General features: G+C 55.9%; 101 protein-coding genes, 1 tRNA gene, 3 rRNA genes, 1 pseudogene and 1 other annotated feature (2 of these 107 cut by a window edge). Of the genes and pseudogenes, 45 read left to right on the top strand and 61 right to left on the bottom strand.

Going from position 1 to position 115,343, the window contains the following annotated elements; translation table 11 throughout:
• Both pbpC and H7R76_RS06575 read right to left on the bottom strand, forming a co-directional pair.
• Positions 1–1,095 carry the 5' portion of a peptidoglycan glycosyltransferase PbpC gene (gene pbpC / locus H7R76_RS06580; RefSeq protein WP_182967907.1) on the bottom strand. The gene continues 1,224 nt to the left of window position 1, outside the view, so 1,095 of the gene's 2,319 nt are visible here — the first part of the coding sequence; the start codon lies at positions 1,093–1,095; the stop codon falls past the left edge of the window.
• A 1-nt stretch (position 1,096) separates the two neighbouring features.
• On the bottom strand, positions 1,097–6,046 hold the full coding sequence (locus tag H7R76_RS06575) for an alpha-2-macroglobulin family protein (protein WP_182967283.1): 4,950 nt from the start codon (positions 6,044–6,046) through the stop codon (positions 1,097–1,099).
• Between the two features lie 275 nt (positions 6,047–6,321).
• On the opposite strand from H7R76_RS06575, the gene H7R76_RS06570 reads away from it, so the two are divergent.
• The 5 genes from H7R76_RS06570 (at position 6,322) to timP (ending at position 11,400) form a co-directional block, all read left to right on the top strand.
• On the top strand, positions 6,322–7,866 hold the full coding sequence (locus H7R76_RS06570) for a PTS transporter subunit EIIC (protein WP_106924093.1): 1,545 nt from the start codon (positions 6,322–6,324) through the stop codon (positions 7,864–7,866).
• A 13-nt stretch (positions 7,867–7,879) separates the two neighbouring features.
• Positions 7,880–9,244 (top strand): 6-phospho-alpha-glucosidase, encoded by a 1,365-nt coding sequence (locus tag H7R76_RS06565; RefSeq protein ID WP_182967281.1) that lies wholly within the window; start codon positions 7,880–7,882, stop codon positions 9,242–9,244.
• A gap of 73 nt (positions 9,245–9,317) precedes the next feature.
• Positions 9,318–10,163, top strand: a complete 846-nt coding sequence (sseA, locus tag H7R76_RS06560) for a 3-mercaptopyruvate sulfurtransferase (RefSeq protein WP_182967279.1) — start codon at positions 9,318–9,320, stop codon at positions 10,161–10,163.
• On the top strand, positions 10,163–10,936 hold the full coding sequence (locus H7R76_RS06555; protein ID WP_182967277.1) for a MurR/RpiR family transcriptional regulator: 774 nt from the start codon (positions 10,163–10,165) through the stop codon (positions 10,934–10,936). Before sseA ends, H7R76_RS06555 begins: the two co-directional genes overlap by 1 nt.
• Positions 10,937–11,277: 341 nt before the next feature.
• Positions 11,278–11,400, top strand: coding sequence for a small toxic inner membrane protein TimP (timP, locus tag H7R76_RS25025; protein WP_258182274.1), 123 nt, complete (start codon positions 11,278–11,280; stop codon positions 11,398–11,400).
• Positions 11,401–11,436: 36 nt separating this feature from the next.
• Here the strand turns inward: timP and sseB are convergent, their stop codons facing one another.
• From sseB to trmJ, 11 genes are all read right to left on the bottom strand, one after another.
• On the bottom strand, positions 11,437–12,213 hold the full coding sequence (sseB, locus tag H7R76_RS06550) for an enhanced serine sensitivity protein SseB (protein ID WP_182930188.1): 777 nt from the start codon (positions 12,211–12,213) through the stop codon (positions 11,437–11,439).
• Between the two features lie 87 nt (positions 12,214–12,300).
• A complete protein-coding gene (gene pepB, locus H7R76_RS06545; RefSeq protein WP_106924088.1) occupies positions 12,301–13,584 on the bottom strand; it encodes an aminopeptidase PepB in 1,284 nt (427 codons plus the stop codon).
• Positions 13,585–13,650: 66 nt separating this feature from the next.
• A complete protein-coding gene (gene iscX, locus H7R76_RS06540; protein ID WP_106924087.1) occupies positions 13,651–13,851 on the bottom strand; it encodes a Fe-S cluster assembly protein IscX in 201 nt (66 codons plus the stop codon).
• 11 nt (positions 13,852–13,862) lie between these two features.
• Positions 13,863–14,198 carry an ISC system 2Fe-2S type ferredoxin gene (gene fdx, locus H7R76_RS06535; RefSeq protein ID WP_035891374.1) on the bottom strand — a complete coding sequence of 112 codons (336 nt, stop codon included), beginning with the start codon at positions 14,196–14,198 and terminating at the stop codon, positions 13,863–13,865.
• 1 nt (position 14,199) lies between these two features.
• Positions 14,200–16,050, bottom strand: a complete 1,851-nt coding sequence (gene hscA / locus H7R76_RS06530; RefSeq protein WP_182967275.1) for a Fe-S protein assembly chaperone HscA — start codon at positions 16,048–16,050, stop codon at positions 14,200–14,202.
• A gap of 15 nt (positions 16,051–16,065) precedes the next feature.
• A complete protein-coding gene (gene hscB / locus H7R76_RS06525; RefSeq protein WP_106924085.1) occupies positions 16,066–16,581 on the bottom strand; it encodes a co-chaperone HscB in 516 nt (171 codons plus the stop codon).
• Positions 16,582–16,659: 78 nt separating this feature from the next.
• Positions 16,660–16,983, bottom strand: a complete 324-nt coding sequence (gene iscA, locus H7R76_RS06520) for an iron-sulfur cluster assembly protein IscA (protein WP_004104506.1) — start codon at positions 16,981–16,983, stop codon at positions 16,660–16,662.
• A gap of 18 nt (positions 16,984–17,001) precedes the next feature.
• Positions 17,002–17,388, bottom strand: a complete 387-nt coding sequence (gene iscU / locus H7R76_RS06515; RefSeq protein WP_004866383.1) for a Fe-S cluster assembly scaffold IscU — start codon at positions 17,386–17,388, stop codon at positions 17,002–17,004.
• Positions 17,389–17,413: 25 nt separating this feature from the next.
• Positions 17,414–18,628, bottom strand: a complete 1,215-nt coding sequence (gene iscS / locus H7R76_RS06510; protein ID WP_106924084.1) for a cysteine desulfurase — start codon at positions 18,626–18,628, stop codon at positions 17,414–17,416.
• Positions 18,629–18,792: 164 nt separating this feature from the next.
• Positions 18,793–19,284: a Fe-S cluster assembly transcriptional regulator IscR gene (gene iscR, locus H7R76_RS06505; protein ID WP_064543514.1), complete on the bottom strand. Its 492-nt coding sequence runs from the start codon at positions 19,282–19,284 to the stop codon at positions 18,793–18,795.
• Between the two features lie 238 nt (positions 19,285–19,522).
• Positions 19,523–20,257, bottom strand: coding sequence for a tRNA (cytosine(32)/uridine(32)-2'-O)-methyltransferase TrmJ (gene trmJ / locus H7R76_RS06500; RefSeq protein ID WP_106924083.1), 735 nt, complete (start codon positions 20,255–20,257; stop codon positions 19,523–19,525).
• A 119-nt stretch (positions 20,258–20,376) separates the two neighbouring features.
• Between trmJ and suhB the strand changes: the two genes are divergently transcribed.
• The gene (gene suhB, locus H7R76_RS06495; RefSeq protein WP_106924082.1) at positions 20,377–21,180 is read left to right on the top strand and encodes an inositol-1-monophosphatase; all 804 of its coding nucleotides are present in this window, start codon (positions 20,377–20,379) and stop codon (positions 21,178–21,180) included.
• A gap of 76 nt (positions 21,181–21,256) precedes the next feature.
• On the opposite strand, the gene H7R76_RS06490 is transcribed toward suhB, so the two are convergent.
• On the bottom strand, positions 21,257–22,237 hold the full coding sequence (locus H7R76_RS06490) for a nickel/cobalt transporter (RefSeq protein ID WP_106924081.1): 981 nt from the start codon (positions 22,235–22,237) through the stop codon (positions 21,257–21,259).
• Positions 22,228–22,866: a DUF1007 family protein gene (locus tag H7R76_RS06485; protein ID WP_106924435.1), complete on the bottom strand. Its 639-nt coding sequence runs from the start codon at positions 22,864–22,866 to the stop codon at positions 22,228–22,230. Before H7R76_RS06485 ends, H7R76_RS06490 begins: the two co-directional genes overlap by 10 nt.
• Positions 22,867–22,981: 115 nt before the next feature.
• Here H7R76_RS06485 and csiE point away from each other — a divergent pair, with 115 nt between their 5' ends.
• Entirely contained in the window at positions 22,982–24,259 is a 1,278-nt protein-coding gene (gene csiE, locus H7R76_RS06480; protein WP_106924080.1) for a stationary phase inducible protein CsiE, read from the top strand.
• Here csiE and H7R76_RS06475 read toward each other — a convergent pair.
• Positions 24,256–25,392: a 3-phenylpropionate MFS transporter gene (locus tag H7R76_RS06475; RefSeq protein ID WP_182967273.1), complete on the bottom strand. Its 1,137-nt coding sequence runs from the start codon at positions 25,390–25,392 to the stop codon at positions 24,256–24,258. The two genes, csiE and H7R76_RS06475, sit on opposite strands and share 4 nt — an antisense overlap.
• Positions 25,393–25,545: 153 nt before the next feature.
• Positions 25,546–26,436 (bottom strand): DNA-binding transcriptional regulator HcaR, encoded by an 891-nt coding sequence (gene hcaR, locus H7R76_RS06470; protein WP_106924078.1) that lies wholly within the window; start codon positions 26,434–26,436, stop codon positions 25,546–25,548.
• 134 nt (positions 26,437–26,570) lie between these two features.
• Between hcaR and hcaE the strand changes: the two genes are divergently transcribed.
• The 6 genes from hcaE (at position 26,571) to H7R76_RS06440 (ending at position 31,362) form a co-directional block, all read left to right on the top strand.
• Entirely contained in the window at positions 26,571–27,932 is a 1,362-nt protein-coding gene (gene hcaE / locus H7R76_RS06465; RefSeq protein ID WP_106924077.1) for a 3-phenylpropionate/cinnamic acid dioxygenase subunit alpha, read from the top strand.
• A complete protein-coding gene (hcaF, locus tag H7R76_RS06460) occupies positions 27,929–28,447 on the top strand; it encodes a 3-phenylpropionate/cinnamic acid dioxygenase subunit beta (RefSeq protein ID WP_106924076.1) in 519 nt (172 codons plus the stop codon). Before hcaE ends, hcaF begins: the two co-directional genes overlap by 4 nt.
• Positions 28,447–28,767: a 3-phenylpropionate/cinnamic acid dioxygenase ferredoxin subunit gene (gene hcaC / locus H7R76_RS06455; RefSeq protein WP_151217675.1), complete on the top strand. Its 321-nt coding sequence runs from the start codon at positions 28,447–28,449 to the stop codon at positions 28,765–28,767. The genes hcaF and hcaC overlap by 1 nt, the downstream gene beginning before the upstream one ends.
• Positions 28,764–29,576, top strand: a complete 813-nt coding sequence (gene hcaB, locus H7R76_RS06450) for a 3-phenylpropionate-dihydrodiol/cinnamic acid-dihydrodiol dehydrogenase (RefSeq protein WP_182930184.1) — start codon at positions 28,764–28,766, stop codon at positions 29,574–29,576. Before hcaC ends, hcaB begins: the two co-directional genes overlap by 4 nt.
• 9 nt (positions 29,577–29,585) lie before the next feature.
• Positions 29,586–30,788: a phenylpropionate dioxygenase ferredoxin reductase subunit gene (gene hcaD, locus H7R76_RS06445; RefSeq protein ID WP_106924073.1), complete on the top strand. Its 1,203-nt coding sequence runs from the start codon at positions 29,586–29,588 to the stop codon at positions 30,786–30,788.
• Positions 30,789–30,939: 151 nt separating this feature from the next.
• Positions 30,940–31,362, top strand: coding sequence for a DoxX family protein (locus H7R76_RS06440; RefSeq protein WP_106924072.1), 423 nt, complete (start codon positions 30,940–30,942; stop codon positions 31,360–31,362).
• Between the two features lie 124 nt (positions 31,363–31,486).
• Here the strand turns inward: H7R76_RS06440 and glyA are convergent, their stop codons facing one another.
• On the bottom strand, positions 31,487–32,740 hold the full coding sequence (gene glyA / locus H7R76_RS06435) for a serine hydroxymethyltransferase (RefSeq protein WP_106924071.1): 1,254 nt from the start codon (positions 32,738–32,740) through the stop codon (positions 31,487–31,489).
• 326 nt (positions 32,741–33,066) lie between these two features.
• On the opposite strand from glyA, the gene hmpA reads away from it, so the two are divergent.
• From hmpA to dtpD, 5 genes are all read left to right on the top strand, one after another.
• Complete coding sequence (gene hmpA, locus H7R76_RS06430; protein ID WP_182930182.1) at positions 33,067–34,257, top strand: NO-inducible flavohemoprotein; 1,191 nt, start codon at positions 33,067–33,069, stop codon at positions 34,255–34,257.
• Positions 34,258–34,392: 135 nt separating this feature from the next.
• Positions 34,393–35,928, top strand: a complete 1,536-nt coding sequence (cadC, locus tag H7R76_RS06425) for a lysine decarboxylation/transport transcriptional activator CadC (RefSeq protein ID WP_182967271.1) — start codon at positions 34,393–34,395, stop codon at positions 35,926–35,928.
• Positions 35,929–36,276: 348 nt separating this feature from the next.
• Complete coding sequence (gene cadB, locus H7R76_RS06420; RefSeq protein ID WP_106924068.1) at positions 36,277–37,608, top strand: cadaverine/lysine antiporter; 1,332 nt, start codon at positions 36,277–36,279, stop codon at positions 37,606–37,608.
• A gap of 91 nt (positions 37,609–37,699) precedes the next feature.
• Positions 37,700–39,847, top strand: a complete 2,148-nt coding sequence (gene cadA / locus H7R76_RS06415; protein ID WP_106924434.1) for a lysine decarboxylase CadA — start codon at positions 37,700–37,702, stop codon at positions 39,845–39,847.
• Between the two features lie 59 nt (positions 39,848–39,906).
• On the top strand, positions 39,907–41,370 hold the full coding sequence (dtpD, locus tag H7R76_RS06410) for a dipeptide permease DtpD (RefSeq protein WP_182967269.1): 1,464 nt from the start codon (positions 39,907–39,909) through the stop codon (positions 41,368–41,370).
• Positions 41,371–41,481: 111 nt separating this feature from the next.
• Here dtpD and glnB read toward each other — a convergent pair whose 3' ends face one another.
• The 5 genes from glnB to purL all read right to left on the bottom strand — a co-directional run bounded on the left by glnB (position 41,482) and on the right by purL (position 49,851).
• A complete protein-coding gene (gene glnB, locus H7R76_RS06405; RefSeq protein WP_002914032.1) occupies positions 41,482–41,820 on the bottom strand; it encodes a nitrogen regulatory protein P-II in 339 nt (112 codons plus the stop codon).
• 68 nt (positions 41,821–41,888) lie between these two features.
• Positions 41,889–43,226, bottom strand: coding sequence for a two-component system response regulator GlrR (glrR, locus tag H7R76_RS06400; RefSeq protein ID WP_182930178.1), 1,338 nt, complete (start codon positions 43,224–43,226; stop codon positions 41,889–41,891).
• The gene (gene qseG, locus H7R76_RS06395; RefSeq protein WP_182930177.1) at positions 43,219–43,911 is read right to left on the bottom strand and encodes a two-component system QseEF-associated lipoprotein QseG; all 693 of its coding nucleotides are present in this window, start codon (positions 43,909–43,911) and stop codon (positions 43,219–43,221) included. The genes glrR and qseG overlap by 8 nt, the downstream gene beginning before the upstream one ends.
• Positions 43,912–43,928: 17 nt before the next feature.
• On the bottom strand, positions 43,929–45,365 hold the full coding sequence (qseE, locus tag H7R76_RS06390; protein ID WP_182967267.1) for a two component system sensor histidine kinase QseE/GlrK: 1,437 nt from the start codon (positions 45,363–45,365) through the stop codon (positions 43,929–43,931).
• 598 nt (positions 45,366–45,963) lie between these two features.
• Positions 45,964–49,851, bottom strand: coding sequence for a phosphoribosylformylglycinamidine synthase (gene purL, locus H7R76_RS06385; RefSeq protein WP_182967265.1), 3,888 nt, complete (start codon positions 49,849–49,851; stop codon positions 45,964–45,966).
• 245 nt (positions 49,852–50,096) lie between these two features.
• On the opposite strand from purL, the gene mltF reads away from it, so the two are divergent.
• Entirely contained in the window at positions 50,097–51,623 is a 1,527-nt protein-coding gene (mltF, locus tag H7R76_RS06380) for a membrane-bound lytic murein transglycosylase MltF (RefSeq protein ID WP_106924061.1), read from the top strand.
• A gap of 1 nt (position 51,624) precedes the next feature.
• On the opposite strand, the gene tadA is transcribed toward mltF, so the two are convergent.
• Both tadA and yfhb read right to left on the bottom strand, forming a co-directional pair.
• Positions 51,625–52,173, bottom strand: coding sequence for a tRNA adenosine(34) deaminase TadA (tadA, locus tag H7R76_RS06375; RefSeq protein ID WP_106924060.1), 549 nt, complete (start codon positions 52,171–52,173; stop codon positions 51,625–51,627).
• A gap of 31 nt (positions 52,174–52,204) precedes the next feature.
• Positions 52,205–52,840, bottom strand: a complete 636-nt coding sequence (gene yfhb, locus H7R76_RS06370; RefSeq protein ID WP_106924059.1) for a phosphatidylglycerophosphatase C — start codon at positions 52,838–52,840, stop codon at positions 52,205–52,207.
• Between the two features lie 226 nt (positions 52,841–53,066).
• Here yfhb and H7R76_RS06365 point away from each other — a divergent pair, with 226 nt between their 5' ends.
• Both H7R76_RS06365 and H7R76_RS06360 read left to right on the top strand, forming a co-directional pair.
• On the top strand, positions 53,067–53,915 hold the full coding sequence (locus H7R76_RS06365; RefSeq protein ID WP_182967262.1) for a MurR/RpiR family transcriptional regulator: 849 nt from the start codon (positions 53,067–53,069) through the stop codon (positions 53,913–53,915).
• A gap of 93 nt (positions 53,916–54,008) precedes the next feature.
• The gene (locus tag H7R76_RS06360; protein ID WP_106924057.1) at positions 54,009–54,269 is read left to right on the top strand and encodes a YfhL family 4Fe-4S dicluster ferredoxin; all 261 of its coding nucleotides are present in this window, start codon (positions 54,009–54,011) and stop codon (positions 54,267–54,269) included.
• On the opposite strand, the gene acpS is transcribed toward H7R76_RS06360, so the two are convergent.
• The 11 genes from acpS to rpoE all read right to left on the bottom strand — a co-directional run bounded on the left by acpS (position 54,266) and on the right by rpoE (position 63,630).
• Positions 54,266–54,646: a holo-ACP synthase gene (acpS, locus tag H7R76_RS06355; RefSeq protein ID WP_182967260.1), complete on the bottom strand. Its 381-nt coding sequence runs from the start codon at positions 54,644–54,646 to the stop codon at positions 54,266–54,268. The two genes, H7R76_RS06360 and acpS, sit on opposite strands and share 4 nt — an antisense overlap.
• Positions 54,646–55,377 carry a pyridoxine 5'-phosphate synthase gene (gene pdxJ, locus H7R76_RS06350; RefSeq protein ID WP_035891302.1) on the bottom strand — a complete coding sequence of 244 codons (732 nt, stop codon included), beginning with the start codon at positions 55,375–55,377 and terminating at the stop codon, positions 54,646–54,648. Before pdxJ ends, acpS begins: the two co-directional genes overlap by 1 nt.
• Positions 55,378–55,462: 85 nt before the next feature.
• Positions 55,463–56,170: a DNA repair protein RecO gene (recO, locus tag H7R76_RS06345; RefSeq protein ID WP_106924055.1), complete on the bottom strand. Its 708-nt coding sequence runs from the start codon at positions 56,168–56,170 to the stop codon at positions 55,463–55,465.
• 11 nt (positions 56,171–56,181) lie between these two features.
• Positions 56,182–57,087, bottom strand: coding sequence for a GTPase Era (gene era, locus H7R76_RS06340; protein WP_106924054.1), 906 nt, complete (start codon positions 57,085–57,087; stop codon positions 56,182–56,184).
• A complete protein-coding gene (gene rnc / locus H7R76_RS06335) occupies positions 57,084–57,764 on the bottom strand; it encodes a ribonuclease III (protein WP_064543445.1) in 681 nt (226 codons plus the stop codon). Before rnc ends, era begins: the two co-directional genes overlap by 4 nt.
• Before the next feature lie 219 nt (positions 57,765–57,983).
• Positions 57,984–58,958, bottom strand: a complete 975-nt coding sequence (gene lepB, locus H7R76_RS06330) for a signal peptidase I (RefSeq protein WP_106924053.1) — start codon at positions 58,956–58,958, stop codon at positions 57,984–57,986.
• 16 nt (positions 58,959–58,974) lie between these two features.
• Entirely contained in the window at positions 58,975–60,774 is a 1,800-nt protein-coding gene (gene lepA, locus H7R76_RS06325; protein WP_106924052.1) for a translation elongation factor 4, read from the bottom strand.
• 172 nt (positions 60,775–60,946) lie between these two features.
• Entirely contained in the window at positions 60,947–61,423 is a 477-nt protein-coding gene (rseC, locus tag H7R76_RS06320) for a SoxR-reducing system protein RseC (protein ID WP_106924051.1), read from the bottom strand.
• A complete protein-coding gene (rseB, locus tag H7R76_RS06315) occupies positions 61,420–62,376 on the bottom strand; it encodes a sigma-E factor regulatory protein RseB (RefSeq protein ID WP_106924050.1) in 957 nt (318 codons plus the stop codon). The genes rseC and rseB overlap by 4 nt, the downstream gene beginning before the upstream one ends.
• The gene (gene rseA, locus H7R76_RS06310) at positions 62,376–63,023 is read right to left on the bottom strand and encodes an anti-sigma-E factor RseA (protein WP_106924049.1); all 648 of its coding nucleotides are present in this window, start codon (positions 63,021–63,023) and stop codon (positions 62,376–62,378) included. Before rseA ends, rseB begins: the two co-directional genes overlap by 1 nt.
• A gap of 31 nt (positions 63,024–63,054) precedes the next feature.
• Complete coding sequence (gene rpoE / locus H7R76_RS06305; RefSeq protein ID WP_106924048.1) at positions 63,055–63,630, bottom strand: RNA polymerase sigma factor RpoE; 576 nt, start codon at positions 63,628–63,630, stop codon at positions 63,055–63,057.
• A gap of 418 nt (positions 63,631–64,048) precedes the next feature.
• On the opposite strand from rpoE, the gene nadB reads away from it, so the two are divergent.
• Positions 64,049–65,668 (top strand): L-aspartate oxidase, encoded by a 1,620-nt coding sequence (gene nadB / locus H7R76_RS06300; protein ID WP_106924433.1) that lies wholly within the window; start codon positions 64,049–64,051, stop codon positions 65,666–65,668.
• Here the strand turns inward: nadB and trmN are convergent.
• Positions 65,653–66,393, bottom strand: coding sequence for a tRNA(1)(Val) (adenine(37)-N(6))-methyltransferase TrmN (trmN, locus tag H7R76_RS06295; protein WP_106924047.1), 741 nt, complete (start codon positions 66,391–66,393; stop codon positions 65,653–65,655). The two genes, nadB and trmN, sit on opposite strands and share 16 nt — an antisense overlap.
• 127 nt (positions 66,394–66,520) lie before the next feature.
• Here trmN and srmB point away from each other — a divergent pair, with 127 nt between their 5' ends.
• Positions 66,521–67,855 (top strand): ATP-dependent RNA helicase SrmB, encoded by a 1,335-nt coding sequence (gene srmB / locus H7R76_RS06290; protein ID WP_106924046.1) that lies wholly within the window; start codon positions 66,521–66,523, stop codon positions 67,853–67,855.
• 58 nt (positions 67,856–67,913) lie between these two features.
• Positions 67,914–68,633 (top strand): GntR family transcriptional regulator, encoded by a 720-nt coding sequence (locus tag H7R76_RS06285; protein ID WP_182930172.1) that lies wholly within the window; start codon positions 67,914–67,916, stop codon positions 68,631–68,633.
• Here the strand turns inward: H7R76_RS06285 and H7R76_RS06280 are convergent, their stop codons facing one another.
• On the bottom strand, positions 68,634–69,833 hold the full coding sequence (locus H7R76_RS06280; RefSeq protein ID WP_106924044.1) for an enolase C-terminal domain-like protein: 1,200 nt from the start codon (positions 69,831–69,833) through the stop codon (positions 68,634–68,636).
• A gap of 272 nt (positions 69,834–70,105) precedes the next feature.
• Between H7R76_RS06280 and H7R76_RS06275 the strand changes: the two genes are divergently transcribed.
• Positions 70,106–71,473 (top strand): PTS transporter subunit EIIC, encoded by a 1,368-nt coding sequence (locus tag H7R76_RS06275; protein ID WP_106924043.1) that lies wholly within the window; start codon positions 70,106–70,108, stop codon positions 71,471–71,473.
• Positions 71,474–71,556: 83 nt separating this feature from the next.
• Here H7R76_RS06275 and grcA read toward each other — a convergent pair whose 3' ends face one another.
• Positions 71,557–71,940: an autonomous glycyl radical cofactor GrcA gene (gene grcA / locus H7R76_RS06270; protein WP_106924042.1), complete on the bottom strand. Its 384-nt coding sequence runs from the start codon at positions 71,938–71,940 to the stop codon at positions 71,557–71,559.
• 317 nt (positions 71,941–72,257) lie between these two features.
• On the opposite strand from grcA, the gene ung reads away from it, so the two are divergent.
• Positions 72,258–72,938 (top strand): uracil-DNA glycosylase, encoded by a 681-nt coding sequence (ung, locus tag H7R76_RS06265; RefSeq protein ID WP_106924041.1) that lies wholly within the window; start codon positions 72,258–72,260, stop codon positions 72,936–72,938.
• A 96-nt stretch (positions 72,939–73,034) separates the two neighbouring features.
• On the opposite strand, the gene H7R76_RS06260 is transcribed toward ung, so the two are convergent.
• Positions 73,035–74,111: a tRNA/rRNA methyltransferase gene (locus H7R76_RS06260; protein ID WP_182930171.1), complete on the bottom strand. Its 1,077-nt coding sequence runs from the start codon at positions 74,109–74,111 to the stop codon at positions 73,035–73,037.
• Positions 74,112–74,315: 204 nt separating this feature from the next.
• Between H7R76_RS06260 and trxC the strand changes: the two genes are divergently transcribed.
• From trxC to H7R76_RS06235, 5 genes are all read left to right on the top strand, one after another.
• Positions 74,316–74,741 (top strand): thioredoxin TrxC, encoded by a 426-nt coding sequence (gene trxC / locus H7R76_RS06255; RefSeq protein WP_106924039.1) that lies wholly within the window; start codon positions 74,316–74,318, stop codon positions 74,739–74,741.
• 70 nt (positions 74,742–74,811) lie between these two features.
• On the top strand, positions 74,812–75,510 hold the full coding sequence (gene tapT, locus H7R76_RS06250) for a tRNA-uridine aminocarboxypropyltransferase (protein WP_106924038.1): 699 nt from the start codon (positions 74,812–74,814) through the stop codon (positions 75,508–75,510).
• 35 nt (positions 75,511–75,545) lie between these two features.
• Positions 75,546–78,197, top strand: a complete 2,652-nt coding sequence (locus tag H7R76_RS06245) for a bifunctional acetate--CoA ligase family protein/GNAT family N-acetyltransferase (protein ID WP_182967258.1) — start codon at positions 75,546–75,548, stop codon at positions 78,195–78,197.
• 108 nt (positions 78,198–78,305) lie between these two features.
• Positions 78,306–79,661 (top strand): CDP-diacylglycerol--serine O-phosphatidyltransferase, encoded by a 1,356-nt coding sequence (pssA, locus tag H7R76_RS06240; protein WP_106924036.1) that lies wholly within the window; start codon positions 78,306–78,308, stop codon positions 79,659–79,661.
• 41 nt (positions 79,662–79,702) lie between these two features.
• Complete coding sequence (locus H7R76_RS06235; RefSeq protein WP_182967256.1) at positions 79,703–80,029, top strand: YfiM family lipoprotein; 327 nt, start codon at positions 79,703–79,705, stop codon at positions 80,027–80,029.
• Between the two features lies 1 nt (position 80,030).
• On the opposite strand, the gene H7R76_RS06230 is transcribed toward H7R76_RS06235, so the two are convergent.
• The 8 genes from H7R76_RS06230 to rluD all read right to left on the bottom strand — a co-directional run bounded on the left by H7R76_RS06230 (position 80,031) and on the right by rluD (position 91,518).
• Positions 80,031–81,329: an MFS family transporter gene (locus H7R76_RS06230; protein WP_106924034.1), complete on the bottom strand. Its 1,299-nt coding sequence runs from the start codon at positions 81,327–81,329 to the stop codon at positions 80,031–80,033.
• A 304-nt stretch (positions 81,330–81,633) separates the two neighbouring features.
• Positions 81,634–81,749 (bottom strand): 5S ribosomal RNA (rrf, locus tag H7R76_RS06225).
• Positions 81,750–81,844: 95 nt separating this feature from the next.
• Positions 81,845–84,750: ribosomal RNA gene (locus H7R76_RS06220) — 23S ribosomal RNA — on the bottom strand.
• A gap of 219 nt (positions 84,751–84,969) precedes the next feature.
• Positions 84,970–85,045, bottom strand: a tRNA-Glu gene (locus H7R76_RS06215).
• Between the two features lie 85 nt (positions 85,046–85,130).
• Positions 85,131–86,669: ribosomal RNA gene (locus H7R76_RS06210) — 16S ribosomal RNA — on the bottom strand.
• The 16S, 23S and 5S rRNA genes sit together here with 1 tRNA gene alongside, the layout of an rRNA operon.
• A gap of 437 nt (positions 86,670–87,106) precedes the next feature.
• Positions 87,107–89,680, bottom strand: coding sequence for an ATP-dependent chaperone ClpB (gene clpB, locus H7R76_RS06205; RefSeq protein ID WP_182967254.1), 2,574 nt, complete (start codon positions 89,678–89,680; stop codon positions 87,107–87,109).
• A gap of 129 nt (positions 89,681–89,809) precedes the next feature.
• Positions 89,810–90,541: a purine nucleoside phosphorylase YfiH gene (gene yfiH, locus H7R76_RS06200; protein WP_106928430.1), complete on the bottom strand. Its 732-nt coding sequence runs from the start codon at positions 90,539–90,541 to the stop codon at positions 89,810–89,812.
• Positions 90,538–91,518: a 23S rRNA pseudouridine(1911/1915/1917) synthase RluD gene (gene rluD, locus H7R76_RS06195; RefSeq protein ID WP_106928428.1), complete on the bottom strand. Its 981-nt coding sequence runs from the start codon at positions 91,516–91,518 to the stop codon at positions 90,538–90,540. Before rluD ends, yfiH begins: the two co-directional genes overlap by 4 nt.
• Before the next feature lie 132 nt (positions 91,519–91,650).
• On the opposite strand from rluD, the gene bamD reads away from it, so the two are divergent.
• The 4 genes from bamD to pheA all read left to right on the top strand — a co-directional run bounded on the left by bamD (position 91,651) and on the right by pheA (position 94,424).
• Entirely contained in the window at positions 91,651–92,394 is a 744-nt protein-coding gene (bamD, locus tag H7R76_RS06190; RefSeq protein WP_106928448.1) for an outer membrane protein assembly factor BamD, read from the top strand.
• Between the two features lie 271 nt (positions 92,395–92,665).
• Positions 92,666–93,004 carry a ribosome-associated translation inhibitor RaiA gene (gene raiA, locus H7R76_RS06185; protein WP_106928426.1) on the top strand — a complete coding sequence of 113 codons (339 nt, stop codon included), beginning with the start codon at positions 92,666–92,668 and terminating at the stop codon, positions 93,002–93,004.
• A 110-nt stretch (positions 93,005–93,114) separates the two neighbouring features.
• Positions 93,115–93,240 (top strand) — a sequence feature (Phe leader region).
• Positions 93,116–93,163: a pheA operon leader peptide PheL gene (gene pheL, locus H7R76_RS06180; protein WP_100279143.1), complete on the top strand. Its 48-nt coding sequence runs from the start codon at positions 93,116–93,118 to the stop codon at positions 93,161–93,163. (Overlaps the previous feature by 48 nt.)
• Positions 93,241–93,263: 23 nt before the next feature.
• Positions 93,264–94,424, top strand: coding sequence for a bifunctional chorismate mutase/prephenate dehydratase (pheA, locus tag H7R76_RS06175; protein ID WP_182930597.1), 1,161 nt, complete (start codon positions 93,264–93,266; stop codon positions 94,422–94,424).
• Here pheA and H7R76_RS06170 read toward each other — a convergent pair.
• From H7R76_RS06170 to aroF, 3 genes are all read right to left on the bottom strand, one after another.
• Entirely contained in the window at positions 94,421–95,293 is an 873-nt protein-coding gene (locus H7R76_RS06170) for an SMP-30/gluconolactonase/LRE family protein (protein ID WP_106928422.1), read from the bottom strand. The two genes, pheA and H7R76_RS06170, sit on opposite strands and share 4 nt — an antisense overlap.
• 64 nt (positions 95,294–95,357) lie before the next feature.
• Positions 95,358–96,479: a bifunctional chorismate mutase/prephenate dehydrogenase gene (gene tyrA, locus H7R76_RS06165; protein ID WP_182967252.1), complete on the bottom strand. Its 1,122-nt coding sequence runs from the start codon at positions 96,477–96,479 to the stop codon at positions 95,358–95,360.
• 9 nt (positions 96,480–96,488) lie between these two features.
• Positions 96,489–97,559 (bottom strand): 3-deoxy-7-phosphoheptulonate synthase AroF, encoded by a 1,071-nt coding sequence (gene aroF, locus H7R76_RS06160; RefSeq protein ID WP_106928418.1) that lies wholly within the window; start codon positions 97,557–97,559, stop codon positions 96,489–96,491.
• A 704-nt stretch (positions 97,560–98,263) separates the two neighbouring features.
• Here aroF and yfiR point away from each other — a divergent pair.
• Genes yfiR through H7R76_RS06145 form a run of 3 tightly spaced genes read left to right on the top strand, consistent with a single transcriptional unit; the run spans position 98,264 to position 100,452 of the window.
• A complete protein-coding gene (gene yfiR / locus H7R76_RS06155; RefSeq protein WP_227673948.1) occupies positions 98,264–98,743 on the top strand; it encodes a regulatory sequestration protein YfiR in 480 nt (159 codons plus the stop codon).
• Positions 98,736–99,956 (top strand): diguanylate cyclase DgcN/YfiN, encoded by a 1,221-nt coding sequence (gene dgcN / locus H7R76_RS06150; RefSeq protein WP_182967248.1) that lies wholly within the window; start codon positions 98,736–98,738, stop codon positions 99,954–99,956. Before yfiR ends, dgcN begins: the two co-directional genes overlap by 8 nt.
• A gap of 13 nt (positions 99,957–99,969) precedes the next feature.
• A complete protein-coding gene (locus H7R76_RS06145; protein ID WP_106928412.1) occupies positions 99,970–100,452 on the top strand; it encodes an OmpA family protein in 483 nt (160 codons plus the stop codon).
• A gap of 2 nt (positions 100,453–100,454) precedes the next feature.
• On the opposite strand, the gene H7R76_RS06140 is transcribed toward H7R76_RS06145, so the two are convergent.
• The 7 genes from H7R76_RS06140 to ffh all read right to left on the bottom strand — a co-directional run bounded on the left by H7R76_RS06140 (position 100,455) and on the right by ffh (position 105,894).
• Complete coding sequence (locus tag H7R76_RS06140; RefSeq protein ID WP_182967246.1) at positions 100,455–101,828, bottom strand: PepSY-associated TM helix domain-containing protein; 1,374 nt, start codon at positions 101,826–101,828, stop codon at positions 100,455–100,457.
• A 56-nt stretch (positions 101,829–101,884) separates the two neighbouring features.
• Complete coding sequence (locus H7R76_RS06135) at positions 101,885–102,286, bottom strand: DUF2946 domain-containing protein (protein ID WP_223878947.1); 402 nt, start codon at positions 102,284–102,286, stop codon at positions 101,885–101,887.
• Between the two features lie 131 nt (positions 102,287–102,417).
• Positions 102,418–102,765 (bottom strand): 50S ribosomal protein L19, encoded by a 348-nt coding sequence (rplS, locus tag H7R76_RS06130; protein ID WP_006687325.1) that lies wholly within the window; start codon positions 102,763–102,765, stop codon positions 102,418–102,420.
• Positions 102,766–102,806: 41 nt separating this feature from the next.
• On the bottom strand, positions 102,807–103,574 hold the full coding sequence (gene trmD, locus H7R76_RS06125; protein WP_182967244.1) for a tRNA (guanosine(37)-N1)-methyltransferase TrmD: 768 nt from the start codon (positions 103,572–103,574) through the stop codon (positions 102,807–102,809).
• 30 nt (positions 103,575–103,604) lie between these two features.
• The gene (gene rimM / locus H7R76_RS06120; protein WP_035894946.1) at positions 103,605–104,153 is read right to left on the bottom strand and encodes a ribosome maturation factor RimM; all 549 of its coding nucleotides are present in this window, start codon (positions 104,151–104,153) and stop codon (positions 103,605–103,607) included.
• 18 nt (positions 104,154–104,171) lie between these two features.
• Positions 104,172–104,420, bottom strand: a complete 249-nt coding sequence (gene rpsP / locus H7R76_RS06115) for a 30S ribosomal protein S16 (protein WP_181358019.1) — start codon at positions 104,418–104,420, stop codon at positions 104,172–104,174.
• A 109-nt stretch (positions 104,421–104,529) separates the two neighbouring features.
• Entirely contained in the window at positions 104,530–105,894 is a 1,365-nt protein-coding gene (ffh, locus tag H7R76_RS06110) for a signal recognition particle protein (RefSeq protein WP_064543362.1), read from the bottom strand.
• Positions 105,895–106,118: 224 nt separating this feature from the next.
• On the opposite strand from ffh, the gene H7R76_RS06105 reads away from it, so the two are divergent.
• Positions 106,119–106,910, top strand: a complete 792-nt coding sequence (locus tag H7R76_RS06105; RefSeq protein WP_106928444.1) for a cytochrome C assembly family protein — start codon at positions 106,119–106,121, stop codon at positions 106,908–106,910.
• A gap of 16 nt (positions 106,911–106,926) precedes the next feature.
• The gene (locus H7R76_RS06100; protein WP_106928404.1) at positions 106,927–108,213 is read left to right on the top strand and encodes an HlyC/CorC family transporter; all 1,287 of its coding nucleotides are present in this window, start codon (positions 106,927–106,929) and stop codon (positions 108,211–108,213) included.
• A gap of 41 nt (positions 108,214–108,254) precedes the next feature.
• Here H7R76_RS06100 and grpE read toward each other — a convergent pair whose 3' ends face one another.
• Positions 108,255–108,848: a nucleotide exchange factor GrpE gene (gene grpE, locus H7R76_RS06095; protein WP_106928402.1), complete on the bottom strand. Its 594-nt coding sequence runs from the start codon at positions 108,846–108,848 to the stop codon at positions 108,255–108,257.
• A gap of 121 nt (positions 108,849–108,969) precedes the next feature.
• On the opposite strand from grpE, the gene nadK reads away from it, so the two are divergent.
• The 3 genes from nadK to bamE all read left to right on the top strand — a co-directional run bounded on the left by nadK (position 108,970) and on the right by bamE (position 112,082).
• Complete coding sequence (gene nadK / locus H7R76_RS06090; RefSeq protein ID WP_182967242.1) at positions 108,970–109,848, top strand: NAD(+) kinase; 879 nt, start codon at positions 108,970–108,972, stop codon at positions 109,846–109,848.
• An 85-nt stretch (positions 109,849–109,933) separates the two neighbouring features.
• On the top strand, positions 109,934–111,595 hold the full coding sequence (gene recN / locus H7R76_RS06085; RefSeq protein WP_106928398.1) for a DNA repair protein RecN: 1,662 nt from the start codon (positions 109,934–109,936) through the stop codon (positions 111,593–111,595).
• A 148-nt stretch (positions 111,596–111,743) separates the two neighbouring features.
• Complete coding sequence (gene bamE / locus H7R76_RS06080; RefSeq protein WP_106928396.1) at positions 111,744–112,082, top strand: outer membrane protein assembly factor BamE; 339 nt, start codon at positions 111,744–111,746, stop codon at positions 112,080–112,082.
• Between the two features lie 65 nt (positions 112,083–112,147).
• Here the strand turns inward: bamE and H7R76_RS06075 are convergent, their stop codons facing one another.
• Complete coding sequence (locus H7R76_RS06075; RefSeq protein ID WP_182967240.1) at positions 112,148–112,444, bottom strand: RnfH family protein; 297 nt, start codon at positions 112,442–112,444, stop codon at positions 112,148–112,150.
• Positions 112,434–112,871, bottom strand: coding sequence for a type II toxin-antitoxin system RatA family toxin (locus tag H7R76_RS06070; protein ID WP_197974850.1), 438 nt, complete (start codon positions 112,869–112,871; stop codon positions 112,434–112,436). Before H7R76_RS06070 ends, H7R76_RS06075 begins: the two co-directional genes overlap by 11 nt.
• A gap of 151 nt (positions 112,872–113,022) precedes the next feature.
• Between H7R76_RS06070 and smpB the strand changes: the two genes are divergently transcribed.
• Together smpB and H7R76_RS06060 are read left to right on the top strand one after the other, a co-directional pair.
• A complete protein-coding gene (gene smpB, locus H7R76_RS06065; RefSeq protein WP_106928390.1) occupies positions 113,023–113,505 on the top strand; it encodes an SsrA-binding protein SmpB in 483 nt (160 codons plus the stop codon).
• Between the two features lie 766 nt (positions 113,506–114,271).
• A pseudogene (locus H7R76_RS06060) lies at positions 114,272–115,343 on the top strand (Ig-like domain-containing protein) (its annotated part continues 5,216 nt past the right edge of the window); the annotation flags it as partial.

The raw sequence follows: 115,343 nt of genomic DNA, 5'->3' as shown, positions 1-115,343 counted from the left end.
CTGTAGCAGCGATGCCGGATGAATCAGCGCGCTGTCGAGCGCCATACCGTATAAAAATGGCTTCAGCACCGACCCCGGCGAACGCACTGCGGTCACCATATCGACATGACCAAAGCGGCTATCATCGGTAATATCCGCAGAACCAACCCAGCCGCGCACCTTCATATCGCGGTTATCGACCACCACCATCGCCAGCGAGCTGCGCGGTGCCAGACGCGATTTCCAGTTCATCGCCAGATCTTCCAGCTGCCGCTGCAGCCCGGCATCCAGGGTGGTCACAATTTTTTCCTCACGGCTCCGCGCCAGCATGGCGCGCGCAAACAGCGGTGCCAGCTGCGGCATCTGGCGCGGGAACAGCCATACCGGCTCTTCTTTCGCCTCCTTTACCGCAGCGTCAGGCCAGACGCCCTGAGTCAGCATTCGGTCAAGGACTTTATTACGCGCGGCCTGCGCCCGATGAGGCCAGCGGTCCGGACGCAGTCGGCTGGGCGCCTGCGGCAGTACAGCCAGCAGCGCAGCGTCGGCGTAGCTTAATTGCGCAGGCGGTTTTCCGAGATAGGCCCAACTGGCAGCACCGACGCCCTGAAGCGTGCCGCCGAACGGAGCCCGGTTGAGATAAAGCGTCAGAATATCCCGTTTGGAAAGATGCCATTCCAGTTGGAAGGCGCGCCACAGCTGGCGAAACTTACCGCCAAACGTACGCGGATGCGGGTCCAGCAGCCGCGCCACCTGCATCGTCAGCGTGCTGCCGCCCGACACTACGCGCCCGGCGGAGAGATCCTGCCAGGCCGCGCGGACAATGGAAAACGGGTTTACGCCGGGATGGTCCCAGAACCAGCGGTCTTCATATTGGATCAAGGCATCCAGGTAGCGTGGCGACACCTCTTCCACGGTCACCGGGTAGCGCCAGATCCCTTCGGCATCGGCAAAACGCCACAGCGGGCTGCCGTCCTCGGCGACCACCACGCGGGCGGGCGTCACTTCATGCAGCGGCAGCGGCCAGCGCTTATCGGCCAGCACCACCGCGCCGCAAAAGAGGACCACCGCCCCGGCCAGCCAGCGCCAGACGGGGCGTTTAAGCCAGGCGACCCGCATGCTATGGGACGACAATCAGCATGTCGTCCGCCGTACCCACCGCGCGCCAGGCCGGAACATACATGGATTCTACCTGCGACGGCGGCACCTGATAGGTACCCGGCATGACCGCGCGAGCCAGATAAACCAGCGTCACCGGCTGGTTAGCGTTGACCGCCACCGCCGCCACAAAGCGGTCGTCACGGAATTCCATGTGCTGGATATCCGCCTGCTGCATCTGGTTGAGCCACTCCTGCACTTCGCTGGCGTTGTCCTGCAGATTGGCACTGCTGTTAGCCAGATTCTGGTTTTCCAGCTCCAGTCCGGCAGGCAGCATATCGACCACCAGCGCATCCGGCACGTTCTGTCCGGCGTTGATATCTAACTTCACCAGCACCAGTTCGCCGCTACGCAGCGAAGAAAGCGATTTGCGCTGACCATCAGTGCCATAGAACTGGCGCTCAATATGCAGCACGTTGCCGCTTGCCGCTGGCGCATTTTGCGGGTAACCGGTGCTGTCGAGTCGCAGCCACAGCGGCTGCTGGCCGCTGTTTGTCACCGTCAGCGCCGCAAGCTGCTCTGCATCCAGATTACGCGTCAGGGCTTTCTCTCCCCGCAACGGCTGACCGTCCAGCGAAGTTTGCGCCTGCCAGTTGCCCGGCGCGTCCAGCACGCTTTTCGCCGCCAGGAACAGCGCATTGTTCTCCTGGGTCGACAGCCAGCGTTCGCTGAAAGCCTGCTCAGCGAGGGTTTGCAGTAGCGCATTCTGGGCCGCCGGTAGCAGCTTGTTCTCTTCCAGCAGCGCCAGCATCAGCGCGTTGTCGCGCAGGTCGCTGCCGTAGTCCGCCAGCCAACGCGCCCTGTCAGTACGTTTGGTAGTCAACGCCAGCTGCAGCGCCTGTTCGCTGCGCGGGGCGTCGCCCATCGCTTTCAGCGCAATACCCAGCTGCATCAACGGCAGGCCGGACCCGGCCTGCGCGCGGCGTTCCCAGAGTTCGCGAAGCGCACCGAGCGGCGCTTTTTGCTGACGGGCCAGCACCAGGCCTGCATAGGCCTGAATGGCAAAACGGCTAGCCGCGCTGTCGTCGGTGTAGCGTACGCTCATCAGCCCCGGCTCCTGCAGGTAGCGCAGCATCCGGTTATTGCCTTTATTGATGGCCTCCACCGGTACGCTATAACCCTGCTCCGCAGCGCGGACCAGGAAGTCCATGGCATAAGCAGTCAGCCAGTACTCTTCTGGCCCTTCTTTGTCCCACAGGCCAAATCCGCCGCTCTCTTTTTGCATTTGCAGCAGGCGAGAGATGCCAAGATCCACCGCAGCACGGCGTTTTTCATCGCTGTCGCCGACGATGCCCAACGTTTTTAGCTGTGCGGCGTTGGTATAAAGCTGCGGGAACAGGCCGCTGGCCGTCTGTTCAAGACAGCCGTACGGATAGGCTTTCAATTCGCGGATATAGCGCGCCAGGTTGAGCGGCGGTTTACCGCTCAGCAGCAGTTGGCCCTGCACCGTCGCCGGCGAGAACGCCGCGTTCTGCCCTGACGGTATGCTCCAGCTCTCACCAGGCTGCAGCACCGCGCCGTTATTGACCGTTTGCGCCGGGAACGCCGGGCGCACGCCAATCTTCCACTGCTTATGCAGGTCGGCCAGCGTTTCACCCGGTAGATTCAGGCCCGATACGCTGACATTCACTTCTCCGTCGCCGAAGCCTTCACTGGCGCTCACCGGCACAAACAGCGTGCTGCGCGCACCGGGCTCCAGCGAGACCGCCGCAGGCTGGCCGCTCTTCAGGGTCAGCAGACCGGCGGTGGCAATCTGAACGTTCAGCGTCTGGGGTTTATCCGTCAGGTTGGTCAGATCCAGCGTCAGACGAGCGCTATCGCCGCCCGCCATAAAGCGCGGCGTATTCAGTTCCGCGACGACCGGTGCGGCAACCACTACTTTTTGTTCCGCGCTGCCGAAATCTTCGCTCGTCCATGCCTGTGCCATCACTCTCAGCTCGCCGTTAAAGTCGCCTATTGGCATCGTTATCGAGCCTTCGCCGTTGTCGTCGAGGGTCACCGGCTGCGCCTGCTGGGCGATAATGGTGACGTGGTTAACCGGCGGCTTACCGCCGCGGTTAAGCTCATCGCCGTCACCGCCGAAGCGCAGGCTGGCAAGACGCCCCTGGCCTTCAATCACCTGGCCATAGATATCATAAATATCTGCACCGTAGCGTTTCTGGCCGAAGAAGGCCTGCCACGGGTCCGGCGTGGCGTAGTCGGTAATATTCAGCACGCCGCTGTCAACGGCCGACAGCAACACGTTGACCTGCTTCGGTGCCGCCCCTTCTTTGCGTCCCACCTTCACCTTAACCGTCAGCGGCTGGTTCGGGCGCATTTTCTGCGGGCCCTCCAGCGCAACGTCCAGCCGACGCTGTTCGTCACCGAGCGGCAGATGCAGCACGCCCACCGCCCGCTTTGGCGTAGCGGAGCGCGATTTGTCCCCCGGACGAACCACCAGCGTGCTCAGATAGAGATCGTGGCGGTTCCAGCTTTTGTCGACCGGAATGCTTAGATCCAGCCCCGCGGCGGGGACCTCAATTTCCTGCCACCACAGCGGCCCATCGCTGGATTCCACCATCGCGTAGCCTTTACCTGCCGCCGGGGCGGCAATGTGCAGCTTGATGGTATCGCCGGGCCGGTAGTTCGGTTTATCAAGCTTGAGCGTGACGCGATCCGGGCGCGCCGCGCCGCTGCCGTCGCTGTTATCCTGCCAGCTGTAACCGGCCCAGAAACGCACGCTACTGACCGCATCGTTCGGCGCTTTGACCTCCAGACGATAGGCGCCCCACTCTACCGGGAAACTGACCTTACCGGTTTCATCTGCGCTGAGATCCAGCGTCTCTTCGCCCTCGACCAGATCTTTTTGATCGAAGCGAGACTGCCAGCCGTCGCTTTCCGACCAGTTCCAGTAATAATCACGGCGTTCACGAATCAGCCTGACCTGCAGGCCGGTAACCGCTTTCTTATTACCGCTGGCGTCGCTGTAAACCACGTCAAAGGCCGCCTGGCTGTTTTCATCGACGATCGGCTGATTGACGGTGGTGTCGGTGCGATAGTCATAGACCGCTTTGCTGGCAAACTGCGGGCGGATCCCCGGCAGCTCGGCTGCTGGCCAGATAGCCTGGCTTACCCGGCGGGTGACCGGGCGACCGCCGGACTCAAGCAGGCTGGCCTGGAGGATCACCTGCAGCGGCGAGTGGGTTTCCTGCCACTGGCTGGCGGTGGTCACTTCACCATGGCCTTTGGCATCCAGCGTCAGGTTCATTTCATCCAGGCTGCGGGCGGTATTTTCTTGCGCAATATCGCCAAACTGGAAGCCCGGCAGCGCCGCGACGGCATCGCGCAGCGGGCGTAAAAACAGCTTGCCCTGGAGACTGTTACCGCTGGCTGGCGCGCCGTAGAGGTAGGAACCCACCACGCTGAACGTCACATCGTCAGCAGGAGCCAGCGGTGCGGTTTGCGGCGTCAGGCTCAGCGCCATGCGTTCGGGCATAAAATCTTCAACGTGGAAATCCCACTCACGCGGCTGGTTATCGCCGGTGTTAGCGCGAATATGCCACATCCCCGTGGCGGCACTGCTATCGAGCGGGTAGGTCAATTGATACAGGCCGTTCTGCGGCTGGCTGACGACGCTGCGGATCACCTGCCCGTCCGGCTTGACCACCTCGAGCTTAATCGGCTGATCGGGCAGCGGTTTGCCGTCACTGTCGCGCAGCAGCCCGTTGAGTATCACCGTTTCACCGGGGCGATAAAGATCGCGCGGGCCAAACATAAAGAACTGCTTACGGTAGCCGGGGTCACCGGCAACGTCGAACTCGGCCAGGTCCAGCGCGGGAAGTTTGAGATCCAGCAGCGTGGTTTGCCCCTCTTTGCGCGCCAGCAGCAGCGCCGCGTCTTTATCCGTCTGGAGGGTCGCATGGCCTTTGGCATCGCTGGTCGCCTGCGCCAGCGTCTGGCCTTTATCGTTAAGCAGGGTCAGTTCTACGGCCGATTGCGCCGCGCCGTTTTCCAGGCTTTGGGTGAAAACGTCCAGTTGGCCGTGATAGCGGTGCAGCGAAACGCCCACATCGCTGAGGGTAAACAGCGTAGCGGCATTGCTGTAGCTGTACTGACCCGCCGGATTCATCACCGCAATATAAACGCCTGACTGCTGTAGCGGCGCAATATCCTTCAGCGGCAGCAGCAGTTTTTCGCGAGTGTTACGCGTGGGGTTGAGATCGAAACGTCCGGTATAGACAAGGTCCGCCATTTTCAGCAGCTCGTCAGATTCCCAGTTGCTCAGCGAACTGCGATATTCCCACTGGCTGACAAATGCCGCCAGCGACTCCGGCTTCACGCGGAAGAAGTTGACGTCAACGTGCGGCACGTTGAGCACCATCACCGGCAGCCCTTCCACCACTTTGCCGGGCAGCAGCGAGCCGCGGCTGGCAAAACCGACGCTGGGGGCAATATCACGTGTAGTCAGCGTTTTCTCCACGCTGCTGCCGAAGGCGGATTTGTTCAGCGCCGCCAGCTCAGGATCGACGGTCACAATCAGGTCGCGTTTAGGCTCCAGATGGCGCAGACGCAGCTCTTTGAGGTTTGGCGCCAGCTCCCATGCACCGTCCACTTTGCCGCTCTTTTTGTCGACCAGATGAACGGTTTTGCTGAAATCCTGATCGGGATTTAGCGGAATCGAAAAGGTGAGCACCAGCGTCGCCGCGCCGTCGAGCTGCACTTCAGAGGCATCCAGCAGGGAAAGCGTTTTGCCCTGACTCTGCTGGGCAAGTTTGGCCAGCTGCGCCGCATCCGGTTTATTCGCCGACGCGTGCTCGGCTGCAGCCGGGGCCGCCGCCGAGGCGGGCTTATCATCGTTGTTATTGTCGCATCCCGCCAGGGTAAACGTCATTGCCAGCGCCAGCGCTAGCGTAGCCAAACGAAAGGGTTTCATCCTGGAACCTCTGACTGGTGAAGTCTGTTTGAGTCGTTGATTCAGTATTATGCCCCAGACCCGAGTTTGCCAGTAGCCAGCCCGCTCGCAAAATTGACGACCATTTTTCATCACAAACGGGATGTTACGGCGATCACAGCACCGAACGTCACCTGTGACGTTACGCGTACTTTGTTTTTAAAACAATAAGATAGCTAGATTCCTCTCGCACTCTGCTGTTACCTTTTGCCGGTCGTCACCTCTTACTCTACGCGGTTCAATAATTGGAGATCGGAATGAAAAGAGCCGTTAATGCCCTACAAAATTTTGGCAAATCTCTCTACGGCCCGGTGCTCATATTGCCAATCGTCGGTCTGTTTATCGCCTTCGGTAACGTGCTGGGTAACGGTAGCCTCGCCGAGTACATTCACGTTCTCGGTTACCCTGCCGTTCAGCATCTTGGCCAGCTGATCGCCAAATCCGCCGTGTCGCTGCTGGTCAACCTGGCGATGATCTTCGCCGTCGGCATTCCCATTGGCCTTGCCGCCCGCGATAAAGGTTACGCGGCGCTGCTGGGCCTGGTCACCTTTATCGTTTTTATCAACGCCATGAATGTGACGCTCCAGCTACAGGGCGAACTGGCACCTGCCGATCTTATGCGCACCGCCGGGCAAAGCATGGTGCTCGGCGTACAGGTGCTGGAGATGGGCGTGTTTGCCGGGATCCTCACCGGTGCGCTCACCGGCTACCTGTATAACCGCTATTCCGGCGTACAGTTTTCCGGGGCGATGGCTATCTACTCCGGGCACTGCTTCGTCACCATTATCATTTTGCCGGTTGCCATACTTCTCGGCGTGATCATGAGCGAACTCTGGCCGTGGGCGCAGCACGGCATCAGCGCGCTGGCGTTGGCGATTAAAGGCTCCGGCCCGTTCGGCGTAGCCATTTATGGCTTCCTTGAGCGCATTCTGGTGCCAACCGGCCTGCATCATCTGGTTTATACCCCGTTCCTGTACACCGAGCTTGGGGGTTCACAGGAAGTATGCGGCACGCTGTATCAGGGCGCGCGCAATATCTATTTCGCCGAAATGGCCTGCCCGAAGGTCACGCAACTGAGCAGCACGGTAGTGTGGGACGCGCGTGGCATCAGCAAAATGTTCGGCCTGCCCGCCGCGGCGCTGGCAATGTACGTCACGGCCAAACCGGAGCGTAAAGCGGCGGCGAAAGCCATTCTGATCCCGGCGGCGCTAACGTCCATGCTGGTCGGCGTCACGGAACCGCTGGAATTTTCATTCCTGTTCGTCGCGCCGCTGCTGTTCGTGGTGCACGCGGTGCTGACCGGCATTGGCATGATGCTGTTCTCACTGCTCGGCGTCCATGCGATCGGCGCGAACGGCATCATCGACTTTGTGCTCTACAACCTGCCGCTGGGCACCACCAAAGCGAACTGGCCAATGTATATCGCGGTGGGGCTCACGATGTCCGCACTCTATTTCCTTATCTTCCGCTTCCTGATTCTGCGTTTTGATATGAAAACGCCGGGCCGCGAAGAGGAAGACCAACAGACCCGGCTCTACAGCAAGCAGGAGTACCAGGCTAAGGGCAACAACGACGGGCTGGGAACCCTCATCATCGAAGGATTAGGCGGGCGCGACAACATTGAGGTGGTGGATAACTGTTACACCCGGCTGCGCGTCACGGTCAAAGATGTAGCGCAAATTAACGAACCGCAGCTTAAAGCAACAGGTGCGAAAGGCATTATTAAACAAGGCAATAACGTTCAGGTGGTCTACGGGCTGCATGTCAAAAAAATGCGAGAAGCCGTTGAGATGTTTCTCTGAAGGAGGCTATAACATGTTGAAATCCCCATTTATTCTGGCTATCGCCGGCGGCGGCAGCACCTATACCCCGGGCATTGTGAAGAGCCTGATGGTGCGCTTAAGCGACTTCCCGCTGGCGGAAATTCGCCTCTACGACATTGATGAAGCGCGGCAAAACACTCTCGCGCCGGTGGTAGAAAAGGTTATACGCGACCACAGCCAGAGCATCAAATTTACCGTCACCACCTGCCCGGAAACGGCCTTCAGCGGCGCACACTTTGTGTTTGCCCAGATGCGCGTTGGTCAATACAAGATGCGTGAGCTGGATGAAAAAATCCCGCTGCGCCACGACGTGGTGGGTCAGGAGACCTGCGGCCCGGGCGGCCTGGCCTACGGCCTGCGTACCATTCTGCCGATGGTTGAATTGATTGACCTGGTTGAGCGCCATGCAGACCCGAAAGCGTGGATAGTCAACTACTCTAACCCGGCGGCCATCGTTGCCGAAGGCATCCGCCGTCTGCGCCCACAGGCGCGGGTATTAAATATCTGCGATATGCCGGTGGCGGCCATGCGCAATATGGGAGCCATTCTCGGCGTCGATCGCCACAGGCTCGACGTCGACTATTTTGGTCTCAATCATTTCGGCTGGTTTACCCAGGTGCGTGTCGATGGCGAAGACAAGCTGCCAGAGCTGCGACGCCACGTGGCGAAGTTCGGCCTGTTAACCGAAGATGCCGCGCAAACTGACCCGCAGCATGCCGATCCATCATGGGTGAAGACCTGGCGTAATATTAAACCGATGATGGACTGCTTCCCGGAATATCTGCCGAACCCGTATTTGCAGTACTACCTGATGCCCAACCAAATCGTCGAGCACCAGAATCCGGACTATACCCGCGCCAATGAAGTGATGGATGGCCGCGAGAAAAAACTGTTCGCGGCGGCGGTTGAGTATCAGCAAACCGGGATTCTGCCTGATGCCTTCCACGTCGGCGTGCACGGAGAGTTTATCGTTGAGGTTGCCCGATCTCTGGCTTTTGATTTACGTCAGCGTCATCTGGTGATTGTGGAAAACCAGGGGGCGATCGCCAATCTACCGGACGATGCGATGGTGGAAGTGCCCGCGTATATCACCGCGAACGGCCCGGAGCCGGTGCGCATGGGTAACGTCCCGCTGTTCCACCAGACGCTGCTGATGCAGCAGCTGGCTTCGGAACAGCTATTGGTGGAAGCCACGCTGGAAGGAAGTTATGAGAAAGCGCTGCAGGCTTTCACCCTCAACCGGACCGTGCCAACCATAGAACACGCGCGGGCTATTCTTGATGAGATGATTGTTGCCAACCAGGATTACTGGCCGCAGCTGCAGCACGCCTGGCAAAATGGTGAAGCAACGCGCTAATAACACGATGGTCGCTTGTCGGTGTGATAAAAAACACCGACAATTCCTTTCTGATTTATCAATGGAGGGTACTATGACCACTTCGTTTTTTGTCGCCGCCGACTGGCTGGCTGAGCACGTTGATGACCCGCAGGTACAAATTATCGATGCCCGTATGGCACCGCCGGGGCAAGAACACCGTGACTTAAACGCCGAATACCGCGCCGGGCATCTGCCGGGTGCCGTTTTCTTTGATATCGAAGCCCTCTCCGATCACACTTCCCCCCTGCCCCATATGCTGCCAAGGCCGGAAGCCTTCGCCGTCGCCATGCGTGAACTGGGCGTCAGCCGTGATAAACATCTGGTTATCTATGATGAAGGCAATCTCTTCTCCGCACCGCGCGCGTGGTGGATGCTGCGTACCTTCGGCGCCGAGCGAGTGTCTATTCTGGCCGGCGGGCTCGCCGGCTGGCAGCGCGATGAACTGCTGCTGGAGCACGGTGACGTCAACGTTGCGGAAGGCGAGTTTGAGGCCAAATTTGCCCCGCATACGGTTAAGCGACTGACCGACGTTCTGCTGGCAAGCCACGAAGGCTCCGCGCAAATCGTCGATGCTCGCCCGGCACCGCGCTTTAACGCCGAAGTTGATGAGCCCCGTCCGGGCCTGCGCCGTGGCCATATTCCCGGTGCGCGCAACGTGCCGTGGGGCGATCTGGTGGTGGACGGCGAGCTGAAAACAACCGATGAGCTGGAAACCCTCTTTGCACGACAAGGGGTCGATTTAAACCGGCCGATTATTGTCAGCTGCGGCTCCGGCGTGACGGCGGCAGTGGTCGCCCTGGCGCTGGCGACCCTTGAGGCGCCTGACGTCACCCTGTACGACGGTTCATGGAGCGAATGGGGCGCGCGCGCCGATCTGCCGATCGAGCCCGCGCAGTAATGGATAACCGCCTGGCACCGCTGTTAATGCGCGGCGAAGCGTTAACGCGCGCAGAGTACCGGGTATTAGCCCACCTGACGGCGCATCCGTTACTGGTGGGCAAGATTACGGTTCGTCAGCTGGCGCAGGCGACGTTTGTCTCCACTGCCACCATCATGCGGTTGTGTCAGAAGCTAGGGTTTAGCGGCTACAGCGAGTTTATCTGGCACTGTAAAAACCTGCTGGCGGAAACGCCGCATATTGCGACACAGCAAACGCAAGCCAGCGCGGATCTTCCCGCGCTGTTCAACCGCTTTATGGCTAACTACCAGCAGTCATTCCAGTGGGCAACGGCGGAGAAACGGCAGCAGTTTACCCGTCTTTTACGCGAGCGGGAGAGCTTCTTTCTGTACGGCGCGGGGTTTTCCTATCTGTTTGCCGAGTATCTGACTAAAAAGCTGCAGGTATTGGGTAAAACGGCGTTTATCTCCGGCCCGGGCGACAGCCGCAACATCTTTCTGAGCAACGCCTCGCGCTACCAGGTCTTTATTGCCGTTTCACGCAGCGGAGAAACCGAACAGGTACTGGATAAAGCACGTATTGCCCGTAACGTCGGTATGACCGTTGTCGCCTTCACCCGCGCCTCGGCCAACCCGCTGGCGCAGCTAGCCGACCTGCATTTCGCGCTTTACGATGAAGCCGTGCATTTCGCGGCCGAAGCGGCAGATATCACCTCATTCGAGTCAAACCTGGTGCTAATGATGGATTTACTGCTGCTTGAGGCGACGGGGTAATCAGGGGTTCTTCAGGCACAAAAAAACCGCCTGTCACAGCGGTTTCTTTGTGCTGGTCCGGTTCGCGGCCTTTCCAGCAAGCTACATTGCTAAAGCAATGCAGGCACACCATAGTGGCATAATAGTCGCTTTAAAATAGGACAAAGTCAAGATGGTAACAAAGGTGACTATTTAACTATTGGTGTATAATCCATCCCGGCCCTTTCCGCCGTCTCGCAAACGGGCGCTGGCTTCAGGAGAGGGTATCCCACGGCCGTAAATGCAGGCACACCATAGCGCTTGCTATCGCGGCGTTATCGCCGGCGGTGCTGCCGTGATGCGGTCTTCGCATGGACCGCGCAATGAAAGGACGATACGTGTGTATCGTGCTGATTGTTTCTGCCGCCTTGTTGCTTCACGCCGACAGCAATCGGAGCCACTCCGGTAACGCCGTCAGCATGAGGCTCAACGCGCAGGGCAAGTAAGCCAGGATGCCGCCCCTCGGGGCGGCCTTCCTGTGTTCAGATAATCCGGTTCTGCTTAAAGTCACGCAGGAAGCTGCCCCAGCGTTTTTCGTAGAACGGCGTGATGTGCGCCAGCATAAAGTGGCTGATGCCCTTTTCGCCTTCCACTACCTCACAAATATCAATCGGTTCATCACCAGGTAAGGTATCGGTCGCCACGCTGCCCGCTGCGTGGATAATGGCTTCAATATCCCCTTCTGCTTCAATGCCAATCAGCAGATTCGGCTGCTCGTCCGCATGCTCCTTGATAGAACACAGAAACGCGCGTTTGACCGTTTTCAGGGTTTTAAACAGCGTAGTCAGCGACTCGACCATCTGCGCCGGCGGTTCAGCCACTTCGGAAAGCAACAGCGCGCTGCCGCCTTCCAGCACTTCCTGAGTGCTCAGCGGGTTGCCCTCTTCACCTATCAGGAGACTGATTTCGCGCGGGGTGAACTCTTTACCGGTCGGCAGTTTGGCGTTCAGATACAGCGTCTCGCCGAGAGTCATTTCAAACAGCGAGCGCACCGGCATGACGACAAACGCCTGTTCGGTGGTAACGGCCTGCTTCAGCGCTTCCAGCGAGGTAAAGAACGGAATCACCGACGTGCCGTCGTCTTTTTCCCAGTGCTGTAATTCTAAGGCGCTGTCGTCAACAACCTGCTGGTCGTCAGCCGCGCTGCCGGGAACCCAGACGGTGGATTCCAGTAAGGTACGGAAAAAGGCTGGGCGATGAGCGGGTTCTGTCGCCGCTTGTTCCAGCAGCGTTTCGAGTTCATTTTTGGTTTCAGACATAAGGCTACAAATTCAATGGTTACTGTAGGGCGGGCAAGCGAAGCGCCCCCGCCAGTATTTTGCCGGATGGCGCTACGCTTATCCGGCCTACGCGGTCAACAGATTCGCGATAGTCCGCACGCCCAGCCCGGTTGCACCCGCCGACCACTGCTCAACGGCCGCTTTACGGTAGGTGGCGGAACAGTCGATGTGCAGCCAACCTTCGTGATAGTTCTCTACGAAGTGGGACAGGAAGCCCGCCGCGGTGCTTGCACCCGCCGGGTACGCCGCGCTGCCGGTGTTGTTCAGTTCAGCAAAGTTAGACGGCAGCTGGTTGCGGTGGAACTCCGCCAGCGGCAAACGCCAGAAGGCTTCGTTTTCCGCACTGGCGCTTGCCAGCAGGCGGTTAGCCAGTTTGTCATCAAAGCTGAACAACGCGTGGTAATCGTTACCCAGCGCGGTTTTGGCCGCCCCGGTCAGGGTTGCCGCGTCGATGATAAGCTCAGGCTTCTGCGCGCTAGCGTCAATCAGGCCATCGGCCAGCACCAGGCGGCCTTCCGCATCGGTGTTCATCACTTCCACGTTTTTACCATTACGGTAGTGGATGATATCGCCAAGTTTGAAGGCGTTGCCGCTAATCAGGTTATCCGCACAGCACAGGTACAGTTTTACGCGCTTGTTCAGGCCACGGGTAATCGCCAGCGCCAGCGCGCCGGTGACGGTTGCCGCACCGCCCATATCGGACTTCATGGAGTCCATGAACGCACTCTGTTTAATGCTGTAACCGCCGGAGTCGAAGGTAATGCCTTTACCCACCAGGCAGGCGTAAACCGGTGCTTCTTTATCGCCCGTTGGGTTGTAGTCCAGCGCCAGCAGCACCGGCGGACGCTCGGAACCACGACCCACTGTGTGCAGACCCACATAACCCTGCTCGCGCAGATCTTCACCTTTGGTGATACGGTAAGAGACGTTATCACACGCCACGCCGCACAGCAGATCCACCGCGCGCTGCGCCAGTTGCTCCGGGCCGAGTTCTTCCGCCGGGGCGTTGATGGTGTCACGCACCCAGTCGATATAGGTCAAACGGTTGTCCAGTTCCTGGCGCTGTGCGTCGTCCAGCTCAGGCCATTCTACCTGACGGGTGCCTTTTGGCCCTTTGTAGCCCGCCCAGAATGCCCAGCAGCGCTCGACGTCCCAGCCCTCACCCGCCAGGGCCACATGTTTGATGCCCATGCCGTCAATTTTGCGCGCCGCGCGCTGGATAAGGCCCGCGTCATCGCGGCCGGTCAGGTGCAGGGAAATACCTTCATCATTAATGCTATAGGCCGCTTTGTCGCCCCAGCGCGCATCGGCTGGCTGGGTAGACAGGGTAATTTTCATCGCTTCTGTCATTTTATTTATCCTTATTAGCAAACGGGCCGCCGAATGGCAGCCCGTTAAATATTGTCTTAAGCGCAGCTATTCAGCTTCATCCAACCAGACTAGCAGAATTGCCTCAAGAATTTTTTCATTTGATGCCTGTGGATCGTCATCAAAATCTTCGAGGTCGCAAATCCACTGATGCATGTCGGTGAAACGCACCGTTTTCGGATCGGTATCCGGGTAGGTGTCGTACAGCGCTTCGCCGATCTCGCGGCTGTCGGTCCACTTCAGTCCCATACTATCCCCTATTAGTGCTCGCGCGCGTGGTTAATTGTGTAACGCGGAATTTCGACTACCAGATCTTCATCGGTGACGCGGGCCTGGCAGCTCAGACGGCTGTCGGGCTCCAGACCCCATGCTTTATCCAGCATGTCGTCTTCGTCTTCGGTGCTCTCTGGCAGAGAGTCGAAACCTTCACGCACGATGCAGTGGCAGGTGGTGCAGGCACAGGATTTTTCGCAGGCGTGTTCAATCTCGATACCGCTACGCAGCGCAGCATCCAGAATAGTTTCACCGGTCTCAGCTTCCACAACGATGCCATCCGGACACAGGTCCTGATGTGGCAAAAAAACAATCTTTGGCATATTAAACCTCGTCCACGGATTGGCCTTTCAGCGCGACACGGACAGATTGGTCCATACGGCGAGCGGCGAATTCTTGGGTTTGTTTGTCAACGTTTTTAATGGCTTGTTCTATGGCATCAGTGTCATTGCCCTCGGCAACCGCACTCAGTACGGCGGCAGCCTCGTCAATCTCCTGACGCTCTGCGGCGCTTAACAGCGCGGCATCAGCGGCCAGCGCGCTGTGCAGGCTTTCCAGCACGCGAGCGGCTTCCACTTTCTGCTCTGCCAGCATACGCGCTTTCACGTCCTGCTCGGCATAGCTCATGGAATCCTGAATCATGGTGGCGATTTCGCCATCGGTCAGGCCGTAGGACGGCTTCACCTGAATAGACGACTCAACGCCGGTGGATTTTTCCATGGCGGTGACGCTCAGCAGGCCGTCGGCGTCCACCTGGAAGGTCACGCGAATGTGCGCACCGCCAGCCGGCAGCGCCGGGATACCGCGCAGCGCAAAGCGCGCCAGTGAACGGCAGTCCTGCACCAGTTCGCGCTCGCCCTGCATCACGTGGATGGACATCGCGGTCTGGCCGTCTTTAAAGGTGGTGAACTCCTGCGCTCGCGCCACCGGAATGGTGGTGTTACGCGGGATAACCTTCTCTACCAGGCCACCCATGGTTTCGAGGCCGAGAGAGAGCGGGATCACGTCGAGCAGCAGCATTTCGCTGTCCGGCTTGTTGCCGACCAGAATATCGGCCTGAATCGCCGCACCAATCGCGACGACTTTATCCGGGTCAATCGAGGTAAGCGGCGTACGGCCGAAGAATTCGCCAACGCGCTCGCGCACTAACGGCACGCGGGTAGAACCGCCGACCATCACCACTTCCAGCACCTCTTCGGCTTCCACGCCCGCGTCTTTCAGCGCGCGGCGGCAAGCCATCAGCGTACGCTTCACCAGCGCGGAAATCAGGTCGTTAAACTGTTCGCGGGTCACTTCACCTTTCCAGCCAGCGACCTCAACGGTCACGCGGTCGGCATCGCTCAGGGCGATTTTGGCGGCGATGGCGGCGTCAAGCAGCTCGCGCTGTACGCGGTTGTCGCTGCGATCGGCAATGCCCGCCTGTTCGCGGATATGGTCGGCCAACAGGTGGTCGAAATCATCGCCGCCCAGCGCGGAATCGCCGCCGGTGGCCAGCACTTCAAACACGCCGCGGCTCAGGCGCAGAATAGAAATATCGAAAGTACCGCCGCCCAGATCGTAGACGGCAATCACCCCTTCCTGACCAGAATCGAGGCCGTAGGCAATCGCCGCGGCGGTCGGTTCGTTCAGCAGACGCAGCACGTGCAGGCCCGCCAGACGCGCGGCGTCTTTGGTGCCCTGACGCTGTGCATCGTCGAAGTAAGCTGGAACGGTAATCACCACGCCATCAAGCTCGCCTTCAAGCGTTTCGGTGGCACGAGCCGCCAGCGCTTTGAGGATATCGGCCGAGACGCGGATCGGATTCAGTACACCGGCCTTGGTCACCAGCATCGGCAGGCCGTTTTCGCTTGCCTGGAACTGGTACGGCAGGTGTGGGTAACGCGCCTGGATATCCGCCAGCGAGCGGCCCATCATGCGTTTTACGGAGCTAATGGTGTTAGCGGGATCTTGTGCGGCGTTGCTGCGCGCATCGTAGCCGACCACGTGGCCCTGCTCCTGATAGTGCACAACGGAAGGCAGCAGGTGATGCCCTTGATTGTCGGCCAGCGTTTCTGCCTGACCGCTACGCACGGTAGCCACCAGGGAATTGGTGGTGCCTAAGTCAATGCCCACCGCCAGACGACGCTGGTGCGGTGCGGCGCTCAGACCCGGCTCACTAATTTGTAATAAGGCCATGTTAAGCTTCCAGAATCAAAAATCGAGCAGCTTTTCTTCGAGTAATTCAGCGCTGCTTTGGAGTTTATCGAGAAAACGCAGTTTACGGACGGTATCCGCCGCCGCGTCCCACGTCTGTGAATCAAGTTCCGCCACCATCTGCTGCTGGCGTTGGCTGTACATCGATTTGATGCGCTTGAGAAGCCCTTCCAGACGATCGGTGTCTTTCGCCTGTTCAATCTCGTCGAGCTCTTCGCGCAGCTCCAGCTGTTCCATCAGGAACGCGGTATCGCGTACGGTGTGCTGTTCACTGGCAAGATCGAAACCGTGGAGGGAGAGCAAATATTCGGCGCGCGTCAGCGGGTGACGCAGCGTTTGCCAGGCCTGATTGATGGTCGCAGAACGCTGGACCGCCGCAAGCTGTTCAGCTGCGCTGGCGCTAGCAAAACGGTCGGGGTGATTCTGACGCTGCAGGTCCTGGAAGCGTGCCGCGAGGGCCTGAGTGTCTACGTGATAACCGGCTGACAATCCAAAGAGAGTAAAGTAATCCATGACGATCTCAGGGTTAACTATTTAAAACAAACCCCACGCACAGCGGTGAAACTATGGTGGGGTTGGCAGGACTCAAATCTAGACGTTAAAGCTTTCGCCGCAACCGCACTCGTCTTTCACATTCGGGTTAGTAAATTTAAACCCTTCGTTCAGACCTTCTTTCACGAAGTCGAGCTGCGTGCCATCAAGAAATTGCAGGCTCTTGCCGTCGATGACCACCTTCACGCCTTTGTCTTCGAATACGGTGTCTTCTGCCGCCGGCTCGTCAACAAATTCCAGTACATAGGCCATACCTGAACAACCGGACGTTCTGACGCCCAGGCGCAGACCAAACCCTTTACCGCGGTTTGCCAGGAAGGTATTGACTCGCGCTGCTGCACTGTCGCTTAAGGTAATCGACATAAAAACCTCAACTCTTAATTATTTTGCTTCACGTTTGCTTTTGTAATCCGCAATGGCGGCTTTAATCGCGTCTTCTGCCAGAATAGAACAGTGAATTTTCACTGGTGGCAGTTCAAGCTCGTCTGCGATATCGGTATTTTTAATCGCCTGTGCTTCGTCCAGGGATTTCCCTTTTACCCACTCGGTCACGAGGGAGCTGGAAGCAATGGCAGAACCGCAGCCGTAGGTCTTGAAACGCGCGTCTTCAATGATACCTTCATTGTTGACTTTAATCTGCAACTTCATCACGTCGCCGCAGGCCGGTGCACCGACCATGCCGCTGCCGACGCTGTCGTCGCTGTTATCGAAAGAACCGACGTTACGCGGGTTCTCATAGTGATCGATGACTTTTTCGCTGTATGCCATGGTGAATTCTCCTTATGGGTACCGATTAATGATGTGACCATTCAATGCTGTTCAGATCCACGCCCTGTTTGAACATTTCCCACAGCGGGGAAAGGTCGCGCAGACGGCCGATGGAGTTGCGAACCAGATTGATGGTGTAGTCAATCTCTTCTTCGGTAGTGAAACGACCTAAAGAGAAACGAATGGAGCTGTGCGCCAGCTCATCGGTCATGCCCAGCGCGCGCAGCACGTAGGATGGCTCAAGGCTTGCGGAAGTACAGGCAGAACCGGAGGAAACCGCCAGGTCTTTCAGCGCCATAATCAGCGATTCGCCTTCAACAAAGTTGAAGCTGACGTTGAGAATGTTCGGTGCGCCCTGCTCGAGATCGCCGTTCAGGTAAACTTCTTCCATATCCTTCACGCCGTTCCACAGACGGTTACGCAGACCGCGCAGACGCGCCATCTCGGTTTCCATCTCTTCTTTGGCGATGCGGTACGCTTCGCCCATGCCGACGATCTGGTGAACAGGCAGGGTGCCGGAACGCATACCGCGCTCGTGACCGCCGCCGTGCATCTGCGCTTCGATACGGATACGCGGTTTACGACGCACGTACAGCGCGCCGATACCTTTCGGGCCGTAGATTTTATGGCCGGAGAAGGACATCAGGTCCACTTTCAGCTGGCTCAGGTCGATAGGCAGTTTGCCCACGCTCTGGGTCGCATCAACGTGATAGACGATGCCACGCGCACGGCACATTTCGCCGATGGTCGCGATATCCTGCACTACGCCGATTTCGTTGTTAACGTGCATGATGGAAACCAGAATGGTGTCGTCACGCATCGCCGCTTCGAGTTCTTTCAGGTCGATAATGCCGTTGCGCTGCGGGGCGAGGTAGGTGACTTCAAACCCTTCACGCTCCAGCTGACGACAGGTGTCCAGCACGGCTTTGTGTTCGGTTTTGCTGGTGATGATGTGCTTGCCTTTTTTCTGATAAAAGTTGGCTGCACCTTTAATCGCCAGGTTGTCAGATTCCGTCGCACCAGAGGTAAAGACGATTTCACGCGGGTCGGCGCCCACGAGGTCGGCAATCTGGTTACGGGCGATATCTACCGCCTCTTCAGCCTGCCAGCCGAAACGGTGTGAACGCGAGGCCGGGTTACCAAAGGTCCCGTCCAGGGTCAGAAACTGCATCATTTTCTCGGCAACACGCGGGTCCACCGGCGTGGTTGCGGAGTAGTCGAGATAAATCGGTAATTTCATTGCTCTTTAACTCCGTACATCACTCAATGCAAGGAGTCAGGCAACCGGCTGGATGTACGACCGCGTTGACGGGAGGGTGTCCCGGCCTGACTCTGAAATCTCATTTTTATCTATAACCGGCCCTACGGCGTGCGCCTTTCGCGGCACACGGCAGGACAGGTGGATTATGCGCGTAACTTAACGTCGATAGCGTCCTGGACGCGGGTCGTGCGGGAGGTGTCGTGCGAATGCTGACGACCGGACACGTCCAGAACTTCCTGGTTGTTCACCAGTTCACCCAGGGTGATATTGTTCAGGAAACCGGTCAGACGGTCGCTCAGATCGCGCCAGAGTGCGTGGGTCAAACATTTATCGCCGCCCTGGCAGCCACCTTTCCCCTGACAACGGGTGGCGTCAACGGACTCGTCCACTGCGCTAATCACTTCACCCACTGCGATGTGGTTTGCTTCTTTACCCAGCAGATAACCGCCGCCAGGTCCGCGTACGCTGGATACTAAGCCATTTTTACGCAGACGGGAAAACAGCTGCTCCAGGTAGGAGAGCGAAATTCCCTGACGTTCAGAAATATCAGCCAACGGCACCGGGCCCGCTTCGGAGTTGAGTGCAACGTCCAGCATCGCGGTCACGGCGTAACGCCCTTTAGATGTCAGTCTCATGTCTTACTTAACCTCAAACTCGCCCCTGCCCGGGGTTTTAATAATTGTGTGGGTATTGCATAGCAGGGCCAAGTCTGACATTCCCGACTAAATCAGTCAACTATTTACTTGAGTAATTTAGTCAGGTATTTGGCGTTCCGTGCGGTATTGATTTGCCGGATGGCGCTTCGCTTATCCGGCCTACAGGCTGCACGATTTGTAGGCCGGATAAGCGAAGCGCCATCAGGCATTAACGCGGTTACTTGCCTTTATTCTGCTGTTCAATCGACGCCAGAATCCCACGCAGGATGTTCAGCTCCTGGCTTTCCGGACGGGCGCGGGTAAACAGACGACGCAGCTTATTCATCACCTGCCCCGGGTGGTTCTCACGGATAAAGCCGGTCGACAGCAGCGTCTGCTCGAGGTGGCCGTAGAACCGCTCAAGATCGTCTACCAGCGGGTACGGCGTCTCTTCGTGTTCCACTTTCGCTTCGCCGCTTTCCTGTGCCGCCAGCCAGGCCATGCGCACTTCGTAGGCAATAACCTGCACCGCCATCGCCAGGTTCAGCGAGCTGTACTCAGGGTTCGCGGCAATGGCTACGTGATAGTGGCATTTCTGCAGCTCGTCGTTAGTCAAGCCCACACGTTCGCGGCCAAACACCAGCGCTACCGGCGCATGCTCGGCTTCAGACACGCTTTTCAGGCCGCATTCGCGCGGATCGAGCATCGGCCACGGCAGCGTGCGGGAGCGCGCGCTGGTCCCAACGACCAGGCTACAGCCGGCCAGCGCTTCATCGAGGGTATCGACGATTTGCGCATTGCCGATCACATCACTCGCACCGGCCGCCAGGGCGATGGCCTGCGAGTCCGGTTTTACCAGCGGGTTGACCAGCCACAGGTTCGTTAAACCCATGGTTTTCATAGCACGGGCAACGGAGCCCATGTTGCCGGTGTGGGAGGTTTCGACCAGCACGATTCGGATATTTTGCAGCATTGTCATTCTTCGTCTAAAGATTATTCGTCCATATTACCATAAAGCTGAGACAGAATCCGAATTCGCTGCTATGATATGCGCCGTTTTCCCGTTCTTTAACATCCAGTGAGAGTAACCTGATGCATCCGATGCTGAACATCGCCGTGCGCGCAGCGCGCAAGGCGGGTAACCTGATTGCCAAAAACTACGAAACGCCAGAAGCTGTTGAAGCGAGCCAGAAAGGCAGCAATGATTTCGTGACCAACGTAGATAAAGCAGCCGAAGCTGTCATTATCGACACCATTCGCAAATCTTACCCGCAACACACCATTATCACCGAAGAAAGCGGTGAACATGTTGGCGAAGATCTGGATGTTCAATGGGTTATCGATCCGCTGGATGGCACCACCAACTTCATCAAACGTCTGCCACACTTCTCTGTTTCTATCGCCGTACGCATTAAAGGCCGTACCGAAGTCGCCGTGGTTTACGATCCAATGCGCAACGAACTGTTCACCGCCACCCGCGGCCAGGGCGCACAGCTCAACGGTTACCGTCTGCGCGGCAGCAATGCTCGCGACCTGGATGGCACCATCATCGCCACCGGTTTCCCGTTCAAAGCCAAGCAGCACGCGACCGCTTACATGAACATCCTCGGCAAAATGTTTACCGAATGCGCGGACTTCCGTCGTTCCGGTTCCGCTGCGCTGGATCTGGCCTACCTGGCCGCCGCGCGCGTTGACGGCTACTTCGAAATCGGCCTGAAACCGTGGGACTTCGCCGCAGGCGAGCTGATCGCACGTGAAGCAGGCGCGCTGGTCTGCGACTTCGTTGGCGGCCACAACTACATGATGACCGGCAACATCGTTGCGGGTAACCCGCGCGTCGTGAAAGCGATGCTGGCGAACATGCGCGATGAGCTGAGCGAAGCGCTGAAGCGCTAAGTCAGCCATGCCCGGTGGCGCTTCGCTTACCGGGCATCAGAGATAGGCCGGATAAGGCGTCGCCGCCATCCGGCTTTTAAAATGGCCTCAGCCCTCTGCCTACCGGCACCGCACTCATCCACATCACCACCGCCGCCGTCAGTAAAACCACGCCCCCCGCTAATGCCAGCGTCGTCCAGCCAATCTGCCGCCACAGCGCCGGCGTTTTATGGCCACTGAGCTTCACCGCCAGCGTGCGAAAACCGTGTACCAATAGCGCCAGCGACGAGATAGTCAACGATGTTCCGGCCGCCATGGCCAGCGCCGAAGCCACACCCCAGGCAAAGACGCCAATCACCTTACTGAACAGCAGAACCATAATGGCGCCAGAGCACGGACGCATCCCCATCGACAAAATAATCATCAGCCGGGCACGCCAGTCATCCCCCTGCTCAAGCTGCTGAGGGTCGGGCAGATGCTGATGCCCGCAGCCACAGTTCTCGTGGTGGACATGATGCGACGTGAAGGCGGTAAATTTAGGTTTACGCAGCAGCACGCGCAGCTTCTTCAGCGCCCGCCAGCACAGCAGCAGCCCCAGAACGCCCACCAGCGCATAGCTCCCCTTCTCCAGCCAGAAACTGCTGAGATGCAGCTGCCGCGCCGGAAGCCGTAATACGGTGAGCACAATAACCACCAACGCTATCGCCACGACCCCTTGTAATAATGAGGAGGCGAGCGTCAGGCCAATGCTTGATTTGAGTTTTGACGGGTGTGTCGCCAGCCAGGTGGTGATCACCACTTTGCCATGCCCTGGCCCCAGCGCATGCAGCACGCCATAGATAAAGCTGAACAGCAGCAATGTGCCACCGGCCTGAGTCGGATTTGCCGCGACCGCTTTCAGCAGGCTGCTCATCTGCTGGTTCACTTCGCGCTGCCAGACCACGCTTTTCAACATCACCTGCGGCCAGGCCTGCCACAGCCACAGCAGCCCGACGGCGGCGGCAAGTAAAAACAGCGCCAGCGGCCAGAGCTGAGCCCAATGACGCGCCGGGCGTCGGTTAACGGAAATCACTGACATTGTACGGTGACCTTCTGCGCAAACTGTTTACCCAGCTCCATATCTTCTTCCGGCGCATCTTCTTTATCCAGCGACTGGGCGTAGGAGAGCATTTCTTCATTAGGCTGCGGCGTGTGGACCGTCACCCGACAGGCGCCTTTGACATCGGCGGCAAACGCAACATCGCTGTCTTTTTCGTAATGCATATCAACATAGTACGTTGGATCGAACGTCGAAAACGTATAGGTCTGCCCGGCCAGCGGCTGCGGCGTAGCCAGCGGCAGCGTAAACGTCAGCACCGCCTGATGCTCCTGACGCGCCAGACCATAGTCGGTGGGTAGATTCTCAAACTTAACCTTTTTACCGTTATGCCAGAATTCGGTGAAATAGTGCTGCCCGAGGACGTTCGCCATGACCTCCGCCGCCAGCTTTTTCCACACCTCATCGCCCGGTTTTGCGTTACCTGCGTCATACAGCAGGTCAGCCGAGGTCAGTTCATCCATCACCCAACGCATTTTCATGCCTGTCAGTTGCCCGTCGCTGACCAGCAGCTGATTAGTGATGGAAATAAAGCTATGCGGGTGCGCCCGGGCGCTTAATGATAAAAGCGCAAGAAACACCATAACCACGCATTGTTTCACTCTCTTCATCCGTTCCTCAGTGAAAAATTCTGTGAGCGCCGCCAGCATTCCTTAGCGAAAGCGCCATGGTCGCCGCGATCTATTGTCTATTCTTATCCTAATTAATTTCACTGGATGCCCGCAGATGATGACCGTACTTGAACCGCCATCTGTGCTTTCCAGTCCCCAGCGCCGCTGCCAGGCGCTGCTGATGCTGTATCTCCCCGGGCAAACCATGACTGCGGAATACATTGGCGCAATCAATAATGTCGATGTTTTAACCGCCCGGCAAGATATCGTCGACACCGGCGAGGAGATCGCGCGTTATCATCGTCTGGCAATCGCCACTCAGGCGGACGGCAGCTATCGGATTGAAGGCACAGCCCTTAACCTTCGCCTGTGCCTGCTGCACTGGCTGCGGCGCGCGCTGCGTTTATGTCCACGCTTCGTCGCTGAACATTTTACACCGGCGATCAAAACGCAGCTGAAACAGCTGAAGATTGCCCGCACGCTGTATGATGAAACCAACCTCCAGGCACTGGTTAACCGCTGCGCGCGTGGCCTGCAACGCGAGTTTGAACATCGTGACGGTCAGTTTTTACGTCTGTACTTACAATACTGTCTGCTGCAACACCATCAGGGTATCAGCCCGGTTTTCAATCCGCAGCAAAGCGCCTGGACCCAGCCAACCGACGAGTTTCACATGGCGGCGGACATCGTTCACCACTGGCAGCGGCGGGTGATGCAAATACCCCATCCTTACGAACAGCATTTTCTGGCGCTGCTGTTTATGCTGCTGAAGATCCCCAATCCTCACGAGGAAGGGCGCGATCGGGCACGGCAGCTTCACCTTGCGATCGTCCACATGGTGGATCGTTTCCAGCAGGTGGCCGGATGCCGGTTCACCGATGAACGCGGATTACATAACCAACTTTACGTGCATCTGTCGCAGGCGCTTAACCGCTGCGTGTTTGAGATCGGGATCGATCATCACCTCCCTGAAGAGATCCACCGTCTGTATCCGCGGCTTATTCGCACCACCCGCACGGCGCTGGCCGACTTTGAGGCGAGTTATACCCTGCGCTTCAGCGATGACGAAGCCGCGCTCGTGGCGATCATTTTTGGTGCGGGGCTGATGCAGGAAAGCGAGCTGCATGAAAAACAGGTCGTACTGCTCACCGGAGATAATCCGACGCTGGAACAAGAAATTGAGCAGCAGCTACGGGAGCTGACCCTGCTGCCGCTCAACGTGAAATATCTGGCGGCACATACCTTCCAGAAAGAAGGTGCGCCAAAAGACAGCACGCTGGTGATTTCACCCTATGCCATCGTACTGCCGCTGTTTTCACCGCCGCTGATTCACGCCGAACAGTCGCTCAGCGAGCACCAGCAGCAGCGTATCTGCCAGATACTGGAGACCTAGCGGGCCACCGCTTTCGGCCGCAGGACCATCGCAGGCAGCGCGACCAGCGCCATGACCCAGAACAGCCCCTGATGCAGATGCTGGTAAAGGTAGCCCGAAAACATGGTCATCACCGCAATGCTGCCGCCCATCGCCACCGCAGAATACACCGCCTGTAGACGGATCACTTCGCTGCCCTGGCGTGCGGCAATATAGCGCATCGCCGCCAGGTGACAAACGGTGAAGGTACCGCAGTGCAAAATCTGAATCAGGATCAGCCACGGCAGGCTGGTCGTCCAGCCCATCAGCCCCCAACGAATCACGCCGCAAATGGCGGAAAGCAGCAGCAGATCCCGCGCGCTAAAGCGGCGAAACACCTTTTTACTGAGCGCAAAGGTAACGACTTCCGCCACCACCCCCAGCGACCACAGATAGCCCACGGCCGATGCCGAATAGCCCGCCCCTTGCCAGAAAATAGCGCTGAAGCCGTAATACGCCGCGTGCGCCCCTTGCAGCAGGCTGACGCAGGAGAGGAATCGCCAGTTTTGCGTGACCAGCGAGCGCCAGGCAGGCCAGCCCACAGATTCCTGATGGCGCGACTCGCCGAGCGGCATCACCGACGGCGTCAGCAGCATGCCTAACAGCATAGAGGCCACGCCCAGGCTGAGCATCAACAGAATGACATGATAATCATACAGACTGACCAGCTTTCCGGTCAGCGCCGAGCCAATCACAAAGGCTATCGATCCCCACAGACGCACCCGCCCGTAGTCCATGGTTATCTGTTTTTGCCAGGTATTGGCCAGCGCGTCGGTGAGCGGCACCAGCGGCGAGAAAAAGAGGTTAAAGCCAATCATAACCACCATCAGCCACGCTACGTGGCTGCCCGCCCAGAAGGCCAGCGCAAACAGCAGCGTCATCAGCGCCAGAATTCGCAGCACGCTAATCAACCGCGAGGGTGAGCTGACGCGCGGCGCAATCAGCAGGCTACCGAGAAAACGGGCCACCAGGCCGGCGCCGAGCAGAAGACCGATAGTTTCGGGAGAAAGTCCTGCGCCTTTGAGCCACACGCTCCAGAAAGGCAGAAAAATACCGTAGCTAAAAAAGTAGGTGAAGTAACTGAGCGCCAGCCAGCGCGTGGAGTGCAATGCCATGGGTCCTCCCGGATTGGAGGACATAGTCTAATGACTCATCCCACATTCAGGAGAGAACTAACGTTCACGGTTAGCAGAAAATTGTGATGCACATCACCTTATAGAACTCAAACCTATCGGACATAATGCCTCAGGTCCGCGCCGACACACACGCTAGCCTTCCGTTGGTAATAGCGGCCGCTGAGCCAGTTCAATAAAATCACGCAGGGCGGGCTTCAGCTCGCCTTTTTTCCACGCCATCAGCAGCGCCAGCGTCGGCGCATCGCCTTTAATCGGCCGAAAAACCACCTGCCCGGTATTAAAATTATTCATATAACCGGGTATCAAAGTCGCGCCCAGCCCCATACCAACGAGATTCATCGTCACCAGAATATTGGTCGCGACCTGCACGATATTTGGCTGGCTATGCTCTTTCTCAAACCATGTTTTCACCACCGACGACAGTTCACCGGAATAGTCGGGATCGGTGGTAACAAAATTGATACCGTGCAACTGCTGGGCAGAAATGCTGTGCTCATTAGCCAGCGGATGACCAACCGGCAGCACCACCACCAGCGGTTCATGAAACAGCTCGATCGATTCAATATCCTGGCCGTGAATGGGGTAGCGCATCAGTCCGACATCCAGTTCGCCGCTGCGCAGCTTCTCTTCCTGTTGGGTCGTGATAAGGCTCGCCAGCTCAATATGGGTATCCGGCCGGCGCAGACGCAGCACCGGCAGCACCTTTGGCAGCAGGTTCACTTCGGCGGAGGGGACAAAACCAATCGCCAGATGGTCATTGCTTTGCGCCGCCTTCCGGGCGCGCAGCTTGGCCTGTTCCGCGTTATCCAGAATAGCCTGTGCATCCTGCAAAAAGCACTCGCCGGCGACCGTTAACGTCACTTTACGCTTATCGCGCTCCAGCAACGACACGCCCACGCACTGCTCCAGATCGCGTATCTGGCTACTCAGAGAAGGCTGTGAGGTATGCAGTTTTTCGGCGGCGCGCGTGAAGTTTAACGCCTGCGCCACCGCGACGAAGTAGCGTAGGTGCCTCAGTTCCATCTCTCCTCCTTGTCATCGAAAAAACGTCTCAGCTGGTAGAAATTATCTATTTCACATATCGATAACCCACAAGCAACATAAGGATGACACAAAAATGGAAAGGTCAATACCTCTTACCCCGCAGGATTAATAATATGACCATAAAAAACCCTACTGACGTCTACCAGCTGGTCGACACCCAAAACGGTCGTGTCACGCCACGCATTTACACCGATCCCGACATCTACCAGCTTGAGCTGGAACGTATCTTTGGCCGCTGCTGGCTGTTTCTCGCCCACGAAAGCCAAATTCCCAAACCCGGTGATTTTTTTAACACCTACATGGGCGAGGATGCGGTGGTGGTGGTTCGCCAGAAAGACGGCAGCATCAAAGCGTTTCTCAACCAGTGCCGCCACCGCGCGATGCGCGTCAGCTACGCCGACTGCGGCAATACCCGCGCCTTCACCTGCCCGTATCACGGCTGGTCGTACGGCATTAACGGCGAGCTGATCGACGTCCCGCTGGAGCCACGCGCTTATCCGCAAGGTTTATGCAAATCCCACTGGGGGCTAAACGAAGTGCCATGCGTCGAGAGCTATAAAGGGCTGATTTTCGGCAACTGGGACACCACCGCACCCACGCTTGGCGATTATCTCGGCGACATCGCCTGGTATCTCGATGGCGTGCTCGACCGCCGTGAAGGCGGCACCGAAATCGTCGGTGGCGTCCAGAAGTGGACCATCGACTGCAACTGGAAATTCCCCGCCGAACAGTTTGCCAGCGACCAGTATCACGCGCTGTTCAGCCATGCTTCTGCGGTGCAGGTGCTGGGGGCGAAAGACGACGGCAGCGATAAGCGCCTCGGCGACGGTCAGACCGCCCGCCCGGTGTGGGAAACCGCCAAAGATGCGCTACAGTTCGGCCAGGACGGCCACGGCAGCGGTTTCTTCTTTACTGAAAACCCCGATGCCAACGTGTGGGTCGACGGCGAAGTCTCCAGCTACTACCGCGACACCTACGAAGAGGCCGAACAGCGTCTGGGCAAAGTTCGCGCCCTGCGTCTTGCCGGTCACAACAACATTTTCCCCACCCTCTCCTGGCTGAACGGCACCGCCACGCTGCGCGTCTGGCACCCTCGCGGGCCGGATCGGGTTGAAGTGTGGGCGTTCTGTATTACCGATAAAGCCGCCTCCGACGAGGTGAAAGCCGCATTTGAAAACAGCGCTACCCGCGCCTTTGGTCCGGCCGGATTCCTTGAACAGGACGATTCGGAAAACTGGTGCGAGATTCAAAAACTGCTGAAGGGCCACCGGGCGCGCAACACTAACCTGTGCCTCGAAATGGGCTTAGGCCAGGAAAAGCGCCGCGAAGACGGCATTCCGGGCATCACCAACTACATCTTTTCGGAAACCGCCGCGCGCGGCATGTATCAGCGCTGGGCCGATCTGCTCAGCAGCGAAAGCTGGCAGGACGTGCACGACAAAACCGCCGCCTACCAGCAGGAGGTGATGAAATGAGCGCTTTAGTTTCTCTTGAGCTGCATCATCGCATCAGCCAGTTTCTGTATGAAGAAGCGCGTTTGCTGGACGACTGGCAGTTTCGCGACTGGCTGGCGCAGCTGGATGATGACATTCGCTATACCATGCGTACCACGGTGAACGCCCAGACGCGCGACCGTCGCAAAGGCGTACAGCCGCCGACCACCTGGATTTTCAACGACAACAAAGACCAGCTTGAGCGCCGCATCGCGCGGCTGGAAACCGGCATGGCCTGGGCGGAAGAACCGCCGTCGCGTACCCGTCATCTGGTTAGCAACTTACAAATCAGCGAAACCGACGTGCCCGGCGTGTTCGCCGTGCGCCTCAACTATCTGCTGTATCGCGCGCAAAAAGAGCGGGACGAGACGTTTTACGTCGGCACGCGCGTGGACAAAGTCCGTCGTTTGCCCGGCGATGAGTGGCGCTTACTGGCACGCGAGATCGTGCTGGATCAAGCGGTGATCACCTCCCATAACCTGAGTGTACTGTTCTGATGAGCCGTGTATTTGCCTGCTCCGCCACGGAGCTGCCGGATGGTGAAGCCCTCCGGCTGGAAACCTCGCCCGTCATCGCCCTGTTCAACGTTGGCGGCGAGTTTTATGCCATTAACGATCGCTGTAGCCACGGTAACGCCTCGATGTCCGAAGGTTATCTGGAAGACGATGCCACGGTGGAATGCCCGCTGCACGCGGCCAGCTTCTGCCTGAAAACCGGTAAAGCGCTGTGCTTACCTGCCACCGATCCGCTGACCACCTACGCGGTTTACGTGGAAGGTAGCGATGTATTTGTTGATATTCCAGAGGACGCCCGATGAGCGATTTACACGACAACGTGGTTTTCATTACCGGCGGCGGCTCCGGCCTCGGTCTGGCGCTGGTCGAGCGCTTTATTGAAGAAGGCGCGAAGGTCGCCACGCTCGAACTGTCACCAGCCAAAGTCGCCAGCCTGCGCCAGCGTTTTGGCGAACATGTACTGGCGGTGGAAGGCAACGTCACCTGCTACGCCGACTATCAGCGCGCGGTCGATCAAATCCTCACCGCGTTTGGCAAACTGGACTGTTTTATTGGCAATGCGGGCATCTGGGATCATAACGCAACGCTGGTGAACACCTCTGCTGAGGCGCTGGAGAGCGGCTTTCACGAACTGTTTAACGTTAACGTGCTGGGCTATCTGCTGGGTGCGAAAGCCTGTGCCCCGGCGCTTATCGCCAGCGAAGGCAGCATCATCTTTACCCTGTCCAACGCCGCGTGGTATCCGGGCGGCGGCGGGCCGCTGTATACCGCCTCGAAACATGCCGCCACCGGGCTGATTCGCCAGTTAGCCTACGAGCTGGCGCCGAAGGTGCGGGTGAACGGTGTCGGTCCGTGCGGTATGGCGACCGATCTGCGCGGCCCACAGGCGCTGGGGCAAAGCGATACCTCGATTATGCAATCGCTGACGCCGGAGAAAATCGCCGCCATTCTGCCGCTCCAGTTCTTCCCCGACCCAGCCGACTTTACCGGGCCATACGTGATGCTGGCATCGCGTCGTAACAACCGCACCTTAAGCGGCGTGATGATCAACGCCGACGCCGGGCTGGGGATCCGAGGGATCCGCCACGTCGCCGCTGGTCTGGATCTGTAAGGAGTCGTTATGAGTGAACACATTATTGCCATCATTGGCGGCGGTCAGGCGGGGGCAATGGCCGCTGCCGCGCTGCGCCAGCAAGGGTTTAACGGGCCGTTACACCTCTTTTCTGACGAGGCGCATCTGCCCTACGAGCGCCCGCCGCTGTCAAAAGCCATGCTGCTGGACGAAAATCCGCAGCTTCAGCCGGTGCTGCCCGCCAGTTGGTGGCAGGAACATAACGTGCAGCTGCATCTGGGCGTGACGCTTCGCGAGATTGATCGCGCCTCGCGTACGCTAACGCTCACCGATGGGCAAACCTACCGCTGGTCGCAGCTGCTGCTGGCTACCGGTGCAGCGGCCAGGCCTTTGCCGCTGCTGGATAAGCTGGGCGAGCGTTGCTTTACGCTGCGCCACGCTGGCGATGCCGAACGCCTGCGCGACGTCCTACAGCCGGGTAAGGCAATCGCGATCGTCGGTGCGGGCACGATTGGCCTGGAGCTGGCGGCGAGCGCCACCCAGCGCGGCTGCCAGGTGACCGTGGTCGAGATGGCGTCGTCGGTAATGGGCCGCAACGCCCCTGCTCCGGTGCGCGATTACCTGCTTGCCCGCCACCAGCAGGCGGGCGTGCGGGTGTTACTCAACAGCAGCATTGAACACGCCGAAGCGGGAGAGTTTCTCTCGCTGACGCTGCAAAACGGCGAGACGCTGCTGGCCGATGCGGTGATTTACGGTATCGGTATCGTGGCGAATGATGCGCTGGCCCGCGATGCCGGTCTGGAGGCAGCTAACGGCATTATCGTTGATACCGCCTGCTCCACCGCCGATCCGGCGATTTTCGCCGCCGGTGACGTGGCGCTAACGCGCCAGCCCGACGGTTCGCTGCGCCGCATCGAGAGCTGGGAAAATGCAAACCTTCAGGCGCAGACGGCAGCGGCAGCGATGCTCAACCTGCCTCCGCCCGCCGCCGGGCCGAGCTGGTTCTGGACCGATCAGTACAGCGATAACCTGCAGTTTATCGGCGACATGCACGGCGACAGCTGGCTGTGTCGTGGCGATCCGAATGCGCATCAAGCCATCTGGTTCCAGCTGCGCGAAGGCGTACTGGTCGGTGCCGTCGCGCTGAATAACGGGCGCGACGTACGCGTACTGCGCAAGCTTATCCAATCGGGACGATCGGTCAGTGAAACCGCGCTGTGTGATGAAAGCGTTGCATTGAAGTCGCTTTAACACGTTCAGACCTCCTTTCCCTACGGAAAGGAGGTCTATCGACGTTGTTGACTCAACCAACAGCCAAATGACTGATTTCTCGTTCCTGTGTGGCAAGTCACAAAATTATGTATTACGTTTAAAACATACATACTTACACTAAGGAACGGCCATGAACTCGCTTCGCTATCTCGACTTTGGCGCCTCACGCGATTTGCTGCTGCTAATCGCCCGTATCGCCATTGTGCTGCTGTTTATTCTCTCCGGTTACCCCAAAATGCTTCACTACGACGGCACGGTGCAGTACATGGCGTCAATCGGTACGCCGATGCCCGCGCTGGCGGCGATTATCGCGATTGTGATGGAAGTTCCGGCCGTTATTCTGATCATTCTTGGCTTTTTCACTCGTCCTTTGGCGATTATCTTTCTGTTCTATACGCTAGGGACGGCGGTGATAGGCCACCATTACTGGGATATGACCGGCGATGCGGTGATGGCGAATATGATTAACTTCTATAAGAACATCAGTATCGCGGGGGCGTTCCTGCTGCTGGCCATTGTCGGGCCGGGGAAAATTTCGCTGGATCGGCGCTAGCTTTTTTCCTGGTGGCGGCTTCGCCTTATCAGGCCTGCGCAGCATGTCGGCTCGATAAGCGTAGCGCCATCGGGCATAAAAAAAGGCCGCATTCGCGGCCTTTTTTACATCTGACGATCAGCGCTTATGCGTAAACCGGGAAGCGAGCGCAGATATCCAGCACTTTTGCTTTCACGCGTTCGATGGTGGCTTCATCATTGATGTTATCCAGCACGTCACACATCCAGCCAGCCAGCTCCTTCGCTTCCGCTTCTTTGAAGCCGCGGCGAGTGATAGCCGGAGAACCGATGCGGATACCGGAAGTCACAAACGGGCTCTTCGGATCGTTCGGCACGCTGTTTTTGTTCACGGTGATGTTAGCGCGACCCAGGGCAGCGTCAGCTTCTTTACCGGTCAGGTTTTTATCCACCAGGTCCAGCAGGAACAGGTGGTTTTCAGTCCCGCCAGACACCACTTTGTAACCGCGGTTCAGGAACACTTCCACCATCGCTTTGGCGTTTTTCGCAACCTGCTGCTGGTAGACTTTGAACTCCGGCTCCATCGCTTCTTTCAGCGCTACCGCTTTACCGGCAATCACGTGCATCAGCGGGCCGCCCTGCGCGCTTGGGAACACGGCAGAGTTCAGTTTTTTGTACAGCTCTTCATCCCCACCTTTCGCCAGGATCAGGCCGCCGCGCGGACCCGCCAGGGTTTTGTGGGTCGTGGTGGTCACAACGTGAGCATGCGGAACCGGGTTCGGGTAAACGCCTGCGGCAATCAGACCCGCAACGTGCGCCATGTCAACGAACAGGTAAGCGCCGATGCTGTCGGCGATTTCACGCATTTTTGCCCAATCGACTACGCCGGAGTAAGCAGAGAAGCCGCCGATGATCATCTTCGGTTTGTGGGTCTGCGCCAGCTTGGCCATTTCTTCGTAGTCAATTTTGCCGGACTCGTCGATACCATAAGGCACGATGTTGTACAGTTTGCCGGAGAAGTTAACCGGAGAGCCGTGAGTCAGGTGGCCGCCCTGCGCCAGGTTCATACCCAGCACGGTATCGCCCGGCTGCAGCAGCGCGGTGTAGACAGCAAAGTTAGCCTGAGAACCCGAGTGCGGCTGAACGTTAGCATAGTCGGCGCCGAACAGTTCTTTCGCGCGGTCGATAGCCAGCTGTTCAACGATATCGACGTATTCACAGCCGCCGTAGTAGCGCTTACCCGGATAACCTTCAGCATATTTGTTGGTCAGCTGAGAGCCCTGCGCCTGCATAACGCGTGGGCTGGTGTAGTTTTCGGAGGCGATCAGTTCAATGTGCTCTTCCTGACGTACTTTTTCTTGCTCCATAGCCTGCCACAGTTCGGCATCATAATCGGCAATGTTCATTTCACGCTTTAACATCCGCATCTCCTGACTCAGCTAACAATAAAATTTTGGCCTGAAAAAGGCAGTCCTGTTGGACAACGGCCCACAGTATAACTGATTAGTTCTGTGATAACAGGTCTTGACAAACGAAAATACGCAAACGTTTACCTTCAGGCTGCACAAGGGCTTGAGGAATAAAGCACTTGATAAGGTAAACGGATTTCTTTTCAGGATTGTGATGCGAATAATTCATGTTGTAACCGCGATGATGCATTGTCACAAAGAACCATTTACAAAGAAGGGTTATTTTTATAAGATGCATTTAACATGCAACAATAGATAACACGTAAGGAAAACCTGCCATGCTAGATGCTCAAACCATCGCGACCGTGAAAGCCACCATCCCGCTGCTGGTTGAAACCGGCCCGAAGCTCACCGCCCACTTTTATGACCGGATGTTTACCCATAATCCGGAGCTGAAAGAGATTTTCAATATGAGCAACCAGCGCAACGGCGATCAGCGTGAAGCGCTGTTCAACGCGATTGCCGCCTATGCCAGTAATATTGAAAATCTGCCGGCTCTGCTGCCAGCGGTGGAGAAAATTGCGCAGAAGCACACCAGCTTCCAGATTAAGCCAGAGCAGTACAACATTGTCGGTGCTCATCTGTTAGCGACGCTGGATGAGATGTTCAGCCCGGGTCAGGAAGTGCTGGACGCATGGGGTAAAGCCTACGGCGTGCTGGCCGGCGTGTTTATCCAGCGTGAAGCGGAGATCTATCAGGACAACGCCAACAAAACCGGCGGCTGGGAAGGCACTCGTGCTTTCCGCATCGTCAAAAAAATCCCGCAAAGCGCGCTGATCGCCAGCTTCGAAATGGAACCGGTAGACGGTGAGCCCGTCGCGGATTATCAGCCGGGGCAGTATCTGGCGGTCTGGCTGAAGCCGGAAGATTTTGCATTCCAGGAAATTCGTCAGTATTCACTGACGCGCAGCCCGAACGGTAAGGGTTACCGCATTGCGGTAAAACGCGAAAACGGCGGCCAGGTTTCAAACTGGCTGCATAACGCGGCAAAAGAAGGCGATGTTATCCATCTGGCTGCACCTGCCGGCGATTTCTTCCTGAATGTTTCCGCGCAGACGCCGGTTACCTTGATTTCCGGCGGCGTCGGCCAGACGCCGATGCTGGCGATGCTGGATAGTCTGGCCAAACGCCACCATCCGGCGCAGGTAAACTGGTTCCACGCGGCGGAAAACGGTGAAGTTCACGCCTTTGCGGATGAAGTGAAGGCCCACGGCGCAGCGCTGCCGCACTTCCGCTCGCATGTGTGGTATCGCACGCCAACCGACGCCGATCGCGAGGCAGGTGCCTTTGATAGCGAAGGCCTGATGACGCTGGCCCCGCTGGCAGAAAGTCTGCAGGACCCGCAGATGCAGTTCTATCTCTGTGGCCCGGTAGCCTTTATGCAACACGCCGCGAAACAGCTGGTGGCACAGGGCATCAACGCCGAACGCATTCATTACGAATGCTTCGGGCCGCACAAAGTTCTGTAATTATTTCTTTCCAGGCGGGCATGATTGCCCGCCTGCCTCTCCCTGCCAACGCTCGCTGAGGTCAAAAAAACGGGTAGTTAATTGTGTTATGATTAGGCCTCTATCCTATTTTTTATCCTTTGGCGATTCATTTATATGCAACAACCGGTCGTACGCGTTGGGGAATGGCTGATCGCACCCTCTATTAATCAAATCAGCCGCCCTGGACAACAGCTCACCCTGGAACCTCGATTAATCGATTTGCTGATGTACTTTGCCCAGCATCCGGGTGAAGTGCTGAGCCGTGATGAACTGATCGATAATATCTGGATGCGCAACATGGTGACCAGCCACGTGGTCACCCAGAGTATTTCTGAACTACGCAAGTCGCTTCGCAGCGGCGATGATGGTCACGCTGAATACATTATAACCGTCCCGAAACGCGGCTATCAGCTGACGGCAGAAGTGACCTGGCTCGATGAAACCGACACGGGTGCCGATATCCCGCCGCCGGTAACATCCCCTAACGCAACAGCAACCGTACCCACCGCGCAGCCCCTTCCCGCCCCAGAAAATACGCCCGCTGCTGTGACGCCGCCAGGAGCCCAGCGTCGCTGGTTTTCCAGCTTGTGGACCCAGTGCGCCTTTTTACTGTCGCTGGGCGTGCTGATTGCCATGGTGCTGCTGACCGTCGTTCGTCCGCATCCACAGATTACGCGCTCGCACCTGCTGCTCAACCCGCGCGATATTGATGTGCGCTTCGAGCCAGGGGTGTCATGCAATAACTGGGCATCACAGCAGGCCTACGCTATTGGGCTGGGAACGCTGATCACCACATCGCTGAACACTTACTCCACCTTTATGGTGCACGACAAAACCAACTATAACGTTAACGAGCCCAGCAGTTCGGGGAAAACGCTGACCATTAGCTTTGTGAACCAGCGCCATTACCGCGCGCAGCAGTGCTTTATGTCGGTGCTGCTGGTCGATAACGCCGACGGCTCGACCATGCTTGATAAGCGCTATTTCGTCACCGACAGCAACCTGGTCTCCATTCAACGCGATCTGTTCGATAGCCTTTCCACCGCGCTAACCCAGCCGTGGCCAGAGCAAGTACAGGAGCAACTGGCGCATCTGGATCTCACACGGCCGCTGTCGCTGGCGCAGTTTTATCAGGCGCTGCTGCTGATTTCTGACGGCGATGCGCCATCATTAACCAAAGCCAGCTCATTGCTGGATAGCATTATTAAGCAGTCACCAGATTTTGCCTACGGCTACGCGCAGAAGGCAATGGTTGATGTATTACGCCATTCTCAGCAGCCTTTTGATAGCCAACAGCTGCTGGCGCTCAGTAAAGAATTAGACAAAGTCGAAAAAATGCCGGAAATGCAAAATAGCGGCATCCTGTTCCGTATTCAGGCAATTAATGCACTGGGGACAGGGAACATCGATAGCGCCTATGAAGCGATTAATAAAAGTATCGATCTGGAAATGTCATGGCTGAACTACGTGATATTAGGAAAGGTATACGAAATGAAAGGCGAGAATCGTCTTGCAGCCGATGCTTATATTACCGCGTTTAATTTACGCCCCGGCGACAATACGCTGTACTGGATTGAAAATGGCGTATTCCAAACATCGATAGAAAAAATTGTTCCGTATCTGCAAACCTTCCTACCTAAAGAATCATAGCGAACGACATTGGGTTATTTTTACGGTTAACTAAAGCAATCAAAAATGTAATATTGATGTTGCCATAAGGTATTTATTGTTACCAGATGGCAACATCTCCCTCCAAAAATAAAATCACATACCTACTTGTAATTACTAATAATTTATCTTTTCGTGATATAAAGTTTTTATCCTGACATGTTAATGTCAAAAGCTAAAAACCTCATCTTTTTCAAGTTTGTGTTTATTTCACTTTTACTTTAGGACTTCCCTTATTCCGCTCAGTAACATGGTCGCCAGTTGGTCGGATCGCTCGCCATAGCTCACCTCGCGATCCGATCTTAAAAATACTGTTCAGGAGAAAAGAACATGAGTTCTGCCAAAAAGATCGGGCTATTCGCCTGTACCGGCGTCGTCGCCGGGAATATGATGGGGAGCGGTATTGCGTTATTACCAGCGAACCTCGCCAGCATTGGCGGTATTGCTATTTGGGGTTGGGTCATTTCTATTATCGGGGCAATGTCCCTGGCTTATGTTTATGCGCGACTGGCAACAAAAAACCCTCAACAGGGTGGGCCAATTGCCTACGCGGGTGAATTATCACCGGCATTTGGTTTCCAGACTGGTGTCCTTTATTATCACGCCAACTGGATTGGTAACCTGGCTATCGGGATTACCGCCGTCTCTTATTTATCCACGTTCTTCCCGGTATTAAACGATCCTATTCCGGCAGGCATTGCCTGTATCGCTATCGTGTGGGTCTTTACCTTTGTCAACATGCTGGGGGGAGCCTGGGTTAGCCGTTTGACCACTATTGGCCTTTTCCTGGTGCTGATCCCGGTAGTTCTGACCGCCGTGGTGGGCTGGCACTGGTTTGATATGGCCACCTACCATGCAAACTGGAACACCTCTACCAGCACCGATCCACACGCGGTGATTAAAAGTATTCTGCTGTGCCTGTGGGCGTTTGTCGGCGTGGAATCTGCCGCCGTCAGCACCGGTATGGTGAAAAACCCGAAACGTACCGTGCCGCTGGCCACTATGCTGGGAACCGCAATCGCCGGTGTTATCTATATTGCGGCAACGCAGGTTATCTCTGGTATGTACCCGGCTTCCGTCATGGCAGCGTCCGGTGCACCGTTCGCCATCAGCGCCTCCACCATTCTGGGCGGCTGGGCCGCGCCGCTGGTTTCTGCCTTCACCGCCTTTGCGTGCCTGACTTCGCTGGGCTCCTGGATGATGCTGGTTGGTCAGGCCGGGGTGCGCGCGGCCAACGATGGCAACTTCCCGAAAGTGTACGGTGAAGTTGATAGCAACGGTATTCCGAAAAAAGGTCTGCTGCTGGCCGCCGTTAAAATGACCGCGCTGATGGTTATCATCACCATCATGAACTCCAGCGGGGGTAAAGCCTCCGACCTGTTCGGTGAGCTGACCGGTATCGCCGTTCTGTTGACCATGCTGCCGTACTTCTACTCTTGCGTTGACCTGATTCGCTTCGAAGGCTTCAACATCCGTAACTCAGCAAGCCTGGTGTGCTCTGTTCTCGGCTGCGCATTCTGCTTCATCGCGCTGATGGGCGCCAACTCCTTCGAGCTGTCCGGCACCTTTATCGTCAGCCTGGTCATCCTGATGTTCTACGGCCGCAAAATGCACCAGCGTCAGCACAATGACAACGAAAACAATCCGGCTGAAGCGCACTAACCGCTAGCCCCTCCTATTTCTACAGGCCCTTCCTCCCCTGCCGCTAACGCGGTGGGAAGGGCCTCCTTTACCTGGAAACATGACTATGACTATGAATGTTATTGCTATCATGAACCACATGGGCGTCTATTTTAAAGAAGAGCCTATTCGTGAACTTCATCGCGCCCTGGAAGGCCTGAACTTCCAGATTGTCTACCCGAATGACCGTGAAGACCTGCTGAAGCTGATTGAAAATAACGCCCGCCTGTGCGGCGTGATCTTCGACTGGGATAAATACAATCTCGAACTGTGCGAAGAAATCAGCGCGATGAACGAGTACATGCCGGTATACGCTTTTGCTAATAGCTACTCCACTCTCGACGTGAGTCTGAACGATCTGCGCATGCAGGTTCGCTTCTTCGAGTATGCGCTGGGCGCCGCCGACGATATCGCCGCGAAAATCCGCCAGAACACCGATGAGTACATCGATACCATCATGCCGCCGCTGACCAAAGCGCTGTTCAAATACGTTCGCGAAGGCAAATACACCTTCTGTACGCCAGGTCATATGGGCGGTACCGCTTTCCAGAAAAGCCCGGTCGGCAGCATTTTCTACGACTTCTTTGGCCCGAACACCATGAAGTCCGATATCTCCATTTCCGTTTCCGAGCTGGGTTCACTGCTGGACCACTCCGGCCCACACAAAGAAGCGGAAGAGTATATTGCCCGCGTCTTTAATGCCGAACGCAGCTATATGGTCACCAACGGCACCTCCACGGCCAACAAAATCGTTGGTATGTACTCCGCGCCGGCGGGCAGCACCGTACTGATTGACCGTAACTGCCATAAATCGCTGACCCATCTGATGATGATGAGCGATATTACGCCGATCTACTTCCGTCCAACCCGTAACGCCTACGGCATTCTGGGCGGTATTCCGCAGAGCGAGTTCCAGCGCGCCACGATTGAAAAACGCGTAAAAGCCACGCCGAATGCCAGCTGGCCGGTGCATGCCGTTATCACCAACTCCACTTACGACGGTCTGCTCTACAACACCGATTTCATCAAGAAAACGCTGGACGTGAAGTCCATCCACTTCGACTCCGCCTGGGTGCCTTACACCAACTTCTCGCCGATTTATGAAGGGAAATGCGGGATGAGCGGCGGCCGTGTGGAAGGTAAAGTGATCTACGAAACGCAGTCTACGCACAAGCTGCTGGCGGCGTTCTCCCAGGCTTCCATGATTCATGTGAAAGGTGACGTGAACGAAGAAACCTTCAACGAAGCCTACATGATGCACACCACCACCTCTCCGCACTACGGTATCGTGGCCTCCACCGAAACCGCCGCGGCGATGATGAAAGGCAACGCCGGTAAACGCCTGATTAACGGTTCTATCGAACGTGCGATTAAGTTCCGTAAAGAGATTAAGCGTCTGAAAGGCGAGTCTGAAGGCTGGTTCTTCGATGTCTGGCAGCCGGAACATATCGATGGCCCTGAATGCTGGCCGCTGCGCTCTGACAGCGCATGGCACGGCTTCAAAAATATCGATAACGAGCACATGTACCTCGACCCGATTAAAGTCACCATTTTGACACCGGGGATGAAGAAAGACGGCACCATGGACGAGTTCGGTATCCCGGCAAGCCTGGTCGCGAAATACCTCGACGAACGCGGCATCATCGTTGAGAAAACCGGTCCGTACAACCTTCTGTTCCTGTTCAGCATCGGTATCGATAAAACCAAAGCGCTGAGTCTGCTGCGTGCGCTGACCGAGTTTAAACGCGCGTTCGACCTGAACCTACGCGTGAAAAACATCCTGCCAGCGCTGTACCGCGAAGCGCCGGAGTTTTATGAAAACATGCGTATCCAGGAGCTGGCGCAGAATATTCATAAACTGGTTGAGCATCACAACCTGCCGGACCTGATGTTCCGCGCGTTTGAAGTGCTGCCGGAAATGGAAATGACCCCATACGCCGCCTTCCAGAAAGAGCTGCACGGTGAAACCGAAGAGATCTATCTGGAAGAGATGGTGGGCCGCGTTAACGCCAACATGATCCTGCCGTATCCTCCGGGCGTACCGCTGGTGATGCCGGGTGAGAAAATCACCGAGCAGAGCCGTCCGGTGCTCGAGTTCCTGCAGATGCTGTGTGAAATCGGCGCACATTATCCGGGCTTCGAAACCGACATCCACGGCGCCTATCGCCAGGCTGACGGTCGCTATACCGTAAAAGTGCTGAAAGAAAACAACACGAAATAATAAAAGCAGTAAGGGAAGCGGCTTGCCGCTTCCCTTTTTTCACGCCGCAAGGAGTTCACATGAAAACACCCTCACAACCGCGCGCGATCTACTACATCGTGGCGATTCAAATCTGGGAATACTTCAGCTTTTACGGCATGCGTGCCCTCCTCATCCTTTATCTCACCCACCAGCTCGGCTTTAACGACAGCCACGCCATCAATCTTTTCAGCGCTTACGCCTCTTTGGTCTATGTAACCCCTATTCTGGGCGGCTGGCTCGCCGACCGCCTGCTCGGTAACCGAACGGCAGTGATTGCCGGTGCGATACTGATGACGCTCGGCCACGTGGTGCTCGGCATCGAGTCTGACGCAATCTGGAGTCTGTATCTGGCGCTGGCGATTATTATCTGCGGCTACGGCCTGTTTAAGTCCAATATCAGCTGTCTGCTCGGCGAGCTGTATGCGCCCGACGACCAGCGTCGCGACGGTGGTTTCTCGCTGCTGTACGCGGCGGGTAATATCGGCTCCATCGCCGCGCCCATCGCCTGCGGTCTGGCGGCGCAGTGGTACGGCTGGCACGTCGGTTTTGCACTGGCGGGCGTGGGCATGTTTGTTGGCCTGCTGGTCTTTTTAAGCGGTCACCGCCACTTCCGTCATACCCAAGGAGTGAACCGCCCGGCGCTGCGTGAGGTAAAGTTTGCCCTGCCAGCCTGGGGCTGGCTGCTGTTAATGCTGTGCCTTGCGCCTGTGTGCTTCACGCTGCTGCTGGAGAATGACGCGGCGGGTTATTTACTGGGCATCGTCTGCGCCGCCGCGGCGGTAATTGTCGCCCGCATCATGCTGCGCTTCCCGCAGCAGCGCCGCGCGCTGTGGCAAATCGTTTTGCTGATGCTAACCGGTACGCTGTTCTGGGTGCTGGCCCAGCAGGGTGGCAGCTCTATCAGCCTGTTTATCGATCGCTTCGTCAACCGCCGCTGGTTGAATATTGAGGTGCCTACCGCCCTCTTCCAGTCGGTTAACGCCATTGCGGTGATGTCCGCCGGTGTGGCATTGGCCTGGCTGGCTCGTCCGGAAGGCGGCATCAGTTCGACGCTGCGGGTATGGTTGAAGTTTGCCTTTGGTCTGGCATTGATGGCCGCAGGCTTTATGCTGCTGGCCCTGAACGCGCGTGGCGCACAGCTACACGGCCAGGCGTCGATGGGGATGATGATTGCCGGCCTGGCGCTGATGGGCTTTGCTGAACTGTTTATCGACCCGGTGGCGATGGCGCAAATTACCCGCCTCAATCTGCCCGGCGTCACCGGCGTGTTGACCGGCATCTACATGTTAGCTACCGGCTCGGTAGCCAACTGGCTGGCAGGCGTAGTGGCGCAGAAAACGACCGAGTCGCAGATTAGCGAAACGGCTATCGACGCCTACGGGCATTTTTTCTCGCAAATGGGGGAATGGACGCTGGGCTGCGTGGCGCTAATCGTGGTGGCGGTTGCGTTGAAACGTCTGATGCGTTCGTCCAGCATACCTTTAGCACAGACCGACGAGTGATTAAGGCAGTAGGCCGGATAAGGCATTGATGCCGCCATCCGGCAAGCTGCGCAGGTTACGCCGGATGGCGCTGCGCTTATCCGGCCTACATCCCAGGATGAGCTTTGCGGATTAGATTGCCGCGTCATCCTCTTCACCGGTACGGATACGAATAACGCGCGCTACGTCAAAGACGAAGATTTTACCGTCGCCGATTTTGCCGGTTTGCGCGGTACGGATAATGGTATCGACGCAGGTATCAACAATATCGTCAGTCACCACGATTTCAATTTTCACCTTCGGCAGAAAGTCCACCATGTACTCCGCGCCGCGGTACAGTTCGGTGTGGCCCTTCTGGCGACCAAAGCCTTTCACTTCCGTTACCGTCATACCGGTGATGCCAACTTCCGCCAGCGCTTCACGTACGTCATCCAGTTTGAAGGGTTTAATAATCGCATCAATCTTTTTCATGGTGTTCCTGTCGTTTTTATCGCGTAACCGGTTGCTCACCGTATCATAAATCACTCGTATGTACGGTGCTACTCTTTAAAGTCGTTGGCATCCAGTTCATGACGCGACAGCAGCTTGTAAAATTCGGTACGGTTGCGGCCCGCCATTCTCGCGGCGTGAGTGACGTTGCCCTTGGTGATTTGCAGCAGCTTACGCAGGTAGTTGAGTTCAAACTGATTGCGCGCCTCAACGAAGGTCGGCAACGCCGTGTTTTCACCTTCCAGCGCCTGCTCCACCAGCGCATCGCTGATGACCGGCGAAGAGGTGAGCGCCACGCACTGCTCAATCACATTGACCAGCTGGCGCACGTTGCCCGGCCAGTTGGCCGCCATCAACCGCTTCATGGCATCGGTGGAAAAGGCGCGGACAAACGGCTTATGCCGATCGGCCGCCTGGCGCAGCAGGTAGTTGGCCAGCAGCGGAATGTCCTCGGTACGCTCGGCAAGCGTCGGGAGCTTGAGATTGACCACGTTCAGGCGGTAGAACAGATCTTCGCGAAACTCGCCGCGCGCCATCGCCTTCGGCAGATCCCGGTGGGTCGCGGAGATAATCCGCACGTTAATGTCCAGATCGCGGTTGCTGCCTAACGGGCGGACTTTGCGCTCCTGCAGCACGCGCAGCAGCTTCACCTGCAGCGGTGCGGGCATATCGCCAATTTCATCCAGAAACAGCGTGCCGCCTTCGGCCGCCTGGAACAGCCCTTCGCGGTTGCTGACCGCGCCGGTAAACGCCCCGCGCGCATGGCCGAACAGTTCAGACTCCAGCAGTTGCTCCGGTAGCGCGCCGCAGTTAATTGCCACGAACGGCTTGGCTCGGCGCGGGCTGGCGTTGTGAATCGCCTGCGCCAGAATCTCTTTCCCGGTACCGCTCTGGCCGTTAATCAGCACGCTCACGTCCGACTGCGCCACCATCTGTGCCTGCTCGAGCAGACGCAGCATCAGCGGGCTGCGGGTCACAATCGCTTCTCGCCATTGCTCATCGTTCGCCGGCGACGTGCGCTCCAGCGCTTCGTCGATGGCCTTATAGAGCGCGTCTTTATCTACCGGCTTGGTTAAGAAGCTGAACACCCCCTGCTGGGTGGCAGAGACCGCGTCCGGAATCGAACCGTGGGCGGTAAGGATGATCACCGGCATCCCCGGCTGCACTTTCTGAATTTCGCTGAACAGCTGCATGCCGTCCATTTCGTCCATGCGCAGATCGCTGATCACCAGGTCGATGCGCTCTTTTGCCAGCACGCGCAGCCCCTGCTGGCCGCTTTCTGCGGTATCCACCCGATAACCTTCGCTGGTCAGACGCATGCCCAGCAGCTTCAACAGGCCGGGATCGTCGTCGACCAACAGCAGGTGCGCGGGTTTACGGTTACTCATTTTTATCCTCATCAGATGCCGCTGGGTGCGAGATATCCGCCCCCGGCTTGCGGCTGGAGAGCTGACGCTCAATATCCGTCAGATTTTGCAGTTTACGGGTAGTGAGCTCCAGTTCGGCCTGAAGCTGCTGCTGCTGCTGACGCAGCGCATCGAGCTGGCCGTCGCTGGTTTCCTGCAGTTTGCTGTAGCGCAAACGCTCTTCAGAGAGCGACAGCTGTAGCGCCTGCCCATCTCGCCATACCTGGTAAAGCGGACGAATACGCGAAGGAATTTGCGAGCTTAACGCATCGATGTCGCCCACCAGTTGGCGGCGTTCTGCCGGGGTGATTTTCGCGTTTGCCAACAGGATGCCGCGCTTGAGCGCTCCCTGCCAGCGATCGGCAGCCTGCGCGCTGGCCTCGGCGCGCGCGCGCGTCGCCGACAGACGATCGGCGCAATCCATGCCGCGCAGCCAGTAAAGCGGGTTATTTTCAGCGGTGTCGCCGTTTAGCGACCAGATATCATCGCAGTCGGTCGACTGGTAATCCGCCACCTGCTGGCGCGGCTCGCTGCCCTCGCCGCTGCCGCCGTTATGATGCGGCAGCAGCGTGGCGTTGCAGCCCGACAGCATCAGGCAGGCAACGCCAATCAGGCCGCTACGCCACCGGCGGAGCCGTCGACCGGTACGTGCTAATAGTTGGGGCATAGTCACTCGATATCGATTTATGTGGTTGTTTTTTCGAGCCCTGGTGCCGGAAGCTCAATGCGAAAACAGACGTTACCCTCACGGGAGTCGAGAAGATGCAGCTCGCCGTGCATTTTCCGCACCGAGTCGCGCGCCAGGCTTAATCCCAGGCCGCTTCCTTTCACCGCACCTTTGCGCTGATGGCTGCCCTGGAAGAAGGGCTCAAAAATCATTAATTTTTCTGCGTCCGGGATTGGCGTGCCCGTATTGATGACATCAATAGAGACACGCGAACCTTCCCGGCGGCTACGGAGATAAATGTTACCGGATTCAGTGCCATAGTGCACCGCATTCGAGTACAGATTATCCAGCGCATTCATTAATAGCGTGGGCTCTGCCAGGCAGCCTGCCGCCTGTAAATCGACCTGCGTGTGCATCATTTTAGCGCGTGCCGGCAGGCTGTGCGCGGAAACCACCATCTCCACCAGCGGCGCCAGCGCGACATACTCCATGCGAACGGCCGTCTCACTCAGCTTGCGGTTGTAGTCCAGCAGCTGTTCAATCAGCGTTTGCAGGTTGCGGCTGCTGCTATCCAGGATAGCGACCACCTCTTTTTGTTCGGCGCTGAGCGGCCCTACCACCTGGTCCGCCAGTAGCTCGGTGCCTTCACGCATGCTGGCCAGCGGTGTTTTCAGTTCGTGGGAAAGATGACGCAGAAACTGATGGCGCTGTGACTCCAGCCACGACAGGCGCTCGCTAAGCCAGATAATACGCTGGCCAACAGAACGCAGCTCACGTGGTCCACGGAACATCACCTCGCCGTCCAGCGACTGTCCCTCGCCCAGACGGTTGATCATACTCTCAATGCCCTTCACCGGGCCGATAATCATTCGGGTGAACAGCAGCACCATCGCCAGGCTCACCAGAAACAGCACCAGCGCCTGCCAGCCGAAGAACTGGCCGCGTTCAGCGATCGCCTGCTGTAGCTGCTGCCCACGGGAGAAAACCACGGTGCGGGTGGCCTGCACCAGCTCACCGTTGGCGCTGGAGAACGCTTCAAGTTTCGCCACCGCCTGCTTTTCCGGGCCGCTGTTGGTGCATTGTAGGGTTGTCAGATCGTGAAGATTTTGCCGTAGCCGCTGGTAGAGCGTGTCGTCGGGCAGCACGCCCGCGTGCGCCTCCAGCATGTCGCTATAGCGTTTACGCTGATTCTGATACACCTTCGCCAGCGTCGGATCGTCGAGCACGCAGTACTGGCGATAGCTGCGCTCCATATCCAGCGCCACGTTGGCCATCGCTTCGCTGCGGCGGGCATCAATCAGCGTCGTGCGGTTGGTTTGTTCGGCCTGCGCGCTGAGCATATTCAAGCTTTGCCAGGCCTGCCATGCCAGCACCAGCAGCGGCAGCAGAATCAGCAGGAAAGCGAGCGTCACCAGTTGGCGAAGCGAGCGTGGAGAAAGTGAGGGGCGTTTCAAAAGAGGTATCTCAGTGAATCAACTTACTGGAATGCTAACTGAGGATATCGACGAGGGAAAGGCCAGAAATAACAAAGCCGGGCATAAGCCCGGCTTTGTTATGGAATAAGGCGGTGCCTAACTCAACGTTTCGCCCGATGGTTGATAAAGCAGCGCTATTATCATTTGCTGGACGGCAGGCACCTTGTTGTGCGTCATTCTAAGTTTATGTAGCACGTCCCGAAGGGGCTGACATAAGAAGGTGAATGAGCCACTGGTTATTATTATGCACGATGCGTGCCACATTTCAAAACAATATATTAACATACTGATAAATATGAAAAATACACCAATCACCCTAGAGGATTCACTGGGCGGGTTTTGGTAATACTGTCGCCAATTAGCAACACTTAAAATCAATCACAAAAAAGTACATATAAATCATTGAATTAAATGTCTCCTTTTGGCGACATCATAACATCACCAATGTCGGGGTTTGCCGACACTCTTGATCGGGCGGAACGACGCACATTGCCGGATGGCGGCGTAAATGTCTTTATCCGGCCTGCAGATAAAAAAGCCCCTCACAAGGAGGGGCTTGATTCGTTAAACGTGAGTCTTAGCCGAGCTGCTTACGCGCATTGCGGAAAATACGCATCCACGGGCTGTCCTCGCCCCAGTTTTCCGGGTGCCAGGAGTTAGCTACGGTGCGGAACACGCGCTCCGGGTGCGGCATCATTATGGTCACGCGGCCGCTCTCGTTGGTGACCGACGTAATACCGTTCGGGGAACCGTTCGGGTTCGCCGGGTAGGCTTCGGTCACCTTGCCGAAGTTGTCGACGAAGCGCAGCGCGACCAGACCTTTACTCTCAAGCTGAGCAAGGTGTGCACCATCGCGAACCTCCACGTGGCCTTCACCGTGAGAAACGGCGATCGGCATCCGTGAGCCTTCCATCCCGGCGAGCAGCAGTGACGGGCTGCTGGCCACTTCGACCAGGCTGAAGCGCGCTTCAAAACGGTCAGAATGGTTACGTACAAAGCGCGGCCACAGGTCGCTGCCCGGGATCAGTTCACGCAGGTTAGACATCATCTGACAGCCGTTACACACGCCCAACGCCAGCGTCTGAGGGCGATGGAAGAAGGTCGCGAACTCATCGCGCACGCGGTTGTTGAACAGAATGGATTTCGCCCAGCCCTCGCCCGCACCGAGCACGTCACCGTAGGAGAAACCGCCGCAGGCCACCAGCGCCTGGAAGTCAGCCAGACCGGTACGGCCGGCCAGCAGGTCGCTCATATGGACGTCAATGGCATCAAAGCCCGCACGGTGGAAGGCGGCCGCCATCTCCACGTGCGAGTTGACGCCCTGTTCACGCAGCACGGCCACTTTCGGGCGCGCACCGGTCGCAATGTAAGGCGCCGCCACGTCAGCTGCGATATCAAAGGTGAGCTTCACATTGAGGCCCGGGTCGTTATCGTTCGCTTTCGCGTCGTGTTCCTGATCGGCACACTCTGGGTTATCGCGCAGACGCTGCATCTGCCAGGTGGTTTCAGCCCACCACATACGCAGCGTAGTGCGGCTTTCGCTGAATACCGGCTGACCGTTGGCAGTCAGGGTGAAGCGGTCACCTTCAACGGCTTTACCGAGGAAGTGTACACAGTCTGCCAGGCCGTTGGCCGCCAGAATCGCTTCTACCGCTTCACGGTCAGCGGCACGAACCTGAATCACCGCGCCCAGTTCTTCGTTGAACAGCGCCGCCAGACGATCGTCGCCAAGCGTTGCCACGTCAGCTTCCACGCCGCAATGACCGGCAAAGGCCATCTCCGCCAGGGTCACCAGCAGGCCGCCGTCGGAACGGTCGTGATAGGCCAGCAGCTTACGCTGCGCAACCAGCGCCTGAATCGCCTCGTAGAAGCCTTTCAGCTGCGCAACGTCGCGCACGTCGGCCGGTTTATCGCCCAGTTGACGGTAGACCTGCGCCAGCGCGGTCGCACCCAGCGCGTTATGGCCCTTACCAAGGTCAATCAGCAGCAGGGCGTTATCTTCGGTGACCAGCTGCGGCGTGATGGTGTGACGCACGTCTTCCACGCGGGCAAAGGCGGAAATGACCAGCGACAGCGGCGAGGTCATTTCGCGCTGCTCGTTGCCTTCCTGCCAGCGGGTTTTCATCGACATGGAGTCTTTGCCCACCGGAATAGTCAGACCCAACTGCGGACACATCTCTTCGCCGATCGCTTTCACCGCTTCGTACAGCCCCGCGTCTTCGCCAGGGTGACCTGCCGCCGACATCCAGTTTGCCGAGAGTTTAATGTGTTTGATGTTGCCAATCTGGGTCGCGGCGATGTTAGTCAGCGCTTCGCCTACCGCCAGACGGGCGGAAGCCGCGAAGTCCAGCAGCGCAACGGGCGCACGCTCACCGATAGACATCGCTTCGCCGTAGTAGCTGTCGAGGCTGGCGGTGGTCACCGCGCAGTTGGCTACCGGGATCTGCCACGGGCCGACCATCTGGTCGCGCGCGACCATGCCGGTGACGGTACGGTCGCCGATGGTCACAAGGAAGGTTTTCTCTGCCACGGTTGGCAGGTGCAGCACGCGGTTCACCGCATCGGCAATCGTAATGTGTTCACGGGCAAGCGCTTCGCCTTTCGCTTTCAGCGTCTGCACATCGCGAGTCATCTTCGGCGTTTTGCCGAGCAGAACGTCGAGCGGCATGTCGATTGGCTGATTGTCAAAGTGGCTGTCGCTGAGCGTCAGGTGCTTCTCTTCGGTGGCTTCACCGATGACCGCGTACGGCGCGCGTTCACGCTTACACAGCTCATCGAACAGCGGAAGCTGGTCAGCGGCTACCGCCAGCACGTAGCGTTCCTGGGATTCATTACACCAGATTTCCAGCGGGCTCATGCCCGGCTCATCACTCAGGATGTCGCGCAGCTGGAATTTCCCGCCGCGTCCACCGTCGCTCACCAGTTCCGGCATGGCGTTAGACAGGCCGCCTGCGCCCACGTCGTGAATAAACAGAATCGGGTTGGCATCGCCCAGCTGCCAGCAGCGGTCGATCACTTCCTGACAGCGGCGTTCCATTTCCGGGTTGTCGCGCTGTACGGACGCGAAGTCGAGGTCGGCGTCAGACTGGCCGGAAGCCATTGAAGAGGCTGCTCCGCCGCCAAGGCCGATATTCATCGCCGGGCCACCGAGCACGATCAGCTTCGCACCTACCACGATCTCGCCTTTCTGGACGTGATCGGCGCGGATGTTGCCGATCCCGCCCGCCAGCATGATCGGCTTGTGATAACCACGCAGCTCTTCGCCGTTGTGGCTGTTCACTTTCTCTTCGTAAGTGCGGAAATAGCCGGTCAGCGCCGGGCGACCAAATTCGTTGTTAAACGCCGCGCCGCCCAGCGGGCCGTCGGTCATGATATCCAGCGCGGTCACAATACGGTCCGGTTTGCCGAAATCTTCCTCCCACGGCTGTTCAAAGCCAGGGATGCGCAGGTTAGAAACGGAGAACCCCACCAGCCCCGCTTTTGGCTTCGCGCCGCGGCCGGTAGCGCCTTCATCGCGAATTTCCCCGCCGGAGCCGGTTGCCGCGCCCGGCCATGGAGAGATAGCCGTCGGGTGGTTATGGGTTTCTACCTTCATCAGGATATGCGCAGGCTCCTGATGGAAATCGTAGCGTCCGGTTTTGTGGTCGGCAAAATAGCGGCCGACTTCAGAGCCTTCCATCACCGCGGCGTTGTCTTTATAGGCAGACAGCACGTGATCCGGCGTGGTTTCAAAGGTGTTTTTGATCATCTTAAACAGCGACTTGGGCTGCTGTTTACCGTCGATAATCCAATCGGCGTTAAAAATCTTGTGACGACAGTGCTCGGAGTTCGCCTGGGCGAACATGTACAGCTCGATGTCGTTCGGGTTGCGACCCAGCTTGGTGAACGCATCCTGCAGGTAGTCAATTTCGTCGTCCGCCAGCGCCAGGCCAAGACGAATGTTGGCATCAATCAGCGCCTGACGGCCCTGCCCCAGCAGATCCACGCTGGCAACCGGTGCAGGCTGGTGATGAGCAAACAGTTTTTCGGCATCCTGCAGCGAGTCAAATACGCTCTCCATCATGCGATCGTGCAGTTCTGCCGCCACCGCGCCGAGTTGCTCAGCGGTCAGACTCGCGGCATCAACATAGTAGGCGACGCCGCGTTCCAGCCGCAGCACCTGATTCAGGCCGCAGTTATGTGCGATGTCGGTAGCTTTGGAAGACCAGGGAGAGATAGTGCCAGGGCGGGGAGTGACGAGCAGCAGTTTACCGGTAGGGGTATGGCTGTTCAGGCTTGGGCCATACTGCAACAATCGCTCAAGTCGGGCCCGCTCATCTTCGGTCAGCGGCGCGTCCAGGTCGGCAAAATGGACATACTCGGCGTATATATTGCTTACCGGGAGGTTGGCTGCCTGAAACCGCGTCAGCAGTTTGTTAATACGAAATGCAGACAGTGCAGGCGAACCACGCAGAATTTCCATCATAAGTCTCTCGTCTTCTCAGCTTTCAGTGTGCGCAATGGGGGAGAACGGCGGCTATTATAGAGAATCCTGCGGCCTGACGAAACCGTTTGCGTGGAAATAAAATCATCGTCCATCTTTAACATTCGGTGTGACGCGACTCGCGAATCAGTTGCCAACTGGCGCAATCTTAAGCAAAATGCCGCTCATTCTATAGCAACCCGCATCGCTATCAGGGAAACAAACTGGTATCAAAGCGAATTAACTATTTGAAAAAACTAAAGATTAATTATCTGCTGATCGGCGTTGTAACGCTGTTGTTGGCAGCGGCCCTTTGGCCCTCAATCCCCTGGTTTGGCAAACCAGAGAATCGCATCGCCGCCATTCAGGAGCGGGGGGAACTGCGCGTCAGTACCATACTGTCGCCGCTGACCTACACCACGGTAAACGGCAAAGACTACGGCCTCGATTATGAGCTGGCCCAGCAGTTCGCCGACTACCTTGGCGTTAAGCTGAAAATCACCGTTCGCCAGAACATTAGCCAGCTCTTTGACGATCTGGACCACGGCGACGCCGATATGCTGGCCGCGGGGCTGGTTTACAACAGCGAGCGCGTGCAGAACTACCAGGCCGGCCCCACCTACTATTCCGTGTCGCAGCAGTTGGTTTATCGCGTCGGCAGCCCGCGTCCCCGCAGCCTGGGTACCCTCACCGCCGGGCAGCTTACCGTCGCGCCGGGCCAGGTCGTCATCAACGATCTGCAAAGCTTAAAAGAGAAGACGTTTCCTGAGCTCAGCTGGAACGTAGACGAAAAGCGCGGCTCGGTAGATTTGATGCAGGCGGTCATCGATGGCAAGCTCAGCTACACCATCGCCGATTCTGTCGCTATCGGTCTGTTCCAGCGCGTCCATCCAGAGCTGGCGGTTGCCCTCGACGTCACTGACGAACAGCCCGTCACCTGGTTTAGTCTGAAAGACAACGACAACACGCTCTCCGCGGCCATGCTCGACTTCTTCAATAATATGAATGAAGACGGGGCGCTGGCTCGCCTTGAAGAGAAGTATCTCGGCCACGGCGATGATTTCGACTATGTGGATACCCGCTCATTCCTGCGCGCGGTGGATAACGTGCTGCCAGATCTGCGGCCGCTGTTTGAGAAGCATGCCAGCGAAATCGACTGGAAGCTGCTGGCGGCCATTTCCTACCAGGAGTCGCACTGGGACCCGCAGGCCACCTCCCCCACCGGGGTGCGTGGGCTGATGATGCTGACGAAAAATACCGCGCAAAGTTTAGGCCTGAGCGACCGTACCGACGCGGAACAGAGTATCAGCGGCGGCATGCGTTATTTACAGGATATGATGACCAAAGTGCCGGACAGCGTGCCGCAGGAAGAAAAAATCTGGTTTGCGCTGGCGGCCTACAACATGGGCTATGCCCACATGCTCGATGCCCGTGCGCTAACGGCGAAACAGAAGGGGAATCCGGATAGCTGGGCTGATGTCAAACAACGCCTGCCGTTGCTGAGCCAGAAACCCTGGTACAGCAAGCTGACCTACGGCTACGCGCGCGGCCACGAGGCCTACGCCTACGTCGAGAATATCCGTAAATATCAGATAAGCCTGGTAGGCTATTTGCAGGAAAAAGAGAAGAAGGCCACCGAACAGATGGCGATTGCCGAGGCCTATCCGGCGGTCTCGCCGGATGAGCTAAACCGTAATCACTACGGCCTGTTTTCCTTTATGCCGACGCCGAACCACAGCGACGCGCTGTCATTCTTAATGTCGAAGCATAAATAAGTTATTCCGCCGGCAGATTTGCCGCTTTCGCCGCCTGCTTCAGTGCCTTCTGCTGCTGGCGGCGGTGGCGGAAGAAATCGCTCAGCATCGCCGAGCATTCATCGGCCAGCACCCCTTCCGTCATCTCAACGCGGTGATTCATTCCCGGGTGATGCAGCACGTCAATCAGCGACCCAGCCGCGCCGGTTTTAGCGTCGCGGGCACCGAACACCAGACTGCCGATTCGGCCGTGGACCATTGCGCCTGCACACATCACGCAGGGCTCCAGCGTGACGTACAGCGTCGTGTCAATCAAACGGTAGTTCTGCAATACCAGCCCCCCCTGCCGCAGCGCCATAATCTCCGCGTGCGCGGTAGGATCGTGACGGCCGATCGGGCGGTTCCAGCCTTCACCAATCACCTGATTGTTATGCACCAGCACCGCGCCAACCGGCACCTCGCCTTCTTCCCAGGCGCGTTTAGCCAGCACCAGCGCATGGCGCATCCAGTATTCATGGTTCTGTTCAATGTCAGACAACGTCGGGACTCCAGGTGATAAAACGCGGCGCATTATACACAATATCCATCAAAGCGCAGCGCCGCTATTCCAGCTGCTCCAGCTCGCCGTGCGGGGTTACGCGCCAGCGATGCTCACAGAAAAAGAGTAGCGGGTTATCCTGTTTACTGTCGCTGTATCCGCTGTATAAGCGCAGCGGTGCGCCCAGACGCAGCTCTAACTGCGCCACCTTCTCATGCCCCAGGCAGCGTACCGACAGCACGCGTCCACCACAAGCGCGCCGCATCTGACTGCCGATAAGATTCACCCGAGCCAGCCAGGGAGCGTCAGCGTAGACCCGCTCCACCAGCGTTTGCGGCGACCCGGTAATCAGCCAGACGTCAGCATCCTGATGCTGGAGATAGCTATCCAAACGCGCCTGTACCCTCGGGAACGGCGTGACCGTGGCACGAAACCAGATAATAAAGCTCGCTTCCAGCGCGTTGAGCGTCGCTTCGCGCCGCCCGAAGGTGCAGCCCCACAGCAGAACGCTCATCGGCCAGCGGGCCGCGCGGCCTTTGATCAGCATTGCGATGCCGATAAACGGCAGCAGCGGCAGCACCAGCAGCGCATTAAGCGGCAGACGGCGCAGCAGATAGCGGATGAACGCGCCAAACAGATCCTGCTGATGCAGCGTGCCGTCGAGATCGAAAAACACCACGCGGCGAGAATTGCGTGTCAAAGAAGCCTCCTGTATTCCTCACTGAGCAAGCCCACAGACTAGCAGATTGCCCGCCCGCTTTCGCCAAACGGCGGCTCAACGACGCTGGTGCACGAAAAGAGTTGCGTTTTTACCGACACATGGAATATTTAATTCGGTATATTCCGTTATAATAGAATACATAATTCTTTCCGACGAGCAGATTGCTGCTCTGGCGCAGCAGAGTTATCGCGTCCATGAGGTTGTTATGAATTGTTTAATCAGTATCCGTCAGCGTTACCCCCAGTTGGCGCAAAGCGACCGTAAGCTGGCGGATTTTATTCTGGTGCAGCCGGATCTGGCGCGTCACTTAAGCTCACAGCAGCTGGCAAGCCAGGCGGGTGTCAGCCAGTCCAGCGTCGTGAAGTTCGCCCAGAAGCTGGGTTTTAAAGGCTTCCCCGCGCTGAAGCTGGCGCTGAGCGAAGCGCTGGCCAGCAACGCGAATCCCCACTCGGTCGCGGTACATAACCAGATTTGCGGCGACGATCCGCTGCGCCTGGTGGGTGAGAAGCTGATTAAGGACAACGTGGCGGCGATGCACGCCTCTTTGGACGTCAACAGCGAAGACAAGCTGCTGGAGACCGTTAACCTGCTGCGTAACGCGCGACGTATCGTCCTGACCGGCATTGGCGCATCGGGGCTGGTGGCGCGTAACTTTAGCTGGAAGTTGATGAAAATTGGCTTTAACGCCGTGGCGGAGCTGGACATGCACGCCCTACTGGCCACCGTCCAGGCGATGGCCCAGGACGATCTGCTACTCGCAGTATCCTACTCCGGCGCCCGACGCGAAATCAATCTCGCCGCCGATGAAACGCTGCGGGTGGGTGGCAAGGTGCTGGCCATTACCGGCTTTTCACCAAATACCTTACAACAGCGCGCAACCCACTGCCTGTATACCATTGCCGAAGAGCAGGCAACGCGCAGCGCTGCCATCTCTTCCACCAGCGCGCAGATGATGCTAACCGACCTGCTGTTTATGGGGCTGGTTCAGCAGGATCTGGAAAATGCACCGGAGCGTATTCGCCACAGCGAAGCGCTAGTGAAAAAGCTGGTGTGATCGGCGGTGCGATTACCACAGAAAAGGTATGGCCTGAGTGGAAAATGAGCGTATAATGCGCGCCCTGTTTATTTTGTTTCTGAGAAATTCCTGATGGCGCTGTTAATCACCAAAAAATGTATCAACTGCGATATGTGCGAACCGGAATGCCCAAATCAGGCCATTTCGATGGGTGATAGCATCTATGAGATCAACAGCGATCGCTGCACCGAGTGCGTCGGCCATTACGATACGCCAACCTGTCAGAAAGTGTGCCCGATCCCGAATACAATCCTGAAGGATCCGGCACATCCTGAGACGGAAGAACAGCTGTGGGACAAGTTCGTCGTGCTGCACCACGCGGATAAAATTTAGCTTTCGACGATCACCGTCGCGCAGGCGTAGTGGCGCTCATCGGCGAGCGTCACATGCATATGCGCCACGCCCATTCGCTCTGCCAGCAGCTTTGCCTCACCCCATAACCTCAGCTTCGGTTTACCCATCTCATCGTTGTAAACTTCAAACTGGTTAAACGCCAGGTCGTTACGAATACCGGTACCCAGCGCTTTTGAGGCCGCTTCTTTGACCGCAAAGCGCTTAGCCAGAAAACGCACCGGCTGCTGGTGCATCTCCCAGATGGCCCATTCGTTATCGCTGAGCACCCGGCGTGCAAGGCGATCGCCGCTACGGGCAATGACCCCTTCAATACGGGCGATTTCGACGATATCGGTTCCGAGCCCCAGAATCGCCATTACGCGCGCGCTTCCAGCATCAGGCGTTTCATCTCGGCAACCGCTTCTTTCAGGCCGGTCATGACCGCGCGGCCAATGATCGCGTGACCAATGTTCAGCTCGTGCATCTCCGGTAGCGCCGCGACGGCTTTGACGTTGTGATAGGTCAGGCCATGGCCGGCGTTCACTTTCAGCCCCAGGCTGGCGGCATAGGTCGCCGCTTTCGCGATGCGCTCAAGCTCTTTTGCCTGTTCCGCATCGGTGGTGGCATCGGCATAGCAGCCGGTGTGAATTTCGATATACGGCGCGCCAACGTCGGCAGCGGCTTTAATCTGTGCGTTATCGGCATCGATAAACAGCGACACCAGAATACCGGCGTCGGCCAGGCGTTTGCAGGCATCGCGCATTTTGTCGAGCTGACCGGCAACGTCCAGACCGCCTTCGGTGGTCACTTCCTGACGCTTTTCCGGCACCAGGCAGCAGAAATGCGGTTTGGTTTCACAGGCGATGGTCAGCATCTCTTCGGTAACCGCCATCTCCAGGTTCATGCGAGTGTCCAGCGTCTGGCGCAGAATGCGCACGTCGCGGTCGGTGATGTGGCGGCGATCTTCACGTAAATGCACGGTGATGCCATCCGCACCGGCCTGCTCGGCGATAAATGCCGCCTGAACCGGATCGGGATAGGCGGTGCCGCGCGCGTTACGCAGGGTGGCAATGTGGTCAATATTGACGCCTAACAGTAATTCAGCCATGACAATCCTCGTGTTTTTATTTTTGCGATCTTTCCCCTCACGCAGCCCTCTCTCTACAGAAGCAAAGCGCATGAGGCAATATAAGTTAACGCTTAGGCATAAACTGCCGGAATAATTCTCGGCTCTTCAACGGCTTCCCCCCAAGATACGGCTTTAGTGCCATACGGGTAAAGCGTTTCGCGGCGCGCAGCGAGTCCACGTCGGGAAATTCACGACTGGCCAGCGCTTTTAGCTGATGCCCGGTAAAGGTATTGTGATCGATCACGACGCTGGCAATAAAGCCTTTCTCTTCACGGTAGCGATAGGTCATGGTGTCTTCGACCTCATCCCCGCTGCCAGCGCAGTGGAGGAAGTCAACGCCGTAGCCCAAATGCCCCAGCAGCGCCAGCTCGAAGCGGCGCAGCGCCGGTTCAGGCGAACCCGTGGCGCCAGCCAGCGCCTGGATGCAGTGCAGGTAGTCAAAAAACAGCTCGGAAAAGCGGGTTTCGTGCTCAAGCACGCGCGACACCAGTTCATTGATGTACAGACCGCTGTATAGCGTGATGCCGCTAAGGGGAAGCGCCAGCGAAACGGCTTCGGCGCTGCGCAGCGTTTTCACTTCGCCACGACCGCCAAAACGGACTAACAGGGGGGTAAAGGGCTGAAGCGCACCTTTAAGGTTGGAGCGTTTGGAACGTGCGCCTTTCGCCACAAGGCGCACGCGGCCCGACTCTTCCGTGAAGACGTCCAGCATCAGGCTGGTTTCGCTCCAGGGGCGACTATGCAGAACAAAAGCGCGCTGCCAGCCCTCCATCGGGGTTATTCTCAGAGATCGTCGACGTAACCGAGACTGCGCAGCGCGCGCTCGTCATCCGCCCAGCCTGATTTCACTTTCACCCACAGCTCCAGGTGAACAGGCGCTTCGAACATCTCCTGCATGTCTTTACGGGCTTCAATACCGATGGTTTTGATTTTGGCGCCTTTATTGCCAATCACCATCTTTTTCTGCCCTTCGCGCTCAACCAGGATCAGGCCGTTGATGTCATAACCCCCCCGCTCGTTAGAGACGAAGCGTTCGATTTCAACGGTCACCGAGTACGGCAGCTCTGCGCCAAGGAAACGCATCAGTTTTTCACGGATGATTTCAGAGGCCATAAAGCGCTGGGAACGGTCGGTGATGTAATCTTCCGGGAAGTGATGGGTCGCTTCCGGCAGATGCTTGCGCACGATTCCGGCCACTGTGTCCACGTTCAGGCCGCTCTCCGCAGAGATAGGCACGATATCCAGGAAGTTCATCTGGCTGCCGAGGAACTGCAGGTGCGGTAACAGATCCGCTTTTTCCTGTACGTTATCGACCTTATTCACCGCCAGAATCACCGGCGCTTTGCCTTCGCGCAGCTTGTTCAGCACCATTTCGTCATCCGGCGTCCAACGGGTGCCTTCCACGACGAAAATCACCAGCTCAACGTCACCGATGGAGCTGCTGGCAGCTTTGTTCATCAGACGGTTGATCGCGCGTTTCTCTTCCATGTGCAGACCCGGGGTATCAACGTAGATAGCCTGGTACGCGCCTTCGGTATGAATACCGACAATACGGTGACGCGTCGTCTGCGCTTTACGGGAGGTGATAGAGATCTTCTGCCCGAGCAGCTTGTTCAGCAGTGTGGATTTGCCCACGTTCGGACGTCCGACGATGGCAATAAATCCGCAGTAAGTTTTTTCTTCGCTCATTCCAGCTCCAGCTTTTTCAGCGCCTGTTCGGCGGCAGCCTGTTCCGCCTTGCGACGGCTGGAACCTGTGCCGACCACCGGTTCACTCAGGCCGCTAACCTGGCAGTGGATAGTAAATTCCTGATCGTGTGCTTCCCCACGCACCTGAACCACCAGATAGGACGGCAGCGGCAGATGGCGGCCTTGCAGATACTCCTGCAAGCGTGTTTTTGGATCTTTTTGCTTATCGCCCGGACTGATTTCGTCCAGACGCGTCTGGTACCAGGAGAGGATTAGCTTCTCGACAGTTTGAATATCGCTGTCGAGGAACACCCCGCCGATTAACGCTTCAACCGTATCCGCCAGAATGGATTCCCGACGGAAGCCACCGCTTTTCAGCTCGCCCGGCCCCAAGCGCAGGCATTCGCCCAGCTCGAACTCACGGGCAATTTCAGCCAGCGTGTTACCGCGAACCAGCGTCGCGCGCATACGGCTCATATCGCCTTCATCCACGCGCGGGAAGCGGTGGTAGAGCGCGTTCGCGATCACGTAACTCAAAATGGAATCGCCCAGGAACTCTAAGCGTTCGTTATGTTTGCTGCTGGCACTGCGGTGCGTTAACGCCTGTTGCAACAGCTCCTGATGAAGAAAAGTGTAGCCCAGCTTCCGTTGAAGCCGATTAATTACGATGGGGTTCATGCGATACCAAAATAAATAAATGCGTCAAAAATGCAGCACACGAAACAGACCTGAGGAAAACCAACGCGGTTTCGTGTGCCGTGTCTCCCATAAGAGACATCCGAAACTTCGGGGGGATATTCTATACGCAACGACAAGGGATGTCGTTAGTTTGAATAGATTAAAACTAAATAATTCACGCAGCGCACACCAGGCCGCTGCGTGAAGACGAACAGAGGATTAGTGAATGCCACCGATGCGGCTCAAACGCACGCCGGTCGGCCACTGGCCCTCTTGTTTTTCGAAGCTCATCCAGATAGCGGTCGCTTTACCCACCAGGTTCGCTTCCGGCACAAAGCCCCAATAACGGCTGTCCGCGCTGTTATCGCGGTTATCACCCATCATGAAGTATTGCCCCGGCGGGACGATCCAGGTTGCCAGCGGCAGACCGGACTGGTGGTAGTACATCCCAACCTGGTCCTGAGCGATAGGCACGGTCAGGATCCGGTGGTTAACGTCACCCAGCGTTTCCTGACGTTGATCCAGACGCACGCCATCGGCTTTACGCTCACCCTGCGGCATTTCGAAGAAGCCGCTGGTGGCTTCTCCGCCGTTGCTGCGGGAGAAGGTCTGTACAAAATCACTCGGCTCAACGTTGGAATAGGTCACCGGCAGCGCATTACCGCACGCCTGGCCGGAGCTGCAGCCAGGCTGAATGGTGACCTGCTTGGCGATCGGATCGTAGGTGACCTTATCTCCCGGCAGGCCCACGGTGCGCTTGATGTAGTCAAGGCGAGGATCTTCCGGGTATTTAAACACGACGATGTCGCCGCGCTTCGGATGGCCCGTTTCAATAATCGTCTTCTGGTAGATCGGATCTTTAATTCCATAGGCGAATTTTTCCACCAGAATAAAGTCGCCGATCAGCAGCGTTGGCATCATCGAACCGGAAGGGATCTGGAACGGCTCATAAATGAATGAACGGACGATCAGCACGATAGCCAGTACCGGGAAGACCGACGCGCCGGTTTCCAGCCAGCCCGGTTTCGGGCCGACTTTTTTCAGCGTCTTTTTATCCAGCGCTTCGCCGGTGGCAACCTGCGCCGCCGCCTGACGTTCCCGCCGTTTAGGGGCGAAGATAAATTTATCTACGCACCACAGGACGCCCGTCACCAGTGTGGCAATCACCAGAATCAGGGCAAACATGTTCGCCATGCCAACTCCTTAGAGATTATTTGTTGTCTTTACCAACATGCAGAATGGCAAGGAACGCTTCCTGCGGCAGCTCGACGTTACCGATCTGCTTCATGCGCTTTTTACCCTCTTTCTGTTTTTGCAGCAGCTTTTTCTTACGGCTGATATCGCCACCGTAGCATTTCGCCAGAACGTTTTTACGCAGCTGCTTCACCGTTGAACGCGCGATGATGTGCGTGCCAATGGCCGCCTGGATCGCGATATCAAACTGCTGGCGAGGGATCAGATCTTTCATCTTCTCGACCAGTTCACGCCCGCGGCTCTGGGAGTTGTCGCGGTGGGTAATCAGCGCCAGCGCATCGACACGTTCGTTGTTGATGAGGACATCAACGCGCACCATGTCAGAGGCCTGGAAGCGTTTGAAGTTATAGTCCAGCGACGCATAGCCGCGAGAAGTCGACTTCAGACGGTCGAAGAAGTCGAGTACCACTTCCGCCATCGGGATTTCATAGGTCAGCGCCACCTGGTTACCGTGGTAAACCATGTTGGTCTGTACGCCGCGCTTCTCGATACACAGGGTAATCACGTTACCGAGGTACGCCTGCGGCAGCAGCATGTGACACTCAGCGATTGGCTCACGCAGTTCGTAGATGTTGTTCAGCGGCGGCAGTTTGGACGGGCTATCAACGTAGATAGTTTCTTTCGCCGTGGTTTCAACTTCGTAGACGACGGTCGGCGCGGTGGTGATCAGATCCAGGTCGTATTCACGTTCCAGACGTTCCTGAATGATCTCCATGTGCAGCAGACCGAGGAAGCCACAGCGGAAGCCGAAGCCCAGCGCGGTTGAGCTTTCCGGCTCATAGAACAAGGAGGCATCGTTGAGGCTCAGCTTACCGAGCGCATCGCGGAAGTTTTCGTAGTCGTCAGAGCTTACCGGGAACAGACCGGCGTAAACCTGCGGCTTCACTTTTTTAAAGCCTGGCAGCGGTTTGTCTGCCGGGTTACGCGCCTGGGTCAGGGTATCGCCAACCGGTGCGCCAAGGATGTCTTTAATCGCACACACCAGCCAACCTACCTCGCCGCATTTCAGCTCGGTACGGTCAACCTGTTTTGGCGTGAAGATGCCCAGACGGTCGGCGTTATAGACCTGACCGGTGCTCATCACTTTGATTTTGTCGCCTTTACGCATGGTGCCGTTTTTAATACGCACCAGCGAAACCACGCCCAGGTAGTTATCGAACCAGGAGTCGATAATCAGCGCCTGCAGCGGGCCTTCCGCATCACCTTCCGGCGGCGGAATGTCGCGTACCAGGCGTTCCAGCACGTCGGTCACGCCGACGCCGGTTTTCGCCGAGCAGCGAACGGCATCGGTCGCGTCGATGCCAACGATGTCTTCAATCTCTTCCGCTACGCGCTCAGGATCGGCGGCCGGCAGGTCGATTTTGTTCAGAACCGGCACGACTTCCAGATCCATTTCCATAGCGGTATAGCAGTTCGCCAGGGTCTGCGCTTCTACGCCCTGCCCGGCGTCAACCACCAGCAGTGCGCCTTCACAGGCCGCGAGGGAACGGGAAACCTCATAGGAGAAGTCGACGTGGCCCGGGGTGTCGATAAAGTTCAGCTGATAGGTTTCCCCGTCGGCTGATTTAAAGTCCAGCGTCACGCTTTGCGCTTTGATGGTAATGCCACGTTCGCGTTCCAGATCCATTGAGTCCAGAACCTGGGCTTCCATTTCGCGGTCGGAAAGGCCGCCACAAATCTGAATAATGCGGTCAGACAGCGTCGATTTACCGTGGTCGATATGTGCAATGATGGAGAAGTTACGTATATTCTTCATATATTAAAATATTTATGCCTTACGAATACTTTGAGGCCGCGGTACGGAGCCTGACATTATTGTCGTTCGAAAACGCCGCATTCTACACTACAACCGCGTAACCAGGAAATGCTCTTCCCGCAAGCATAGCGCTTCCTGCGAGCAGCGTTCCAAAAAAATAAAGCCAGTGTAATCACTGGCTCATTTCGGATGGCGATACCGTGCGGACCAGGTCGGGCGGGAGCCCCACGCTGATAATCACCGGCTGCCAGGTTTCCCGGGCGGCCAGCCGCGGCGAGAAGCCTTTGGCAACCAAAAAACCGCCCACACCGCCAAGCACCGCGCCGCACAGCGCGGCGATATCGCTACCGAACAGCACCTGAAACAGCGCCGCGACCACAAACAGCCCAAGCAGCGGTGACATATATACCAGCATGGCGGAACCGAGCAGGCTGCTTTCGCTGATACCCAGTTCAACCTTTTGCCCGGCCACCAGCGGCTGCGCGCTGGGTACAGAGATGGTGTGGCTGGTTTGCGGCCCGAGCTTGTTCAGCACCCGGCTGCCGCAACCCGCACGAGAGGCGCAGCTGTTGCAGGAAGCTTTGACATCACAGCTCACCTGCGCCACGCCGTTGTCCCACGCGATGACGGTGGCCCATTCTTTAATCATTGCGGCGCACCCTTGAATTGAATGCCGTCCGCCACGCGCTTCGCCGTTTGCGGCGGCAGTTCGCCAACGATGGTAATTTCGGCCTGGTTGCGAACCGTTGTGCTGACCGTGCGACGCCCGGTACGCAGCATTTGATCGCTGCTATTGGCCGCCGCGCGGTTGATATTAATGGAGAAGCTAAACAGGCCATCTGAGTAGAGACGAGACTCTACCGGGCTATCGACGCTCGGCAACGTGCGGCGGCTGCTGGAAACCTCTTTAAAGCCCTGTGGTACCCAGCTCGCGGACCAGTTCAGCGCGACGTTGTTGCTGGTTGGCACCGACAGCTGCGGCGGCAGGCTCGCTTTCGCCAGCCCCTGCATAATACCGCTAACCTGTTCGCCGGTGATAACCGCAATCACCCGGAACTGCTCCAGCGTTTCGCCATCGCGATCCAGCAGATCGACCCGCATTGGCAACTTACTTTCGCTGTCGATCCAGACGATGTAGCTGTAACGCGTCCCGTCACGCGCCACGACGCGAATGACGTCACACATGCGATCGGCAATGCGCGTGCGCCCGACGGAGATAAAGTCGTAGTACGGCGCCAGACGTTTGAAGTCGGTATACACCAGAGAAGGCAAGGAATCGACAATATAGTCGCCGTTCAGCGTGAAGGGATCGAGGCCCGGCTCAAAGTAGCTGATTTCGTTGCCGCGCTGGACCACTGCCCGACGCGGGCCGTCCATTTGCAACAGCTCAGCCAGCGGCTGACCGTTCAGACGCACGTGCCGATAGCGTAACGATTCAACGCCGGATTTATTAATGCTGACGAACGACAGCTCGTAGTTGAGTGACTGACTGGCCAGATTCATTTCCTGCAACAACGCCCCGGACGATACATCAGCCGAGGCGTTTGCGGAGAAGAACAGGCTACCAGCCACAAGTGACATGGCACACCAAAGTTGCTTCATTACTGCGATTGCGTTCCTAGAGTTTGATAGCCTGGCACCTGAACAGCCGCTTGCTGAGTTTGTGCCTGCTCAAACTGAAGCTGTTCTGAATGCAAGCGACGCTGCAATTCATAATCCTGCAGCATAGCATTAATACGACGGCGCTGTTCCTGAACCTGCTGCTGACCGTTACCTGCGGATGCCTCCGAAGGAACGCCCAGGCTGACCGGGCTGGCTTTGCCCATCATCGGCAGCGTATTAAACACCGGTGACTCAGGCTGAGAGGAGTCCGGTTGCCCATTATAGTGCTGAACGCCGACAATAACAGCCAGCGAAACGCACGCGGCCACGCCCATTTGGGTGAGCGAACTGGCCCAGGGACGAACTTTGTTCCAGAACGGCATTTTTTGCCATTGATGAGGTGCTGGCTGGGCTTCAGGGATGAGCGGCGCGGTCGGTTGCCGAACGGGCTCATTTTCGATGGCGGCCATCACGCGAGAAGAGATATCAAAGTGAAGCACTTCACTCGTATCGCCACGCAGCGAGTCACGAATGAGGTGATAGCTCTCCCAGGTTTCCTGCAGCTCTGCCGAGCGTGTTAACTCAGTCAACAGCTCGTTATCCAGCGTTTCACCATCCATTAAGGCGGAAAGTTGTTCTTTCTGCATGCCTAATACCTTTTCCAGTATCCCGCTTCCGTCAACGCCTGATAAGCGGTTGAACTTTGTTATCGATAGCTTCTCGCGCTCGGAAGATACGTGAACGAACCGTACCGACCGGGCAATCCATAATAGCCGCTATCTCTTCATAGCTTAGGCCATCGAGCTCCCGCAAGGTAATTGCCATGCGTAAATCTTCCGGAAGCGCTTCAATGGTGCGAAAAACTATCTGTCTCAGTTCTTCTGACAACATTAAGTTCTCAGGGTTCGAAATTTCTTTCAAAGCGCCGCCGCTTTCAAAGTTTTCGGCCTCGTTCGCGTCTACATCGCTGGACGGCGGACGACGCCCCTGAGCAACCAGGTAATTTTTAGCTGTGTTCACCGCAATGCGGTACAGCCACGTATAGAAAGCACTATCTCCCCGGAACGAATCCAGCGCACGATAGGCCTTAATAAAAGACTCTTGTACGACATCCGGCACGTCGCCGGATGGTACATAGCGGGAAACCAGGCTCGCAACCTTATGCTGGTAGCGGACGACCAGGAGGTTAAAAGCCTTTTGATCTCCTTTCTGGACCCGTTCAACAAGAACCTGATCCGTTAACTGCTCACTCATCCGAGGTAATGTCTCCCCAAACCCTATTCCCATGCGTAATCAGAATGCCACTCCAACACTGCATTATGAGCAAGCATAAGCTTAGAGCGTTCGATTTTCGTAAAGTTCCGTTACGCTTTGTTTTTTGTTTCGCAGCAGACCGTTCATTGTCTGTCATTATAAGTCTGCCGATGTTAACAGATGTGTAAGTTGCGAAATAAAAACGCAAATCGACTGAAGAGTAACGTAACCCGGGCTTTTTTTCATCATAAATAGCGGTGATAGTCCCTGCGTTTATTCAGATTTTTTATCCCCTTGAGCCGCGCGCCCCCTCACAAGATGTTTAGTCATTACAACATAAGATCAAAAAAAACCCTGCCCATGTCGCTTTTATGGTGCTAATCTGCCCACACCGTGTTTAGTAAATTAAACAATCATGATGAACTCACTCCCAGAACACTCCTGTGATGTATTGATTATCGGTAGCGGGGCTGCCGGTCTTTCACTGGCGCTGCGTCTTGCTGAGCACAGCCAGGTGATCGTCCTGAGCAAAGGCCCGATAAGCGAAGGCTCAACCTTTTACGCACAAGGGGGCATTGCCGCCGTTTTCGATGAAACCGACAGCGTGGACTCGCACGTTGAGGATACGCTGATTGCCGGCGCGGGCATCTGCGATCGCCAGGCTGTCTCGTTTGTGGCCAGTAACGCCAGACACTGCGTGCAGTGGCTTATCGACCAGGGCGTGCTGTTTGACACCCAGGTTCAGGCGAACGGCGAAGAGAGCTACCATCTGACCCGCGAAGGCGGTCATAGCCATCGCCGGATTCTGCACGCCGCCGACGCTACCGGGCGCGAAGTCGAAAATACGCTGGTCGGTAAGGCAATGAATCATCCGAACATTCGCGTGCTGGAACGCTGCAACGCCGTCGACCTGATTGTTTCAGATAAAATCGGCCTGCCGGGAACCCGTCGCGTTGTTGGCGCGTGGATCTGGGACCGCAATAAAGAGAAAGTAGAAACCTGCTCGGCAAAATCGGTGGTACTGGCAACGGGCGGCGCATCAAAGGTATATCAGTACACCACCAATCCGGATATCTCATCCGGCGACGGTATCGCCATGGCCTGGCGCGCAGGCTGCCGCGTGGCCAACCTCGAGTTTAACCAGTTCCACCCCACCGCGCTGTATCACCCGCAGGCGCGCAATTTTTTGCTCACCGAAGCCCTGCGAGGCGAAGGTGCGCACCTTAAGCGCCCGGATGGCAGCCGCTTTATGCCGGACTTCGACGAACGCGCTGAGCTTGCGCCGCGCGATATCGTCGCCCGCGCTATCGACCATGAGATGAAGCGTCTGGGCGTTGATTGTATGTATCTGGACATCAGTCATAAACCGGAAGCCTTTGTGCGCCAGCACTTCCCGATGATTTATGAGAAGCTGCTGGGGCTGGGCATCGATTTGACTCAGGAAGCGGTGCCGATTGTCCCGGCCGCGCACTACACCTGCGGCGGGGTGATGGTCGATGACTATGGTCGTACCGATGTCGACGGCCTGTACGCCATCGGAGAGGTAAGCTACACCGGCCTGCACGGTGCCAACCGTATGGCCTCTAACTCACTGCTGGAGTGTCTGGTATACGGCTGGTCTGCGGCAGAAGATATTCTCAAACGCATGCCGTATGCCCGTCAGATTGACACGCTGCCTGCCTGGGATGAAAGCCGCGTGGAAAACTCCGATGAACTGGTTGTGATTCAGCACAACTGGCACGAGCTACGGCTGTTTATGTGGGACTACGTCGGCATCGTTCGCACCACCAAGCGGCTGGAGCGTGCTCTGCGCCGCATCACCATGCTTCAGCAGGAGCTGGACGAGTATTATTCACGTTTCCGCGTCTCCAATAATTTGCTGGAGCTGCGCAACCTGGTGCAGGTCGCAGAACTGATCGTGCGCTGCGCGATGATGCGTAAAGAGAGCCGCGGGCTGCATTATACGCTCGACTACCCGGAGCTGCTTGCGGACTCCGGGCCGTCAATCCTCTCACCGCTGGTTCACATAAATAAATAGAACGCCTGGGTCAGTGCGGCGTAGCCTTCTGAGTACTGCTGCTCTGGCCCACGGATCGTTAGCCTGTCGCTATAGCACTCCCCGCCTTGCGGCGAGAACGCCAGCAGAACGCGATGCGGTAAACGGACTTCGGTTTCCGCGACGTCGGTGCGCAGGCGCAAATGCCAGCCCATCGACAGGGCCTGCTGTGTAAAGGTCTGGCCGATATTTTCCGGCAGCACAACGCAGAAGAAGCCGTCTTCGGTGATGGCATCCGTCGCACAGGCCAGCAGAGCCTGATGATCGAGCGTGGTAGTATAACGCGCCTGCTCGCGCTGCGGCGTAGCGCATTCAACGCCCTGCTCGTAGTAAGGCGGATTACTGACGATCAGGTCATAGCGCGTCGTCAACCCGGCCACCCACTGCTGAATATCGGCCGTATGCACCGAAATACGATCGGCCCACGGTGATTCAGCCACGTTTTCCCGCGCCTGTGCAGCAGCATCCTCGTCCAGCTCTACGGCATCCACAGTGACATTCTCATCGGTGCGCTGCGCTAGCATTAACGCCAGCAGCCCGCTACCCGCGCCGATATCCAGAACCCGGCTGACGCGGGCGATCGGCGCCCAGGCACCGAGTAAAATGCCGTCAGTACCGACCTTCATGGCGCAGCGGTCGTGGGCGACAAAAAACTTTTTAAAGGTAAATCCGTTGCGACGCAGCGCGGATTTAGAATCAGACGTCATAAGTAACCTTGCGGGCCAAACCAGATAACTATTCGGCTATGAACAATACCCGAGAACAGATAGCCGCACAAACAGATGAAGATTAGAGCCGTAACGTCTATAATCAGCGCCTCACACAGAGGTAATCATGACTGTAACGACTTTTTCCGAACTTGAACTTGACGAAAGCCTGCTGGATGCCCTCCAGAGCAAAGGCTTTACACGCCCGACTGCCATTCAGGCTGCCGCCATTCCGCCTGCGCTCGATGGACGTGATGTTCTCGGTTCTGCGCCAACCGGCACCGGTAAAACAGCGGCGTATTTGCTGCCTGCGTTGCAGCACCTGCTCGATTTTCCGCGTAAAAAATCCGGACCGCCGCGTATTCTGATCCTCACGCCGACGCGTGAACTGGCAATGCAGGTCGCCGATCATGCCCGCGAACTGGCCAAAAATACCCATCTGGACATCGCCACCATCACCGGCGGCGTGGCATATATGAACCATGCCGAAGTGTTCAGCGAAAACCAGGACATCGTGGTCGCCACCACCGGTCGTCTGCTGCAGTACATCAAAGAAGAAAACTTCGACTGCCGGGCCGTTGAGACGCTGATCCTCGATGAAGCAGACCGCATGCTGGACATGGGTTTTGCCCAGGATATCGAACACATCGCTGGCGAAACTCGCTGGCGCAAACAGACGCTGCTCTTCTCCGCCACGCTGGAAGGCGAAGCGATCAAGGACTTTGCCGAGCGTCTGCTGGAAGATCCGGTTGAAGTATCCGCCACGCCGTCAACCCGCGAACGTAAGAAGATTCACCAGTGGTACTATCGTGCCGATAACTTCGAGCATAAAGTTGAGCTGTTGAAGCACCTGCTGAAGCAGGAAGACGCCACCCGCACCATCGTGTTTGTGCGTAAGCGTGAGCGCGTGCATGAACTGGCTGAAATTCTGCGTCAGGCTGGAATTAACAACTGTTATCTCGAAGGCGAAATGCCGCAGATTAAGCGTAACGAAGGCATCAAACGTCTGACCGACGGCCGCGTAAACGTTCTGGTTGCCACCGACGTTGCCGCTCGCGGGATTGATATCCCCGACGTCAGCCATGTGATTAACTTCGATATGCCGCGCGGCGCCGATACCTATCTGCACCGTATCGGTCGTACCGGCCGCGCGGGTCGGAAAGGCACGGCGATTTCACTGGTGGAAACGCACGATCACCTGCTGATGCTGAAAATTGGCCGCTACATCGAAGAGCCGCTGAAGTCTCGCGTTATCGATGGGCTGCGCCCGACCACTCGAGCGCCAAGCGAGAAGATGACCGGCAAGCCGTCGAAGAAAGTGCTGGCGAAGCGCGCCGAGCAGAAAAAAGCGAAAGACAAAGATAAACCGCGCGTGAAAGTGCGTCACCGCGATGCCAAAAACGTCGGTAAGCGCCGCAAGCCTAGCGGCAGCGGGACCGGTGAACAAAGCACCGAAGAGTAAAACTAACGCCGGGACCTATTCCCGGCGTTTTTATATCGACGGGTAAGGGATAGCGGCCATGAAGAAAAAAGAGTTCGTGACTCAGGACCTCCTCAGCAAAATTTACCAGCAGCCGGGTGATGGGCCGCGTAAGCTACCGCCGGAGCGTCAGTTGGCCGAAGAGTACGGCGTATCGCGATTCACCATCCGCCAGGCGCTGGAAAAACTCGCCAGCATTGGTGTAGTGCGCATTGTGCAGGGCTCTGGCATCTGGATTAACGAGCAGACGCGCGGCAATCCACTGGTCTATAACTCGATCACCGAAAAACGCTTCGACCAGATGCGTTACCGGATGATCAGCCTGCACAAGAAGCGCCCCGAGCGAGAAGACCGGCAGATTTTCGGCCTGACCGACGACGATTTTATCTGGCAGTTCTGCCGCCTGCGCTTTGTCGATAACGTCGCCACGCAAATTGAAGTCTCGCGGATGCCCGCAACGATGTTCAGCGACCTGAACCAGGAGGTCATTGAACGCTCGCTACAGCAGTATGTACTGGAGAAGGGTTACCCGATTTCCCACCTGCTGACCAGCTATCGGGCGATTAGCGTCAGCCGTGAGCAGGCCGCCCTTCTTGGCTGTAAAAAAGGCAGCCCGGCCATGCACATCAATAACCGGGGGATCCTCGACGGCGGGCAGGTGTATGAGATCAGCGACATCGTCGATATCAACTACTCCTGCACCTACGTTATCCCCCATAACCGCGACAACCTCGCTTTTCGTCAGCAGCCGCAGGCTTAGTTACGGTGTATGCATCGTTCCGTCCGGCAGACGGCTTTGCGTCCACTCGTGCGGGCGATAGACCACTGGATGCGCCAGCGCCTGCGCTTCATCAAAACCGACGCCAATACCCGGTTCCATTGGTGGATAGATAAAGCCGTTGTTCACCACCGGCCCGCCAGGGAAGACCGCATCCGTGGCGATGGCGCGCGGAATAAATTCCTGAATCGCGGCGTTGTGCAGATGAATATTCAGATGCGTATTCACCGCCACGCCGATAGGCGTCATGTCGCCAGGGCCATGCCATGCCAGACGTACGCCAAAGGCCTGACACAGTACCGCCAGCTTCAATGCCGGGGTGATGCCGCCAATCTGCGAAATATGGCAGCGAATAAAATCAATCTGCCGGTTAACGATAAGGTCATGCCATTCCGCCGGATTATTAAATAGCTCCCCCATCGCCAGCGGCACGCAGGTTTGCTGGCGAATCTGCGCCAGCCACGCGCTCTGCTGCGGCGGTAAAATGTCCTCGATAAACCACGGCTGATAAGGTTCCAGCAGCTTCGCCAGTTGGAGCGCCTGCTGCGGGAAGAGGCGCTCGTGGACATCGTGCAGAATATGAAAGCGGTGGCCATAGCGCGCACGCAGCAGGCGGAACATCTCTACCGTGTTGCGGATGTACTCATCCTGATCGAACCAGGCGCCCGGCGTTGGATTTTCTGGCGTCTGCATTTCACGCGGCGTACCGCCGTAAAAGCCGAGCTGGCAGCGGATGTAGCGATAACCCTGCTCCAGCAGCTTATCCACCGAGATAAACAGTTCATCCGGCGTTTCGCCGCTGGCGTGCGTGTAGGCCGAGATGGCATCGCGTGATTTTCCACCCAGCAATTGGTACAGCGGCATGCCGGCCAGCTTGGCCTTGATGTCCCATAACGCCATATCCACGCCGGAGATGGCGTTGTTCATTACCGGACCGTTGCGCCAGTAGGCGTTGACGTTCATCATCTGCCAGAGATCTTCGATATTATTCGCATCGCGCCCCACCAGCAGCGGCTGTAGATATTCATCGACCATGGTTTTCACCGCCAGCGGGCGCTGCTGGAAGGTGGCGCAGCCGTAGCCGACGGTGCCGCTGTCGGTCGTCACCCGTACCGTCACCAGATTGTGACGGTCAGGGCGTGTGATAAAACAGTCAATCGCAGTAATCAGCGTGGGTTTCACTGAAGGCTCCCTGGGAAAATAATAATAAGACTGGCATTATCTTCACTCTATTTTTGCGGTTCGGTAAACCTTTTTATTAAATATATTTTTTGGTCTAAAACGGGGTTTATTTCCAATAAAAAAACGAACCAATTTAATCACAAGTAGCGATATAAGAGCCTTATAAAGGCAAATTGTGATTGAAATCATATTTTATTGGTTTGTTTTTATTGATGCGCTTACTTACCATTCAGCGAGACAAACAAAACAACAAACTTACCGCAGGAGCCATTATGGGGACGCAAGAGGCTATCAGCAGGATTATTCGACTGGTAGGTGGGCAGGAGAATATCAATAAAGTCTGGCACTGTATGACCCGGCTGCGCTTTGATTTAATTGATGATAATAAAGTGGCGCAGGATGAAATTAAGCAGTTGCCCGGCGTACTCGGCGCTCAGTTGCAAAGCGATCAGTTTCAGATCATTATCGGCCCGAAGGTGAACAGCTGGTATGAAGCGCTGCAGGAAGCCCTCGGCGCTAACAACCAGGCAGCCACCAGCGGGAAAAGCAAAGAACGCAAAAGCCTGGTTTCGCTGTTTATGGATACCGTCTCCGGCGTATTCGGCCCGATAGTCCCCGCCATCGCTGGCGCCGGGATGATCAAAGGTCTGCTTGCCGGGCTGATTGCGCTAAAAGTGGTGTCGACCAAAAGCGATACGGTAATGATCATCGATCTCATTGCCAGCGGCGTATTTTATTTCCTGCCGTTTTTCCTTGCCGTCTCGGCGGCGAAGATCTTTAAAACCAACGAATATCTGGCCGCCGCCGTCGCCGCCTGCTTGATGTACCCTACGCTTATCGACGCCGCGAAAGCGCTGGCTGCACATCAGGCCGATGCCGCCTCCGCGTTGTGGTTGTTTAACGCCATTCCGGTATCGGTGTTCAACTACGCCTCCAGCGTTATCCCGGTGATTTTCTCCATCCTGGCGCTGAAATACATTCACCAGGCGGTCGACAGGATCATGCCCGACGTATTGAAAACCGTCTTTACCCCCACGCTGACGCTGTTTCTCGCCGCGCTGGCCGCGCTGGTGGTAATTGGGCCTATTGGAATCTGGCTGGGTAAAATGCTGGCGTGGTTTATCGAAGGGCTGTTTGGCGTGTCGGCAAGCTTTGCCGGGCTGGTGGTGGGCGCTATTCGTCCGGTGGCGATCCTCACCGGGATGCATCATGCGATGACCCCCATCGCGCTGCAAAACTTCAGCGACCGCGGCTATGACATGCTGATGCCAATGATGTTCATGGCCAACATGGCCATTGCCGGGGCGACCTTCGCCATCTGGCGTCTGAATAAAGACAACCGCACGGTCACGCTCTCCGCTGCTATCTCCGCACTGCTGGGCATTACGGAACCGGCGCTGTTTGGCGTACTCACCCGCTACAAGAAAGCGTTTATCGCCGCTACGGTAGCAAGTTCGTTGGCTTCCGCGTTTATTGCTTTCTTCGGCGTGCGGCTGTATGGCTATATTTTGTCGAGCATTTTCAGCCTGCCCGCCTATATTGGCCCGTACTTTATCTTTGCGATTTCCGGCGTTGCCATCGCGCTAGTGCTTTCCTTCACCCTCACCACTCTTCTGGTGGGACGCGAGCAGTCCAGATAAAAAAATCCCCCGCAGGCACCCTGCGGGGGATTTGTCATGAGTACTGGGTTACCCCAACGCCACGTTTTCCCACCCCTGAGAAATTACAGGCTTTCAGTGAAAGTACGCGCGATAACGTCGCGCTGCTGTTCCGGCGTCAGAGAGTTGAAGCGTACCGCATAGCCAGACACACGGATGGTCAGCTGCGGGTATTTTTCCGGGTGCTCAACGGCGTCCATCAGCGTTTCACGACGCAGAACGTTCACGTTCAGGTGCTGACCACCTTCTACGCGGACTTCTGGTTTTGCTTCAACCGGAATTTCACGGTATTCGATGTCGCCCAGCGCACTCACGGCAACCACGTCATCTTCTTTGAAACCGCCTTTTGCACACAGGCAGCGTGCTTCACCTTTCTCGCTGTCGAGCAGCCAGAATGAGTTCAGCAGGTCGTCGTTTGCAGCTTTAGTAATCTGGATACCTGTAATCATTTGATGCCTCCCTAGGCTCTTTATATTCGTTTCTAACCAGCCACTTTCCGGCCAATTGGTAAAACCATTGTTGCTTGAGTGTATATATACCCCTCGAACACCCTTGATTCTTTGATTTAAATCAATAAAAACCACACCACAAAAGTGGTCATAGGGGAAAATACTTGTTTTGCATCAAGTTACGCACCTCGCAACAACCAAAAATCTTTGTAAATCTTCAACTTTTTTTATCACTCTCAACGCCATTCCACTATCCGATTTTGTGATGGGGAAAGAAGCAGTTAAGCTATGGCGAGAGAAATTCGCAGGAGAGCGAGATGACAACCCCATTAACCTGGCACGACGTGCTGGCCGCTGAAAAAGAGCAGCCCTATTTTGTGAATACGCTGGCAACCGTGGCCAGCGAACGCCAGTCAGGCGTAACCATTTATCCGCCGCAGAAAGATGTGTTTAACGCTTTCCGCTATACCGAACTGCGCGATGTCAAAGTGGTGATCCTCGGGCAGGACCCTTACCACGGCCCAAACCAGGCGCACGGGCTGGCGTTTTCCGTTCAGCCAGGTATTGCCACGCCGCCGTCCTTACTGAATATGTATAAAGAGCTGGAAGGCACGATCCCCGGCTTTACCCGCCCGAACCATGGTTATCTGGAAAGCTGGGCGCGCCAGGGTGTTCTCCTGCTCAACACCGTGCTGACCGTACGCGCCGGCCAGGCACACTCGCACGCCAGCCTCGGCTGGGAAACCTTCACCGATAAAGTGATTTCATTAATTAATGAGCATCGCGAAGGCGTCGTCTTTTTACTGTGGGGATCGCACGCGCAGAAAAAAGGAGCCATTATTGACACCCAGCGTCATTGCGTGCTGAAAGCGCCACATCCCTCGCCGCTCTCCGCACACCGTGGATTCTTTGGCAGTAATCACTTTGTGAAAGCGAATCAGTGGCTGGAACAACGCGGCGAAGCGCCGATTGACTGGATGCCGGTGCTGCCAGAGTAACCGGAACCCCCTCCAAATAGTGCGCTGTAGGTGAGTACTCAAAGCATAAAAAAACCGGTGGAGTCTCCTCTACCGGTTTTTTTTCAGCTCACGCTTTTACGCTTTATGCTGACGCCACCATTCGGCCAGCAGCACGCCCGTTGCCACGGAGACGTTCAGGCCTTCGACGGCACGGGTACCGTCAATAGAGACGCTCAGATCTGCAAGCGACGCCGCGCTATCGGATACACCCTCGTGATCCTGCCCCAGCACCAGCACCATTTTCTTCGGCAGCTCGGCTTTAAACAGCGGCATACCGTTGCCGGTGCTGCTGGTGGTGACAATGCTGTAACCCGCGTCGCGGAACTGCGCCAGCGCGTCAATAAAGCTATCGCCAGTGATCGGCTGCACGTGCTCTGCGCCACCTTCAGCAGTACGGATAGCCGCGCCGGACTCCAGCAAGGCCGCGTCCTGCAACACCACGCCCTTCACGCCAAAGTGCGCACAGCTGCGGATCATCGCGCCAAGGTTGTGCGGGTTGCCCACATCTTCCAACGCCAGTACGCAGTCGTCAGCGCCGCTATTAGCAACCCACTGCTGTACGGAAGTTCCGTTACGTTTTTTGATCAGGAAGCACACGCCACCATGGTGCTCGGTACCGGAAGCTTTCGCCAGTTCGGCCTCATCGACCACGTGATAGGCTTTGCGGTTTGCCGCCATCCAGCGCAGCGCTTCTTTGAAACGCGGCGTGACGCTTTGCAAGAACCACGCACGGACAATCGCGTCCGGGCGGCTCTGGAACAGCGCCTGGCAGGCATTTTCGCCGTATACGCGGGTCTCTTCCGCGCGCTGACGACGCAGCACTTCCGGATCGATAAAGCTTTTACCGCTGATGCCGCCATGATCGGCTTTGGCCGGCGCGTCATCGCCCGGCGCGCGGGAAACCGTACGCCACGGAGAGCCTTCGCGATCGCGTTCTACATCGCGGTCACGGCCACGTTCGCGGCCGCGTTCACTGTTCGGCCCCTTTCGCTCATCACGAGATGGACGACGACCGCCTTCGGCTCGGGAGGTTCCGGGGCGTCCGCCGCCTTTACCAGTACGTGGATTTTGGGTGCGTTTGTCCGAGTCATCGTCACTGCGGACGTACATCACTTTGACCTTGCCGTTTTTGTTCTTCAGTTCGTCGCTCATGTTTTTCTCCACCTGCGCTGCGCGAAGCGCGCAGATTACCTGATGTGATAGCGCTTAGCTATGACTTCATACAAAAGACCACAACTATTATACCCATTGGATAAAACGCATTGTCGATTCATTCGCGCTCGACGATAATGTGTAACATTATAGAAACATCCGGCAACATTGCCGTTCTGCAACAAGACGACCCAGAGGTGAGTTATGAATACCGTTTGTGCCCACTGCCAGGCGCTTAATCGCATTCCAGAAGCGCGTATTAACGAAGCGGCAAAATGTGGACGCTGTGGTGAAGATCTGTTTGATGGCGATGTCATTAACGCTACGGACAGCACGCTGGATAAACTGCTGAAGGACGATCTTCCTGTTGTCGTGGATTTCTGGGCGCCATGGTGCGGCCCGTGTCGCAGCTTTGCGCCTATTTTTGAAGATGTCGCCGAAGAGCGCAGCGGCAAGATGCGCTTTGTGAAAGTCAACACCGAAGCCGAGCGCGAACTCAGCGCCCGCTTCCGCATTCGCAGCATTCCCACCATTATGATTTTTAAAAATGGTGAAATTGTCGATATGCTTAACGGCGCGGTGCCTAAAGCGCCGTTCGAAAGCTGGCTGAACGAGGCTCTGCAAGCCTGATTGCCGACGGGGCACATCTTGTGCCCCGTATTCACCTCTGCGACAATAGCCTTTTTGCCGTACGACTCCCATGATTGATAACGCCGTTCTTCGGTTGCGCGCCGAGCGTCTTGCCCGCGCGACTCGTCCTTTTCTTGCCCGTGGTAACCGGGTGCGTCGCTGCCAGCGCTGTCTGCTGGTACAGCGCTATTGCCTGTGCGAGACCATCACGCCACACCCGGCGAAAAGCCGTTTTTGCCTCGTGATGTTCGATACGGAACCCATGAAGCCCAGCAACACCGGTCGCCTGATAGCCGATATTTTACCGCAGACCGAGGCTTTTCAGTGGTCGCGCACCGAGCCGCCGCAGGCGCTGCTCGATCTGGTCAAAAACCCTGACTATCAGCCGATGGTGGTGTTTCCTGCGTCTTACGCCGATGCGGATCGCCAGGTACTGAGCGCGCCGCCGACCGGTAAACCGCCACTGTTTATTATGTTAGACGGTACCTGGCCGGAAGCGCGTAAGATGTTCCGTAAAAGCCCGTGGCTGGATAATTTGCCGCTGATCTCAGTCGACCTCTCCCGCGTGTCGGCCTACAGCCTGCGTGAAGTGCATGCGGAAGGGCAGTACTGCACCGCCGAGGTGGCTATCGCGCTACTCGATTTAGCCAACGATACCGGTGCTGCATCGGCGCTCAGCCAGCACTTCACCCGTTTTCGCAATCGCTATCTGGCAGGAAAATCCCAGCATCAGGGCAGCGTCACAGCAGTTGAGACGGAAAACGGTTAAACTCCTTACAACATTGTCGCGTAAGGAAGACCGGTATGAGCCAACGTGGGCTGGAAGCGCTGCTGAGACCCAAATCGATTGCAGTGATTGGCGCCTCAATGAAACCCCGGCGCGCCGGTTTTTTGATGATGCAAAACCTGCTGGCCGGTGGCTTTGCGGGGCCGGTTTTGCCCGTCACGCCCGCCTGGAAAGCGGTACTTGGCGTACTTGCCTGGCCTACCATCGACAGCCTTCCCTTCTCTCCCGATCTCGCCGTACTGTGCACTCACGCGCGGCGCAATCTTGAGCTGCTGGAGTCGTTGGGCGAAAAAGGCTGCAAGACCTGCATTATTCTCTCTTCCACTCCCGATCAGTTCGGCGCGCTGAAAGCATGCGCGGCACGTTATCAAATGCGCCTGCTGGGGCCAAACAGTCTCGGTCTGCTGGCCCCCTGGCAGGGGTTGAACGCCAGCTTCTCACCGGTACCGATTCGTAAGGGTAAACTGGCGTTTATCTCGCAGTCTGCCGCCGTCTCCAATACCATTCTTGACTGGGCGCAGCAGCGTGAAATGGGCTTTTCCTATTTTATCGCGCTGGGCGACGGCCTGGATATCGACGTCGATGACCTGCTCGATTATCTGGCGCGCGACGGTAAAACCAGCGCCATTCTGCTGTATCTGGAGCAGTTAAGCGACGCACGGCGCTTTGTGTCGGCTGCCTGCAGCGCGTCACGTAATAAGCCCATCCTGGTGATTAAAAGCGGTCGTAGCCCAGAAGCACAGCGTTTGCTGCACGTTAACTCAGGAATGGACCCCGCCTGGGATGCTGCCATTCAGCGCGCCGGCCTGCTGCGCGTGCAGGATACCCATGAACTTTTCTCCGCCGTTGAAACCCTCAGCCATATGCGCCCGCTGCGCGGCGAACGGCTGATGATTATCAGCAACGGTGCAGCCCCGGCCGCACTGGCGTTAGATGAACACTGGGCGCGCAACGGCAAACTGGCGACCCTGAGCGAGGAGACGCGCCAGCAGCTTCAGCAGTTGCTGCCAGCGGCTATCGATGCCAACAATCCATTAGATTTGCGGGATGATGCCAGTATTGAGCATTACCTGGCGGCGGTGAATGTCCTGCTCAATAGCCCAGACCTGGATGCGTTAATGGTTATCCACTCGCCGAGCGCCACGGCACCGGGCAGCGAAAGCGCCTCAGCGCTGATTAACCTCATTAAGCAGCACCCTCGCGGCAACTACATCAGCGTACTAACCAACTGGTGCGGCGAATATTCCTCTATTGAGGCTCGTCGTATGTTTAGCGATGCCGGGATCCCAACCTATCGCACGCCAGAAGGGACGATTACCGCCTTTATGCACATGGTTGAGTATCGACGCAACCAGAAGCAGCTGCGAGAAACCCCAGCGCTACCGCACAGCCTGACCGCCAACACCGCCCATGCACATACGCTGCTGCAAGAGGCTATTGATAGCGGTATTCGCGCGCTAGACACCCATGAAGTCCGCCCAATCCTCGATGCCTATGGCCTCAATACATTGCCGACATGGATCGCCGCAGACAGCGCCGAAGCGGTGCATATTGCCGAGCAGATTGGCTACCCCGTCGCGCTCAAGCTGCGCTCGCCGGATATTCCGCATAAATCTGAGGTCCAGGGGGTCATGCTGTATCTGCGCACCGCCAGCGAAGTACAGCAGGCGGCCGATGCCATTCTCGATCGCGTCAAAATGGCGTGGCCGCAGGCGCGTATTCACGGTCTGCTGGTGCAAAGTATGGCCAACCGCGCCGGGGCGCAGGAGCTGCGCGTGGTGGTTGAGCACGATCCGGTGTTTGGCCCGCTGATTATGCTGGGCGAAGGCGGCGTTGAATGGCGTGCGGAAGATCAGGCCGCCGTTGCTCTGCCACCGCTGAATATGACGCTGGCACGCTATCTGGTCATTCAGGCGATTAAAAGCAAAAAGATCCGTGGGCGCAGCGCGCTACGGCCGCTAGATATCCCCGGACTGAGCCAACTGCTGGTACAGGTATCAAACCTGATAGTCGACTGCCCGGAGATTCAGCGTCTCGATATCCATCCATTGCTCGCCTCCGGTAACGAATTTACTGCACTGGACGTCACGCTGGATATTGCGCCGTTCAGCGGCCTCAGCGAAAGCCGTCTGGCGGTACGCCCTTACCCGCAGCACCTTGAAGAGTGGGTGACAATGAAAAACGGCGAACGCTGCCTGTTCCGCCCGATTCTGCCCGAAGACGAACCGCTGCTGCAGCAGTTTATTGCCCGTGTCACAAAAGAAGATCTTTACTATCGTTATTTCAGTGAGATCAACGAATTTACCCACGACGACTTAGCCAATATGACGCAGATCGACTACGATCGTGAAATGGCTTTCGTCGCGGTTCATACGGCAGACGATCGCGCTGAGATCCTCGGCGTGACGCGCGCAATTTCCGACCCCGACAATATTGATGCGGAATTTGCCGTGCTGGTGCGCTCCGATTTAAAAGGTCTGGGGCTCGGCGGGCGACTGCTGGATAAGCTGATAGGCTATACCCGCGCCCACGGTCTGCAGCGCCTGAACGGTATTACCATGCCCAACAACCGCGGGATGATAGCATTAGCGAGAAAGCTTGGTTTTAACGTTGATATTCAGCTGGAAGATGGCATTGTCGGACTGTCACTAAGGCTAAGTAATGACTAAGTTGCTGGAAATGCTGCCCTTACCCGACAGAGGTGGTATCATTGACCGCTTACGTCGTCTGCCAGGTACAGAAGACCCTTCACTAAACCAGAGAAGAAACGCACTGTGATGTTGTCAAAATTTAAGCGTAATAAACATCAACAACACCTTGCCCAACTACCCAAGCTTTCACAGTCTGTTGATGATATTGAGTTTTTTTATGCGCCAGCGGATTTTCGTGAAGCGTTGCTCGCCAAAATCGCCAGCGCCACGCGCCGAATCTGCATCGTCGCGTTGTACCTGGAACAGGACGACGCCGGAAAGACTATTCTGCAAGCTTTGTATGATGCCAAACGCCAGCGCCCGGAACTTGATGTCCGCGTATTGGTTGACTGGCATCGCGCACAGCGTGGGCGCATTGGTGCCGCAGCGTCCAATACTAATGCCGACTGGTATTGCCGTACCGCCAAAGAGAACCCGGGCGTAGACGTGCCTGTGTATGGTGTGCCGGTGAACACCCGTGAGGCTCTCGGCGTCCTGCACTTTAAAGGCTTTATCATTGATGACTGCGTGCTGTACAGCGGCGCCAGTATCAACGATGTCTATCTGCACCAGCACGATAAATATCGTTATGACCGCTATCAGTGCATCCGTAACCCACAGATGGCCGATATCATGTTTAACTGGGTATCGGAAAATCTGGTTGATGGTCGCGGGGTTAACCGCCTCGATAATACCGAGCGACCGAAAAGCCCGGAAATTAAAAACGATATTCGCCAGTACCGCCAGGAGTTACGCGATACCCGCTATCATTTTACCGGCAACGCCAGCGATGATGAGCTGACGGTCACTCCGCTGGTCGGGCTGGGTAAAACCAGCGAGCTGAATAAAACCATTTTCCACCTGATGCCGTGCACCGAAGAGAAGCTGACTATCTGCACACCTTACTTCAACCTGCCGGCGCTGCTGGTGCGCAGTATTATTCGTCTACTGCGCGAGGGGAAAAAGGTGGAAATTATCGTTGGCGATAAGACGGCAAACGACTTCTATATCCCAGAGAATGAACCGTTCAAGATTATCGGCGCGCTGCCCTATCTGTACGAGATTAACCTACGTCGCTTCCTGAGCCGTCTGCAGTACTACATCAATACTGACCAACTGACGGTACGTCTATGGAAAGACGACGATAACACCTACCACCTGAAAGGAATGTGGGTTGATAACGAGTGGATTTTGCTTACCGGCAACAACCTCAACCCTCGTGCCTGGCGTCTGGACCTGGAAAATGCGGTCCTGATTCACGATCCGAAAAAGCAGCTGGCCTCAATGCGCCAGAAAGAGCTGGAGCTCATTCGCAAGCACACAACGGTGGTGAATCACTTCCGCGATCTGCAAAGCATCGCCGACTATCCGGTGAAGGTACGCAAGCTTATTCGCCGTCTGCGCCGTATTCGTATCGACAGGCTGATCAGCCGTATCCTTTAAATTGAAGCCCCGCACGCCGGGGCTTTTTTTCAGGAGCCCGCATGCTACGTTCACTTCTTGTTTGCTCAACTCTCGCCCTCAGCGGCTGTAGCCATATGGCAAATGACGCCTGGAGCGGGCAGGACAAAGCCCAGCACTTCATCGCCTCCGCCATGCTTGCCGCCGCCGGTAATGAATACGCTCAGCACCAGGGCATCAGCCGCGACCGCAGCGCAGCCATTGGCTTTCTGTTTTCCGTCAGCCTTGGCGCGTCAAAAGAGCTGTGGGACAGCCGCCCGGCGGGAAGCGGCTGGAGCTGGAAGGATTTTGCCTGGGACGTGGCCGGTGCCACTACCGGTTACGCGGTGTGGCAACTTGCACGGCACTGATCTACAGGCGTAACCCTTTTCCTTTACGGTGCAGCTTAAGCGATACCAGGAAGGCAATTGCCGCCATCGCGGTGACGTACCAGAAGAAGGCGTTCTCTACGCCCGCTGATTTCATCGACAGCGCGACATACTCAGCTGACCCACCAAACAGCGCATTCGCTACCGCATAAGATAGCCCGACGCCCAATGCGCGGACCTGCGCCGGGAACATTTCCGCCTTCAGAATACCGCTAATCGAGGTATAGAAGCTGGTAATCAACAGCGCACACATCACCAGCCCAAAAGCCATATAGGGAGAAGTGACATTTTGCAGCGCGGAAAGAATCGGTACCGTAAACAGCGTCGCCAGCGCACCAAAGCACAGCATCGACGTACGGCGTCCAACCTTATCTGACAGCAGACCAAAGAAGGGCTGTACCAGCATATAAACAAACAGCGCAGCCGTCATTATCACGCTTGCCAGATTAGCGCTCATTCCGGCCGTGTTTACCAGGTACTTCTGCATGTAGGTTGTAAAGGTATAGAAGCTCAGCGAGCCTGCTGCGGTAAAACCTAGCACCATCAGAAACGCTTTGCGGTTACGCCACAGGCCTTTGAACGATCCCGCTTCCTTCAGCGTGCGGGTTTCTTTTTGCGAGGTTTCATCAAGCTGGCGGCGCAGCCACAGCGCAACAATAGCCAGCACCGCGCCCATCGCAAACGGTATGCGCCATCCCCAGGCGTGAAGGTCTTCGCTGCTGAGAACGTTTTGCAATATCACGACCACCAGAACGGCAAGCAGTTGGCCGCCAATAAGAGTGACGTACTGGAATGATGCGTAGAATCCCTTGCGTCCTTCGACTGCGACCTCGCTCATATAGGTCGCGCTGGTGCCGTACTCCCCGCCCACGGAGAGCCCCTGGAACAGACGAGCGAGCAGCAGTAGCGCCGGAGCCCAGGTGCCGATAGCGCTGTAGCCGGGCAGGCAGGCAATCACCAGCGAGCCAAAGCACATCATGCACACGGAGATCAGCATCGAGACTTTACGGCCACGGCGATCGGCAATTCGCCCAAACAGCCATCCTCCGATAGGACGCATCAAAAAACCCGCGGCAAAGACACCTGCGGTTTGCAGTAGCTGAGTGGTGGTGTTACCGGACGGGAAAAAGATGTGAGCAAAATAGAGCGAGCAGAATGAGTAGACATAAAAATCAAACCATTCAACAAGATTCCCTGATGATGCTCCGACGATTGCCATGACGCGACGGCGAGTATCGCTATCGGTTAGCGTCCTTTCTGGGGTTACACTGGTTACGGCCATTTGTTAACTCCTGCCAAAAGCGCCCTCCTGCCTTACCGGGCGTACACGTCACACAGGCAGGTATTTTAGTAAATGAAATGTTATATAATTGTTATATTTAATTTAGTGACGAACATCACGTTTTTTATTAGCAGGATCACGATTTAGGAATAGGTGCAGGCAATGGGGGGCGGTTAACGTGAAAAAGTTTGAGTAGGCCGGATAAGGCGAAGCCGCCATCCGGCAATATCCACAATGCCGGATCCCACAAAACGCAGACGCAAAAAAGCCCATCCGTCAGGATGGGCTTCTTCACTTAATTGATGCCTGGCAGTTCCCTACTCTCGCATGGGGAGACCCCACACTACCATCGGCGCTACGGCGTTTCACTTCTGAGTTCGGCATGGGGTCAGGTGGGACCACCGCGCTACGGCCGCCAGGCAAATTCTGTTATTAACCCGCTTATCGCCGGTTAATGTAATCTGTAATCAATGCTGAAAATCGTCTCAATTTCGCCAAAACATCTTCGGCGTTGTAAGGTTAAGCCTCACGGTTCATTAGTATCGGTTAGCTCAATGTATCGCTACACTTACACACCCGACCTATCAACGTCGTCGTCTTCAACGTTCCTTCAGGACTCTCAAGGAGTCAGGGAGAACTCATCTCGGGGCAAGTTTCGTGCTTAGATGCTTTCAGCACTTATCTCTTCCGCATTTAGCTACCGGGCAATGCCATTGGCATGACAACCCGAACACCAGTGATGCGTCCACTCCGGTCCTCTCGTACTAGGAGCAGCCCCCCTCAATTCTCCAGCGCCCACGGCAGATAGGGACCGAACTGTCTCACGACGTTCTAAACCCAGCTCGCGTACCACTTTAAATGGCGAACAGCCATACCCTTGGGACCTACTTCAGCCCCAGGATGTGATGAGCCGACATCGAGGTGCCAAACACCGCCGTCGATATGAACTCTTGGGCGGTATCAGCCTGTTATCCCCGGAGTACCTTTTATCCGTTGAGCGATGGCCCTTCCATTCAGAACCACCGGATCACTAAGACCTGCTTTCGCACCTGCTCGAGCCGTCACTCTCGCAGTCAAGCTAGCTTATGCCTTTGCACTAACCTCCTGATGTCCGACCAGGATTAGCTAACCTTCGTGCTCCTCCGTTACTCTTTAGGAGGAGACCGCCCCAGTCAAACTACCCACCAGACACTGTCCGCAACCCGGATTACGGGTCTACGTTAGAACACCAGCCATTAAAGGGTGGTATTTCAAGGTTGGCTCCACACGAACTGGCGTCCGCGCTTCAAAGCCTCCCACCTATCCTACACATCAAGGACCAGTGTTCAGTGTCAAGCTATAGTAAAGGTTCACGGGGTCTTTCCGTCTTGCCGCGGGTACACTGCATCTTCACAGCGAGTTCAATTTCACTGAGTCTCGGGTGGAGACAGCCTGGCCATCATTACGCCATTCGTGCAGGTCGGAACTTACCCGACAAGGAATTTCGCTACCTTAGGACCGTTATAGTTACGGCCGCCGTTTACCGGGGCTTCGATCAAGAGCTTCGCGTTGCCGCTAACCCCATCAATTAACCTTCCGGCACCGGGCAGGCGTCACACCGTATACGTCCACTTTCGTGTTTGCACAGTGCTGTGTTTTTAATAAACAGTTGCAGCCAGCTGGTATCTTCGACTGATTTCAGCTCCATGGGTAAACCACTTCACCTACATATCAGCGTGCCTTCTCCCGAAGTTACGGCACCATTTTGCCTAGTTCCTTCACCCGAGTTCTCTCAAGCGCCTTGGTATTCTCTACCTGACCACCTGTGTCGGTTTGGGGTACGATTTGATGTTACCTGATGCTTAGAGGCTTTTCCTGGAAGCAGGGCATTTGTTACTTCAGCACCGTAGTGCCTCGTCATCACACCTCAGCGTTAAAAGAGTCCGGATTTACCTAAACTCTCCGCCTACATGCTTAAACCGGGACAACCGTCGCCCGGCTAACATAGCCTTCTCCGTCCCCCCTTCGCAGTAACACCAAGTACAGGAATATTAACCTGTTTCCCATCGACTACGCCTTTCGGCCTCGCCTTAGGGGTCGACTCACCCTGCCCCGATTAACGTTGGACAGGAACCCTTGGTCTTCCGGCGTGCGGGTTTTTCACCCGCATTATCGTTACTTATGTCAGCATTCGCACTTCTGATACCTCCAGCACCCCTCACAGGACACCTTCAACGGCTTACAGAACGCTCCCCTACCCAACAACACATAGTGTCGCTGCCGCAGCTTCGGTGCACAGTTTAGCCCCGTTACATCTTCCGCGCAGGCCGACTCGACCAGTGAGCTATTACGCTTTCTTTAAATGATGGCTGCTTCTAAGCCAACATCCTGGCTGTCTGAGCCTTCCCACATCGTTTCCCACTTAACTGTGACTTTGGGACCTTAGCTGGCGGTCTGGGTTGTTTCCCTCTTCACGACGGACGTTAGCACCCGCCGTGTGTCTCCCGTGATAACATTCTTCGGTATTCGCAGTTTGCATCGGGTTGGTAAGTCGGGATGACCCCCTAGCCGAAACAGTGCTCTACCCCCGAAGATGAATTCACGAGGCGCTACCTAAATAGCTTTCGGGGAGAACCAGCTATCTCCCGGTTTGATTGGCCTTTCACCCCCAGCCACAAGTCATCCGCTAATTTTTCAACATTAGTCGGTTCGGTCCTCCAGTTAGTGTTACCCAACCTTCAACCTGCCCATGGCTAGATCACCGGGTTTCGGGTCTATACCCTGCAACTTAACGCCCAGTTAAGACTCGGTTTCCCTTCGGCTCCCCTATTCGGTTAACCTTGCTACAGAATATAAGTCGCTGACCCATTATACAAAAGGTACGCAGTCACCCCATAAAGAGGCTCCCACTGCTTGTACGTACACGGTTTCAGGTTCTTTTTCACTCCCCTCGCCGGGGTTCTTTTCGCCTTTCCCTCACGGTACTGGTTCACTATCGGTCAGTCAGGAGTATTTAGCCTTGGAGGATGGTCCCCCCATATTCAGACAGGATACCACGTGTCCCGCCCTACTCTTCGAGTTCACAACCTGTGCATTTTGGTGTACGGGACTATCACCCTGTACCGTCGGACTTTCCAGACCGTTCCACTAACACACAAGCTGATTCAGACTCTGGGCTGTTCCCCGTTCGCTCGCCGCTACTGGGGGAATCTCGGTTGATTTCTTTTCCTCGGGGTACTTAGATGTTTCAGTTCCCCCGGTTCGCTTCATTACGCTATGTATTCACGTAATGATAGTGTGACGAATCACACTGGGTTTCCCCATTCGGAAATCGCCGGTTATAACGGTTCATATCACCTTACCGACGCTTATCGCAGATTAGCACGTCCTTCATCGCCTCTGACTGCCAGGGCATCCACCGTGTACGCTTAGTCGCTTAACCTCACAACCCGAAGATGTTTCGTAAAACACCACCGTGTTGCGAAAATTTGAGAGACTCGAACACACCGCTTATCTGTTCTTATTACGGAGAACAGACACAGTGTGTCGTTTCAATTTTCAGCTTGATCCAGATTTTTAAAGAGCAAATATCTCAAACAAGACTCGGAAGTCTGTTTTGAGATACTAAGGTCGGCGACTTTCACTCACACTAACCAGCAAGTGGCGTCCCCTAGGGGATTCGAACCCCTGTTACCGCCGTGAAAGGGCGGTGTCCTGGGCCTCTAGACGAAGGGGACACTGAAGTCTCAATCGCAAGACGCCTTGCTATTTACTTTTCATCAGACAATCTGTGTGAGCACTTCAAAGAACGCTTCTTTAAGGTAAGGAGGTGATCCAACCGCAGGTTCCCCTACGGTTACCTTGTTACGACTTCACCCCAGTCATGAATCACAAAGTGGTAAGCGCCCTCCCGAAGGTTAAGCTACCTACTTCTTTTGCAACCCACTCCCATGGTGTGACGGGCGGTGTGTACAAGGCCCGGGAACGTATTCACCGTAGCATTCTGATCTACGATTACTAGCGATTCCGACTTCATGGAGTCGAGTTGCAGACTCCAATCCGGACTACGACATACTTTATGAGGTCCGCTTGCTCTCGCGAGGTCGCTTCTCTTTGTATATGCCATTGTAGCACGTGTGTAGCCCTACTCGTAAGGGCCATGATGACTTGACGTCATCCCCACCTTCCTCCAGTTTATCACTGGCAGTCTCCTTTGAGTTCCCGGCCGACCGCTGGCAACAAAGGATAAGGGTTGCGCTCGTTGCGGGACTTAACCCAACATTTCACAACACGAGCTGACGACAGCCATGCAGCACCTGTCTCAGAGTTCCCGAAGGCACCAAAGCATCTCTGCTAAGTTCTCTGGATGTCAAGAGTAGGTAAGGTTCTTCGCGTTGCATCGAATTAAACCACATGCTCCACCGCTTGTGCGGGCCCCCGTCAATTCATTTGAGTTTTAACCTTGCGGCCGTACTCCCCAGGCGGTCTATTTAACGCGTTAGCTCCGGAAGCCACTCCTCAAGGGAACAACCTCCAAATAGACATCGTTTACGGCGTGGACTACCAGGGTATCTAATCCTGTTTGCTCCCCACGCTTTCGCACCTGAGCGTCAGTCTTCGTCCAGGGGGCCGCCTTCGCCACCGGTATTCCTCCAGATCTCTACGCATTTCACCGCTACACCTGGAATTCTACCCCCCTCTACGAGACTCAAGCTTGCCAGTTTCAAATGCAGTTCCCAGGTTGAGCCCGGGGATTTCACATCTGACTTAACAAACCGCCTGCGTGCGCTTTACGCCCAGTAATTCCGATTAACGCTTGCACCCTCCGTATTACCGCGGCTGCTGGCACGGAGTTAGCCGGTGCTTCTTCTGCGAGTAACGTCAATCACTAAGGTTATTAACCTTAATGCCTTCCTCCTCGCTGAAAGTACTTTACAACCCGAAGGCCTTCTTCATACACGCGGCATGGCTGCATCAGGCTTGCGCCCATTGTGCAATATTCCCCACTGCTGCCTCCCGTAGGAGTCTGGACCGTGTCTCAGTTCCAGTGTGGCTGGTCATCCTCTCAGACCAGCTAGGGATCGTCGCCTAGGTGAGCCGTTACCCCACCTACTAGCTAATCCCATCTGGGCACATCCGATGGTGTGAGGCCCGAAGGTCCCCCACTTTGGTCTTGCGACGTTATGCGGTATTAGCTACCGTTTCCAGTAGTTATCCCCCTCCATCGGGCAGTTTCCCAGACATTACTCACCCGTCCGCCACTCGTCACCCGAGAGCAAGCTCTCTGTGCTACCGTTCGACTTGCATGTGTTAGGCCTGCCGCCAGCGTTCAATCTGAGCCATGATCAAACTCTTCAATTTAAGTTTGATGCTCGTGAATTAAACTTCGTAATGAATTACGTGTTCACTCAGAGACTTGGTATTCATTTTTCGTCTTGCGACGTTAAGAATCCGTATCTTCGAGTGCCCACACAGATTGTCTGATAAATTGTTAAAGAGCAGTGCCGCTTTGCTTTTCCTCAGCGGCGCGGGGTGTGTATATTACGCCACCCCACCACGAAGTCAAGCTTTTATTTTCGCTTACTTCGCTGAAGTTCTCAGAAGAACTTCGCTGACCCGGCGGCTTGTTTGCCGTTGTTCCGTGTCAGTGGTGGCGCATTATAGGGAGAAAATAAGAAGCTGCAAGCATAAAATAGGAAAAACTTTTCGTTCGTCTACTTTTCATCCAATCATCTTATTTTCGCCTGGTTTATAAACAAAAACGAGCCCTAAAGGGCTCGTTTTCTTCTTTTTGTGACTTACTGCACTGCCACAATCTGGTCGTCTTTCACTTCCAGGCGGATGGTTTTCCCCGGCAACAGCTCGCCAGACAAGATTTGCTGTGCCAGCGGGTTTTCAATCTGCTGCTGGATAGCACGTTTCAGAGGACGTGCGCCATATACCGGATCGTAGCCATTTTTACTCAGCAACTGCAGAGCTTCATCGGAGATCTGCGTTTCATAGCCACGCTCTTCCAGGCGCTGGTACAGACGCTGCAGCTGAATCTGGGCAATTGATGCGATGTGTTTTTCACCCAACGGGTGGAATACCACAACCTCATCAATACGGTTAATGAATTCTGGGCGGAAACTGTGGCTTACAACGCCCAGCACCAGATCTTTCATATGCCCGTAGTCCAGTTCGCCGAAACGCTCCTGAATCAGATCCGAACCCAGGTTCGAGGTCATGATGACAACCGTATTGCGGAAGTCGACCGTTCTCCCCTGCCCGTCGGTCAGGCGACCATCGTCCAATACCTGCAGCAGAATGTTGAACACATCCGGGTGCGCTTTTTCCACTTCATCCAGCAGGATGACGGAATAAGGACGACGGCGTACCGCTTCTGTCAGATAACCGCCCTCTTCATAGCCGACGTATCCTGGAGGTGCACCCACCAGACGCGACACGGAGTGTTTCTCCATAAACTCGGACATGTCGATACGCACCATCGCGTCATCGCTGTCGAACATAAAGTTAGCCAGCGCCTTACACAGCTCAGTTTTACCTACCCCGGTTGGCCCCAGGAACAGGAATGAACCGATCGGACGGTTAGGGTCGGACAGCCCGGCACGGCTACGGCGAATCGCGTTCGATACCGCTTCAACCGCTTCGTTCTGCCCAATCACGCGGCTGTGCAGATCCTGCTCCATACGCAGCAGTTTCTCACGCTCGCCTTCCAGCATGCGGGCAACCGGAATCCCGGTCCAGCGTGCCAGTACTTCGGCAATCTCGGCATCCGTCACTTTATTACGTAACAGGCGCATGGTTTTACCTTCAGACTGCGTGGCCGCTTCCAGCTGTTTCTCCAGCTCTGGAATTTTGCCGTACTGCAGTTCGGACATCCGCGCCAGGTCACCGACGCGACGCGCCTGCTCGATGGCAATTTTCGCCTGCTCCAGTTCAGCTTTGATTGTCTGAGTGCCAGAAAGCGAGGCTTTCTCTGCCTTCCACTCTTCTTCCAGCTCGGAATACTGACGCTCTTTATCATTCAGCTCGTCATTAAGCATGTCGAGACGTTTTTTACTTGCCTCGTCAGACTCTTTCATCAGCGCCTGCTGTTCCAGCTTGAGCTGGATAATACGGCGGTCGAGTCTGTCAAGTTCCTCCGGCTTGGAGTCAATCTGCATACGAATGCTGGAGGCCGCTTCATCGATCAGGTCGATGGCTTTGTCCGGCAACTGACGGTCGGCAATATAACGGTGAGACAGCGTTGCTGCCGCCACGATTGCCGGGTCAGTAATCTGCACGTGGTGGTGCAGTTCATAACGTTCTTTCAGACCACGCAGAATCGCGATGGTGTCTTCTACCGAAGGCTCAGCAACGAACACTTTCTGGAAACGACGTTCCAGCGCCGCATCTTTCTCGATGTACTGGCGATATTCGTCCAGCGTAGTGGCGCCGACGCAGTGCAGCTCACCACGAGCCAGCGCCGGTTTCAGCATATTACCGGCATCCATCGCGCCGTCGGCTTTCCCCGCACCTACCATCGTGTGCAGCTCATCGATAAACAGGATAACGTTGCCTTCCTGTTTCGCCAGATCGTTCAATACGCCTTTCAGACGTTCTTCAAACTCACCGCGGTATTTCGCCCCAGCCACCAGCGCGCCCATATCCAGCGCCAGTACGCGACGGCCTTTTAAACCTTCCGGGACTTCACCATTAATGATTCGCTGCGCCAGCCCTTCGACGATCGCCGTTTTACCGACGCCCGGTTCACCGATTAACACCGGGTTATTTTTGGTACGACGCTGCAGTACCTGAATGGTACGGCGGATTTCTTCATCACGGCCGATAACCGGGTCGAGTTTGCCCTGTTCGGCACGCTCGGTCAGATCGACGGTGTATTTTTTCAATGCCTGACGTTGGTCTTCGGCCCCCTGGTCATTCACGCTTTCACCTCCGCGCATCTGTTCAATTGCCTGAGTGATACTGGCGGTGGTAGCGCCTGCCGTTTTTAGCAGGTCGGTCAGTGTGCCACGAGACTCAAGCGCCGCCAGAACGAACAGTTCCGACGAAATAAAGTTATCGCCGCGTTTTTGCGCCAGCTTGTCGCAAAGATTCAGCACACGCATCAGATCCTGCGACGGCTGTACGTCTCCCCCGGTACCTTCTACCTGGGGTAAACGGCTCAGCGCCTGATCGATAGCCGTGCGTAGCTGGCCGGCGTTGATGCCCGCGGACGTTAATAAAGGACGTACCGAGCCCCCTTCCTGATTCAGCAAGGCGCTCATTAAATGAAGAGGTTCGATAAATTGGTTGTCGTGCCCCAGCGCGAGCGACTGGGCATCGGCAAGAGCAAGCTGGAATTTATTGGTAAGACGATCCAGACGCATGACTCCTCCCATAATAGGTCAATTTTGCTACAGGAGATTAAATGAGGTCATCCCTCAATTATTCAAGGTTAAATGACCTAATCGATGAGAAAAAACTGTCTGCCTTCTGGATCGTCTTGATTCTATAGGTTATATCAGCCAGATGAAACTTGCCATACGACCCGTAATACGGTCGCGGCGATAAGAGAAAAAATCATCCTTTTCGCTGAAGGTACAACGGTCGCCGCCGAACACGGCATTCACGCCGACGTTACCCAGACGTTGGCGCGCCAGCTGATAAATATCGGCGAAATATTTATCGCCTGCGGGATAGAATGCGCTTTCCGCGTTGGCATCTTTCGCCATAAACGCCTCACGCACTTCCGGCCCGACTTCAAACGCCCGCGGGCCAATTGCTGGGCCAAACCAGGCAAGAAGGTTTTCAGGACTATCGTTAAAGCAGGCGACGGTTTCTTCCAGTACGCCATCGCACAGACCGCGCCAACCCGCATGCGCGGCTGCCACTTCGGTCCCCGCGCGGTTGCAGAACAGCACGGGCAGGCAGTCCGCCGTCATCACCGCACACACTGTCCCGGGCGTATTGCTGTAGGAGGCATCTGCACGCTTTGAGGCATAAGGCTCACCGGTGAGGTGCAGCACGTCTTTACCGTGGACCTGCTCCAGCCATACCGGTTTCGACGGCAGTTTGCCCGCCGCAAACATACGCTTGCGGTTCTCTTCAACGTGCTCGAGGTTATCGCCACAGTGGGCGCCGAGATTCAGAGAGTCCCACGCGCCTTCGCTGACGCCGCCGACGCGCGTTGAACTACAGGCGGCCACGCCTTGCGGCAGCGGCCATTCCGGGACAATGATTTTGGTCATAACCAGTCTACGTCATCCTTATGTTCTTCAAAGTCAGCGCGCATCGCAGCGATCAAATCGACCATATCCTGCGGGATAGGCGCATGCCATTCCATTTCAATGCCCGAGATCGGGTGATACAGACGCAGCATGGTCGCATGCAGCGCCTGGCGGTCAAACTTACGCAGAACCGAAATGAACTCATCCGATGCGCCCTTCGGCGGACGCGGACGGCCACCGTAGACCTGATCGCCCACCAGCGGATGGGTGATGTGCGCCATGTGCACGCGGATCTGGTGCGTACGCCCGGTTTCCAGACGCAGCCGCAGACGCGTGTGCACACGGAAGTGTTCCATAATGCGATAGTGCGTCACCGCCGGTTTCCCCATAGGGTGAACCGCCATGTGGGTGCGTTTGGTCGGGTGACGGCTGATCGGTTCCTCAACGGTACCGCCAGCCGTCATGTGACCAATCGCCACCGCTTCATACTCGCGGGTGATTTCGCGCAGCTGCAGCGACTCAACCAGACGCGTTTGCGCCGGAACGGTTTTCGCCACCACCATTAAACCGGTCGTGTCTTTATCCAGACGGTGGACGATGCCCGCACGCGGTACATCGGCAATCGGCGGATAATAGTGCAGCAGCGCATTCAGCACCGTACCGTCCGGGTTACCGGCGCCAGGGTGAACTACCAGGTCGCGCGGCTTGTTGATGACGAGAATATCTTCATCTTCATATACAATATCGAGTGGGATATCCTGCGCTTCAAAGCGGATCTCTTCATCGATTTCCGCATCGATAGCGACGGACTCGCCACCCATGACTTTTTCTTTCGGCTTGTCTGAAACTTTGCCGTTGACCTGAACGCGCTGGTCGAGGATCCACTCTTTTATGCGCGATCGCGAATAATCAGGGAACATTTCGGCCAAAGCCTGATCTAAGCGTTGACCGAGTTGTGACTCGGACACCGTTGCGGTGAGTTGTACTCGTTGTGCCATATACAGCTTCTTCGTTAACGTTGGGTTTTTACGGCTTCGCCGTTTAATATAGTGTGCTATTGTAGCTGGTCTTAATCGGGAACAGGAACTGTGAATATCCCGTATAAACATTTTGAGGAAAGTCAAAACGTCATGACGCGCATGAAATATCTGGTGGCAGCGGCCACGTTGAGCCTGGCTTTGGCGGGGTGCTCTGGTTCAAAGGAAGAGGTTCCTGATAATCCGCCTAATGAAATCTACGCAACTGCTCAGCAAAAGCTGCAGGACGGTAACTGGAAACAGGCAATAACGCAACTGGAAGCGTTGGATAACCGCTATCCGTTCGGGCCATATTCTCAGCAGGTACAGCTGGATCTGATCTATGCATACTACAAAAATGCCGATCTGCCGCTGGCCCAGGCCGCGATTGACCGTTTCATTCGTCTGAATCCGACGCACCCGAACATCGACTACGTCATGTACATGCGCGGCTTAACCAACATGGCGCTGGACGATAGCGCGCTGCAGGGCTTTTTCGGCGTTGACCGCTCCGATCGCGATCCGCAGCATGCCCGTGACGCGTTTAACGACTTCTCGAAGCTGGTGCGCGGCTACCCGAACAGTCAATACGTCACCGACGCCAACAAACGTCTTATCTTCCTGAAAGACCGCCTGGCGAAGTACGAACTTTCCGTTGTTGATTACTACACCGCGCGTGGTGCATGGGTTGCGGTAGTCAACCGCGTCGAAAACATGATGCGTAACTATCCAGATACGCAGGCAACGCGTGACGCCCTGCCGAAGATGGAAAATGCCTATCGCCAAATGCAGATGACGGCGCAGGCGGACAAAGTGGCGAAAATCATCGCCGCCAACAGCAAGACCACCCAGTCCTGATTCGGATCTGTAAAAGTAAAACGGCAGCCCGATGGCTGCCGTTTTTTTATCCATTTTAATGACTTGCTGAAGCGCTTTAGCCTCAAGCCATCCTATCAAATATGGCCGTATTTTCCCGCGCCGACAAGTAAAAAATCACGTCTTCCTGTTCTGACTCACAAAAAGAATGCACTGACAAAAAGTGACAAAATAATGTGATCTTCATCACACATTTTAACCAAATCCGAGGTATGCTGGAATCACCAAGACGGAAAGACAAGAGGTAAAATTTATGACAATGAACATTACCAGTAAACAAATGGAAATTACTCCGGCTATTCGCCAGCATGTCGCAGACCGTCTCGCAAAATTGGATAAATGGCAAACCCACTTAATCAACCCACATATCATTCTGTCTAAAGAGCCACAGGGATTTGTAGCGGACGCCACGATGAATACCCCGAACGGGCATCTGGTCGCCAGTGCGAAACATGAAGATATGTACACCGCCATTAACGAATTGATCAACAAGCTGGAACGGCAGCTCAATAAGGTGCAACACAAAGGGGAAGCCCGTCGTGCCACCACATCGGTGAAAGACGCAAGCTTCGTGGAAGTTGAAGAAGAGTAAACTGTACTTTAATGTGTATCGCCAACGCGCCTTCGGGCGCGTTTTTTATTGACAGAACGAAAACAGAACGAGTACTGTAAAACCTCATCACGCTAAGGATTTAAGCCAACTGTGAAACGTCTACCGTTTTTCTTCGCATTCTTTTTTACCTTCCCCTGATTGGGAGGCGTTTCGTCGTGTGATAAAGAATGCGAAGACGAACAACAAGGCCTCCCACTCCGGGGGGCCTTTTTTATTGATAACAAGAAAGGCAAACATGATGACTTCGGAAAACCCGTTACTGGCGATACGCGATAAAATCAGCGCGCTGGATGAAAAATTAGTGAGCCTGCTGGCCGAGCGACGCGGTCTGGCTATCGAGGTGGGTAAAGCGAAGCTGGCCTCTCACCGACCGGTGCGCGACATTGACCGCGAGCGCGATCTGCTTGAGCGCCTGATTATGCTCGGCAAAACCCACCAGCTCGACGCGCATTATATTACCCGGCTGTTCCAGCTCATCATTGAAGATTCCGTTCTTACCCAACAAACGCTGCTTCAGCAGCATCTGAACAAGATTAACCCCCACTCGGCACGTATCGCGTTCCTTGGCCCGAAAGGCTCCTACTCGCATCTTGCGGCCCGCCAGTATGCCGCTCGCCATTTTGAGCAGTTTATTGAAAGCGGCTGCCTGAAATTTGCCGATATCTTCAATCAGGTCGAAACCGGCCAGGCCGACTATGCGGTGGTGCCAATTGAAAATACCAGCTCCGGCGGCATCAACGACGTCTACGATCTACTACAGCACACCAGTCTGTCGATCGTCGGCGAGATGACGGTACCCATTGACCACTGCGTCCTGACCAACGGCAGCAGCACGCTGGAAACCATTGAAACGGTCTACAGCCATCCGCAGCCGTTCCAGCAGTGCAGCCAGTTCCTGAGCCACTATCCGCAGTGGAAAATTGAATATACCGAGAGCACCTCGGCGGCGATGGAGAAAGTCGCGCAGGCCAACTCACCGACCGTCGCGGCGCTGGGCAGCGAAGCCGGTGGCAAGCTGTATGGTCTGCAGGTGCTTGAACATTGCCAGGCCAACCAGACGCAGAACATTACGCGTTTCCTGGTTCTGGCGCGTAAAGCGGTAAACGTCTCTGACCAGGTGCCGGCGAAAACCACGCTGCTGATTGCAACCGGCCAGCAGGCCGGTGCGCTGGTTGAAGCACTGCTGGTGCTGCGTAACCACAATCTGATCATGACCAAGCTCGAATCGCGTCCGATTCACGGCAACCCGTGGGAAGAGATGTTTTATCTCGACGTCCAGGCGAACCTGGACGCACTGCCCATGCAAAAGGCGCTGAAGGAACTTTCCGGCATTACCCGCTCAATGAAAGTGCTGGGCTGCTATCCCAGCGAAAACGTCGTACCGGTCGATCCGGTCTAACGTTCGATAAACGGCCGCTTCTTCATGCCTGCCACCGCAACCGGCAGGGTGAAGATAGCCCCGGAAAGGGGATATTTTGCCACCTCCTGTGCCGACATATTCTCACGGGTGGTGGTGATAAACAGCGTCCGCATATCCGCGCCGCCGAAACAAACCATAGTTGGGCAACGCACCGGTAGGTGATACTCAGCAAGCTGCTCTCCCGTTGGTGAAAAGCGCGCGACACGCCAGCCGTCAAACATGGCGCTCCAGTAGCATCCTTCTTCATCCATCGCCGCCCCGTCCGGGATCCCCTCACCCTCGCTAAACACGCGAAAAACGTCTCGTACGCCGGGCTCACCGTCCGCATCCAGCGGCGTGCGGTAAATGACGCCGTTGGGCGTATCTGAGGTGTACATCCAGCGCTTATCCTCGCTGAATGCCAGACCGTTGGCGCCATGAATATCGCACTGAATCACCTTCGGTTTGAGTTGATTATCGATCCGCATCAGCAGCGCACCGTTATAGTCGCCTGGCCCCCAAAAGGTTCCTGCGTAGAAGCGCCCGTCTCTGTCCGTTCCACCGTCGTTGAACCGCGCAAGCTGGGGGTTACTCGGGTTATCACAGATTTTATGCTGTAGCAGGCCGCGGCTGTCGGCCAGCCAGATAGCGCTGCGCAGCGCGACGATAAAGCCACCTTTTTCCCGCAGCGCGAAGCAGCCAACTTCTTCCGGAAACTGTAAGACCTGATGCATGCCGGTCGCGGGCACATAGCGGTGAATTTCACACTCCATGATATCCGCCCAGTAGAGCGCCTGTTCGGCACCGCTCCAGGTTGGGCATTCCGGCAGGTGTCCGGTGTAATCAAACAGCAGGTTTACATCAGCCATTGTCTTTATCCCATAAAAAAAGCCAGAGGATTTCCCCTGGCTTTCAAGTATATACAGTTTTTACTTACTGCCGACTGTCATTCGCCTGGCGTAACAAGACCCGGCTCTCACTCTGGAAACGTTGTGCGTAGTCGCCGAACCAGTGTTCAACCTTACGGAAGCTATCAATAAACGCCTGCTTATCGCCCTGCTCCAGCAGGCCAATCGCCTCACCAAAGCGCTGGTAGTAGCGTTTAATCAGCGCCAGGTTGTTGCCGGACGACATAATAATGTCGGCGTACAGCTGCGGATCCTGAGCAAACAGTCGCCCGACCATTGCCAGTTCAAGGCGGTAAATCGGCGAGGAGAGCGCCAGCAGTTGCTCCAGCTGAACGTTTTCTTCCGCCAGATGCAGCCCGTACGCAAAGGTAGCAAAGTGACGCAGCGCCTGGATAAACGCCATATTCTGGTCATGCTCGACGGCGCTAATACGGTGCAGACGCGCTCCCCAGACCTGAATCTGCTCCAGGAACCACTGATAGGCCTCTGGCTGGCGGCCATCGCAATAGACCACTACCTGCTTCGCCAGGCTGCCGCTGTCCGGGCCAAACATCGGATGCAGCCCGACAACGGGCCCCGAATGCGCCGACAGCATCGCCTGCAACGGCCCGGCTTTTACCGAGGCCAGATCAACCAGAATACAGTCCGCTGGCAGCGGCGGCAGCTTCGCAATCACCTGTTCGGTAATGTGAATAGGGACGCTGACAATCACCATACCGGCATCCGCCACAATGTCCGCCGCACGCGGCCAGTCTTCTTTTTCCAGCGTCCGCACCTGGTAGCCGGAAAGGGTCAGCATCTTTTCAAACAGCCGCCCCATCTGGCCACCGCCGCCAACAATAACCACCGGGCGCAGCGACGGACGCAGCGTTTTGAACCCCTTGTCGTTTTCGCTGGAATAAGACTCACGCATGACGCGACGCAGCACGTCTTCAATCAAATCGGGCGGCACGCCCATCGCCGCCGCCTCTTTGCGGCGCGAAGCCAGCATCGAGGCTTCACGCTCCGGTACGTAAATGGGCAGGCCATACTGACTTTTTACTTCGCCAACTTCGGCCACCAGCGCCATACGCTTCGCCAGCAGGTTCAGCAACGCCTTATCGACTTCATCAATTTGATCGCGTAACGCGGTCAGTTCAGCAACCATACAATCCTCTTACGCCAGACGAGCCGCCAGATGGCCGCGTAAATCCTTGTCGAGTTCACGCAGCAGCGCATCGGTGGTTTCCCAACTGATGCAAGCATCGGTCACCGAGACGCCGTATTGCATCTCACTGCGCGGCTGCTCGGAAGACTGACTGCCTTCGTGAATATTACTTTCAATCATCAGACCAATGATAGAACGATTACCGTCCTTAATCTGCGCGACAACGGATTCCGCCACCGCTGGCTGACGGCGGTAGTCTTTATTGGAATTACCATGGCTGCAATCTACCATTAGCGATGCACGCAGTCCCGCCTGTTCCATCTCTTTTTCGCACTGCGCCACATCTTCCGGGCCGTAGTTCGGTTTTTTACCGCCACGCAGAATCACATGGCCATCCGGGTTACCATGGGTACGCAGCAGGCAGACCTGACCGGCCTGGTTGATGCCCACAAAACGGTGCGGCATTGCCGCCGCGCGCATCGCGTTGATCGCCGTCGCCAGCGAGCCATCTGTGCCATTTTTAAAGCCAACCGGCATCGACAGGCCTGAAGCCATTTCACGGTGAGTCTGCGACTCCGTCGTACGTGCACCAATCGCCGACCAGCTGAACAGATCGCCAAGGTACTGCGGGCTGTTCGGGTCCAGCGCCTCGGTGGCCAACGGCAGCCCCATGCTCACCAGTTCAACCAAAAGACGACGAGCGATTTTCAGACCGCCTTCCACATCAAACGAGCCATCCATATGCGGATCGTTGATAAGCCCTTTCCAGCCGACGGTGGTACGCGGCTTTTCAAAGTAGACGCGCATCACCAGGTAGAGGCTATCGCTGACCTCTTCCGCCAGTGTTTTAAATCGACGCGCATATTCAATCGCAGCTTCCGGATCGTGAATAGAGCAAGGCCCGCATACCACCAGCAGGCGCGGATCGCGGCCGGCAATAATGTCAGTAATCGTTTTACGTGACTGGGCGATTTGCGCTTCCTGCTCCACGGAGAGCGGGAATTCAGCTTTCAGCTGATCCGGCGTGATCAAAACTTCTTCATCGGCGATATTTACGTTATTCAGCGCGTCTTTTTGCATGATGGCATTACCTGTTATGACTCGTTTGCGATAGTTGTTGCCTCAATGAGGTAGAACCTACAATACCACAGAAAGTAAAGATTTCAATCCAAAATACGTACACTTATATTTACACTTGCAAATTTATTGCCGAAAACAGCCCATAAAATAGTAAACTAATTGTTACACCCATTGCTATAGGATCGTTATCCGCCGTAAAAAATGGCTCCCACCGCGTTTAACTCCCGACGGTTGCCCGATAGATATCCGCTCCCCCTCGCAGGCCAAAACGCCTACGATGACATTCGACTTAAAGAAAACCTGAAGTTAGCCGATAAATTTAACAATACGGCCAACCATCCCTTATAAATAAGCCTATAGTGAGATCGATGGCCCACAGGAAATGGATAACCCGACATTTATCCATCGCAAAGAATTAGCGGGCGAACCTTTTCCCTTTGCGGCTCACTCACTACGCTGCGCCGGAAGCCGAGGAGATCAACATCGCCACCAGCCGTAATTTATTGCCTTTTGACATGCTGAAATAAATACAACTGTGGGATTTAACCTAAATTTCATCAATCGAATTTCTGACATAATGATGGTTTTAATAAACAATGATCTTCTGCCTACAACTCCCCCGGGTAACACGCTCCAGAGCGGTATGGCGGATTCTCGTGAGAAATTCATTCTTGATAGCTTTGTCCCGACTGATTCTACTGCTGATGCTGACACTATCGTTGGCCTCGGTAAGCGCCGCTCCGCTGACTGAAACCGATAAATCGGTGCGCTCGATTGTCTCCGGCATCGTCAGCTACACGCGATGGCCGTCACTTTCCGCGCCTCCCCGACTCTGTATCCTGACCTCTTCCCGATATGTCGACGCCCTCAGTATGTCCGGTGGTCTGCCTTATACGGCTGAGCGGGTCGGTAACGCTCAGCAGGCCGTCGCCGCAAAATGCGATGGTATTTACTTTGGCACCGAGTCGCCTGAACAACAGCTTGAATTAATCAACCAATATCGCAACCGACCGTTACTATTAATCTCCGAACATAACCCTGAATGTGCTATTGGCAGCGCGTTTTGTTTAATAATAGAGGACGATGAGGTCCGGTTTTCCGTTAATCTGGATGCACTGTCTCGCAGCGGCGTAAGAGTGAATCCGGATGTATTAATGCTTGCCCGGAATAAAAAGCATGAATAAGGATTTCACCTTCACTCCGCGACCTACGTTTAAAAGAACGCTGCGCCGGATTAACATAATAAGCGTCATCATAACCATGACCTTTATATGGCTTTTGCTGTGCCTCGCGTCGGTGGTGACATTAAAGCAATACGCGCAAAAGAACCTCGAGCTGACCGGTGCGACAATGAGCCATACCCTTGAAGCATCGCTGGTTTTCAACGATCCGCAGGCGGCAAATGACACCCTGGAAACGCTCGGGAAACAGGGGCAGTTTGCGATGGCGGAGGTCTACGATGTGCATAAAAAGCGCTTTGCTCACTGGTCGTGGAACCCTGAAGACAATACCGATACATTGGGCGCGCTGGTCAGTCGCTGGCTGTTTCCGGAACCTATCGCTCAGCCCATCATGCATAACGGCAAACCAATCGGCGAAATTTATCTGACCGCACGCGACAGCCTGATTGGTCACTTTATCTGGATGTCCTTTGCCGTCCTCACCGGTTGCATACTTTTCGCTTCAGGCATCGCGCTCACGGTTACCCGCTCCCTGCACCACGGGATGGTTGAGGAAATGCAAAATATCACCGATGTCGTACATGATGCGCGCACCAATCGCAACTTCTCCCGTCGCGTCAAGCAGGGTCGAATCGAAGAGTTTCACCGTTTCGGCGAAGACTTCAACAGCCTGCTGGCTGAAATGGAAGAGTGGCAGTTGAAACTGCAGGAAACCAATGCTCAGTTGCTCCGTTCCGCCATGCACGATCCCCTTACGGGTCTGGCGAACCGCGCGGCGTTCGGCAACCGCATAGCGGCGTTAATGAATGATGACGTTGCTAAAACACACTCAGCCCTGCTTTTTCTCGATGGGGACAACTTTAAACACATTAACGATACCTGGGGGCACAACGCAGGCGACTTCGTACTGACAGAAATTGCCAGTCGAATGATTGCGTTCGGCGGTCAGCGTCATCAATCGTACCGCCTTGGCGGCGATGAGTTTGCCATGGTGCTCTCCGGCGTCCATTCAGAACACGACGTTCAACGGATTTGTCACGCGCTGGCACAGCAGTTTACCCGTCCGTTCGATCTGCATAACGGCCAAAATACATCGATGTCTCTCAGCATCGGCTTTGCGCTAGCGTGGGAAAGTACCTCGCTGGAGGTACTACTGGAAAAGGCAGACCGCAATATGTATCAAGCCAAAAATCAGCGGTCTAAGACACTACATTAGAAAGGAAAACGATATGTTAAAGCGATATCTTGCTCCATGCTTACTGGCATCACTGCTGCTGACTGGTTGTCAGACACCGCAGGGCAAATTCACCCCTGAACAGGTCGCAGCGATGCAATCTTATGGCTTTAACGAATTAAATGGCGACTGGTCGCTGGGCCTCTCGGATAAGATTCTGTTCGATAAAAACGAAGCCGGGCTGCGACCTGAAAGTGAAACACAGATCCAGGCCATGGCGTCACGCCTCGCGGCAACCGGTTTAAACCACGCCCGGATGGACGGGCACACAGACAATTACGGCGAAGACCGCTATAACGAAGTCCTGTCGCTGAAACGCGCGAATGTCGTCGCCGATGCCTGGGCAAAAGGCGCTCATATTCCGCGCAGCAATCTCACCACGCGCGGCTTAGGCAAAAAATACCCTGTCGCCAGCAACAGCACCTCGCAAGGGCGCGCTGAAAACCGCCGTGTGGCGGTGGTGATCAGCGCGCCGTAAGGTTACTCGACGGACGATTCGACGAGCGGCATCCGCACAGCCGCTCGCCAGCGTAGCCAGTCAAACAGCATAAACAGCGCCAGACTGATGCCCATAACCGGAAGCACAAACCCGCATGCTACGGCGAGTAGTAATGTGCCACAGCGGGCCGGTAGCGACAGCGCCCGCCAGCTGTGCGTTAGCGTCAGCAGTGGGTTTGTCTCCGCCTGAGACGGGCGTTTGATCCACCACAGACGATAGCCCATCACAATAGCCACGCACAACGCCAGGCCAAAGGCGATCAGCAGCAGCTGGTTCGGCAAGCCGAACAAGATCCCCATGTGAAAATCCACGCCCCAACGCGTCAACTTAGCCATCAGCGGGAAGTCAGCAAACTGTGTGCTATCGATTATCGCCAGCGACTGCGGATCGATGGCGACCGCATCAACCTGCGTTGGCCAGCGCCGATCGATCTCGGTGACCGTCCAGGCGCGATCGTCACTGCGCGGCGGGCGGATCTCCAGAGACCTTGCGTTGATGCCGCCTCGTTGGGCCACATTGAGGACAGTATCAATACTGTCCCAACCGATCGTCGACTCATGAGCAGCCTTCTCGCCATGATGCCCGCGGTGCTCCGCATGCGGATCCATCGGCATCGGGCTGGCGCCGTGCAGTTGGGTATTAACCTGTGGCGTTAACCAACCTAACGACGCCCGCAGCTTATCGACGTTGCCGCCCGCCCACTGTGACCAGGTTAGCCCGGTGGCTGAAAACAGCAGCATTCCCGCCAGCAGGCACCAGCCAAGGGTAACATGAACGCGGCGGGTATTTTGCAGGCGGTTTTTTATTCGCCGTTTTGGCCGGGTAAAAGCCCACAGCACCACACCTCCCAGTGCCGCGACCCACATCCATGAGGCAGCCAGTTCGCTATAAAGGCGTCCGACATCGCCCAACAGCAGCGAACGATGCGCGTAGTCTATCCACTGACGTAGCGGCAGAATGCCGCTGGTGCCGTAGACCGTCATGTCCCCTTTCACCGCCAGCGTGACCGGGTCGATAAAAATCGCACGGTTTTCTGATGGCTGTAGCGCAGGGTCAGCGAACATCACACGCGTCGTTATACCCGCGTCCAAAGCCGGTCGAACCGCGCTCAGACGCAGCGGTGTATCCAGCGCGCGTTCCGCGACGGCAATTTGTGCTGCAATAGGCTGACGCTCACCCTCGGTGCTGCCGTGCAGCGCCTGGTGATACAGCACGTTTTCGAGCTGAGGCGTAGCCACATACAGCGTGCCGGTCAGGGTCGCAACGAAGATAAAGGGCCCGACAAACAGGCCGATAAAAAAATGCAGGCGGCGCAGCAGGTGCACCCATGCCGCCCGCGAGGTGCAGGTTGTCATACTTTTCCTTTGTTCATGCGAAATGAAGCGTGACGCTGAAGCGTCATTTATCGTTATTAAGCAGGTAAAGCAGACCCTCGCGGCGGCGCGCGGGTATCGGGAAAGAGCCAGGGGAAGAAATGCCAGTGGCTTATCGTTGGCAGGAAGGGAACAACGTTAACGCGCAGCAGTAGCGCGCATAACAGCACGCACAACGCCAGTATCATCCCCGGCACGTGGGTCAACAAAACGCAGTAGCCGCAGGCCTCGCCATGGTCAACGGGCATGTTTTGCGGCACGGAGTGGTGTGCCAGCATAGGCATGCTCATTTCATGGTGCATGCCCGGCATCGCGCTCATCGCCGTTGGCTGGAGCGATATGGAAACCAGCGGTGCAAAAACAATCAGCGCCATAGCAAACAGCGCAAGCCAGGCGGCCCGCCGTTTAAATGCGATGATATGGGTGATTTTGCCGTTCACGCTACCCTCCAGAGAACAAGGGTATTGTAAATGATTTAGCAACCAAATGTTAACGCAAGGTGCGCATGAAGATAAAAAAAGGGCCAGCCTTTCGGCCAGCCCTTTTTAACAGGATGTCGCTTGCGCGAATCTTAGTTAAGACGCTCTTTGATACGAGCAGACTTACCAGTGCGCTCACGCAGGTAGTACAGTTTAGCTTTACGTACAGCACCACGACGTTTAACAGCAATGCTGTCAACTACCGGAGAGTGAGTCTGGAAGACACGCTCAACGCCTTCGCCGTTGGAAATTTTACGAACAGTGAATGCAGAGTGCAGACCGCGGCTACGAATAGCGATAACCACGCCCTCAAATGCCTGCAGACGTTTTTTGGAACCTTCAACAACCCATACTTTCACTTCCACGGTATCACCCGGACGGAAGGAAGGTACGTCCTGCTTCATCTGTTCTTGTTCAAGTTGCTTAATAATGTTGCTCATAATTTAATCTCTTATCCTGGGTAAACTGATATTTGGGGGTCTCAGACCAGCCCATCATGTTTATGTTGCTGTTGTGCGTGTTCCTGTTTGAACTCCGCCAGCAACCTTGCTTGCTCTTCAGTCAGAGCCAGGTTTTCCAGAAGTTCAGGTCTTCTAAGCCAGGAGCGGCCCAGCGACTGCTTCAAACGCCAGCGACGTATCTCAGCATGGTTTCCCGACAGCAGAACCGGCGGTACTTCCATCCCTTCCAACACTTCAGGGCGAGTGTAGTGCGGACAGTCCAGCAACCCATCGGCAAACGAATCTTCGAATGCTGAAGCTTCATGACCCAGTACACCCGGAATAAACCGGGAAACGGAGTCGATCAGCGTCATTGCCGGTAACTCTCCACCGCTGAGAACGTAATCGCCGATAGACCATTCTTCGTCAATCTCGGTCTGAATCACGCGCTCATCGATACCTTCGTAGCGACCGCATACCAGAATCAGCTTTTGATTCGTGGCCAGTTCACTGACGCCCGCTTGATCAAGCTTGCGTCCCTGAGGTGACAGATAAATCACCTTTGCGCCTTCACCTGCCGCGGCTTTTGCTGCATGAATGGCGTCCCGTAAAGGTTGCACCATCATTAACATCCCCGGTCCGCCGCCGTAAGGACGATCGTCCACGGTACGGTGCCGGTCATGCGTGAAGTCACGAGGACTCCAGCTCTGGATGCTCAGCAGGCCTTTTTTTACTGCCCGGCCAGTTACCCCGTAATCGGTAATTGCGCGGAACATTTCAGGAAACAGGCTAATTATGCCAATCCACATAGCGCCGTCTTTTACCGTTTATCCGGTGGTTTAAAAACCAGGATCCCAATCTACTTCGATAGTACGAGTAGCGAGATCGACTTTCTTGATAACCTGCCCATCGAGGAACGGAACCAACCGCTCCTTGATACCAAATGCATCTTTCAGGTTTGCCTTAATGACGAGAACGTCATTCGACCCGGTTTCCATCATATCGATGACTTTACCGAGACCGTAGCCTTCCGTAGTCACTACCTGGCAGCCCATCAGGTCTTTCCAGTAATAGCTTCCATCTTCCAGCGCCGGCAGCTGCGAGGAATCCACGATAATTTCGCAGTTCGTCAGCAGATTCGCGGCATCGCGATCGTCAACGCCTTTCAGCTTAATGACAATATCCTGATTGTGGTAGCGCCAGCTTTCCAGCTCAACGGTCTGCCACTGACCCGCCTTCTGGATTAACCAGGGCTGATAGTCAAAAATGCTTTCGGCGTCTTCGGTGGAGGAAAACACTCTGAGCCAACCACGGATACCGTAGGAAGAACCCATTTTCCCCAATACGATCGGATCAACAGGTGCTTGTGCGGTGTGTTGCTTGCTCATCATGACCACCGTGACAGATTAAGCTGCTTTTTTAGCTTCTTTGATCAGCGCAGATACGCGATCAGAGATAGTTGCGCCCTGGCCAACCCAGTGTGCGATACGATCCAGATCCAGGCGGGTGCCTTCTTCCGAACCAGAAGCGATCGGGTTGAAGAAACCAACGCGCTCAATGAAGCGACCGTTACGTGCGTTACGGCTGTCAGTAACAACAACCTGGTAGAACGGACGCTTTTTAGCGCCGTGACGAGCTAAACGAATAGTTACCATAACATCCTCTTGTGTGAATAGAACAACCGGGCCCCATCGAGGGAAGGGGCCCGGTGTCATATTAAAAGCCCGAAAATTTTACTCATTTTTGGGCAAAATGCAATCCGTATTATCTGCCAGGGAATCCCGGGGGCATCATACCCTTCATTCCGCGCATCATTTTCATCATGCCGCCTTTCGACTTCATCTTCTTCATCATGCGCTGCATGTCATCGAACTGCTTCAGTAGACGGTTCACGTCCTGCACCTGCAGGCCACAGCCCTGAGCGATACGACGCTTGCGGGAACCCTTGATGATTTCCGGCTTCGCGCGCTCTTTCAGCGTCATCGAGTTGATGATCGCTTCCATACGCACCAGCACTTTGTCATCCATCTGCGATTTGACGTTGTCAGGAATCTGACCCATGCCCGGCAACTTGCCCATCAGGCTCGCCATGCCGCCCATGTTTTTCATCTGCTTGAGCTGTTCCAGGAAGTCATTCAGGTCGAAACCGTCGCCTTTCTTCAGCTTGGTCGCCAGCTTCTCAGCCTGCGCGCGGTCAACCTTGCTCTCGATATCTTCAATCAGCGACAGTACGTCGCCCATGCCGAGAATACGGGACGCGATACGATCCGGGTGGAACGGCTCCAGCGCTTCGGTTTTTTCACCTACGCCGAGGAACTTGATTGGCTTACCGGTAATGTGGCGAATAGACAACGCCGCCCCGCCGCGTGCATCACCGTCGACCTTGGTCAGCACCACGCCGGTCAGCGGCAGCGCTTCGTTAAAGGCTTTAGCGGTATTCGCCGCATCCTGGCCGGTCATGGCGTCAACGACAAACAGGGTTTCTACTGGCTTAATGGCCGCGTGAACCTGTTTGATTTCGTCCATCATCGCTTCATCAACGTGCAGACGACCGGCGGTATCCACCAGCAGCACGTCGTAGAATTTCAGCTTCGCTTCTTTCAGCGCCGCGTTAACGATGTCGATAGGCTTCTGGCCAACGTCGGACGGGAAGAAGTCCACGCCCACCTGCTCGGCCAGGGTTTCCAGCTGTTTAATCGCCGCCGGGCGATAGACGTCGGCAGAGACCACCAGCACTTTCTTCTTGTGCTTTTCACGCAGGAATTTACCCAGCTTACCGACGCTGGTGGTTTTACCCGCACCCTGCAGGCCCGCCATCAGCACCACGGCCGGCGGCTGCGCGGCCAGGTTGAGCGTCTGGTTCTCTTCGCCCATCGCCGAAACCAGTTCGCTACGGACGATTTTGACGAACTCCTGACCCGGGGTCAGGCTTTTGTTAACTTCATGACCAACCGCTTTCTCTTTTACGCGATTGATAAAATCACGCACTACCGGCAGCGCAACGTCAGCCTCCAGCAGCGCCATGCGCACTTCGCGCAGCGTCTCTTTTACGTTGTCTTCAGTAAGGCGTCCACGGCCACTGATATTGCGCAGCGTGCGCGACAAACGATCGGTTAAATTATCAAACATTGTCTCTCGCCTGGGGTGGAAACGGTGAGTCGCTTGCGCGACCAAAAAACGGAAATTTGCGGGAGTATAACACGACACCGAGCGAGTTGTGAGGCCACGGTGGGCGCTGATATCGCGTAACGTGACATCGCCGCCTTCACATAGCCTGTGCGCCTTGATACAACTCGATGGATTTTGCGTATATACTGCTTCTCTTTCTTATTTTTGACGACTGCCGACTCTTTATGCCTGTTTTTGCCCTGCTCGCGCTTGTTGCCTACTCCGTCAGCCTGGCGCTGATTATTCCCGGTCTGCTGCAAAAAAACAGCGGCTGGCGGCGTATGGCGATTCTCTCCGCCACCGTCGCGCTGGTATGCCACGCCTTCGCGCTGGAAGCCCGCATTCTGCCGGGCGGTGAAAGCGGGCAAAACCTCAGCCTGTTAAACGTCGGCTCGTTGGTGAGCCTGATGATCTGCACGGTGATGACGATCGTCGCCTCGCGTAACCGCGGCTGGCTGCTGTTGCCTATTGTCTACGCGTTTGCGCTCATCAACCTCGCCTTCGCGACCTTTATGCCCAACGAGTTTATTACCCACCTGGAAGCCACGCCGGGCATGATGGTGCATATTGGGCTCTCGCTGTTCTCCTATGCCACGCTGATCATCGCCGCCCTGTACGCGCTACAGCTGGCGTGGATTGACTACCAGCTCAAAAACAAAAAGCTGGCATTCAGTCATGAAATGCCGCCGTTGATGGTCATTGAACGCAAAATGTTTCACATCACTCAGGTGGGCGTCGTCCTGCTCACCCTGACGCTTTGTACCGGTCTGTTTTACATGCATAACCTGTTCAGCATGGAAAATATCGACAAGGCCGTCCTTTCCATCATCGCCTGGTTCGTCTATATCGTGTTGTTATGGGGCCACTATCATGAAGGGTGGCGAGGCCGCCGGGTAGTCTGGTTTAACGTCGCGGGCGCAGGCATTCTGACGCTCGCCTACTTTGGTAGCCGCGTCATTCAACAATTCGTGAGCTAAGTACTAAGGAATTCTCTTGGAACATATTTCTACCACCACGCTGATCGTGACGCTGATCATCATGGTGGTCATCTCCGCCTATTTCTCCGGCTCTGAAACCGGCATGATGACGCTAAACCGCTATCGGCTGCGCCACCTTGCCAAACAGGGAAACAAACCCGCAAAGCGCGTTGAGAAGCTGCTGCAAAAGCCCGATCGTTTAATCAGCCTCGTGCTGATTGGCAACAACCTCGTCAATATCCTGGCCTCTGCGCTCGGCACCATCGTCGGGATGCGCCTGTACGGCGACCTGGGCGTCGCTATCGCCACCGGGGTGCTGACCTTTGTGGTGCTGGTGTTTGCCGAAGTGCTGCCGAAAACTATTGCCGCACTCTACCCTGAGAAAGTCGCCTACCCCAGCAGCTTCCTGCTGGCACCGCTTCAGATACTGATGATGCCGCTGGTCTGGCTGCTGAATCTGATCACCCGCATCCTGATGCGCATGATGGGCATCAAAACCGATATCACCATCAGCAGTTCGCTCAGCAAAGACGAGCTGCGCACCATCGTGAACGAGTCGCGCTCGCAGATCTCCCGCCGCAATCAGGACATGCTGCTGTCGGTGCTGGACCTGGAAAAAGTCAGCGTCGACGACATCATGGTGCCGCGCAATGAGATCGTCGGCATCAACATCAACGACGACTGGAAATCCATTGTGCGCCAGCTGACGCATTCGCCGCACGGCCGCATTGTGTTGTATCGCGACTCGCTGGATGATGCCATCAGCATGCTGCGCGTGCGCGAAGCCTACCGGCTGATGACCGAGAAAAAAGAGTTCACCAAAGAGGTGATGCTGCGCGCCGCCGATGAGATTTACTTCGTCCCGGAGGGTACCCCGCTGAGTACTCAGTTGGTTAAATTCCAGCGTAATAAAAAGAAAGTGGGCCTGGTGGTCGACGAATATGGCGATATTCAGGGGCTGGTGACGGTTGAGGATATTCTGGAGGAGATCGTTGGCGACTTTACCACCTCGATGTCTCCTTCGCTCGCCGAAGAGGTTAACCCGCAAAACGACGGCTCGGTGATTATCGATGGCGGCGCCAACGTACGCGAACTCAATAAAGCCTTCAACTGGCATCTGCCGGAAGACGAAGCGCGTACGATGAACGGAATGATTGTCGAAGCGCTGGAAGAGATCCCGGCGGCAGGCACGCGGGTGCGTATCGCCCACTATGATATTGATATTCTCGACGTGCAGGATAACGTGATTAAGCAGGTTCAGGTGAACCCGATAAGACCGCTGCGCGACAGCGTCGCGGAGTAAGACGCACCCTCTCCCCTGGCGGGGAGAGGGTTAAAACAACGTCAGGCCTTCGCCTTCGCGACGGACACCATCGCCGCACGAATGGTTCGGCCGTTCAGGGTATACCCCTTCTGCATCACCATCAGCACGTTGCCAGCGGCAACGTCATCGGACTCAACCATCGCAATGGCCTGGTGTACGTTCGGGTCCATCGGCACATCGATATCCGCAACCACCTGCACGCCAAACTTCGCCACCACATCCAGCATCGACTTACGGGTCAGTTCGATCCCTTCGACCATTGCCGCCATGGTTTCGTTGTCTTTGTTCGCCACTTCCAGCGCGCGGTCCAGGCTATCCAGCACCGGCAACAGTTCGTTGACGAATTTTTCCAGCGCAAACTTATGCGCCTTCTCAACGTCAATCTCAGTACGACGACGCAGGTTTTCCATCTCAGCCTTCACGCGCAGCACGCTTTCACGCTCGCGGGTTTCAGCTTCCGCTAACTGCGATTCAAGGTTCGCAATTTTTTCATCGCGCGGATCCACCTGTTCAGCAGAAGCGTTTGGTTCAACCGCCTCAACTTCTTCGTGCTGTTCCATGATAATTTCTTCCGGGGATTGCCCCTCAGGCGTTTTCTGTTCTTTACTACTCATGAATTTCTCCGCGTTTTTTCGCAATCATCTCGCTAACCTGGATTATTATGGGGATCTGATTCCGGGTTTCAAGGGAAGCTCTCACATTGTCACCAATCTTCGGCACAAGGACATTCAGAAAATGAACAATCATTTCAAGTGTATCGGTATTGTAGGACACCCCCGTCACCCGACGGCCCTGACGACACATGAAATGCTCTATCGCTGGCTGAGTACCAAAGGCCTCGATGTGATTGTCGAACGCCAGATTGCCCAGGAGCTCAAGCTGGACAATGTGAAAACCGGCACGCTGGCAGAAATTGGTCAGAAAGCGGACCTGGCGGTGGTGGTGGGCGGCGACGGCAACATGCTTGGCGCAGCGCGTACGCTGGCCCGCTACGACATCAGCGTCATCGGCATTAACCGTGGCAACCTCGGTTTTCTTACCGACCTCGATCCGGACAATGCCCATCAGCAGCTTGCCGACGTGCTGGACGGCAACTACATCGCCGAAAAACGCTTTCTGCTGGAGGCGCAGGTCTGCCAGCAAAATTGCCAGAAACGCATCAGTACCGCCATCAATGAAGTGGTGCTGCACCCGGGCAAAGTGGCGCACATGATTGAATTTGAAGTCTACATTGATGAGACTTTCGCTTTTTCACAGCGCTCCGATGGCCTGATAATCTCCACGCCGACCGGTTCTACCGCTTATTCACTCTCCGCCGGAGGCCCGATTCTCACGCCGTCGCTGGACGCCATCACGCTGGTCCCCATGTTCCCACATACGCTCTCGGCGCGCCCGCTGGTGATCAACGGCGACAGTACCATTCGCCTGCGCTTCTCGCACCGCCGTAGCGATCTGGAGATCAGCTGTGACAGCCAGATAGCCCTGCCTATCCAGGAAGGTGAAGATGTGCTGATTCGCCGCTGCGATTATCACCTGAATCTGATTCACCCCAAAGGCTATAGCTATTTCAATACATTAAGCACCAAGCTCGGCTGGTCAAAAAAATTGTTCTAATTTTACCGCCACCTCTTTACTGGATAAAAAACCAGTCTATACTGTATGAAAACACAGTTATGGGTTTTCATACAGGAAAGCGGCTATGTTGGCACAACTGACCATCAGCAATTTTGCAATCGTTCGTGAACTTGAAATCGACTTCAACAGCGGCATGACGGCCATCACCGGGGAAACCGGTGCCGGTAAATCTATTGCAATTGATGCCCTTGGCCTGTGCCTGGGCGGCCGCGCAGAGGCCGATATGGTACGCGCCGGTGCCAGCCGTGCCGACCTATGCGCACGCTTCGCCCTAAAAGATACGCCTGCCGCCCTGCGCTGGTTAGAAGAAAACCAGCTGGAAGACGGCCGCGAGTGCCTGCTCCGCCGCGTCATCAGCAGCGACGGTCGCTCGCGCGGCTTTATTAACGGTACCGCAGTGCCGCTCTCGCAGCTACGGGAGCTGGGCCAGCTGTTGATTCAAATCCACGGCCAGCATGCGCACCAGCAGTTGGTCAAACCCGAACATCAAAAGCATCTGCTCGACGCCTACGCCGGCGAGTCCGAACTAGCTCGCCAAATGGCGGAGCACTACCGTCAGTGGAACCAAAGCTGCCGTGACCTTGCCACCCATCAGCAGCAAAGTCAGGAACGAACCGCCCGCGCAGAGCTGCTGCAGTACCAGTTGAAAGAGCTTATCGAGTTCAATCCGCAGCCGGGTGAATACGAACAGATCGATGAAGAATACAAACGCCTTGCCAACAGCGGGCAACTTATCGCAACCAGCCAGCACGCGCTGGCTATTCTGGCCGACGGCGAAGAGGTCAATCTGCAAAGCCAGCTTTATACCGCGCGTCAGTTAGCCGGAGAGCTCGCCAGCATGGACGGTAAACTGTCCGGCGTACTGTCCATGCTGGAAGAAGCCGCAATTCAGCTGAGCGAGGCCAGCGATGAACTGCGTCATTACTGCGACCGTCTGGATCTCGACCCTAATCGCCTGTTTGAGCTTGAGCAGCGGCTGTCTAAGCAGATTTCGCTTGCGCGGAAACATCAAATCGCGCCGGAAGCCTTGCCGGAATACTACCAGTCATTACTTGATGAGCAGCAACAGCTGGACGATCAAAGCGACTCGCTGGAGACGCTGAAACTCGCGGTCTCGCGCTATCACGATCTGGCGCTGGAAACCGCACGTCAGCTGCACGATCAGCGACAGGCAAGCGCTCAGGAGCTGGCACAGCTGATTACCGACAGCATGCACATGCTCTCCATGCCGCACGGCGTCTTTGATATCGACGTTAGCTTTGAAGAACAGCACCTGACGGCTGAAGGCGCTGACCGTATTGAGTTTCGCGTCACGACCAACCCGGGCCAGCCGCTGCAGGCCATTGCGAAAGTGGCGTCCGGCGGTGAACTGTCACGCATTGCGCTGGCCATTCAGGTCATCACGGCGCGTAAAATGGAAACCCCGGCGCTGATTTTTGATGAAGTGGACGTCGGCATCAGCGGTCCGACGGCGGCGGTTGTTGGCAAACTGCTGCGCCAGTTGGGTGAATCAACGCAGGTGATGTGCGTTACCCACCTGCCGCAGGTGGCTGGCTGCGGTCATCACCACTTCTACGTCAGCAAAGAAACCGACGGCGCCATGACTGAAACGCACATGCAGCCGCTGGACAAACGCGCGCGCCTGCAAGAGCTGGCACGCCTGTTAGGCGGCAGTGAAGTCACGCGGAATACGCTGGCGAATGCGAAAGAGTTGCTGGCCGCATAAACTTTTTGGATTTCTTACAGTCTGAGTTCACAATAAAAACGCCGTCAGACCTGATATCAAAGGTTTCCAACTTACCTCAGGTCTATTATCATCGGCACATGACATATGAGCCGCGTACTGCTCGGGCCCGAAAAGGAATCAAATCACTATGCGCTGTAAAACGCTGACTGCTGCCGCAGCGGTTCTTCTGATGATGACTGCAGGCTGTTCCACTCTGGAGCGAGTGGTTTACCGTCCTGATATTAGTCAGGGGAACTACCTGGCACCTAACGATGTAGCCAAAATCCATACGGGTATGACCCAGCAACAGGTAGCCTACACCTTAGGTACCCCGATGATGACCGACCCGTTCGGCACCAACACCTGGTTCTACGTGTTCCGCCAGCAGCCAGGCCATGAAGCCGCGACCCAGCAAACGCTGACGCTGACCTTCAACAGCAGCGGCGTGTTGACCAATATCGACAACAAGCCAGCGCTGACCAAATAAGCTAGCCTGTAATGACAAAAAAGCGCTCACTGAGCGCTTTTTTATTGTCCATTCGTTAGCGGCGGCTATCCCTTTTTCTGTGCTGATTTCTCGGCACGCTGGCGACGCAGCTCTTTCGGGTCGGCAATCAGCGGGCGATAAATCTCAACCCGGTCGCCGTCATGAACTTCGTCCTGCAGCTTCACCGGGCGACTATAAATACCCACCTTATTTTTGCTCAGGTCGATATCATCACGCAGCGCCAGCAGCCCGCTGGCTTGAATAGCGTGTTCTACCGTCGCCCCTTCATCGAGCGTCACGCGCTGCAGATACTGCTTTTGCGGTAGCGCATAGGCCACTTCAACGGCTATTTTACCCGACACGGTAAACCTCTCTCGCGCGCATCGTAAACGCTTGCACCATGTTCAGCGCCAGCTCTTTAAAGATGCGACCAAACGCCAGCTCAATCAGTTTGTTGGTGAACTCAAAATCGAGCTGAAACTCAATCTTGCAGGCGTCAGCACTTAACGGCGTAAACTTCCAGCCGCCGATCAACGTCTTAAACGGCCCATCGACCAGATGCATCAGGATGCTTTGGTTATCGGTTAACGTATTGCGCGTGGTAAAGGTCTTACTGATGCCAGCCTTTGAGACATCGACCGCCGCCGTCATCTGCGTAGGACCAGACTCCAGAACGCGGCTGCCGGTACAACCAGGCAGGAAATCCGGGTAGGCATTCACATCATTCACCAGTTGATACATTTGCTCTGCGCTGTAGGGCACCAGCGCAGTACGGCTAATCTGAGGCATAGCAATTTCCATGATCAAACACGGCGTAAATAGTATCATTTATCTCCGGTTAAAAAAAACGGACGCGGGCTATATCGTGCTAAGATAGCGTATTGCGCCTCGCGGGAGCTTGAGGCTATGTTTATCAGATTAGCGATAACTTCAGGATATTATGACAAAGAAAAAAGCACACAAACCTGGATCGGCCACCATTGCGCTGAATAAACGCGCCCGCCACGAATACTTTATCGAAGAAGAAATTGAGGCGGGACTCGCCCTCCAGGGTTGGGAAGTTAAATCTCTGCGCGCAGGTAAAGCCAACATCGGCGACAGCTACGTCATTCTGAAAGATGGCGAAGCTTTCCTGTTCGGTGCCAACTTCACGCCGATGGCCGTGGCCTCCACCCATTACGTCTGCGATCCCACGCGTACCCGTAAACTGCTGCTTAACCAACGTGAGCTGGATAACCTGTACGGCCGCATCAACCGTGAAGGCTATACCGTCGTCGCCCTCTCCCTGTACTGGAAGAACGCCTGGTGTAAAGTCAAAATCGGCGTGGCGAAAGGGAAGAAACAGCACGACAAGCGTTCCGATCTGAAGGATCGTGAATGGCAGCTGGATAAAGCTCGCATTATGAAACATGCCGGGCGCTAGGCCATAGGCCATTTGTATAACCCCGATATTCTCCAGCAGCAACAGAGAGTATCGGGTTATCGGTTCTTGCCGTGGGGGGAAACCGTCAGTTATTTTCTCACTGACCGATGTTTACCCTTATTTGAAAAATAAAAATAACCTCTGTTTATTATTCATATCATCAATAATGAATAATATCTTTAACCCGTAGCTTGCTGAATATTTAAATAATCATGATATAGCATATATCATATTTCAAATGGCTTATATAAACATTACCCAATCAGGCCATTTCTTCATTAAAAATCAATTCAGACATTTCCTAAGACAACAATTAAAACATAAATACCCACAATGATTCAGTAAGTACTGTCGCATGCCCTTAGCGCATGATTTAATATAAAAGCAGCGTGAATCAAGAGATTGATTACCTTCAACGCTTTTGCAAGCATCGTTTAACCTTGCTGTATTCACTGAAAAAAAAGTGTAATTCATCAGGAATTAATCATTGTTAAGGCATGCTTAATTTGTGACATGCGTTATTTTTAAGCTATACCGTAATCAACGGATAATTTAAAAACCATGGACGAACGCACAGCAATCGTCGTTATAAAAACAACGGCAACCTAAATCAAATTTCAATTTGAGAATTATCTTAAAAACCCGTTCTGCAAGCGGGGCGGGATATTTTTGTCTGAAAGCCAGAAAGCATTTATGCATTAACCAAAAAGTGATTTTAAAAACGACAGGCACTATCAGTTGATACCTCACTGAATGGAGTGAACCTATGGGCACCGTATCCGTCATTTCAAAATTGACCGCTGTCGCCAGCAACGTTGATGGCAACGTTATCACCCTCACTTCACCTTCCATCGTGAAGCTACATCTGGATAGGTCCGATATCGCCTCCATGAAGCAGGTAAACCACGATCTGGTGATTACCCGACACTCTGGCGAAACGATCACCATTAAAAATTTCTACGCGACCACTGGCGCCGATGCAAACCAACTGGTGCTTGAAGATGGCCAGGGGGCGCTATGGTGGGTGCAGGATACGAATGGAGCCGTTCATTTCGAGCACCTTGATAACATTGATGCACTGTTAGCCCTTTCAGGAACTCAACATGAAGGGGCCGCCGTTTGGCCGTGGGTGCTGGGCGGTCTGGGTGCGGCAGCCGGTATCGGGCTGGCTGCCGGTGGCGGTGGCGGTGGTGGCGGTGGCGGTAACTCAAGCGGTGCAAGTACCGGCTCGTCGACCAATAGCAACGGCAACAACGGCGGTACCAGTAACAATAATAATGGCGCTGGCGATAATGGCGGCACCAGTAATAATAGTGGTGGTAATGATAATAGCCTGAATAACACCGGCACCCCGCCAGCGGCTCCGGCTATTGTCAGCGTAACCGAGAGCAACAAGCCAACGACGCCGATGGTCACCAGCGGTGTCGCAACTAACGATAGCCACCTGCAAATTAACGGTACCTCCGTTGCAAATGCCAAAATCATTATTTACAGCAACGGTACGGCTATCGGCAGCACCACCGCCGACGCCAACGGTAACTGGTCCTATCGTCCGGCAGACGGAACCTTTAAAGACGGGCAATACCAAATCACCGCCACCGCATCGGTACTCGGCCAGGAAAGTAAAGAATCCGGCACCTTTGTACTGGTGCTGGATATGAGCGCGCCGGACGCCCCGCACAACCTGCAAATCTCTGCCGACGGCCTGCATCTCAGCGGCATTGGCGAAGTGGGCAGCACCATTACCATCACATCAGACTCCGGCAAAGTGCTCGGTACCGTCGTCGTTACCGACAGCGGCGGGGCGTTTACCGTCGATCTGAGCAGCAAACAGCTGA

The sequence above is a fragment of the Klebsiella sp. WP8-S18-ESBL-06 genome, from assembly GCF_014169755.1.
GTDB classification, from domain to species: domain Bacteria; phylum Pseudomonadota; class Gammaproteobacteria; order Enterobacterales; family Enterobacteriaceae; genus Kluyvera; species Kluyvera ascorbata_B.
The sequence above is the reverse complement of the archived record's forward strand: the minus strand, read 5'-3'. Positions and strand labels throughout refer to the sequence as shown.

Excerpts from the sequence above, each read along its gene's own strand:
- rluD (WP_106928428.1), bottom strand. The coding sequence starts at position 91,518 with ATGGCACAACGAGTACAACTCACCGCAACGGTGTCCGAGTCACAACTC.
- rpoE (WP_106924048.1), bottom strand. The coding sequence starts at position 63,630 with ATGAGTGAGCAGTTAACGGATCAGGTTCTTGTTGAACGGGTCCAGAAA.
- rseC (WP_106924051.1), bottom strand. The coding sequence starts at position 61,423 with ATGATTAAAGAATGGGCCACCGTCATCGCGTGGGACAACGGCGTGGCG.
- glrR (WP_182930178.1), bottom strand. The coding sequence starts at position 43,226 with ATGAGTAACCGTAAACCCGCGCACCTGCTGTTGGTCGACGACGATCCC.
- glnB (WP_002914032.1), bottom strand. The coding sequence starts at position 41,820 with ATGAAAAAGATTGATGCGATTATTAAACCCTTCAAACTGGATGACGTA.
- bamD (WP_106928448.1), top strand. The coding sequence starts at position 91,651 with ATGACGCGCATGAAATATCTGGTGGCAGCGGCCACGTTGAGCCTGGCT.
- qseG (WP_182930177.1), bottom strand. The coding sequence starts at position 43,911 with ATGCCCCAACTATTAGCACGTACCGGTCGACGGCTCCGCCGGTGGCGT.
- trmD (WP_182967244.1), bottom strand. The coding sequence starts at position 103,574 with ATGTGGATTGGCATAATTAGCCTGTTTCCTGAAATGTTCCGCGCAATT.
- raiA (WP_106928426.1), top strand. The coding sequence starts at position 92,666 with ATGACAATGAACATTACCAGTAAACAAATGGAAATTACTCCGGCTATT.
- H7R76_RS06170 (WP_106928422.1), bottom strand. The coding sequence starts at position 95,293 with ATGGCTGATGTAAACCTGCTGTTTGATTACACCGGACACCTGCCGGAA.
- rpsP (WP_181358019.1), bottom strand. The coding sequence starts at position 104,420 with ATGGTAACTATTCGTTTAGCTCGTCACGGCGCTAAAAAGCGTCCGTTC.
- rplS (WP_006687325.1), bottom strand. The coding sequence starts at position 102,765 with ATGAGCAACATTATTAAGCAACTTGAACAAGAACAGATGAAGCAGGAC.
- H7R76_RS06475 (WP_182967273.1), bottom strand. The coding sequence starts at position 25,392 with ATGGCATTGCACTCCACGCGCTGGCTGGCGCTCAGTTACTTCACCTAC.
- dgcN (WP_182967248.1), top strand. The coding sequence starts at position 98,736 with ATGAATAAGGATTTCACCTTCACTCCGCGACCTACGTTTAAAAGAACG.
- tyrA (WP_182967252.1), bottom strand. The coding sequence starts at position 96,479 with ATGGTTGCTGAACTGACCGCGTTACGCGATCAAATTGATGAAGTCGAT.
- era (WP_106924054.1), bottom strand. The coding sequence starts at position 57,087 with ATGAGCGAAGAAAAAACTTACTGCGGATTTATTGCCATCGTCGGACGT.
- H7R76_RS06285 (WP_182930172.1), top strand. The coding sequence starts at position 67,914 with ATGAAGAAAAAAGAGTTCGTGACTCAGGACCTCCTCAGCAAAATTTAC.
- H7R76_RS06570 (WP_106924093.1), top strand. The coding sequence starts at position 6,322 with ATGAAAAGAGCCGTTAATGCCCTACAAAATTTTGGCAAATCTCTCTAC.
- sseA (WP_182967279.1), top strand. The coding sequence starts at position 9,318 with ATGACCACTTCGTTTTTTGTCGCCGCCGACTGGCTGGCTGAGCACGTT.
- rseB (WP_106924050.1), bottom strand. The coding sequence starts at position 62,376 with ATGAAGCAACTTTGGTGTGCCATGTCACTTGTGGCTGGTAGCCTGTTC.
- nadB (WP_106924433.1), top strand. The coding sequence starts at position 64,049 with ATGAACTCACTCCCAGAACACTCCTGTGATGTATTGATTATCGGTAGC.
- hcaB (WP_182930184.1), top strand. The coding sequence starts at position 28,764 with ATGAGCGATTTACACGACAACGTGGTTTTCATTACCGGCGGCGGCTCC.
- fdx (WP_035891374.1), bottom strand. The coding sequence starts at position 14,198 with ATGCCAAAGATTGTTTTTTTGCCACATCAGGACCTGTGTCCGGATGGC.
- yfiH (WP_106928430.1), bottom strand. The coding sequence starts at position 90,541 with ATGACCAAAATCATTGTCCCGGAATGGCCGCTGCCGCAAGGCGTGGCC.
- cadC (WP_182967271.1), top strand. The coding sequence starts at position 34,393 with ATGCAACAACCGGTCGTACGCGTTGGGGAATGGCTGATCGCACCCTCT.
- ffh (WP_064543362.1), bottom strand. The coding sequence starts at position 105,894 with ATGTTTGATAATTTAACCGATCGTTTGTCGCGCACGCTGCGCAATATC.
- rseA (WP_106924049.1), bottom strand. The coding sequence starts at position 63,023 with ATGCAGAAAGAACAACTTTCCGCCTTAATGGATGGTGAAACGCTGGAT.
- recN (WP_106928398.1), top strand. The coding sequence starts at position 109,934 with ATGTTGGCACAACTGACCATCAGCAATTTTGCAATCGTTCGTGAACTT.
- timP (WP_258182274.1), top strand. The coding sequence starts at position 11,278 with ATGAAAGGACGATACGTGTGTATCGTGCTGATTGTTTCTGCCGCCTTG.
- srmB (WP_106924046.1), top strand. The coding sequence starts at position 66,521 with ATGACTGTAACGACTTTTTCCGAACTTGAACTTGACGAAAGCCTGCTG.
- yfiR (WP_227673948.1), top strand. The coding sequence starts at position 98,264 with ATGCTGACACTATCGTTGGCCTCGGTAAGCGCCGCTCCGCTGACTGAA.
- H7R76_RS06140 (WP_182967246.1), bottom strand. The coding sequence starts at position 101,828 with ATGACAACCTGCACCTCGCGGGCGGCATGGGTGCACCTGCTGCGCCGC.
- smpB (WP_106928390.1), top strand. The coding sequence starts at position 113,023 with ATGACAAAGAAAAAAGCACACAAACCTGGATCGGCCACCATTGCGCTG.
- dtpD (WP_182967269.1), top strand. The coding sequence starts at position 39,907 with ATGAAAACACCCTCACAACCGCGCGCGATCTACTACATCGTGGCGATT.
- bamE (WP_106928396.1), top strand. The coding sequence starts at position 111,744 with ATGCGCTGTAAAACGCTGACTGCTGCCGCAGCGGTTCTTCTGATGATG.
- csiE (WP_106924080.1), top strand. The coding sequence starts at position 22,982 with ATGATGACCGTACTTGAACCGCCATCTGTGCTTTCCAGTCCCCAGCGC.
- tadA (WP_106924060.1), bottom strand. The coding sequence starts at position 52,173 with ATGCGCCGCGTTTTATCACCTGGAGTCCCGACGTTGTCTGACATTGAA.
- H7R76_RS06565 (WP_182967281.1), top strand. The coding sequence starts at position 7,880 with ATGTTGAAATCCCCATTTATTCTGGCTATCGCCGGCGGCGGCAGCACC.
- trxC (WP_106924039.1), top strand. The coding sequence starts at position 74,316 with ATGAATACCGTTTGTGCCCACTGCCAGGCGCTTAATCGCATTCCAGAA.
- recO (WP_106924055.1), bottom strand. The coding sequence starts at position 56,170 with ATGGAGGGCTGGCAGCGCGCTTTTGTTCTGCATAGTCGCCCCTGGAGC.
- hmpA (WP_182930182.1), top strand. The coding sequence starts at position 33,067 with ATGCTAGATGCTCAAACCATCGCGACCGTGAAAGCCACCATCCCGCTG.
- trmN (WP_106924047.1), bottom strand. The coding sequence starts at position 66,393 with ATGACGTCTGATTCTAAATCCGCGCTGCGTCGCAACGGATTTACCTTT.
- H7R76_RS06105 (WP_106928444.1), top strand. The coding sequence starts at position 106,119 with ATGCCTGTTTTTGCCCTGCTCGCGCTTGTTGCCTACTCCGTCAGCCTG.
- iscX (WP_106924087.1), bottom strand. The coding sequence starts at position 13,851 with ATGGGACTGAAGTGGACCGACAGCCGCGAGATCGGCGAAGCGCTGTAC.
- pdxJ (WP_035891302.1), bottom strand. The coding sequence starts at position 55,377 with ATGGCTGAATTACTGTTAGGCGTCAATATTGACCACATTGCCACCCTG.
- H7R76_RS06555 (WP_182967277.1), top strand. The coding sequence starts at position 10,163 with ATGGATAACCGCCTGGCACCGCTGTTAATGCGCGGCGAAGCGTTAACG.
- ung (WP_106924041.1), top strand. The coding sequence starts at position 72,258 with ATGACAACCCCATTAACCTGGCACGACGTGCTGGCCGCTGAAAAAGAG.
- clpB (WP_182967254.1), bottom strand. The coding sequence starts at position 89,680 with ATGCGTCTGGATCGTCTTACCAATAAATTCCAGCTTGCTCTTGCCGAT.
- trmJ (WP_106924083.1), bottom strand. The coding sequence starts at position 20,257 with ATGCTGCAAAATATCCGAATCGTGCTGGTCGAAACCTCCCACACCGGC.
- H7R76_RS06245 (WP_182967258.1), top strand. The coding sequence starts at position 75,546 with ATGAGCCAACGTGGGCTGGAAGCGCTGCTGAGACCCAAATCGATTGCA.
- tapT (WP_106924038.1), top strand. The coding sequence starts at position 74,812 with ATGATTGATAACGCCGTTCTTCGGTTGCGCGCCGAGCGTCTTGCCCGC.
- hcaD (WP_106924073.1), top strand. The coding sequence starts at position 29,586 with ATGAGTGAACACATTATTGCCATCATTGGCGGCGGTCAGGCGGGGGCA.
- hcaE (WP_106924077.1), top strand. The coding sequence starts at position 26,571 with ATGACCATAAAAAACCCTACTGACGTCTACCAGCTGGTCGACACCCAA.
- lepB (WP_106924053.1), bottom strand. The coding sequence starts at position 58,958 with ATGGCGAACATGTTTGCCCTGATTCTGGTGATTGCCACACTGGTGACG.
- H7R76_RS06070 (WP_197974850.1), bottom strand. The coding sequence starts at position 112,871 with ATGCCTCAGATTAGCCGTACTGCGCTGGTGCCCTACAGCGCAGAGCAA.
- hcaC (WP_151217675.1), top strand. The coding sequence starts at position 28,447 with ATGAGCCGTGTATTTGCCTGCTCCGCCACGGAGCTGCCGGATGGTGAA.
- acpS (WP_182967260.1), bottom strand. The coding sequence starts at position 54,646 with ATGGCGATTCTGGGGCTCGGAACCGATATCGTCGAAATCGCCCGTATT.
- H7R76_RS06235 (WP_182967256.1), top strand. The coding sequence starts at position 79,703 with ATGCTACGTTCACTTCTTGTTTGCTCAACTCTCGCCCTCAGCGGCTGT.
- pssA (WP_106924036.1), top strand. The coding sequence starts at position 78,306 with ATGTTGTCAAAATTTAAGCGTAATAAACATCAACAACACCTTGCCCAA.
- rimM (WP_035894946.1), bottom strand. The coding sequence starts at position 104,153 with ATGAGCAAGCAACACACCGCACAAGCACCTGTTGATCCGATCGTATTG.
- cadA (WP_106924434.1), top strand. The coding sequence starts at position 37,700 with ATGAATGTTATTGCTATCATGAACCACATGGGCGTCTATTTTAAAGAA.
- H7R76_RS06275 (WP_106924043.1), top strand. The coding sequence starts at position 70,106 with ATGGGGACGCAAGAGGCTATCAGCAGGATTATTCGACTGGTAGGTGGG.
- H7R76_RS06440 (WP_106924072.1), top strand. The coding sequence starts at position 30,940 with ATGAACTCGCTTCGCTATCTCGACTTTGGCGCCTCACGCGATTTGCTG.
- glyA (WP_106924071.1), bottom strand. The coding sequence starts at position 32,740 with ATGTTAAAGCGTGAAATGAACATTGCCGATTATGATGCCGAACTGTGG.
- hscB (WP_106924085.1), bottom strand. The coding sequence starts at position 16,581 with ATGGATTACTTTACTCTCTTTGGATTGTCAGCCGGTTATCACGTAGAC.
- hcaF (WP_106924076.1), top strand. The coding sequence starts at position 27,929 with ATGAGCGCTTTAGTTTCTCTTGAGCTGCATCATCGCATCAGCCAGTTT.
- H7R76_RS06490 (WP_106924081.1), bottom strand. The coding sequence starts at position 22,237 with ATGTCAGTGATTTCCGTTAACCGACGCCCGGCGCGTCATTGGGCTCAG.
- iscR (WP_064543514.1), bottom strand. The coding sequence starts at position 19,284 with ATGAGACTGACATCTAAAGGGCGTTACGCCGTGACCGCGATGCTGGAC.
- iscS (WP_106924084.1), bottom strand. The coding sequence starts at position 18,628 with ATGAAATTACCGATTTATCTCGACTACTCCGCAACCACGCCGGTGGAC.
- grpE (WP_106928402.1), bottom strand. The coding sequence starts at position 108,848 with ATGAGTAGTAAAGAACAGAAAACGCCTGAGGGGCAATCCCCGGAAGAA.
- hcaR (WP_106924078.1), bottom strand. The coding sequence starts at position 26,436 with ATGGAACTGAGGCACCTACGCTACTTCGTCGCGGTGGCGCAGGCGTTA.
- pepB (WP_106924088.1), bottom strand. The coding sequence starts at position 13,584 with ATGACAGAAGCGATGAAAATTACCCTGTCTACCCAGCCAGCCGATGCG.
- H7R76_RS06230 (WP_106924034.1), bottom strand. The coding sequence starts at position 81,329 with ATGGCCGTAACCAGTGTAACCCCAGAAAGGACGCTAACCGATAGCGAT.
- suhB (WP_106924082.1), top strand. The coding sequence starts at position 20,377 with ATGCATCCGATGCTGAACATCGCCGTGCGCGCAGCGCGCAAGGCGGGT.
- cadB (WP_106924068.1), top strand. The coding sequence starts at position 36,277 with ATGAGTTCTGCCAAAAAGATCGGGCTATTCGCCTGTACCGGCGTCGTC.
- H7R76_RS06365 (WP_182967262.1), top strand. The coding sequence starts at position 53,067 with ATGAATTGTTTAATCAGTATCCGTCAGCGTTACCCCCAGTTGGCGCAA.
- aroF (WP_106928418.1), bottom strand. The coding sequence starts at position 97,559 with ATGCAAAAAGACGCGCTGAATAACGTAAATATCGCCGATGAAGAAGTT.
- H7R76_RS06575 (WP_182967283.1), bottom strand. The coding sequence starts at position 6,046 with ATGAAACCCTTTCGTTTGGCTACGCTAGCGCTGGCGCTGGCAATGACG.
- hscA (WP_182967275.1), bottom strand. The coding sequence starts at position 16,050 with ATGGCCTTATTACAAATTAGTGAGCCGGGTCTGAGCGCCGCACCGCAC.
- H7R76_RS06360 (WP_106924057.1), top strand. The coding sequence starts at position 54,009 with ATGGCGCTGTTAATCACCAAAAAATGTATCAACTGCGATATGTGCGAA.
- purL (WP_182967265.1), bottom strand. The coding sequence starts at position 49,851 with ATGATGGAAATTCTGCGTGGTTCGCCTGCACTGTCTGCATTTCGTATT.
- nadK (WP_182967242.1), top strand. The coding sequence starts at position 108,970 with ATGAACAATCATTTCAAGTGTATCGGTATTGTAGGACACCCCCGTCAC.
- pheA (WP_182930597.1), top strand. The coding sequence starts at position 93,264 with ATGACTTCGGAAAACCCGTTACTGGCGATACGCGATAAAATCAGCGCG.
- sseB (WP_182930188.1), bottom strand. The coding sequence starts at position 12,213 with ATGTCTGAAACCAAAAATGAACTCGAAACGCTGCTGGAACAAGCGGCG.
- iscA (WP_004104506.1), bottom strand. The coding sequence starts at position 16,983 with ATGTCGATTACCTTAAGCGACAGTGCAGCAGCGCGAGTCAATACCTTC.
- H7R76_RS06485 (WP_106924435.1), bottom strand. The coding sequence starts at position 22,866 with ATGAAGAGAGTGAAACAATGCGTGGTTATGGTGTTTCTTGCGCTTTTA.
- lepA (WP_106924052.1), bottom strand. The coding sequence starts at position 60,774 with ATGAAGAATATACGTAACTTCTCCATCATTGCACATATCGACCACGGT.
- H7R76_RS06145 (WP_106928412.1), top strand. The coding sequence starts at position 99,970 with ATGTTAAAGCGATATCTTGCTCCATGCTTACTGGCATCACTGCTGCTG.
- iscU (WP_004866383.1), bottom strand. The coding sequence starts at position 17,388 with ATGGCATACAGCGAAAAAGTCATCGATCACTATGAGAACCCGCGTAAC.
- H7R76_RS06260 (WP_182930171.1), bottom strand. The coding sequence starts at position 74,111 with ATGAGCGACGAACTGAAGAACAAAAACGGCAAGGTCAAAGTGATGTAC.
- grcA (WP_106924042.1), bottom strand. The coding sequence starts at position 71,940 with ATGATTACAGGTATCCAGATTACTAAAGCTGCAAACGACGACCTGCTG.
- rnc (WP_064543445.1), bottom strand. The coding sequence starts at position 57,764 with ATGAACCCCATCGTAATTAATCGGCTTCAACGGAAGCTGGGCTACACT.